The organism is Caulobacter sp. P4_E5, from assembly GCF_056401555.1.
In genome coordinates, this window is sequence record NZ_JBFUJD010000010.1 from 1 (window position 1) to 96,547 (window position 96,547).

84 protein-coding genes and 2 pseudogenes are annotated in these 96,547 nt (G+C 65.7%); 50 read left to right on the forward strand and 36 right to left on the reverse strand.

Annotation, left to right across the window (positions count from 1 at the left end; all coding sequences use genetic code 11):
* Nucleotides 1-203: helix-turn-helix domain-containing protein (locus AC1DSO_RS04985; protein WP_477067797.1), on the reverse strand; the 203-nt coding region annotated here is incomplete at its 3' end.
* A gap of 337 nt (nucleotides 204-540) precedes the next feature.
* On the opposite strand from AC1DSO_RS04985, the gene AC1DSO_RS04990 reads away from it, so the two are divergent.
* From AC1DSO_RS04990 to AC1DSO_RS05000, 3 genes are all read left to right on the forward strand, one after another.
* Nucleotides 541-1,131, forward strand: coding sequence for a GntR family transcriptional regulator (locus AC1DSO_RS04990; RefSeq protein ID WP_477067798.1), 591 nt, complete (start codon nucleotides 541-543; stop codon nucleotides 1,129-1,131).
* 645 nt (nucleotides 1,132-1,776) lie between these two features.
* The gene (locus AC1DSO_RS04995) at nucleotides 1,777-2,433 is read left to right on the forward strand and encodes a lasso peptide biosynthesis B2 protein (protein WP_477067799.1); all 657 of its coding nucleotides are present in this window, start codon (nucleotides 1,777-1,779) and stop codon (nucleotides 2,431-2,433) included.
* Nucleotides 2,434-2,436: 3 nt separating this feature from the next.
* Nucleotides 2,437-4,260: an asparagine synthase-related protein gene (locus tag AC1DSO_RS05000; protein WP_477067800.1), complete on the forward strand. Its 1,824-nt coding sequence runs from the start codon at nucleotides 2,437-2,439 to the stop codon at nucleotides 4,258-4,260.
* Here the strand turns inward: AC1DSO_RS05000 and AC1DSO_RS05005 are convergent.
* From AC1DSO_RS05005 to AC1DSO_RS05020, 4 genes are all read right to left on the reverse strand, one after another.
* The gene (locus AC1DSO_RS05005; protein WP_477067801.1) at nucleotides 4,179-6,641 is read right to left on the reverse strand and encodes a S9 family peptidase; all 2,463 of its coding nucleotides are present in this window, start codon (nucleotides 6,639-6,641) and stop codon (nucleotides 4,179-4,181) included. The genes AC1DSO_RS05000 and AC1DSO_RS05005 overlap by 82 nt on opposite strands.
* 35 nt (nucleotides 6,642-6,676) lie before the next feature.
* On the reverse strand, nucleotides 6,677-9,694 hold the full coding sequence (locus tag AC1DSO_RS05010; RefSeq protein WP_477067802.1) for a TonB-dependent receptor: 3,018 nt from the start codon (nucleotides 9,692-9,694) through the stop codon (nucleotides 6,677-6,679).
* Nucleotides 9,695-9,818: 124 nt separating this feature from the next.
* Nucleotides 9,819-10,826, reverse strand: a complete 1,008-nt coding sequence (locus AC1DSO_RS05015; RefSeq protein WP_477067803.1) for a FecR family protein — start codon at nucleotides 10,824-10,826, stop codon at nucleotides 9,819-9,821.
* Nucleotides 10,827-10,839: 13 nt separating this feature from the next.
* Nucleotides 10,840-11,343, reverse strand: coding sequence for an RNA polymerase sigma factor (locus AC1DSO_RS05020; RefSeq protein WP_477067804.1), 504 nt, complete (start codon nucleotides 11,341-11,343; stop codon nucleotides 10,840-10,842).
* A gap of 151 nt (nucleotides 11,344-11,494) precedes the next feature.
* On the opposite strand from AC1DSO_RS05020, the gene AC1DSO_RS05025 reads away from it, so the two are divergent.
* The 12 genes from AC1DSO_RS05025 to AC1DSO_RS05080 all read left to right on the forward strand — a co-directional run bounded on the left by AC1DSO_RS05025 (nucleotide 11,495) and on the right by AC1DSO_RS05080 (nucleotide 23,317).
* Nucleotides 11,495-11,833, forward strand: coding sequence for a helix-turn-helix domain-containing protein (locus tag AC1DSO_RS05025; protein ID WP_477067805.1), 339 nt, complete (start codon nucleotides 11,495-11,497; stop codon nucleotides 11,831-11,833).
* Nucleotides 11,834-12,002: 169 nt separating this feature from the next.
* Complete coding sequence (locus tag AC1DSO_RS05030; protein ID WP_477067806.1) at nucleotides 12,003-12,743, forward strand: DNA -binding domain-containing protein; 741 nt, start codon at nucleotides 12,003-12,005, stop codon at nucleotides 12,741-12,743.
* Between the two features lie 122 nt (nucleotides 12,744-12,865).
* Nucleotides 12,866-13,153 carry a helix-turn-helix transcriptional regulator gene (locus AC1DSO_RS05035; protein WP_477067807.1) on the forward strand — a complete coding sequence of 96 codons (288 nt, stop codon included), beginning with the start codon at nucleotides 12,866-12,868 and terminating at the stop codon, nucleotides 13,151-13,153.
* Complete coding sequence (locus AC1DSO_RS05040; RefSeq protein ID WP_477067808.1) at nucleotides 13,146-13,625, forward strand: DUF2840 domain-containing protein; 480 nt, start codon at nucleotides 13,146-13,148, stop codon at nucleotides 13,623-13,625. Before AC1DSO_RS05035 ends, AC1DSO_RS05040 begins: the two co-directional genes overlap by 8 nt.
* Complete coding sequence (locus AC1DSO_RS05045) at nucleotides 13,622-14,140, forward strand: S26 family signal peptidase (RefSeq protein WP_477067809.1); 519 nt, start codon at nucleotides 13,622-13,624, stop codon at nucleotides 14,138-14,140. Before AC1DSO_RS05040 ends, AC1DSO_RS05045 begins: the two co-directional genes overlap by 4 nt.
* Nucleotides 14,137-14,955 carry a lytic transglycosylase domain-containing protein gene (locus tag AC1DSO_RS05050; protein ID WP_477067810.1) on the forward strand — a complete coding sequence of 273 codons (819 nt, stop codon included), beginning with the start codon at nucleotides 14,137-14,139 and terminating at the stop codon, nucleotides 14,953-14,955. The genes AC1DSO_RS05045 and AC1DSO_RS05050 overlap by 4 nt, the downstream gene beginning before the upstream one ends.
* 436 nt (nucleotides 14,956-15,391) lie before the next feature.
* Nucleotides 15,392-16,906: a relaxase/mobilization nuclease domain-containing protein gene (locus AC1DSO_RS05055; protein WP_477067811.1), complete on the forward strand. Its 1,515-nt coding sequence runs from the start codon at nucleotides 15,392-15,394 to the stop codon at nucleotides 16,904-16,906.
* Between the two features lie 11 nt (nucleotides 16,907-16,917).
* Nucleotides 16,918-18,888, forward strand: a complete 1,971-nt coding sequence (locus AC1DSO_RS05060) for a conjugal transfer protein TraG (RefSeq protein WP_477067812.1) — start codon at nucleotides 16,918-16,920, stop codon at nucleotides 18,886-18,888.
* The gene (locus tag AC1DSO_RS05065; protein WP_477067813.1) at nucleotides 18,885-19,301 is read left to right on the forward strand and encodes a ribbon-helix-helix protein, CopG family; all 417 of its coding nucleotides are present in this window, start codon (nucleotides 18,885-18,887) and stop codon (nucleotides 19,299-19,301) included. Before AC1DSO_RS05060 ends, AC1DSO_RS05065 begins: the two co-directional genes overlap by 4 nt.
* 244 nt (nucleotides 19,302-19,545) lie before the next feature.
* Nucleotides 19,546-20,973 carry an SIR2 family protein gene (locus AC1DSO_RS05070; RefSeq protein WP_477067814.1) on the forward strand — a complete coding sequence of 476 codons (1,428 nt, stop codon included), beginning with the start codon at nucleotides 19,546-19,548 and terminating at the stop codon, nucleotides 20,971-20,973.
* A complete protein-coding gene (locus AC1DSO_RS05075; RefSeq protein ID WP_477067815.1) occupies nucleotides 20,970-22,985 on the forward strand; it encodes an ATP-binding protein in 2,016 nt (671 codons plus the stop codon). The genes AC1DSO_RS05070 and AC1DSO_RS05075 overlap by 4 nt, the downstream gene beginning before the upstream one ends.
* Nucleotides 22,982-23,317 carry an exonuclease domain-containing protein gene (locus AC1DSO_RS05080; protein ID WP_477067816.1) on the forward strand — a complete coding sequence of 112 codons (336 nt, stop codon included), beginning with the start codon at nucleotides 22,982-22,984 and terminating at the stop codon, nucleotides 23,315-23,317. Before AC1DSO_RS05075 ends, AC1DSO_RS05080 begins: the two co-directional genes overlap by 4 nt.
* Before the next feature lie 37 nt (nucleotides 23,318-23,354).
* Here AC1DSO_RS05080 and AC1DSO_RS05085 read toward each other — a convergent pair whose 3' ends face one another.
* Nucleotides 23,355-23,849 (reverse strand): PIN domain-containing protein, encoded by a 495-nt coding sequence (locus AC1DSO_RS05085; RefSeq protein WP_477067817.1) that lies wholly within the window; start codon nucleotides 23,847-23,849, stop codon nucleotides 23,355-23,357.
* 3 nt (nucleotides 23,850-23,852) lie between these two features.
* Nucleotides 23,853-24,893 (reverse strand): ImmA/IrrE family metallo-endopeptidase, encoded by a 1,041-nt coding sequence (locus tag AC1DSO_RS05090; protein WP_477067818.1) that lies wholly within the window; start codon nucleotides 24,891-24,893, stop codon nucleotides 23,853-23,855.
* Between the two features lie 156 nt (nucleotides 24,894-25,049).
* Between AC1DSO_RS05090 and AC1DSO_RS05095 the strand changes: the two genes are divergently transcribed.
* From AC1DSO_RS05095 to AC1DSO_RS05115, 5 genes and pseudogenes are all read left to right on the forward strand, one after another.
* The gene (locus AC1DSO_RS05095; RefSeq protein WP_477067819.1) at nucleotides 25,050-26,300 is read left to right on the forward strand and encodes a nucleotidyltransferase domain-containing protein; all 1,251 of its coding nucleotides are present in this window, start codon (nucleotides 25,050-25,052) and stop codon (nucleotides 26,298-26,300) included.
* Nucleotides 26,297-26,737, forward strand: coding sequence for a type II CBASS E2 protein (locus AC1DSO_RS05100; RefSeq protein ID WP_477067820.1), 441 nt, complete (start codon nucleotides 26,297-26,299; stop codon nucleotides 26,735-26,737). The genes AC1DSO_RS05095 and AC1DSO_RS05100 overlap by 4 nt, the downstream gene beginning before the upstream one ends.
* A 3-nt stretch (nucleotides 26,738-26,740) precedes the next feature.
* Complete coding sequence (locus tag AC1DSO_RS05105) at nucleotides 26,741-27,895, forward strand: SAVED domain-containing protein (RefSeq protein ID WP_477067821.1); 1,155 nt, start codon at nucleotides 26,741-26,743, stop codon at nucleotides 27,893-27,895.
* A gap of 502 nt (nucleotides 27,896-28,397) precedes the next feature.
* Nucleotides 28,398-29,456 (forward strand): annotated as a pseudogene (locus AC1DSO_RS05110) (DNA methyltransferase); the annotation flags it as partial.
* A gap of 90 nt (nucleotides 29,457-29,546) precedes the next feature.
* Nucleotides 29,547-30,089 (forward strand): restriction endonuclease, encoded by a 543-nt coding sequence (locus tag AC1DSO_RS05115; RefSeq protein ID WP_477067873.1) that lies wholly within the window; start codon nucleotides 29,547-29,549, stop codon nucleotides 30,087-30,089.
* A gap of 144 nt (nucleotides 30,090-30,233) precedes the next feature.
* Here the strand turns inward: AC1DSO_RS05115 and AC1DSO_RS05120 are convergent, their stop codons facing one another.
* The 3 genes from AC1DSO_RS05120 to AC1DSO_RS05130 form a co-directional block, all read right to left on the reverse strand.
* A complete protein-coding gene (locus AC1DSO_RS05120) occupies nucleotides 30,234-30,692 on the reverse strand; it encodes a hypothetical protein (RefSeq protein ID WP_477067822.1) in 459 nt (152 codons plus the stop codon).
* Nucleotides 30,693-30,860: 168 nt separating this feature from the next.
* A complete protein-coding gene (locus AC1DSO_RS05125) occupies nucleotides 30,861-31,520 on the reverse strand; it encodes a hypothetical protein (RefSeq protein ID WP_477067823.1) in 660 nt (219 codons plus the stop codon).
* Entirely contained in the window at nucleotides 31,504-31,896 is a 393-nt protein-coding gene (locus AC1DSO_RS05130) for a hypothetical protein (RefSeq protein ID WP_477067824.1), read from the reverse strand. Before AC1DSO_RS05130 ends, AC1DSO_RS05125 begins: the two co-directional genes overlap by 17 nt.
* Before the next feature lie 431 nt (nucleotides 31,897-32,327).
* Between AC1DSO_RS05130 and trbB the strand changes: the two genes are divergently transcribed.
* From trbB to AC1DSO_RS05190, 12 genes are all read left to right on the forward strand, one after another.
* Nucleotides 32,328-33,242 carry a P-type conjugative transfer ATPase TrbB gene (gene trbB / locus AC1DSO_RS05135; protein ID WP_477067874.1) on the forward strand — a complete coding sequence of 305 codons (915 nt, stop codon included), beginning with the start codon at nucleotides 32,328-32,330 and terminating at the stop codon, nucleotides 33,240-33,242.
* Between the two features lie 12 nt (nucleotides 33,243-33,254).
* Nucleotides 33,255-33,626, forward strand: a complete 372-nt coding sequence (locus AC1DSO_RS05140) for a TrbC/VirB2 family type IV secretion system protein (protein WP_477067825.1) — start codon at nucleotides 33,255-33,257, stop codon at nucleotides 33,624-33,626.
* The gene (locus AC1DSO_RS05145) at nucleotides 33,626-33,892 is read left to right on the forward strand and encodes a VirB3 family type IV secretion system protein (RefSeq protein WP_477067826.1); all 267 of its coding nucleotides are present in this window, start codon (nucleotides 33,626-33,628) and stop codon (nucleotides 33,890-33,892) included. The genes AC1DSO_RS05140 and AC1DSO_RS05145 overlap by 1 nt, the downstream gene beginning before the upstream one ends.
* Nucleotides 33,893-33,894: 2 nt before the next feature.
* Nucleotides 33,895-36,333 (forward strand): conjugal transfer protein TrbE, encoded by a 2,439-nt coding sequence (gene trbE, locus AC1DSO_RS05150; protein ID WP_477067827.1) that lies wholly within the window; start codon nucleotides 33,895-33,897, stop codon nucleotides 36,331-36,333.
* Nucleotides 36,330-37,049, forward strand: a complete 720-nt coding sequence (gene trbJ / locus AC1DSO_RS05155) for a P-type conjugative transfer protein TrbJ (protein WP_477067828.1) — start codon at nucleotides 36,330-36,332, stop codon at nucleotides 37,047-37,049. Before trbE ends, trbJ begins: the two co-directional genes overlap by 4 nt.
* A complete protein-coding gene (gene trbK-alt, locus AC1DSO_RS05160; protein ID WP_477067829.1) occupies nucleotides 37,046-37,267 on the forward strand; it encodes a putative entry exclusion protein TrbK-alt in 222 nt (73 codons plus the stop codon). Before trbJ ends, trbK-alt begins: the two co-directional genes overlap by 4 nt.
* Nucleotides 37,264-38,502, forward strand: a complete 1,239-nt coding sequence (gene trbL / locus AC1DSO_RS05165; protein WP_477067830.1) for a P-type conjugative transfer protein TrbL — start codon at nucleotides 37,264-37,266, stop codon at nucleotides 38,500-38,502. Before trbK-alt ends, trbL begins: the two co-directional genes overlap by 4 nt.
* Nucleotides 38,502-39,188, forward strand: a complete 687-nt coding sequence (trbF, locus tag AC1DSO_RS05170) for a conjugal transfer protein TrbF (RefSeq protein WP_477067831.1) — start codon at nucleotides 38,502-38,504, stop codon at nucleotides 39,186-39,188. The genes trbL and trbF overlap by 1 nt, the downstream gene beginning before the upstream one ends.
* A complete protein-coding gene (trbG, locus tag AC1DSO_RS05175; protein ID WP_477067832.1) occupies nucleotides 39,185-39,994 on the forward strand; it encodes a P-type conjugative transfer protein TrbG in 810 nt (269 codons plus the stop codon). Before trbF ends, trbG begins: the two co-directional genes overlap by 4 nt.
* Nucleotides 39,991-41,154, forward strand: coding sequence for a TraB/TrbI/VirB10 family type IV secretion system protein (locus AC1DSO_RS05180; protein WP_477067833.1), 1,164 nt, complete (start codon nucleotides 39,991-39,993; stop codon nucleotides 41,152-41,154). The genes trbG and AC1DSO_RS05180 overlap by 4 nt, the downstream gene beginning before the upstream one ends.
* Entirely contained in the window at nucleotides 41,151-41,378 is a 228-nt protein-coding gene (locus tag AC1DSO_RS05185) for a DUF2274 domain-containing protein (RefSeq protein ID WP_477067834.1), read from the forward strand. Before AC1DSO_RS05180 ends, AC1DSO_RS05185 begins: the two co-directional genes overlap by 4 nt.
* Before the next feature lie 194 nt (nucleotides 41,379-41,572).
* Nucleotides 41,573-41,857: a hypothetical protein gene (locus AC1DSO_RS05190; RefSeq protein WP_477067835.1), complete on the forward strand. Its 285-nt coding sequence runs from the start codon at nucleotides 41,573-41,575 to the stop codon at nucleotides 41,855-41,857.
* Here the strand turns inward: AC1DSO_RS05190 and AC1DSO_RS05195 are convergent.
* Entirely contained in the window at nucleotides 41,840-42,421 is a 582-nt protein-coding gene (locus tag AC1DSO_RS05195) for a hypothetical protein (RefSeq protein WP_477067836.1), read from the reverse strand. The two genes, AC1DSO_RS05190 and AC1DSO_RS05195, sit on opposite strands and share 18 nt — an antisense overlap.
* 61 nt (nucleotides 42,422-42,482) lie before the next feature.
* A complete protein-coding gene (locus tag AC1DSO_RS05200) occupies nucleotides 42,483-43,268 on the reverse strand; it encodes a hypothetical protein (protein WP_477067837.1) in 786 nt (261 codons plus the stop codon).
* A gap of 329 nt (nucleotides 43,269-43,597) precedes the next feature.
* On the opposite strand from AC1DSO_RS05200, the gene AC1DSO_RS05205 reads away from it, so the two are divergent.
* Together AC1DSO_RS05205 and AC1DSO_RS05210 are read left to right on the forward strand one after the other, a co-directional pair.
* The gene (locus tag AC1DSO_RS05205; protein WP_477067838.1) at nucleotides 43,598-45,895 is read left to right on the forward strand and encodes a hypothetical protein; all 2,298 of its coding nucleotides are present in this window, start codon (nucleotides 43,598-43,600) and stop codon (nucleotides 45,893-45,895) included.
* Entirely contained in the window at nucleotides 45,892-52,239 is a 6,348-nt protein-coding gene (locus AC1DSO_RS05210; protein ID WP_477067839.1) for an AAA domain-containing protein, read from the forward strand. Before AC1DSO_RS05205 ends, AC1DSO_RS05210 begins: the two co-directional genes overlap by 4 nt.
* Here AC1DSO_RS05210 and AC1DSO_RS05215 read toward each other — a convergent pair.
* From AC1DSO_RS05215 to AC1DSO_RS05270, 12 genes are all read right to left on the reverse strand, one after another.
* Nucleotides 52,236-52,931, reverse strand: a complete 696-nt coding sequence (locus AC1DSO_RS05215) for a hypothetical protein (RefSeq protein ID WP_310083187.1) — start codon at nucleotides 52,929-52,931, stop codon at nucleotides 52,236-52,238. The genes AC1DSO_RS05210 and AC1DSO_RS05215 overlap by 4 nt on opposite strands.
* Nucleotides 52,928-56,215: a hypothetical protein gene (locus AC1DSO_RS05220; RefSeq protein ID WP_477067840.1), complete on the reverse strand. Its 3,288-nt coding sequence runs from the start codon at nucleotides 56,213-56,215 to the stop codon at nucleotides 52,928-52,930. The genes AC1DSO_RS05215 and AC1DSO_RS05220 overlap by 4 nt, the downstream gene beginning before the upstream one ends.
* Nucleotides 56,212-57,093, reverse strand: a complete 882-nt coding sequence (locus tag AC1DSO_RS05225; protein WP_310083191.1) for a hypothetical protein — start codon at nucleotides 57,091-57,093, stop codon at nucleotides 56,212-56,214. The genes AC1DSO_RS05220 and AC1DSO_RS05225 overlap by 4 nt, the downstream gene beginning before the upstream one ends.
* Complete coding sequence (locus tag AC1DSO_RS05230; RefSeq protein WP_477067841.1) at nucleotides 57,090-59,627, reverse strand: DEAD/DEAH box helicase; 2,538 nt, start codon at nucleotides 59,625-59,627, stop codon at nucleotides 57,090-57,092. Before AC1DSO_RS05230 ends, AC1DSO_RS05225 begins: the two co-directional genes overlap by 4 nt.
* 122 nt (nucleotides 59,628-59,749) lie before the next feature.
* On the reverse strand, nucleotides 59,750-60,445 hold the full coding sequence (gene queC / locus AC1DSO_RS05235) for a 7-cyano-7-deazaguanine synthase QueC (protein ID WP_477067842.1): 696 nt from the start codon (nucleotides 60,443-60,445) through the stop codon (nucleotides 59,750-59,752).
* Nucleotides 60,445-60,813, reverse strand: a complete 369-nt coding sequence (locus tag AC1DSO_RS05240; protein WP_310083198.1) for a 6-pyruvoyl trahydropterin synthase family protein — start codon at nucleotides 60,811-60,813, stop codon at nucleotides 60,445-60,447. The genes queC and AC1DSO_RS05240 overlap by 1 nt, the downstream gene beginning before the upstream one ends.
* Nucleotides 60,814-60,865: 52 nt before the next feature.
* On the reverse strand, nucleotides 60,866-61,978 hold the full coding sequence (dbpB, locus tag AC1DSO_RS05245; protein ID WP_477067843.1) for a DGQHR domain-containing protein DpdB: 1,113 nt from the start codon (nucleotides 61,976-61,978) through the stop codon (nucleotides 60,866-60,868).
* Nucleotides 61,975-63,270, reverse strand: a complete 1,296-nt coding sequence (dpdA, locus tag AC1DSO_RS05250; protein WP_477067844.1) for a tRNA-guanine transglycosylase DpdA — start codon at nucleotides 63,268-63,270, stop codon at nucleotides 61,975-61,977. Before dpdA ends, dbpB (AC1DSO_RS05245) begins: the two co-directional genes overlap by 4 nt.
* Complete coding sequence (gene dbpB / locus AC1DSO_RS05255) at nucleotides 63,267-64,382, reverse strand: DGQHR domain-containing protein DpdB (RefSeq protein WP_477067845.1); 1,116 nt, start codon at nucleotides 64,380-64,382, stop codon at nucleotides 63,267-63,269. The genes dpdA and dbpB (AC1DSO_RS05255) overlap by 4 nt, the downstream gene beginning before the upstream one ends.
* On the reverse strand, nucleotides 64,379-65,068 hold the full coding sequence (locus AC1DSO_RS05260; protein ID WP_477067846.1) for a hypothetical protein: 690 nt from the start codon (nucleotides 65,066-65,068) through the stop codon (nucleotides 64,379-64,381). The genes dbpB (AC1DSO_RS05255) and AC1DSO_RS05260 overlap by 4 nt, the downstream gene beginning before the upstream one ends.
* 526 nt (nucleotides 65,069-65,594) lie before the next feature.
* A complete protein-coding gene (locus tag AC1DSO_RS05265) occupies nucleotides 65,595-66,131 on the reverse strand; it encodes a hypothetical protein (protein WP_310083210.1) in 537 nt (178 codons plus the stop codon).
* A gap of 102 nt (nucleotides 66,132-66,233) precedes the next feature.
* A complete protein-coding gene (locus AC1DSO_RS05270; protein WP_477067847.1) occupies nucleotides 66,234-66,614 on the reverse strand; it encodes a hypothetical protein in 381 nt (126 codons plus the stop codon).
* 81 nt (nucleotides 66,615-66,695) lie between these two features.
* Between AC1DSO_RS05270 and AC1DSO_RS05275 the strand changes: the two genes are divergently transcribed.
* The 9 genes and pseudogenes from AC1DSO_RS05275 to AC1DSO_RS05315 all read left to right on the forward strand — a co-directional run bounded on the left by AC1DSO_RS05275 (nucleotide 66,696) and on the right by AC1DSO_RS05315 (nucleotide 75,183).
* Nucleotides 66,696-68,255 (forward strand): recombinase family protein, encoded by a 1,560-nt coding sequence (locus AC1DSO_RS05275; protein WP_477067848.1) that lies wholly within the window; start codon nucleotides 66,696-66,698, stop codon nucleotides 68,253-68,255.
* Nucleotides 68,252-69,133 carry a plasmid partitioning protein RepB C-terminal domain-containing protein gene (locus tag AC1DSO_RS05280; RefSeq protein WP_477067849.1) on the forward strand — a complete coding sequence of 294 codons (882 nt, stop codon included), beginning with the start codon at nucleotides 68,252-68,254 and terminating at the stop codon, nucleotides 69,131-69,133. The genes AC1DSO_RS05275 and AC1DSO_RS05280 overlap by 4 nt, the downstream gene beginning before the upstream one ends.
* A gap of 1 nt (nucleotide 69,134) precedes the next feature.
* The gene (locus AC1DSO_RS05285; RefSeq protein WP_477067850.1) at nucleotides 69,135-70,043 is read left to right on the forward strand and encodes a plasmid partitioning protein RepB C-terminal domain-containing protein; all 909 of its coding nucleotides are present in this window, start codon (nucleotides 69,135-69,137) and stop codon (nucleotides 70,041-70,043) included.
* 260 nt (nucleotides 70,044-70,303) lie between these two features.
* Nucleotides 70,304-72,061 (forward strand): hypothetical protein, encoded by a 1,758-nt coding sequence (locus tag AC1DSO_RS05290; RefSeq protein WP_477067851.1) that lies wholly within the window; start codon nucleotides 70,304-70,306, stop codon nucleotides 72,059-72,061.
* Nucleotides 72,062-72,291: 230 nt separating this feature from the next.
* Nucleotides 72,292-72,822 (forward strand): antirestriction protein ArdA, encoded by a 531-nt coding sequence (locus AC1DSO_RS05295; RefSeq protein ID WP_477067852.1) that lies wholly within the window; start codon nucleotides 72,292-72,294, stop codon nucleotides 72,820-72,822.
* Between the two features lie 89 nt (nucleotides 72,823-72,911).
* Nucleotides 72,912-73,040, forward strand: a pseudogene (locus tag AC1DSO_RS05300) (hypothetical protein); the annotation flags it as partial.
* 102 nt (nucleotides 73,041-73,142) lie between these two features.
* Nucleotides 73,143-73,832 carry a DedA family protein gene (locus tag AC1DSO_RS05305; RefSeq protein ID WP_477067853.1) on the forward strand — a complete coding sequence of 230 codons (690 nt, stop codon included), beginning with the start codon at nucleotides 73,143-73,145 and terminating at the stop codon, nucleotides 73,830-73,832.
* A gap of 185 nt (nucleotides 73,833-74,017) precedes the next feature.
* Nucleotides 74,018-74,218: a hypothetical protein gene (locus tag AC1DSO_RS05310; protein WP_028040524.1), complete on the forward strand. Its 201-nt coding sequence runs from the start codon at nucleotides 74,018-74,020 to the stop codon at nucleotides 74,216-74,218.
* 380 nt (nucleotides 74,219-74,598) lie between these two features.
* Nucleotides 74,599-75,183, forward strand: coding sequence for a response regulator (locus AC1DSO_RS05315; RefSeq protein WP_477067854.1), 585 nt, complete (start codon nucleotides 74,599-74,601; stop codon nucleotides 75,181-75,183).
* A 32-nt stretch (nucleotides 75,184-75,215) separates the two neighbouring features.
* On the opposite strand, the gene AC1DSO_RS05320 is transcribed toward AC1DSO_RS05315, so the two are convergent.
* The 6 genes from AC1DSO_RS05320 to AC1DSO_RS05345 all read right to left on the reverse strand — a co-directional run bounded on the left by AC1DSO_RS05320 (nucleotide 75,216) and on the right by AC1DSO_RS05345 (nucleotide 78,497).
* Nucleotides 75,216-75,350 (reverse strand): hypothetical protein, encoded by a 135-nt coding sequence (locus tag AC1DSO_RS05320; protein ID WP_477067855.1) that lies wholly within the window; start codon nucleotides 75,348-75,350, stop codon nucleotides 75,216-75,218.
* Nucleotides 75,343-76,470 (reverse strand): DNA polymerase IV, encoded by a 1,128-nt coding sequence (gene dinB / locus AC1DSO_RS05325; protein ID WP_477067856.1) that lies wholly within the window; start codon nucleotides 76,468-76,470, stop codon nucleotides 75,343-75,345. Before dinB ends, AC1DSO_RS05320 begins: the two co-directional genes overlap by 8 nt.
* 200 nt (nucleotides 76,471-76,670) lie before the next feature.
* Complete coding sequence (locus tag AC1DSO_RS05330; protein ID WP_477067857.1) at nucleotides 76,671-77,288, reverse strand: exodeoxyribonuclease III; 618 nt, start codon at nucleotides 77,286-77,288, stop codon at nucleotides 76,671-76,673.
* Nucleotides 77,289-77,313: 25 nt separating this feature from the next.
* On the reverse strand, nucleotides 77,314-77,502 hold the full coding sequence (locus AC1DSO_RS05335; protein WP_310083234.1) for a hypothetical protein: 189 nt from the start codon (nucleotides 77,500-77,502) through the stop codon (nucleotides 77,314-77,316).
* A gap of 72 nt (nucleotides 77,503-77,574) precedes the next feature.
* Nucleotides 77,575-78,171 (reverse strand): alpha-ketoglutarate-dependent dioxygenase AlkB, encoded by a 597-nt coding sequence (locus AC1DSO_RS05340; protein ID WP_477067858.1) that lies wholly within the window; start codon nucleotides 78,169-78,171, stop codon nucleotides 77,575-77,577.
* Entirely contained in the window at nucleotides 78,168-78,497 is a 330-nt protein-coding gene (locus AC1DSO_RS05345; protein WP_477067859.1) for a hypothetical protein, read from the reverse strand. Before AC1DSO_RS05345 ends, AC1DSO_RS05340 begins: the two co-directional genes overlap by 4 nt.
* 134 nt (nucleotides 78,498-78,631) lie before the next feature.
* On the opposite strand from AC1DSO_RS05345, the gene AC1DSO_RS05350 reads away from it, so the two are divergent.
* On the forward strand, nucleotides 78,632-79,528 hold the full coding sequence (locus AC1DSO_RS05350; protein ID WP_477067860.1) for a 3'-5' exonuclease: 897 nt from the start codon (nucleotides 78,632-78,634) through the stop codon (nucleotides 79,526-79,528).
* A gap of 25 nt (nucleotides 79,529-79,553) precedes the next feature.
* Complete coding sequence (locus AC1DSO_RS05355; protein WP_477067861.1) at nucleotides 79,554-80,561, forward strand: glycosyl hydrolase; 1,008 nt, start codon at nucleotides 79,554-79,556, stop codon at nucleotides 80,559-80,561.
* A 54-nt stretch (nucleotides 80,562-80,615) separates the two neighbouring features.
* Here AC1DSO_RS05355 and AC1DSO_RS05360 read toward each other — a convergent pair whose 3' ends face one another.
* Nucleotides 80,616-81,032 carry a thermonuclease family protein gene (locus tag AC1DSO_RS05360; RefSeq protein ID WP_477067862.1) on the reverse strand — a complete coding sequence of 139 codons (417 nt, stop codon included), beginning with the start codon at nucleotides 81,030-81,032 and terminating at the stop codon, nucleotides 80,616-80,618.
* A gap of 375 nt (nucleotides 81,033-81,407) precedes the next feature.
* Here AC1DSO_RS05360 and AC1DSO_RS05365 point away from each other — a divergent pair, with 375 nt between their 5' ends.
* Complete coding sequence (locus AC1DSO_RS05365) at nucleotides 81,408-82,715, forward strand: DUF418 domain-containing protein (protein WP_477067863.1); 1,308 nt, start codon at nucleotides 81,408-81,410, stop codon at nucleotides 82,713-82,715.
* A 240-nt stretch (nucleotides 82,716-82,955) separates the two neighbouring features.
* On the opposite strand, the gene AC1DSO_RS05370 is transcribed toward AC1DSO_RS05365, so the two are convergent.
* From AC1DSO_RS05370 to AC1DSO_RS05385, 4 genes are all read right to left on the reverse strand, one after another.
* Nucleotides 82,956-83,774, reverse strand: coding sequence for an alpha/beta fold hydrolase (locus AC1DSO_RS05370; protein ID WP_477067864.1), 819 nt, complete (start codon nucleotides 83,772-83,774; stop codon nucleotides 82,956-82,958).
* Between the two features lie 201 nt (nucleotides 83,775-83,975).
* On the reverse strand, nucleotides 83,976-84,635 hold the full coding sequence (locus AC1DSO_RS05375; protein WP_477067865.1) for an AraC family transcriptional regulator: 660 nt from the start codon (nucleotides 84,633-84,635) through the stop codon (nucleotides 83,976-83,978).
* A gap of 300 nt (nucleotides 84,636-84,935) precedes the next feature.
* Nucleotides 84,936-85,691 carry an alpha/beta hydrolase gene (locus AC1DSO_RS05380; RefSeq protein WP_477067866.1) on the reverse strand — a complete coding sequence of 252 codons (756 nt, stop codon included), beginning with the start codon at nucleotides 85,689-85,691 and terminating at the stop codon, nucleotides 84,936-84,938.
* Nucleotides 85,692-85,853: 162 nt separating this feature from the next.
* A complete protein-coding gene (locus AC1DSO_RS05385; RefSeq protein WP_477067867.1) occupies nucleotides 85,854-87,395 on the reverse strand; it encodes a cation:proton antiporter in 1,542 nt (513 codons plus the stop codon).
* A 288-nt stretch (nucleotides 87,396-87,683) separates the two neighbouring features.
* Between AC1DSO_RS05385 and AC1DSO_RS05390 the strand changes: the two genes are divergently transcribed.
* Complete coding sequence (locus tag AC1DSO_RS05390; RefSeq protein ID WP_477067868.1) at nucleotides 87,684-88,520, forward strand: glycine betaine ABC transporter substrate-binding protein; 837 nt, start codon at nucleotides 87,684-87,686, stop codon at nucleotides 88,518-88,520.
* 1 nt (nucleotide 88,521) lies between these two features.
* On the opposite strand, the gene AC1DSO_RS05395 is transcribed toward AC1DSO_RS05390, so the two are convergent.
* Nucleotides 88,522-91,491 carry an ATP-binding protein gene (locus AC1DSO_RS05395; protein WP_477067869.1) on the reverse strand — a complete coding sequence of 990 codons (2,970 nt, stop codon included), beginning with the start codon at nucleotides 91,489-91,491 and terminating at the stop codon, nucleotides 88,522-88,524.
* Between the two features lie 241 nt (nucleotides 91,492-91,732).
* Here AC1DSO_RS05395 and AC1DSO_RS05400 point away from each other — a divergent pair, with 241 nt between their 5' ends.
* The 3 genes from AC1DSO_RS05400 (at nucleotide 91,733) to AC1DSO_RS05410 (ending at nucleotide 96,419) form a co-directional block, all read left to right on the forward strand.
* On the forward strand, nucleotides 91,733-92,323 hold the full coding sequence (locus AC1DSO_RS05400) for an RNA polymerase sigma factor (RefSeq protein ID WP_477067870.1): 591 nt from the start codon (nucleotides 91,733-91,735) through the stop codon (nucleotides 92,321-92,323).
* A 117-nt stretch (nucleotides 92,324-92,440) separates the two neighbouring features.
* Nucleotides 92,441-95,350, forward strand: a complete 2,910-nt coding sequence (locus tag AC1DSO_RS05405; protein WP_477067871.1) for a TonB-dependent receptor domain-containing protein — start codon at nucleotides 92,441-92,443, stop codon at nucleotides 95,348-95,350.
* A 25-nt stretch (nucleotides 95,351-95,375) separates the two neighbouring features.
* On the forward strand, nucleotides 95,376-96,419 hold the full coding sequence (locus tag AC1DSO_RS05410; RefSeq protein ID WP_477067872.1) for a DUF4880 domain-containing protein: 1,044 nt from the start codon (nucleotides 95,376-95,378) through the stop codon (nucleotides 96,417-96,419).
* Nucleotides 96,420-96,547: the final 128 nt, after the last annotated feature.

Below are 96,547 nucleotides of genomic sequence, written 5' to 3' on the forward strand. Positions count from 1 at the left end.
CGTGTGGCCTTGGCGAACAATCGCACCTTGTTGAAATCGAACTCTCGCCGGCCCGCCTCGAAGTCCTGATAGGTGCGAAGCGCAATCCCCATCCCCTGGGCAACTTCGGCGCTCGTCAGCCGGCGCTCCTTGCGCACCAGCTTGACGATTTTGGACAGCAGGCGCGCCTGGCGCGCGAGCGGCGCCTGGGTTGAGCCGGCCATGTGACACTCCACGCGACGCAAACAACCTAAGCGCAAGTAACTCAGCAAATTCCCCATGCAGCAACCGCTTTGGAGCAGGTCAAAACCCTCCGCTCCGAGAGCGAATGCCTAAGCGCCTGGATTCCCTACCGATCGGTTCGGTTAAGCCCAATGGTTGCGTAAAAAGCCGCAACGATTGGGCAAATTGCCGGCAGCGATTGGCTGGGCCGGCGCCCACTGTTGCAGTCCGAGTCGCGCGTCCACAGGTTTGCTGGCCCATTGTGGTCCGGTTGCCCGCGGACCGGTCGACGCGTCGTGGAGGGGCGCGGGAGATAGCCGGCTCACGGAGCCGAAAGCCTTGGGCCGAGACCGCGAACTTTTCGAACGAACCCTGGAGGCCCTGCGTCAGCGCCTGACCGTCGACGGGCCGCTACAGGGCGCGCCTTTGGCCGTCAACGTGCTGGCGGCGCAGCTCGACGTCAGCCAGACGCCGGTCCGCGAAGCCCTGGCCTGGCTGGCAGGCGAGGGGCTCATCAGTCACACCCGGTCGGGCTATGCCGGCGTGGTCCACGACGCCGCCAGTCTGGCGGGTCTCTATGGCCTGGCCGGGATTTTGAGCCTGACCTTGGTGCGGGCCCGCGCTGGCGGCGTGAAGGCGCGTGCGACCCTTCCTGAAACGGTCCTATGGCTGGCGGATCAGGCCGACAACCGCGCCTTGGCGCGGGAGACGTTTCGGGCTCATGCCCAGTTGGCGCCGTTCGTCTTGGCCGAGCGGCTGTGTCTGTCGCCGGAGAAGTGGCCGCCAGAGATGGGGTGGCCGAGGGGCGAGGGGCCCRGCGACGCCAGCGCCCTGGCCGAGCCTGTGCGGCGCTACTACGCCCGACGCGTACGACGCAGCGCCGCGATCCTGTCGGCGGCGATCTCGGCCCAGATCGCGCCGAGACTATAGATTTGAATATAGGACCAAGCCCGCAGCTCCTTGGAGGGTCGCAACCTCGCGGCAGCCCTGACTTGAAGGAGACTGCAATGCCCGCTTTCCGCAAACTGATCGCCCTGGGTTCGGCCAAGACCCTGACCCTGGCCGGCGACATCCAGCTGGTGCCCGAAGACATGACCGGCAAGCTCTACTCGGGCGTCTGATCCGATCTAGGCGGCGGGGCGCACGCCCGTCCCGCCGTTGACCGCAGGTTCGATCCGCACGGCAAACCCATGACCTCGACCACGTCATTGATCGCTCTGGGACCGGCCAAGGCTGTGACCCGGCGGCCCGCTGCCGCACGCCTTCACGCCGCGCCGTTCGACCTCCCATGAGCCGCGTTCGATCGGCGAAGAACGGGCGAATATAGATTTGAATATAGGTCTCGCCGGCCGCCTCCTGATCGCCGCCGCATCTCGCGGTTGATCGAAAGGAGACCACCATGACCCAGCGTCTGATCCGCGTCGGCTCCGCCCGGCAGCTGACCGAAGGCACCAGCGGGGACACCCCCGAGGTCCTTCTGCCCCGTCCGTTCGAGGGCATCTGAGCCGACCGTTGACGGAGGTCCGCGAGGGCCTCCGTCAACACCTGCCGCCAAAGCTCCGGAAAGAAATTCACGTGGAAGTCCCACTGGCCCAGCATGTCCATGCGGTGATGATCGACGATGACCTCGTCTTCCTCGATATCGACGCCGACGCCTACTTCTGCCTGCCGCTGCCGCCTGGTCTGGCCAGCCTCGACGGGCGGCGCCTGCGCACCGGCGACACCCGTCTGGCCGAAGAACTGGTGGCTGCCGGCCTGGCCCGTAATAGCGACGCGGAGACGATCGCCGGGCGCGAACAGCCGCAGCGCCCGGTCCGCACCGCGCGGCGCCTGCTGGAGCTTTCGCCGCACATTAGGCCCCGACTGCGCGCGCGCCACCTCGCCGCGCTCGGCGCGGCGATCCGAGCCGGGCTAGCCGGCAAGCAACAGTCATTCCGTCAGCTGGTCGAACCTGCGGCCAAGCCGGACACCGCGCCGCCGGAACTTGCCAACCTGCTGGCGGATCTCGCCGTATGGCGTCGCCTCGCCCCGTGGCTGCCCATGGACGGGGTCTGTCTTTTTCGCAGCGGGATGCTGGCGGCGTTCCTGCGCGCGCTGGGCCATCAGCCGACCTGGGTCTTCGGCGTGCGGACCTGGCCGTTTCAGGCCCACTGCTGGCTGCAGGCGGACGACGTCGCCCTGGACGACGAGGCCGAGCGCCTGTCAGCCTTTGCGCCGCTCTTCGGGGTCTGAGGCGTGGCCTATCTGATCCTGACCCACCCTGGCGGCCAGACCGCCGTGGCCTTCGAAGCGATGGCCGCCGACCTGCAGGCCCGGGGCTGGACGCCCGGACCCCAGGCCTACGCCCTGTCCGTGTTCGTCCGGGACAGGGCCGCGCCGCCGGTGGCGATGCTCGGCGACTGGCGTGGTCCGGTCGGGGCCGTGGTGGGCGACATCTTCGATCGCGCGGCCGCTGAAGCCGGGGAGGCCAGCCGCTTTGACCTGTCCATCCTGGGCGAGTTGGCCAACAGCGACCCGCAGGCGATAGCGGGTGTGCTGGCCGCCCACGCGTTCGGCGACTATGTCGCCGTCATTCGCCAACGCAGTGGCGGAGGGGCGGTGGTGTTCGCCGATCCGCTTGGCGGCCGGCCGGCCTTTTCCTGGACGCGCGAGGGGGTGACGATCGTCGGCGACGAGCCGCCCGAAGGCATGGCCGCGCCCGCCAATGTCGCCGTCGACTGGCCGGCCCTGGCCGACCTGATGGCCGACCCACGGCGCATGGGGGCCGCRCCGCCGCTGATCGGTCTCACCTGGATCCCGCCCGGTGTTTGCCGCTTTGGCCCCGCCCTGGAGAACTCGCAGATCGTCTGGACACCGGCCGCCGCTGCGCGCAAGAGCTCGCGCCGAAGGGACGAGGCGGGGCTGCGGCGCGCGGTGGACGGCGCCTTGCGCGCCTACCTGCTCGGCCGGCAGCGAGTGCTCTGCGAGATCTCCGGCGGCCTGGATTCGGCGATCGTCGCCACCAGCCTCAAGGCGGTCGATCGCCCGGCTGACGCGGCGCTCAACTTCTATCGCGGTCAGGCCGAGGCCGATGAACGGGTCTATGCCCGGGCCGCCGCCGAGCGGGCCGCCACGCCTCTACGATGTGTCGACCGACCTCTGCTGACCCTCACGCAAGTAGGACTCCTGGCCGGCGCCGGGTCCTTTCGGCCCAATTTCGAGATCCTCGACACCGACTATGACGATCTGGTGCTGCAGGCGATCGCCGAGATCCAGGCGGACATCGTCTTCACCGGCCACGGCGGCGACGTGGTTTTCTACCAGCTTGCCGCCGCTGATCTCGCGGGCGATCTGTTGCGCGGTGTCCCTTGCGAGGGATCGCGTATCGCGCGCCTGGTGGAGGTGGCGCTGCGTACGCGGCGCTCGGTCTGGAGCCTGGCGGCTCAGGCCTTGCGAGGGCGTCCCAGCCGCGCGGTCGCCGAGTTGATGACCGCGCCGGTCATCCTGGCGCCGCAACGGCCGGAAGGAACCTGGCACCCCTGGGTGGCGGGACTGAACGGGTTGCCGCCCGCCAAACGGGCGCAGATCCGAGGCCTGGCCTTGACGCAAGGCGTGTTCGCCCACACCCGCCGAGGGGCGGCCGCGCGCCTGTGTCATCCGCTGCTGAGCCAGCCCGTCGTCGAAGCCTGTCTGACCACGCCAGCGCCGATCCTCAGTCAGGGAGAAGGCGAGCGCAGCTTCGCCCGGCGGGTGTTCGCCGATCGGCTGCCGGAGATCATCGTCGCGCGCCGTTCGAAGGGCGACATCAGCACCTTCATGGGCCGCACCCTGGCTCGGAACGTCCCGCTGCTACGCGACTTCTTGCTCGACGGTCGGCTGGTGGCCCAAGGCGTTCTCGAGCGCGCGGACCTCGAGGCGGTGCTGAGCCCCGAGGTCCTGATCTTCCGCAACGCCTATGCCGAGATCCTGACGGCCACGGTGTTGGAAGCCTTCGCCCGCTACTGGGAAGGGCGCGCGGCCTCCGAGGGCGCGGCAAGGGGAACGGTGTCGGCGACCTTGTCGGCCGAGAGCGCCGCTTGAAGAAAGGCATAGGCGCGACGCGTCAGGTCCTTGAGATTGCCGGGTGACTGCACGACGTGACCTTCGCCCCGGTAGTAGAGCAGCTCGACGGACTTTCCCTGTCGATAAAGCGCCGAAAACATTTCCAGGGACTGGCGCCCGCCGATGTCGAGATCGCCTTGGATCAGCAGCACCGGCGCGACGATCTGGTCGGCGTGCAGAAGGGGGCTGGCGTCGAGGTAACGCTGCGGATGCTTCCAGGGCGGTCCGAGCATCCGGCCTTGGCCGGTCTCCGACCAGCCGAACATGCTGGAGGCGTGCAGCATGACCTCCGGCGCGCCGAACGCCTGGTGACCCTGCTCACCCCACATCGAGAAGAGATCGCTGATGCCCGAAGAGGCGATCACCGCCTTGAACCGCGAGGACTGGGTCGCGGCGGCCAAGGCGCCGTACCCGCCATAACTGTGACCCCAGACGGCCAGACGCGTGCGCGACAAACCGCTGTCAGCGGCCAGGGCTGCATCAACGGCCAGCAGCATGGCCTGAGCCATCGTCTTGGCGGGTTCGGCGTCCTGGGCCATCGGCAGGCTGGGCGTCAGCACCGCATAGCCCGCCCCAACCATCGCGCGCACATTGGTGGTGTAGTTGCGCGCGTCCGGCGCCGCCGCGCCCGAGGGCGCGACATAGTCCGAGCCCGGGTAGGGGACGACGATCAGAGGGCGATTGTCTCCCGCCTTGTGGTCGGCGGGCAGGTAGAGCCAGCTCGACACCATGGCGCCCTGCGGCGTGCGGTGCGTGATCCGGTGCGGCGGCGTGATGTCGATATCCGCCAGGAAGGCGTTGAGCGTCGCCAGGATACGCGCCGGGCGGCCCGGCTCGGACAGCATCAGGGTTGCGACCCCATGGTCGGTCTTGGCCAGACCAAGGGTCGCGCCGGTCGCCGCCGCGACGGCCAGAAGGCTGGCCCCGGCCGGCGGCTGCGCGGCGACCCGGTCGGCGCCCCGGCTCGTCAGCACGCGGACCTCGCCGCCATGTTCGACCAGGATCGCGCCTGGCAGTTCGCCGGCCCGGGCCGGGGCCGGCAGAACCTTGTCCGACGCCGAGGCGAGCGGTGTCACGCCCGCCAGGCCGAGCGTTTTGACGCCTTCGGAGGTCCTGACCAGAAAGCCGTCCTTGATCTGGGCCAGCCGGCGGCCGCCGTCGGGCGACAGGCCTGAAAGCAGGGCCTTGGGACCGTCTGGGTCGATGCGCCACCAGGCCATGGCGCTGTCGCCTGGCCGGCGGCCCAGGACGGCGGGCGCGCCGCCGACCCAGCCCATGTCCGGCCGCAGGCTTGCATTGGTCCCGCCGATCGTCTGGATGGTCCCGGGCTCAACATCGCCGGCCAGCAGCGAGGCCTCGCCACGGGCGGTGATTTTCCAGTAGCGCACCTGGCGCCAATCGCCCGCCTTGGCCGCATCCGGCCGGGCGCTGATCAGGAGGCCCCGGCCGTCGGGCGCCCAGGTCATGTCCGCGGAGACCATGTCGCAGTGCGGACACGGCCGGAGCGTCCGGCCCGAAAACAGATCGACCAGGGTCAGCCGCCGACGGCGGTCGAAGGCGTCGTTGCGCGCGATGCTGTCTCCATCGATCGTCACCGGTTCCATCGCCGCGGTCAGGGCGGCGGCCCTGCCATCGGGCGATAGCGACAGGGCGATGAACGGTCCGCGCGCCAAGGGACGAACCGCGCCGCTCTCGACATCGAGCGCGATCAGATCGGCGTCGCGCCAGGGCGGATTGCTCGCGGCGCCGGGCCCGCCGCGCAACACGCTCACCGACACTTGCCCGRCCTCGGCGGCCTCCCAGCCCGCGATCGTCCGCGCCTGGGTCTGCCAGCCGCGATTGAGCGCGAAGGAGGGCGTGTCCGGCGTGGTGCTCAGCACCACGACCTCATGATCGCTTCGCCAGCGCGCCAGGCTGAACCAGGCTTCCAGGTCGACACAGCGACCAGACCAGCGGACCTTGCGGCTGGCCAGGTCGACGACACCAAGCTCGTTGGTGTGGCCCTTCAGGCGGTAGACGATCGCGCGCCGCCCGTCAGGCGACAGGGCGCCCAGGCTCTCTCCCGTCCCGGGCGCGGGGCCCAGCAGCGGCTGAGGCGGCCCGCCGGCGGCGACATCGACGACCCAGAGCCGGCCGGTTCGCTGGATGGAGAAAAACTCCAAGTCGAACCGGCCGGCGGACGTCAACGGCCCTTGCGTCTCGTAGACCAGGGTCCGCCCGTCCCCGGAGAACGCCGCCCGCCCCACGCTTTGCAGGGAAAGCATGTCGTCGATGGTGTAGGGCCGCGGAGGCGGTCCCGCGGCCGAAGCCGCGGGGATGGCCAGGGCGCAGGCAAGCGCCAGCCATGCGAGAACACGCATTGCTTGAAACTCCGGATGAGGTGGGGGCTAGAGGCCTACCAGGCCTTGGTCAGCTGCAGCGCCACGACGCGGCCGTTGGGGTCGTAGTTGGTCGCGTCATAGCCGACGATCTGCGGCGCATCGTAGAACGGCGGGTCCTTGTCGAAGAGGTTCTGGACGGTCAGGGCCACGGCCAGACCCCGCCAAGGACCGGACCGCGCCGACGGCGCCCAGCGCGCCTGGAGGTCGGCCGTGGTCAGCGGCTTCATCCGACGACCCGTGTCGGTGTGCAGATCGCCAAGGTGATTGAGGGTCAGGGTCGTGGCCACATCGCCGTGGGTCCAGGTCGCCGACCCCCGAACCCGCAGATCGGCCGGAAAGCCGGCCATGCCAGTGAGTTCGACCGATTTGGAGGTGGCGGTCACCTTGCGCTTGTAGTGCATCATCCACGACAGGTTGCCGGCGAAGTCGAGCGTGTCGGCGCCCACCGACATGCGGTAGCTGCCAACCAGGTCCACGCCCTCGACCGTGAAGGCGCCGGCGTTGACGTAGCGCGCATCGCCGATCGCCCCGTAGGCCTCGGCCGGATAGAGGGCCTGGGCCGCCGCCGAGGCCTTGGCCAGGTAGGATCTGACCAGGGCCAGATCGGCGGGATTGGTGGTCGGCGCGATCGTGGTCCGGAACGGCGCCAGGTCGGCCGCGGTCAGGATGGTCGAGAGATAGGCGATCGCCGGCCGGCCGATGCGGCCTTCGAACTGCGTGCGAAAGTAGGTCCCCGACAGCTTCAGTTCGGGATGGCTGAGCGGCGCATACTCAAACCCCGTGGTCCAGGACTTGGCGGTCTCGGGCGCGAGGTTCGGATTGCCGCCGGTCAGGATCAGGGTGAGCACGCTGGCCGAGCCATTGCTCAGCCGCACTGGCGTGGCGCCTTGCAGATCGGTGAGTTCGCCGATCGAGGGCGCACGAAACGACTCCCCGTAGGTGGCGCGCAGCGTCAGATCGTTTACCGGAGCCCAGGCAAGACCAAACTTTGGCGTGGTCGCGCCCATGCCGCCGTCGTAGTCCTCGCGCCGGACGGCGGCCGATAGCTCCAGCTTGGCCAACCCCGGCCTCTGAAACGCGCCGCCAAACAGCGGGACCCGCGCCTCGGCGAAGAGCGCCCGCACCGTGCGCTCGCCGCGCCGCGCCAGGGTTGGGATCGGCGTCAGGGACGAGGACGTGCTCACGCCGCTGGTCTTCAGCGCCTCGGTGCGCACCTGAGCGCCGATGGCCAGGCGCACCGCGCCGGCCGGCAGGCTGAACAGCGCGCCATCGGCCGTGGCGCTGGCGATGTCCAGCTTGCCGAACGTGCGACGCCTGTCCCAGCCCGAGGTCACGAAATTCAGAACCGCCTGGCTGTTGGCGCCTTGCCCGATATAGGGGTTGAAGTAGCCGTCCCGCGGCGCGCTGTAGGCCGACACCGGGTTGTCGGCCGTATTGCCCAGGGCCTCGTTCAACGCCGCCGAACTGACCAAACCGTCGTTGCGGCCAAGACTCAGCTCCTCGCCGTGCGCGGCGTAGGCGTCCAGACGCCAGCCGGCGAAGAGATCGACCTTGGCCCCGAAGGCCAGGTTGCTGCTGCGCACCGAGCCGGTGTTGCGCGAGGCGCCGGTCTCGTTCTGGAAGGAGTAGGCGATGGTGTTGGACGCCGCGCCATTGGGCGAGACGAAGAACGGGTTGGTGCGGCTGATGGTCAGGCCCGCGATCGGCGCCAGGTTGGAGATCGCGTAGCGGCGATCGCTATAGCGAACCTCGGCGTTGAGGCTGACGCGCGACCCGACCTTCTGGGTCGCTGAAGCATAGAGGCCAAAGCGCTCCTGGGTGGGCAGGACGTCGGCCACCGCGTTCTGGTTTTGGTTGTTGACCTGGCCAGCGAGGAACGAGGCTGGCGTCAGGTTCAAGCCGTTCTGACCGGACGGGATGGCGTAGATCGGCGCGCCGCTGGCGCTCAGCACATTGCCAGGCTGGCTGTAGTAGAGGCGGTGGTCCGCGCCGCCCAAGGACCGCATATCGGCGTCGGCGGTGTAGACGCGATCACGGCCGTGAATGGCGTTGGAGCGCTGATATTCGGCGCTCAGGAGCAGCGAGCCGCCGCTCCACGCCTGGCCATAGGTCTGAGCAAACTGGCTTTGACCCAGGCCGCCTTGGGTCGCGCCGCCGATACGGGCGCGCGTCTCCATCCCCTCCCAGCGATCGCGCATCACGACATTGATGACACCGCCGACGGCGTCGGACCCATAGAGCGCCGAGGCGCCGTCGAGCAGCACATCGACGCGCTCGACGGCCGATAGCGGCAGGCTGGAGATGTCGGCGAAGTCGGCCATGATCCCGGCCCCGGCCATGCGCCGTCCGTTGACCAGCACCAGCGTGGCGTCAGCGCCCAGGCCGCGCAGGTTGATGCCGGTGGCCCGGCCAGCGTTTGTGCCGGTCGCATCGGCGCCCACCGCGCCGGCCTTGTCGCTGGCGGTGCCGGTAAAGGTCTGGGGCAGGGCGGCCATGGCCGCGCCGAGGGTCGCATAGCCGCCGCGATCGATCGTTTCACGTCCCAGGATAATGACGGGAGACGCCTTGTCGCGAGCACCGCGAATATGCGTGCCCACGACGACCTCTTCGACCATCGTCGGCTCCTGCGCGAGCGGAGCGGCGGCCAGGGGCTCGACCCCCGCGCCTCCGCTCGTCGGCTCGGCGGCCTCAGGCCGCAGGCTGATCGCGACGCGCGCCGGACGCAGGACCAGCACGCCGGGGCGGACTTGCTCGACGCTGATGCGGCTGCCGGCCAGCAGACGATCCAGCGCCTGGCGCGCGGTCAATCGCCCTTGAACGGGCGGCGCCTGCAGGCCTGCGACCAGTTCGGTCTCGAAGAGAATGTTGATGCCGGCCTGATCGGCCAGAGCCATCAGCGAGGCGCGCAGCGACGCGGCCGGCAGGCTGACGGTCACCACCGGTTCGGCGGCCACGGCCGCGGCCGGCGCGGCGGCGACCGCCAGGATCGAAAGACAAGCGCCGCCAAATAGCCCCGAGAACAAACGCGTCATCTTATAACTCCCCCGCCATCGGCGGGCGCGATCATGATGACGCGCTTCTGATCCGCCGATGGACCGCGGGGGAGACGTCCGCGGTGACGTCCTCGGGCGGTGGCTGCGTGAAAAAATTATGACGTCAAGCCGACGGCCTCGCGACAGGCCGAAGCTCCAGGTCGCCGTTGAAGCGACGAACGGTGTCGAGCCGATAGAGCGATGAGACCGCGGCGATGAAGTCGCTGTGGTCGCCAGAAGAGAAGACGCCGCTTATGCGATGATCGGTCGGCACGCCGTCAGCAAACGTTATCTTGTCTTTGCTGTAGCGATTGAGCTCGTGGACAGCCTCGGCGAGGGTCACGTTGTCGAACCGCAGCTTGCCGGTCGTCCAGCTGGTCGCCGTCGCGACGTCGACAGCCATGGGCGCGACGTCGGCGGGCGCTTTGGGCGTAACGGCCAGGGCTTGGCCGGGCGAGAGCCGCCAAGGCGCGGTTCGCACCTTGGGGTCGCGGATCTCGACGCTGCCTTGGGCCAGGGTGACGCGGACTTCCTGGCCGACCTTGCGGACATCGAAGCGCGTGCCCAGAGCGCGGACCTGCGTGCCCGCCGCCTCGACGACAAAGGGACGCTCGGCGTTGTGAGTGACGTCGAAGAAGGCCTGGCCGCGCACCAATTCGATCCGCCGTTCGCCGAGGGTGTAGCGCACGCGCAGCCGGGTGTCGGTGTTGAGCTGGACCCGCGAGCCGTCCTCAAGGCGCGCGCTCAGCGTCTGGCCAACGCCCGTCACATAGTCGGCCCGCGTGACAAACGACCAGCCGAGGACCGCGCCGACCACGCAGGCTGCAGCCAGGGCGGCGATCAAGATGCGCGCCCGCCGAGCGCCGCTTTGGCGACGGACCGGCTTGCGCTCTGGACCGCGSGCCAGGGCTTGCGCGGCGGCCGCGCGCAGGTCCGGATCGTCCTGCAACCCCACCATCGACTTGTTAATGTCATCCAGGCGGTCGTAGGCGGCGCGGTTTTGCGGATCGGCCTTCGTCCAGGCGGAGAAGGCCTCGAGCTCCTCGGTCTCGATGGCGCCGACGTTCAGGCGCACGAACCAGTCGGCCGCTTCACGGGTAGAGCGGGTGATTTTGCCTTGGTCTTTGATCATGACGAGCGCAGCCTTAGTCCCGCATGGCCGCTGACGTCCTGGCCAGGGCCCGGCGCATCCGATCCTTCACGGTTCGCTCGGGAATGTCCCGAAGTCGCGCGATCTCGCGATAGGTCAGGCCCTGGATATGGGTCAGCACGAAAACATCGCGCAACTCTTCCGGGAGTGCCAGCACGATCTGCTTCAGCGCCAGGGCGTGCTCTTGCGAGGGCGCCGTGGACTGCGCCGTGAAGGGCTCGCTGTGCGTGGCGTGATCGCTCTCGCGCTGGACCTTGCGCAGGCGGTCGCGCGCCAGGTTGTCGGCGACCCTCAGCAGGAACGCCTTGTGGTGGCGCACTTCGCCGGCGGCCTCGAGCGGAGCGGTGCGCAGATAGGTCTCGTGCGCCAGGTCGTCGGCCATGTCGCCATAGCGCTTGCGCAGCACGCCGCGCAGCCAGTCGTCGTACCGCCGAAAGAGGATTTCGACGGCATGAGCCAGGTCCTGGCGGGTCGGGGCGGGCGGAGTAAAACCATCCATCGGACAATCACCTGAGATTGCCCCACAGAATCTTCGCATTTTCCTATTTTTAAAAGATAGAAAATGCACAAAGACACGCTCTGAAAAGCTGTGTGCCGCGTGCTGGCTCGCCGAACATTCCTCCTGGTGTTGAGGTTTTGGGCCGGGGCGTATGGCAAGGCTAGARGAGCAATTCGGGTCGCTCGTTCGGCATCACCGAAAGCTCGCTRGCCTTACCCAAGCCCAACTCGCAGAGCGCGTCGACCGACAGCCTGGCGCAATCCAGAACATCGAGAGCGGCAAAGCCGGGCCTACCTTTGAGACGATCGTTAGACTTGCGGACGCGTTGCAAGTCGATCCGAGAGAGCTGTTCGGCATTGGCGAATTTGCTGCGCGCGAAGGCCGCAACGATCCATTGGTCGAGATCGTGAAGGCCTTGTCTCCATTGTCGGAGGATCAGCTGCTAAGCGTTCACGAGTTGCTTGTCGCAGCCTTGAAAATCCGCCGCTAACGGCTGCGCAAAAGTACGAGAGCCAGTACGCTTCGACTTGCAACCAAACCCACAGGCTCCTCTCAAACGTTGCAGGTAAACGAGCAAGTCGCTGCGGCGATGAACGCGTAGTGATGGCTGTGTCGCTGAATCGCGTGCGCCGCCGGAGCACCTCTGTCGCGATTGCCTCATGGCCGCGCAGCTCGCCAATTCGAGCACGGAACGGCCGCCAAGCGATGGCGCTGGCGGCGGCTGGCGCGCACATCTGAAGCTGACAGTGCCAGCGTTCTGCTGGGAGTTTCTTCGACGAAATCCAGCCTACGCCGAGAACTACCGCCACGCCGTGGTCGGTGACCGACCGCTGGACCGACGCTGGGGCCTGATGATGCCAGCCGATCCGGCGCTGCCGGTCGATGATGCAGGTGTGCTCTGGCGGGCGGRCGTCGCACCAGGGTTGGTGGTCCCATTGGAGCCTGCGTCGTTCGGAGAGCCGCGAAGTCTTCCTCGCGCGGAGGCGGCTGTACGCACGAGCGATGAAGAGGCGCACATCCGTTTGCCAAGTGGTCTTCAGCTTCTCGCGCGCGGCCGGCCGGCGCTGGGGCCATGGGTGGTTGTGCTTTCGTATGATGCAGACTTCAGCCTGCGCGTTCGCGCTTGCGAGGCGCTGCGGCGCGCGGAGATCACCGACGCGCCGCCGCGATCGCGCCTGAGCCTGGCCCAACGCGAGCGCCTGGCCCGCGCTCTCTATGCGCTCGACGCTTCGCTGCGCCGCGCCAGTTATCGTCAGATCGCGGCGGACATCTTCGGGCTGCCGGACGACGAAATGGACTTCAAGACCTCCTCGGTCCGGGACGTGACCATCCGCTTAGTCCGCCGCGGGCGGGCGTTGATGGCGGGAGGCTACCTCAAGCTTCTGCGCGGCGGGTTCTAGGGTGGCGAAAACGGCCAGGGGGTGGTCTTCACCATCCCTGGACCCGCCAATCCGGCGCCAGGCTTTTCCTCGCAGGCCGCTCTTGGGACGGACGTTCCCGGACGGCGATCGAGGACCAAGTCATGGATCAATCCGACAAGACCGCGCCCGAACGCCTCTTGCTGGCGCCTGAAGCGGCCAAGCACCTTCGTCTTTCCGAGCGGACCTTGGCCAAGCACCGGTGCTATGGCACAGGCCCGGTCTATCGAAAGAATGGCGGCCGGATCGTCTATACGCTCGCGGACCTAGAGACCTGGTCGCGCCGGGGCGAGCGCCGCTCGACCAGCGACGAGGCGGCCATTGTGACGCCGCCGGCCAAGYAGCACGCCGCGATCGCGCCGGCCTATGTGCGGCGGCAAGGCGATGTCTGAAACGTCCGCCACCAGCCTGACGCGCGTTGACCTACTGTTCCTGAAGGAGCGCATCGAGCGTTGGATCCGCTTTGGCCGGCCGGTCGCCGAGCAAGTGCATGACCGCCGGCGGCGCACGGTCATGTTCGCGCCGGGCGCGGTCTTCGCCTTCATTCGCTGGCGCGCCGAAGACTATGGAACGGTCGACTCCCGCATCGCTGTCCTCAGGGCGGTCGCGCCAGGCGCTCCGTTCACGACCTATCCCGAGGTCGCGCCCGGCGCGGAGATCCTGCTCGATGTCTCCGGATGGGCGAGGGTTCAGGCCGTCCTTGAGGCGATCGATGGGGTGGAGCGGGTCGGAGTGCGGCCGGAGTTGGCCGCGCCGGACTATTGGCGTCACGTCGGCGCCCGCGTCGGCGTTGGCTTACTGGCCAGGCCTTATTCGACCCGCCGCCACCGCGCTTGGCTTCTGCGCAAGGCGATCTTTTCATGAGCCGCTCCAGGAAAGCTGGCCTGGCTCTTCTGGCGGCGGGCGGATGCTTGCTGATCGGCTTGGGGAACGGACAGCGCACGCCTCTGCTGCTCTTCAACACCACCCGGAGCGCGCCGCTTGGCTTCTATTGGCTGACACCTGGCCGGTTCTCCCAAGGCCAGCTGGCGGCGGTGTCCCCGCCCGTTGATCTGGCGCGCTGGATGGCGGCGCGGCATTACCTTCCGGTCAATGTGCCGCTTCTGAAAGAGATCGCGGCCACCGAGGGACAGGTCGTCTGTGGGCGTGGCGAGAGTCTGACCATCGACGGCGTCGTCGCCGCACGCATCCGGTCCCATGACCGATGGGGCAGGGCGCTTCCGACCTTCCAAGGCTGTCGGCGGCTTACGGCCGATCAGGTCTTCCTGCTCAACAGGCGCGCGCCCGACAGCCTTGATGGGCGATATTTTGGTCCTCTGTCCACCGCTCGCGTGATCGGCGGCGCTCATCCGCTTTGGACATGGGGGCGCGCCTCGTGAGCGTTCTCCATTTCCTTTCCTTGTTCGGTCGTCTTGCCGGTCCTTTCCTCGTCCCGGTCAAGACCGCGTCGGCGGTCGCGCGCAGTCGCCGTCAAGGGCGGCCGAACGGCCGGCGCGTTTCGCGCCTTGCCCTTGACGGCGACGAGCACGGCCGCACACTCATTGCGACCGAGATGAACGGAGAGACTTCGCGCGCCTCGCGCGCGGCCGCTTTCCTGTTCCTTCCCTTCCTGGCCGTGCTGGTGTGGATGCCGTCGACCGCGGACGCCCAGCTTTCAGAAAACCGAGAGCAGGTCATTGCCTCGGCCGTAGACGAGGCGGCGGCGCGCTTTGGCGTTCCTGAAGCCTGGATTTACGCGGTGATGCAACGCGAGAGCCGCGGCCACATCGACGCCGTCTCGCCCAAGGGCGCTGTCGGTCTGATGCAGCTGATGCCTTTGACTTGGCGCGATTTGACCGCTGAGCTCGGGCTTGGCGATGATCCGTTTGAGCCTCGCGCGAATGTCCTGGCGGGGACCGCCTATATGCGCCGCATGTACGATCGGTTCGGCGCGCCGGGCTTTCTTGCCGCGTACAACGCCGGGCCTCAACGATACGCGCGATCGCTAGCCAACGGGTCGAGCCTGCCGTTGGAAACGCGCGATTACGTCCGCCATCTGGCTCCTATCATCACGAGTTCGAGCCTGGTTGATCCTCGGGAAAGGCCGACCACGGACTGGCGAGCGGCTGCCATCTTCATAGAGCGCCCCATAGCCGCGCCAGATCAGGACGAACGGGAAGAGCCTGTCGTTCAGGCCCGGAAGGCGTGGCCATGACCTCCGGCGTCGTTGGTAAGGCGATGGGTTGTGCGAACGGGGAGGAGTGGGCGCGGGAAGACACAGCGCTAGGGCAAGATAAAAGGACAGGAACCTTACGGTCCCATGTCATTGATGGTGTTGAAGAATTTCAGGAACCTGCAGCGGCTCGCGGGTTCCTCAGTTCGCCAATTTCCCAGTCTTATCAGCGACTTGATCGGGACCTTTCGACGGATTGGCTTCCGTGAGCCGCGAGAACGAGTTTCGCCTCAAGCTTGGTCGACCGCGCGATCGAGGGGCGGGGACGGCCGCCAAGGCGCCCGGGTTTGTTGGAGAGGTCCTAGGCGCGAGCAAGCGTTCCGGTCTCGGGACGCTTGATCTAGGTGGCAGAGGGAAAGGCGGTCGGTATGGTCGCGGTGGCGGACGCGGCATCGGTGGGCGATTGTCGTCCCGGCGCGTGATCATCAAGGCTCGGATCATCCAGCACCAGGGCTCGCGCTACCGTGCCGCGCCTATGAAGATGCATCTGAGCTACTTGCGTCGGCAGGGCGCCACGCGAGACGGCGAGCGCGCAGAGATGTTCGATCGCGACGGCGCCGCCGATCACGACGCCTTCGCCAGGCGCTGCGAGGATGATCGCCATCACTTCCGCTTCATCGTCTCGCCAGAGGACGCGGAGCAACTGAAGGACCTGCGCGCCGCGACCCAGGCGCTCATGGAGCGGGCCGAGCGAGAATTGGGAGCGCGGTTGGACTGGGTCGCGGTCGATCACTGGAACACCGACAATCCGCATGTGCACATCCTTGTTCGCGGCGTAGCCGATGACGGGCGCGACCTGGTGATCCATCCAGACTTCCTGAAGCATGGGTTCAGGGAGATCGCCGAAGCGCTGGTGTCACTGGAACTGGGGCCTCGTTCGCAGGCTGAGATTGCTGCGTCCTTGGACCGCGAGATGACAGCGGACCGGTGGACGCACCTGGATCGACGCCTGCGAGATCGCGCCGACAACTCAGGCGCCGTCGATCTGCGCCCCGCTGGCGATCATGCTGCTTCAGTCGACGTACGTCTGGTGGGACGAGCGCAATATCTCGAGAGGCTTGGTCTGGCGCAGTCAGACGCACCCGGCCAGTGGCGATTGGTCGAGGACCTCGAACCCAAGCTGCGAGCGCTCGCCGAGCGGGGCGACATCATCAAGGCCCTTCACAGCGCTCTGCGAGGACAGGATCGAGATCCAAGCGCGCTGGTCATCCAGGGTCAGGCGCTGGAGGCGCCGGTGTTCGGCCGGCTGGTTGATCGTGGCCTTCACGACGAACTGAGCGGACAGGCCTACGTCATCGTGGATGGGGTCGATGGCCGGCTGCATCACCTGCGGTTCAGCAGTCTCGGGCAGATCGGCGACACGCCGATCGGCGGCTTGGTCGAAGTTCGTTCGCGCAGCCTGGATGATGGGGCGAGCCGCTTGGAGCTGGTGCACCGCTCCGACCTGAGCTTGGATGCGCAGATCAAGGCGTCGGGCGCGACCTGGCTCGATCGCCAAATGGTCTCACGCGAGCCGCTGGCCTTGTCGCGCGCGGGCTTTGGCCTCGAAGCGCGGGAGGCGCTTGAAAGGCGCCGGGAACAGCTGGAGCGCTTGGGCCTCGCCAGCCGCCAAGGAGGCGCGTTGACGCCGGCCCGCAAGCTCCTTTCCACCTTGCGCAGCCAAGAGCTTTCCCGGGTCGCCGCCAACATCGCTGCCGAGGCTGGTGCGGCGCATATCGAGGTCAAACCTGGCGCCTCGGTCGCTGGCGTCTACAGCCGTCGGGTCGACCTGGCCTCAGGGCGGTTCGCGATGATCGAGGACGGCCTGGGCTTTCAGTTGGTGCCGTGGACGCGCGCTCTCGACGCGCATTTGGGCAAGGAGATCAGGGGAGCCATGACGTCCAGTGGCGGCGTGGAATGGTCGTTGGGGAAGAAGCGCGGGCTTGGACTCTAGAGGTGCAAGCAATGAACGGTACGAAGATCCTGTGGGGCCAGATCCTGCTGATCGGCTTTCTGGCCCTGGCTGGCGTCTGGGCCGCGACCCAATGGACGGCTTGGCAATTGGCCTATCAGCCAGGCCTTGGACCGCCTTGGGCTCGGCTGGGCGGGTGGCCGATCTATCCGCCGCCGGCGTTCTTTGTGTGGTGGTTCATCTACGACGCCTACGCGCCGTCGATCTTTGCGCGCGGCGCTTTCATCGCCGTCTCGGGCGCGTTGAGCGGCGTCGCGGTCGCCATCCTGATGTCGATCCTACGTGCGCGCGAAGCCAAGAAGGTGACGACCTACGGTTCGGCGCGCTGGGCCGAGGCGGCCGATCTCAAGGCTGCGGGTCTGCTCGGCGACGACGGCGTGATGCTGGGAAGGGTCGGCGATCACTACCTTCGCCACGACGGGCCCGAGCATGTGTTGTGCTTCGCGCCGACCCGCAGCGGCAAGGGCGTGGGACTGGTCGTCCCCAGCCTGCTCGTCTGGCCGGGCTCGGCGGTCATTCACGACATCAAGGGCGAGAACTGGCAGCTGACCGCCGGCGCTCGCGCCAGGTTCGGGCATGTCCTGAGGTTCGACCCGACCGATGCGGACAGCAGCGCCTACAACCCGCTCCTCGAGGTTCGGCGGGGGCCGACCGAAGTTCGGGACGTGCAGAATATCGCGGACATCCTGGTCGATCCGGAAGGCGCCCTAGAACGCCGCAATCACTGGGAAAAGACCTCCCACAGCTTGCTGGTCGGCGTGATCCTCCACGTGCTCTACGCCGAGGCCGACAAGACCTTGGCCGGCGTCGCCAACTTCCTGGCCGATCCCTCGCGCCCGATTGAAACGACCCTGCGGGCGATGATGACGACCCGGCATCTTGGAAGCGCGGTACACCCCGTCGTCGCCAGCGCGGCGCGCGAACTCCTGAACAAGAGCGACAACGAACGAAGCGGCGTGCTTTCCACGGCGATGAGCTTCCTGGGCCTCTACCGGGACCCTGTCGTCGCTGCGGTGACCTCGCGCTGTGACTGGCGCATTGCCGACCTCGTGGACGCTGACAAGCCCGTCAGTCTCTATCTAGTCGTGCCGCCGTCCGACATCAGCCGCACCAAGCCGCTGATCCGACTGGTCCTCAACCAGATTGGCCGGCGGCTCACCGAGGGCTTGGAGGCGTCTCGAACGCGCCGACCGCTTTTGCTGATGCTCGACGAGTTCCCGGCCTTGGGCAGGCTCGATTTCTTCGAAGCCGCGCTGGCTTTCATGGCTGGATACCGGATTAAGGCGTTCCTGATCGCTCAGAGCCTGAACCAGATCGAACGGGCCTATGGGCCCAACCATTCGATCTTGGACAACTGCCATGTGCGCGTGGCGTTCGCGACCAACGATGAGCGAACCGCGCGCCGGATCAGCGACACCCTGGGCACTGCCACGGAGATGAGGTCGATGGCCAACTATGCGGGCCATCGACTGTCTCCGTGGCTTGGTCACTTGATGGTCTCGCGTCAGGAAACGGCGCGGCCTCTGCTGACACCTGGCGAGGTGATGCAGCTTCCGCCGCACGAAGCCGTCATCCTGGTCGCCGGTGCGCCGCCGATCCGGGCGACGAAAATCCGCTACTATGCCGATCCGCGCCTGGCTGGCCGCGTGCGGCCGCTCGCGCGCCCCGCGGGCGTCCCGTCTTCGTCAACAACGCCCGAATGGGAGACGGTGGCGATGACGCCGGCAGCCACGGGCGGACCTGGCAGCGTCGAGGAGGACGAGGGCGGGCTGAGGCGCGAGCCTGAGCTCGACGGCGCCGACCAGGCGCCGTTGGCGCCGCACGATGACGAATTGGACTCAGGCGCAGACCAGGAGGGCGATGAGGCCCAGCAGGGCTCGGAGCTGCAGCGACGATTTACCGGCGTTGCGCGTCAAGCGGCCATGGACCGCGACGACGGCATCCCGCTTGGAGATGACGCATGAAGATCCCCACCAAGGTCTTCCTGACCAGCGACACGATCCGGATCCTGGACGAGCGGGCGCGGCGCACCCGGCGACAGAAGTCCGAAATCGTCCGCGCCGCAATCGAGGCTTACCTGTCGCCGGATAGCGCCGAAGCTGGGGAGGCGGCGCTGTTTCGGCGGTTGGACCGGATGTCGCGGCAACTCGACCGGCTCGAGCGAGACGTCACGATCGCCAACGAGGCGATCGGGCTCTACGTGAAGACCTGGCTGAAGGTGACGCCGGCCATGTCTGGCGTCGAGGACAGGGCAGCGGCGGCCAAGGGGCAGGAGCGCTACGCGGCGTTCATCGACCTGCTGGCCAGGAGGATTTCGGAGGGGAGGTTGCTCCGGGCCGAGGTGCTCGATGAGGCCGGCGGGAAAGGAGCATCGTGACTCAACGCGGAACTTGGGAAGGTCCGATTCTTGTCAGCTTCTCGTCGCCCGTCAGAAACACGAACTCGGCAATCGGCATTGTCCGCCTGCGGGTTGCGAAGCTAGCTCAATCCGCTCAGCGCGGGACTTCCACCGTCTGCCTTCTAAGTTGTGCCAAGGTGCCCGCACAATTCTAATCGCTCCGCTATAGTGACGCTCAACCGGCTCTTGCATTATTGGGCCAAGTTTGACGATGGGGCCGGGAATGGACGACGATAAAGCGGGGCGGAGCTTCAAATTCCTGCGCAACGGCGATGCGCAGCCGGAGGACCTCACCTGGAGCGGCGGCAGTGCTGGCGTTCGACAAGCCATTTCCGAGTCGCTGAACGCGCGGAACATCGCGTTCCTGTTGGGGGCCGGCTGTTCGTCGTTGATGCGCGGGAAGACTGAGCTCGGCATTTCGACGATGGCGCCGCTGGCTCAAGAGTTCTGTGGCGAAACCTTGGCCGCACGCGCGGCCGGGTTCTACAGCCCGAAGCTCCCAGCGGACAATGGAGCCAATAGTGATGAGGACGAGACCGACGAGTTCGCGGATGGTCATTTTGTTCAAGGGCCCAAGGGCGATCTGGTGCCGCTGGCCGATGGCGAGAGCGACCCAGAAAATTCGCCCGCCGAGCCTCAGCCATGGCGGTTGACCCAAGCTGAACTGGATTACCTCGACCAGCACGGTATCGACCTCGAGGGCGACTACATCCGCAACCTTGAACGCCTGATGGAGGTGCTATACGCCCACCGCTTCGTCCTGGCCCGCAACGCCAAGGCCACCTGCTGGGATGACCGGGCGCTGGTCGCCAGCATGATTGAAAAGGTCCAGGCCTTCCTCTGGACGAAGGTGACAAGCGGTCAATTCAGCCAGGGCGACACCGCAGTCCGCGATCTCTATGAGCAGTTCTATAAGAAGCTGGTGCTGCGCGACCGGTCATTGCCACGTCCATGGGTATTCACGACCAACTACGATGTCTTCAACGAGACGGCGATGGATCGTCTCGGCATCCCCTACGCCAATGGGTTCACCGGGGTGATCGAGCGCCGCTTCAATCCGGCGTCCTACCGTTATGCCTTGGCCGAACAGCTGGACGTCGCCAATCGAAAGTGGTCGGCGGTCGATGCCTTCGTCTATCTCTGCAAGCTGCATGGGTCGGTGACCTGGACCGAGGACGACCACGGCCTATTCCCTATCCGCGAAGTCTGGCCGCCGCCTCAAGCCGACCGGATATTGATCTATCCGACCCCGGCCAAGCAAAGCGCCTCCCTGGCTTCGCCCTACGCCGATCTGTTTCGCGAGTTCCAATCGCGCGTGGTGCGTGAGCAGAGCGTCCTGGTGACGGCGGGCTACGCCTTTGGCGATGACCACCTGAACAACATCATCTACCAGGCGATGACTATTCCGACGTTCCGGTTGATCATCTTTGCCGATCCAGACACCGGAGGCGAGATCGCCAAACTCCGGGCGCTTCGCGATCCTCGTATTTGGATCATCGGCGGCGACGGGCCCCGCACGGGTAGCCGCGCGCACTACTTCGATACGGTGGTCGAGCATTTCATGCCGCAGCGCCCCAGCGACCGGATCGACGACGCCGTGCGCCGGGTCTTGCACCAGATGGCGCCGGCTAAAATGGATGACGACGCGTGAGCCGCGACGACCGGAAGCGCGCGATCGGCAAGGTGGTCTCGGTGGCGGCCGACCGCTTCGTGGTCGAAATGCACGCCGGTACGGACAACTTCACCGTCGTCGGGTTCGACGGTGTCCACTATGTCGCCAGGCTTGGCTCGTTCGTGATGATCCCCGCCCAGTCGGAATATGTCGTCGCGGAAGTTGTGGGCCTGCGCGAGCGCGACGCGTCAGCGCCCTCCGATCGCGCCGACCTCGATCGGGCGAACTCCGCCAAATTCCTCGATGTCGTTCCGGTGGGCATGCTCCCGATTTCAGGCGGCTCATTTCGGTTCGGAGTCTCGATCTTCCCATCGCTCTATGCGGACGCGCTCTACGCTTTAGACGACGAGCTGGACCGGATTTTCGAAACTGACAAGGCGGTTGAGCCATCCGCAGGACCCCCAGGCGGCGCGTGCATCCCGGAGTGGGCGACTCGCTATCGCGTGCTGCCGATCGGTAAGTCCGTAGTCTTTGAGGACTACGAGGTGAAGGTTCGGCTCAATGAATTCTTTGGCGGCCATGTCGCCGTCCTCGGAAACACCGGAAGCGGCAAGTCCTGCACCGTCGCGGCCGTCCTTCAGTCGCTCTTCGGAAAGCCGGATGAGCACCATGCCCGGGGGGCAACGTTCGTCGTCTTCGACGTAAACGGCGAATATGACGAGGCCCTGTCCCCGCTGGCGCGCGATGGCGGCATTGGCGTTCATCGTGTGGTCCTCGACGGGTCGGCTGACGGCTTCCGACTACCACACTGGTTCCTGGAGATGGCTGAGTGGGAACTGCTCCTTCAGGCCAGCGAGCGAACTCAGCTGCCAGTACTTCGAACGGCGTTGGGCCTGACAAGTCTGTTCCATGCGAAGACGCCAGAGGCATTGGCCTTGCGCGAGCACTTCGTCGCGACTTGCATCATCKAGTGTTTCCGCGGCTCCGATGGTGACTCGCCAGTTTCTAAATTTCAGCGCGTGGTATCCCTTCTGCAGAAGTACCCGACGCCCAGCCTGAACATGGCGCTGCTCAATCGCTTCAGCCCGAACTTTCAATACGGAAATTTCAACGGTAACAACCAAGTCGGCTTTCTCGAAGCTGTTCGCCAGAAGCTTCGCGAAGATGCGCCGCTACCGGCCTATGACCGCACGCCCTTCTCATTCGATGAACTGCACGAGTGCCTCGATTTCGCGATTCTGTACGAAGAAGCCCACGGCAATCGGCAGATCCGGGACTACTGCTCGGCGATGGTGACCCGGCTCAGGTCACTCCAGGAACGCTCTGAATATGCGTTTCTTCGGCATGAGGGCGACGAGGTCGTTGAGGCACCCCACGACCTTGATTTCCTGGCAGAGCTTGTGGGGCTTGAGGCGGACGGTGGCCGTTTGGCGAAGCGCCACCAAGTCATCATCATTGATCTCAATGCCGTCGAGGATGAGATTGTCGAGCTCGTCAGCGCCGTGGTGGCGCGGATGCTCTTCCGCCTGTTGCGCCGCGCGGAGCCTAGAAATCGCTTCCCCATCCACCTTCTGCTCGAAGAGGCCCACCGCTACATCGCCTCGACCCCGTCGCGTTTTTCCATCGACGCGACGAAGATATTTGAGCGGATCGCTAAGGAGGGCCGGAAGTACGGGATGTTCGTCCTGCTGGCGTCGCAGCGGCCCAGCGAGCTCTCAAAGACGGTACTCAGCCAGTGCTCAAACTTCCTCGTCCATCGTATTCAAAATCCAGATGATCTTTCCCAGATTCGACAAATGACGCCGTTCATTTCGGACTCGGTTCTCAAACGCCTGCCGTCACTGCCCCGGCAGCACGCGCTGGTGTTCGGGACGGCCGTGAACCTCCCAACCACTTTCAAGGTCCGGGAAGCCGCGCCGCGCCCGCGCAGCGACGACACCGCCGTGGTCGATTTGTGGTTTCATGAGGAGGGGCGCCCGGCTGACATTCAGTTGGGTTCGGTCGTGGGTACGGCTGACGAGGACGAAGACGACTTCTCGGATTTGGCATGACACAAAGCGATCACCTGGAGTCATGGGCCCGCGCTTTAGAAGCATCCGGCGACTATCGTGTCGTGCGGCGTCTCAAGCCACGGCCAGCTATTCCGCCACCACCTGGTGCAGCGGTGCGGTATGGACTCGTGGTCGATGTGGAGACCACCGGGTTGGATCCGCGGAAAGACGAAATCATCGAACTGGCGATGACCCCGGTCAGCTACGGCTTGAATGGCGCGATCTTCGCGGTTGGCGAGAGTTTCTCCCAACTAAGACAACCGTCGATACCGATTACTCCTGAGATCACCGCGATCACCGGCATCACCAACGCCATGGTGGCAGGCAGGTGATCGACCCTAACGCAGTAGCGCATTTCGCAGCGCCGGCTTACCCGCCCTCATAGCGGGCTAGGCGGAGCGAGACTTCGGCCTTGGGGAGCCGGCATCGCGGGTGGCTCGACGTTTTGAGCAGGGCGCTCGCTAAGGCACCGTGATCGCAGACGCCTTCAGCCTCGAGTTGGTCGAGCACCCAGAGCGCGCCATGGACGTCCACTTGGTGGGCTTCGGCCGCTCGCCTCAAGCCCGCGTCACCCGTCAGCAGGGTCCACTGCCTAGCTTGCGCCAGAGCGAAGGCGAACGTGTCCGGCAATGAGAGTGAGCGATCGGCTCTCGACAGGATGGTGGCGCTCTGCACCTCGGCCGGCGCCAGTTCCTCCACCCGCAAGCCCAGGGCGAGGAGCCGATCGCCGAGCGGCCCGGCCAGCTCGCGTTGAAAGAGCAGGTCGGGCACCACGAATTCCGCGGCCAATCCGAATGCCGCCTCCAGGATCTCTCCGCGTTCCAGGTCGATGATGATCGACGTATCCGAAACGAGGACGCCCATGGATCAAGCCGCCTGTTCCAGGCGGGCGTCCAGCTCACGCACCGAAATGCCGAGCATCTCGGCCGCGCGACTTTCGCCGATGACGTTTTCGGCCAGGGCCCTGAGGCAAAGCCGCTCAAAGCGCTTGGGTTCTTCCTCTTCGGCCTGCATGGAGGCGGGCTCCTCGAACGGCGGCGATCGCCAGCCGCGTTCGTCAAATTCGCGATAGAGCGCCGAGAACGCCTTGGCGTCGATGATGCCGAGATCCCGGCAGCGGAACGTGATCGCCTGGACGCTGACGCCGAAGCGCTTCTTGAGCGCCACCAGTTCGCCGATGCTGATCATCGAGCGATGCGCGCCGACCTCTGCGCGCACGACATCGGCGGGCATCAGAAAAGCGCCCGCGAACCGGTGCGCGGCCTTCTCATCATCAACGCCCGCCGCCGGCGTCATGACCATGTGGCCCAGTTCATGGGCGAGCGTGAAGCGCTTGCGCTCGGCCCAGATGTGCCGCCGCACCACCACGACCCGCGCCGCGTCGCGGCCGTGGCGGCGCACGCGAGCGGCTAGGCCGTCGATATCCTCAAGGTCCAGCGACAGGACTTTGATGCCCCGCTCTTCCAGAAGTTCCGCCAGTTTGGGAATGGGATCATGGCCCAGACCCCATTCCTCGCGCACGGACCGCGCGGCGCCTTCGGCGTCGCGAATGTCGCTGACGGGATAGGGCGCGCTACGCGGCTGTTCCCAGTCGGCGCTTTTCAGCTGCAGAAGGTCCTCGATCGCCAAATAGCGCTCGAGCATCTGGATCGTCAGCGCCTCGACCGTCGCCTCCTCCTTGGCCGACGTCTTCTTTCGGAAATCGACGCCTTCTAGAACCAGCTCCTCGTCGCTGAGCAAATAGCCTTCGCTGACCTGCAGAGCCGCTGCCAGCGCCATCAATATCCGCGACCCAGGCATGTCCTCGTTGCGCTCGTACTTGCCGATAGCCTGCGGCGACACCACGCCGCCCATGCGGTCGGCGAGGGCGCGCAGCGACAGGCCCGCAGAAGCCCGCGCCACCTTCAATCTGCGTCCAATCATGACCTGCTCCTCGTTGTCGGTTTACAAAAATCGCATTTGATGGTTATTTTGTAAACCGAAAGGCCTTGAAGGCCCCCAGTCCCTGCCCAAGTACCTGAAGAGATAACGCTGTTTCGCCCATTTTTGTAAACCGAGGACCCCATGGCCTGGTCGCCGCCGCAGAATGATCCGTTCTCCGATCCGCTGGACGCGGTGCTGGCCGAAATCGCCCTGAACCTTCAGCTGCCTCCGGGACTTCACGCCAAGGCCGTCGAACGGTCCGAGGCGGTCCGCAAATACATCGAGCGGCCGGGCAGCCCGCTTTTCGGTCGGGTGAGCTACTTCTACCCGCAAGGCTCGATGCGGATCGACGCCACGATCTCCACCCGCGGCACTGACGACGAATACGACATCGATATCGTGGCCGAGATCTTCGGCGGCGATCCGCGCCCCGAGGCCCTGCTGGACGACCTCTATGCGGCGCTCGCCGATTATCCGGTGCAGCGCGTCGTGCGCCAGACGCGCTGCGTCACTGTCTACTATGCCGACGGCATGCACCTGGACGTGACGCCAGCGCGGCGCACGGCGGCCAAGGACAAGGAAAGCGTCATCGCCCACGCCAAGGGCGGCGCCGGCGCCGAGCCGGGCAACTACGTGCCGATGAACGCCTATGCGTTTGGCCAATGGTACACCGACCGCACGCCGACGGAGGAGACCTTCGCCAAGGCGATGAACGAGCGGCTCTATGCTCAGGATGGAATGGTCTTCGCCGAGGCGGAGTCCGACGACGTCCCGGCTCAGACGCCCCTGATCATCAAGAGCGTCACCACGGTGGCGCTACAACTGCTCAAGCGTCATCGCAACATCCTCTACGCCGACGCCACCGGCCGCATCCCGCCCTCGATCCTGTTGTCGTGTCACGCCGGTCATGCGGCCGTACCTGGCATGCGCCTGGCCGAGATGCTGATCCGGCAGGCGCGCTGGACGGCGCGCGCGATCGACGAGGCCGCCCGGCTGGGCCGGCTCTTGTCGGTCGCCAACCCCGAGCATGCGGGGGAACTGTTCACCGACCGTTGGCCCGAGTCGCAAAGCCAGCAGCAGGCCTACGCCGCCGCGCTCCATAAACTCGCTAACAGTCTGGAGGCGCTACGGACCGCCGATGTCCAACTGGAGGACTTGCAGCAGTGGATGCGCGCCCAGTTCGGGGAGCGCGTGGTGACCCGCTCGATCCACAAATTCAACGAGCGGCTCGGTCGGCAGGTCAAAGCGGTCGAGCACGGCTACACGCGCAATGGCGGCCTTTGGACTCCGTCGACGCCGAAACTGGCCGGCCTGACCAGTGGCACCGCCTCGCTTCTGGCGCCGGTCGCCGCCCGCGCTCACACCAATATGGGCGAGCGTCGCTTCCGATGATCCTGACCATCGACCAGCAGATCGAAGCGATGCGCGCCGTCTGGTCGACGTTCAAGCTCGTTCGGCGCGAGGGGCGGGCGGCGATCTGGCGCGGAACGGTTCGCCCGCTCTTGCAGACCTATATGGTCGAGGTCTTCTATCGGGCGCCGTTGGCCCTGGAGCATGTTTCTATCCGACGGCTCCAGCCGCAGGTGGAGATCCTCCATCCGCAGCTTCGGCCGCGACCCGGCGACCCGGAGGGCATGCTGCCGCATGTCTACTACGGCGCTGACGGCGGGGTGTCGCTTTGCCTGTTGGATCCGGACGCCAAGGAATGGTCGGCCTCGGATCTCATGGCGGAAACCACGGTGCCATGGACCATCGATTGGCTCGCCGCTTACGAAGGTTGGCGGGCGACCGGCCAATGGACGGCGCCAGGGCGCCATGTGGAGGCTTGAGCGATGGCCAAGACGCGCATCCCTCAGAAGACTCAGTCCGCGCTGTGGGCGCGGGCCGGCGGACGCTGTCAGTACCGAGGCTGCAATCGAAGCTTGGTCGGCGACCTGGAAGCGGGGCGGGAGGACGGCACGTTCGGCTTCATCGCCCATATCGTCGCTGATGCGCCGGACGGTCCGCGCGGTTGTCTCATTCGGTCACCCTTGCTCGCTAAATCCCTCGAGAATCTCATGCTGATGTGCGGGAAGCATCACAAGGAGATCGATGTAGACGGCCCAAAGGACCACCCCGAAGCCCTGCTCTTGGAAATGAAGCGGGAGCACGAACTACGGATCGAGCTGGTGACTGGTGTGGATCAAGATCGCGCCTCCCATGTTGTTCGGTTCGGGGCGAGGATCGGCCAGCACGAAGCCTTGGTCTCCACGCGCGATCTGTTTCTGGCCATGCTGCCGCATAACCACCCCGCCAGCGGGCGCACCATCGATTTGGATATCGTCGGCTGCGCCTATCGCGATGACGAGGCGGACTACTATCGCTACCAGCGCGACAACCTGCGGCGGCAGTTCAATGCCCAGGTGCTCGGGCGGATCGAACGGCAAGAAATCCGCCATGTCAGCGTTTTCGCGCTCGCGCCTCAGCCCCTACTGATCGAAATGGGCCACCTGATCGGCGACATCCTGCCGGCTCAGGTCATGCAGCGACACCGCGAACCGGCTACCTGGGCCTGGCAAGAGGACACGCCGCCGCTCGTCTTCAAGGTCGCCGAAGGCGATGGGTCCCGCGCGGGGCCGATCGCCCTGAAGATCGGCCTCAGCGCGACCCTTACGGACGAGCCGGTGACGCGGGTCCTGGGGTCCGACGCTGTGATCTGGTCGATCACGGCCCCTGAGCCGCATAACGACATTCTGCGAAACGCCGCTGACCAGGCGCGCTTCCGCTCGACCGTTCGGCGCCTGCTGGACCGTATCAAAGCTGTTCACGGCGAGGGCCGGGAAATCCATCTCTTCCCAGCCATGCCCGCGTCCCTTGCCGTGGAGCTAGGCCGCGTGTGGATGCCCAAGGCGGATCTGCCGTTGGTTCTCTACGACCGCCAAGGATCGCGCTTCATTCCGACCTTCAYGCTTGGACAAGACGAGATTACCCAAAGGCTGGCGAGTTGATGCTCACGCGATCGCGCTCAGTCGATCATCGCTTATGGAGCAGTGGCGGAGGTCGTGTTCCTGCGGCGGTCCCAGAGTTTGGCAATGGCGCGAGCTACACCCTCATCGCGGAAGCCCGGCGATGAAGTCGTAGATCTAAGGGTCGAAGATTTCGGTCGGATCGTTCTCTGGATTGGCTTCCGGATCTGTTTGATCTGCGGGCTGAGCTTTCTTGACCTTGGGCATCTCGATCATGATCGCGTCTGACAGGTTTGCGGAACCTGTCGCTTGTGCGCTAAAGGGCCTGCTGGACTTCAGAGAACGACGGCGAGTTCTTCGAGCCTTATGGCGCGCGTCGCCGGCGCCGATTTTTGGAGCGGCGATCGCTAGCGTTCTAACCACTGACGCTAAGCCGCGGCGCTTGGGGAGTCGACCATAGCGGGCAAGCTTTTCACGCCTCAACCGTGTTAACTATTAATTGTGGATAAGTCGAGATGCTTGAGCCTTCGAACTTGGGGGCACCATGCGAAAGCTCTTTTTCGGAGACAATCTCGACATCCTGCGGGAGCATATCCCCAGTGAAACTGTAGATCTCGTCTACCTGGACCCGCCCTTTAATTCCAAGACTGACTACAATCTTCTATTTCGCTCGCCCGACGGCGAAGCTGCCGGAGCTCAGGCGCTAGCCTTTCACGATACATGGCGATGGGGCGAAGCCGCCGAGGTCGCGTTCAAGGATATCGTCGAAAGTGGCGGCGCGGCGGCGCGGCTGATCTCGTCTCTCCGACGCTGGATGCATGAAAGCGACGTCATGGCTTATATAGTCATGATGACAGCGCGACTGCTTGAATTGCATCGCGTCCTAAAGCCGACGGGGAGCCTCTACCTGCACTGCGATCCCAGTGCGAGCCACTACCTAAAACTGATGCTGGATGCGATTTTCGGAGCTGCGGCTTTCAAAGGCGAGATAATTTGGAAGCGCACCAACGCACGCGGCACCAAGGGTAAATGGCCAGCTCCACACGATGTGCTGCTGTTTTATGCGAAAGGCGCGGACTTTACGTTCAATCCGCAACTCGGTGCGGCGGACCTCCAGAAGATCCCGCATACGCTCATCACAGGTGCCGATGGCAAAAAGTACCAGACCTACGAGCTGACCGGCGCGGGCCTGCGCAACGGCGAGACTGGGCGCGAATGGCGGGGTTTCAATCCGTCGTCCTTTGGACGTCATTGGGGTAACCGAGAGATCGAGCGGGAGGCGCTAGATCTGCAGGGTCTCATCCACTGGCCGGCCGGCGGCGGGTTTCCACGTCGACGAGCAGCCGAACCCTTCGATCCGAGCGCGCGAATGGTCATTGTCGGAGATGTCTGGACCGACATTGACCGGCTCAACCAAGCCGCCCGCGAGCGGCTGGGCTATCCGACCCAAAAGCCTCTGGCCTTGCTGGAGCGGGTCATAAACGCCTCGACAAATCCCGGTGACGTTATTCTCGATCCGTTCTGTGGCTGCGGCACGACCGTCCACGCCGCCGAGCGGCTCGGGCGCCAGTGGGTCGGCATCGACGTCACCAACTATGCCGTCAAGCTTATCCAGTCCCGGCTGGAGGCCGCGTTCACGAACCTGAAGATTGACGTCGATGGGCGGCCGCGAGATTTCGCAGACGCCCGCGCCCTGGCTGAGCGAGACAAGTATCAGTTCCAATGGTGGGCCTGCGACATCATTGGCGCGCAGCGATACCGAGATCGCCGAAAAGGTGCCGATGGGGGTGTCGATGGAGAAATCTTGTTCCTCAACGGACCGCGCGGGGTGGGCCGCATTATCGTCTCGGTGAAAGGTGGTAAGGCGCTGGGGGTTGATGCCGTCCGAGAGCTTCGAGCCGTTGTCGATGAGCAGGAGGCCGATATGGGCGTACTGGTCTCGCTGGCCGATCCAAGCAGCGGCGCTCAAAGCGCAGCGGCCTCAGCCGGGATCGTCAGAACTGCTCATGGGCAGTTTCCCCGAATCCAATTGGCGCCGATGAGCGAGCTCTTCGAAGGGCGCCGGCCGAGACTTCCCGTGGCCGCGCCCGCCGACTTACTGCGGCCGCCGCCCAAAGCGAAGGCCAAGGCCGCAGACAAGCAGATGGCCTTCACCTTCTCCTTTGAAGGCCAGCGCTACGCCCGGCCTACCATCGAAGAGGGTGTCGTTCTGGATCCGCGGCTGTTGGTCGGCTGAGAGGCTCAGGAGCGGCGGCCGGCAAATCCAACGGAAGTTGCGAAACCGACGGCGGGTTGGTGCCAACTTCCTCAGAGTAGCTTCGAAACGTCGCCTTTCTGAAGGTACTTGAAAGTCGGCTTTTGGCGCGACATCGCCGCTTGATCACGAGCCCTGCGTTAATCCGCCAGTACCTCCGACGCCATGATCCGCGGCGGTGAGATCTGCTGGAGTGCACAGCACGACACTGGCCGCGAACTGGCCGTTATCCTCATCAACGGCGGTGACCCGCCAGCGGCCTCCACGGAGTGCGGGGCGCCAGGGATCCGCGTCCTCGTAGCCGCGGCCAGGAACGCCGTGGACAATGACCACGTCCACGAACCCGTCAAACTCCATCAACGCTCGCCTAAGGTGCTCCAAGCGCTTTCTATTGCCCGGCTTGTCGCGCCAACCCGCATTATCCTCAGCGTGCACCGTGGTATCGACCCAGGGGCGCCCATTCGCAAAGCCCATCTCCTTGCGCCAAAGAGTGATGCAAATCCCAGTGGCGTTCTCGGCGCTCCAATGCTGGCGCGGATTGCTTACCTTGTAGCCCAGCGCTTCAAACGCCGTGGTGAACTTCATGCGTTTTCCTCATAGGTTTTGGCACGCAAGGCTGTTCAGTCGCTCTATGCACAAACGCAGCCTTCAGTTAGCGGGGTGTTGCCAGCCGCGCCGCTGCGCAGTCACGCGCTAACGTTCACAAGGCCGCGCTTGACCTGCTCCGAGCCGAAACCGCGCGGGCAGGGTGGTTCAAGGCTTCCACTGCATAAGTGCTGCCTTCAGGCAGCCATGCAAGTAGACGACACCTGTACCTGTCGGGAAAGCGTTATGCACATAGGTGCCGCCGTAGTGCTTGATCAGGTCTCTGAGCGTTGGAGACCCCGCGGCGCGAGAGACGAGAAACGGGTGAATCGTCGGGCAGTCCGCATGCAACCCAACGATGCCACGACCCACACCAAGCGAAAGGTCGTTCTTGTGGAACTTGGCTTCAATGTGGAGGCGTGTGCCGGCGTGGCCGGGGTCTTGCTTGGTTGCTCGAGCATGTGTGGCCGCTGACCCGCTGAGCGCTACTACGTCGAACTCGTGGAGAACTCCGGATTCACCCCTAATTTTGATGCCCAGGTGAAGTTCGCCGCGACATCCGCGACTGGGGTGCGAAAGCGTGGCGTAGGTGTAACTCTTCTTGCTGTTTAACCGGCCAGGCCCCATCCGGAAGGTGAACTCGTCTTTCGCCGCGCCGGCGTTGACGAAGTCCACGTGCCAGTGTTCAGACCGAGCAACGTCGACGGCCTCAGCCCAAAGATAAGCCTCGTAGTAGTCGTTCACCTGGGGTTTTGCACCAGGGTAGAACTTTGCCGAGGCACCTAGCAGCGCCTTGAGTTGGTTTTCAAGGTCAGCGAGCTTGGTCAACAATTCGCTCCCTCAGATCTGCGATCGTTTCGCGGGCCTGGTTTGCGATCGCTATCCATTCGGCGAGATCGTCGAGCGTCAGCTTCACGCCCGCACCGTCGGCAGCACCGTCTCGTCGGTCGCCAGCATCATCTGGATCAGGCTTGAAGGCTATGATCCTGGCGCCTAGCAGTTTCATTGTCCGCGCCGCCATCGTCGGCGCGTCGACCAGAACCGCTTCGTATTCTTCGAGAACGCGGCGTAACTCGCTGCGGACATTGGTGTCAGGACGGTCTTCCGGAAGGGCGTGTCTCGGCAGTGCAAAGCTGGAGTGGCCGAACTCGCCCAGGCTTGCCCGTAATCCGCGCAATAGGGCTTCCGCTTCTTCGTCGTCCAAAATCAGCCTCCCCGCATTAGCAGCCGGTTTGCGCGGTTCTAGCTAAGCGCGTCAAGTGGGTCGCCGTCCCACTTCTGCGTGCGGGGGAGCGAGATTTTTCGGCACGCTGCTGAGCATCCACACGGCGCACGAAGCGATCCTGGGCGCGAGCCGTGAGCTTACGCTTACGCTTCCGATTTCGGTGTCGATCTCGGACCCAAGTCAGGCTGGCGACGAACGCCAAAAACCGGCGCAGTTCGGTGACTCGCGGCAATCCCTCTGTCAGGGCTACTGTGATATGCCGTCAGGTTGTCTTTTGTAGCCGCTGATTTCTCGGCGGATTTGGCTGTTGAGGTCGGCGTGAACGCGGTCTTCTTACTCGTCCCCGTGAACAACGGGGATGCGCCGTGGAGCCTTCCAAATCCGATCCGGAGATATCGCGCAGCCATCGCATGCTGCGCACGGCCTTGGGTCCACTGCTGCTCGCGCGGCTGGAAGATCCTGGCGTCGCCGAGGTCATGCTCAACCCCGATGGGTCGGTCTGGATCGACCGGTTCGATGTCGGCCTTCGGCCCGCTGATCTGACGCTGAGCGCCGCCGACGGCGAGCGGATCATCCGGCTAGTCGCCCACCATGTCGGGGGCGAGGTGCATGCCGGTCGGCCACGTCTGGCGGCCGAACTACCCGGCGGCGGCGAGCGGTTTGAGGGGCTGCTGCCGCCCCTGGTTGCGGGCCCGACCTTTTCTCTGCGCAAGCCCGCCAGCGTGGTCTTTCCGCTCGGCGCCTATGTCGAGCAGGGCGTGATGAGCGCCGAGGCGGGCAGGGCGCTGGCCCTGGCGGTCGTCCAACGGCGCAACATCCTGGTGGCCGGCCCGACCTCGAGCGGCAAGACGACCCTGGTCAATGCGCTGTTGGCGCAGGTGGCCGCGCTTGATGAGCGCGTGATCCTGATCGAGGACGTTCGGGAGCTGCAATGCCCGGCCCGCAATGTTGTGGCCCTGCGCACCCGTGACGGCGTGGCCAGTCTCGCCGACCTCGTGCGCTCGTCCCTGCGCCTTCGACCCGACCGGATCATCATCGGCGAGGTTCGCGGGCCGGAGGCTCTTGATCTGATCAAGGCCTGGGGCACCGGGCATCCGGGCGGCGTGGCGACGCTGCATGCCGGCACCGCGCTCGGCGCGCTGCTGCGCCTTGAGCAACTGATCCAGGAGGCGGTGGTCACCGTACCGCGCGCCCTGATCGCCGAAACCATCGACCTCGTGGCGGTCATCACCGGCCGCGGCCGCCAGCGTCGCCTGGTCGACCTCGTGCGTCTCCAGGGCCTTGGCCCCGACGGCGCCTACCAGCTCACCCCAGCCCTGACCTGAAGGAGAGACCCCATGTCCCATAGTCTCAACGCGCCCGGCGTTTCGTTTCAATTGCCGCGTCCGCGGCTCTCGCGTCTGACCCTGCGGTCGTTGGGAGCCGGCCTCTCGGGGATGGCCATCCTGGTCGCCAGCCACGCCCAGGCGGCCGGTTCGTCCATGCCCTGGGAAGAGCCGCTGCAGCGGATCCTGGAGTCGATCGAGGGGCCAGTCGCCAAGATCATCGCGGTGATCATCATCATCGTTACGGGGCTGACGCTGGCGTTCGGCGACACCTCGGGCGGCTCGCGCAAGATGATCCAGATCGTCTTTGGCCTGTCGATCGCGTTCGCCGCCTCCAGCTTCTTCCTGTCGTTCTTCTCGTTCGGCGGCGGGGCGGTCATCTGATGGCTGGCGATCGCGCTATGGGGTTCGCCGCGCCCGTGCATCGGGCTCTGACTGAACCGATGTTGCTGGCCGGCGCGCCTCGCGCGATCGCCTTGGTCAATGGCACCCTGGCCGCAGCCTTGGGCCTTGGTCTTCGCCTGTGGCTGGTTGGCTTGCTGGTCTGGGTGACGGGCCACGGCCTGGCCGTCTGGGCCGCGCGCAACGACCCGCTGATCTTCGAGGTTGGGCGCCGGTCGGTTCGTATCCCCGCCCGGCTGGAGGTCTAGCGATGCTGGATCTTCGCGAATACCAGCGCCGACCCAAGCTCCTGTGCGACTACCTGCCTTGGGCGGCCCTGGTCGCTCCGGGCGTGGTGCTCAACAAGGACGGGGCGTTCCAACGCACCGCCGGATTCCGCGGCCCGGACCTGGCTTCGGTCGGTGACACCGAGGTGGCCGCCGTCGCCGCGCGGCTGAACAACGCCCTGCGTCGATTGGGTTCGGGCTGGGCGCTGTTCGTCGAGGCCCGCCGCGATCCGGCCATGGCCTATCCCGACAGCGTCTTTCCCGACCCGGCCTCGGCTCTGGTCGATATCGAGAGGCGCCAAGCCTTCCTGGAGGAAGGCGCGCACTTCGAGAGCTGTTATTTCCTGACGCTGGTCTACCTGCCGCCAGCCGAGCGGACGGGTCGCCTGGAGAACCTCTTCGTCGAGGGACGAGAGCAGGCAGGCGTTGACTGGCGCGCTCAGTTGGCCGGTTTCATCGAGCGCTCGGACCGTCTGCTGGCGCTCATCCAGGGGCTAACCCGCGAGGCGGCCTGGTTGGACGACGGCCAGACCCTCGGCTTCCTGCACGGTGCGGTGACGACCCAGCGCCAGACGGTGCGCATTCCCGAAATCCCTATGCAGTTGGACGCGCTGGTCGCGACCCAGCCGCTGGACGGAGGCCTGGAGCCCCGACTGGGCGGCGCGCATTTGCGGACCCTGACGATCGTCGGCTTTCCAAGCCAGACCCTGCCGGGCTTGCTGGATGAGCTCAATCGTCTGGCCTTCTCATACCGCTGGTCAACGCGGGCGCTCTGCCTAGACAAGGCTGACGCCAACCGGCTGATCGGCAAGATCCGGCGTCAATGGTTCGCCAAGCGCAAGTCGATCGGCGCCTTGCTGCAGGAGGCGTTGACGCAACAGCCCTCGGCGCTGATCGACAACGATGCGACCAACAAGGCGGGGGAGGCCGACCAGGCCCTGCAGGACCTTGGCGGCGACGCCGTCGCCTATGCGCTGGTCACCGCGAGCCTGGTCGTCTGGGACGAGGATCCCGTCCAGGCCGACGCCAAGTTGGCCTTGGCCGAGAAGGTCATTACCGGCCGCGACTTTACGATCATCAAGGAGCGGATCAACGCGGTCGAGGCCTGGCTAGGAACCTTGCCGGGTCAGACCTACGCCAATGTCCGCCAGCCGCCGCTGTCGACGCTGAACCTGGCCCATATCGCGCCGCTGTCGGCGGTGTGGGCCGGGCCTAGGTGGAACGAGCATCTCGGCGGTCCGCCACTGCTGATGGCCAAGACCGAGGGCTCGACGCCGTTTCGGCTCTCCACCCACGTCGGCGATGTCGGCCACATGATGGTGGTGGGGCCCACCGGGGCGGGCAAGAGCGTGCTCCTTGCGCTCCTGGCGCTGCAGTTTCGCCGCTACGCTGGGGCCCGGATCGTCGCTTTCGATTTTGGCGGTTCGATCCGCGCGGCGACCCTGGCCATGGGCGGAGCCTTTCACGATCTCGGCGGCGTCCTGCTCGATGCGGACCGACCAGCCGTCGCGCTTCAGCCCTTGGCCGATCTCGACGATCCCGCTCAACGGGTTTGGGCGGCCGACTGGGTCGTCGGACTGTTGACGGCCCAAAGCGTGGACGCAACGCCGGCCATTCGCGATCACGTCTGGTTGGCCCTGGCGAGCCTGGCGTCCGCCCCGGTTCAGGAGCGCACGCTGAGCGGACTTGTCGCGCTGCTGCCAACCCTCGACCTGAAGAACGCATTGGCGCCTTACACCCTGGCTGGACCCTGGGGGCGTCTGCTGGACGCCGAGCATGAAGCGCTTGCCGATCATGCGGTTCAGGCCTTCGAGACCGAAGGGCTCCTGGGGACACCTGCCGCCGCGGCTGCGCTCGCCTATCTTTTTCATCGCATCGAGCGCCGCCTGGACGGGCGTCCGACCCTGATCCTGATCGACGAGGGTTGGCTGGCGCTCGATGATCCGGCGTTCGGCGCGCAGCTGCGCGAGTGGCTCAAGACGCTGCGCAAGAAGAACGCCTCGGTGGTGTTCGCCACCCAGTCCCTGACCGACATCGACGCCAGTCCCATCGCGCCGGTGATTGTCGAGAGCTGTCCGACCCGGATCTTCCTGCCCAATCCGCGCGCCCTGGAACCGCAGAGCGGGGCGATCTACGCCCGCTTTGGCCTCAGCGCCCGTCAGGTGGAGATCCTCAGCCGGGCCACCCCCAAGCGAGACTATTACGTCCAGTCGCGGGCGGGCGAGCGTCTGTTCGACCTGGGCCTTGGGCCGATCGCCCTGGCGCTGTGCGCGGCCTCCTCGAAAACCGACCAGGCCGACATCGCCTCGGTTTTCCAAGCCCATGGGCCCGAGGGCTTCGCCGCTGCCTGGCTACGTCACCGCCGGCTGCCATGGGCCGCCGACCTCCTGGCTTCCATCATGATTGCGGAGTCCTCCCGATGAAGTTTTCTCGACGCCGTCTGGCGGCGCTCCTGTGCGGCGCCACCGCGATCCTTGGCGCGCCAGGTCTTGTTCCCCACGCCGTGGCGCAGGTGGCGGTCTATGACCCCAGCAACTACGCCCAGAATGTCCTGCAGGCCGCCCGCGCCCTGCAGCAGATCAACAACCAGATCACCAGCCTGCAGAACCAGGCTCAGATGTTAATCGGCCAGGCGAGGAATCTTGCCAGCCTGCCGTATTCGTCCCTGTCGGCTCTTCAAACCCAAGTCGCGGAGACCCAGGCGCTGCTCGGCCAGGCGCGGGCCTTGGCCTACAATGTGCGCGATATCCAGGACGCCTTTCATCGGCGCTACGGGCTGGCCGATCTCCTGGCTAGCGACGCCGACCTCGCGCAGCGCGCTGACGAGCGCTGGACGACCTCAGTCGCCGGATTTCAGGACGCGCTGACCGTCCAGGCCGGTGTCGTCGAGGGGCTGGAGACCAGCCGCGGCGAGATGCAAAGCCTGGTGTCGGCCAGCCAGGACGCCAGCGGGGCGTTGCAGGCCGCGCAGGCCGGCAATCAGCTGCTTGCCCTTCAAGCTCAGCAACTTTCCGCGCTGACGGCGGTGGTTGTCGCCAACGGCCGGGCTCAGGCGCTGGAGGCTGCCGATCGCGCCGCGGCCAGAGCAGACGCCAAGGCGCGCTTTTCCAAGTTCATGGGAGCCGCACCGCAGCCATGACCCGGTCCCTCATCTGGGGGACCGTACTGATCATCTTGCTTGGGGCCGCTGTCTTGGCGGGCAGAGCGTCCCAGGCGCCACCACCGATCAAGGCCGCGAGCACCGCACCGGTCGATACCGAACTGGCGCGATGCCGGACGGCCGGGCAGGGCGACCTTGCTTGCCAAGCGGCCTGGGCCGCGGCTCGCGACCGCTTCTTCGGGCGGCCGGCGTCATGAGCGACACCGGCGTCATCGACAGAATGCTGGACGTCTTCACCCAGCACATCGACAGCGGCTTTGGCCTGCTGGGCGGGGAGGTTGGTTATCTGTCCACCACCCTGGTGGCGATCGACATGACCCTGGCCGCGCTCTTCTGGGCCTGGGCGCAGGAGGACGTCACCGCGCGCCTGGTCAAGAAGACGCTCTATGTCGGTTTCTTCGCCTTCCTGATCGGCAACTTTCACAGCCTGAGCCTCGTGGTCCTGAAGGGCTTTTCGGGGCTTGGCCTGAAAGCGTCGGGAGCGGGCGTCTCGGGTGGCGATTTCCTGCGGCCGGGCAAGCTGGCGGCGTTGGGCATCTCGTCCTGCAAGCCGATCCTCATGGCGGCCAGCGAGTTGGGCGGCTTTCCCGGCTTCTTCGAGAACATCGTCCAGATCGTCATCCTGCTGGTCGTGGCTCTGCTGGTGATTGTCGCCTTCTTCGTGATCGCGGTGCAGATCTTCGTGGTGCTGATCGAGTTCAAGCTGACCACCTTGGCCGGCTTCGTCCTCGTGCCCTTCGCCCTTTTCGGACGCACCGCTTTCCTGGCCGAGCGCGTGCTGGGCAACGTCATCGCCTCGGGCGTCAAGGTCATGGTCCTGGCCGTGATCGTCGGCATCGGATCGACCCTATTTTCGGAATTCACCAGCGCCGCTTCGGGGCAGCCAACCTTGGAAGAGGTCCTGGCCATGGCCTTGGCGGCCCTGACCTTGCTGGGCCTGTCGATCTTTGGTCCCAGCATCGCCTCGGGCCTGGTGTCGGGTGCCCCCCAACTTGGAGCGGGCGCGGCGGTTGGCACGGGCCTGACGGTGGCGGGCATGGCCATGGTCGGCGCCGGCGCGGCCCAGATGGTTGCCGGCGGCGGGGCGAGTCTGGCCTCGGCGTCCGGTGCGGCCGGCGCGGCGGGTTCGGGTCCCGGTCCCGCAGCCCCGACGCCGGAAGGACCGACCGGCGGTGGACCTGGCCCCCCATCCGGCAGTGGCGCTGCTGGAGCGGCAGGCGGCCAGCCCAAGGCCATGTCCGCCTCGGGCGGCGGGGATTCTGGTTCAGGAAGCGCGTCTGCTGGGTCCGATAACCCAGAGCCGCCGGATTGGGCGCGCGACCTCAAGCAACAGCAGACCCTGGCCCACGGCGCGAGCCTAGCCGCACACGGCCTGGCCAGCGGCGACGACCACAGTGGCGGCGCCAGTCCCTCTCTCTCGGAGCAAAGCTGATGAACCCCTTCAAGGGAGGCTCGCGCCTGGGCGCGACCCCCGTTCCCGAAACGCCGTACCAGCGGGCCGGTCAAGCCTGGGACGAGCGCATTGGCGCGGCCCGGGTCCAGGCCGCCAACTGGCGCCTGATCGCTGTTGGCCTCCTGGCCACTAACATCGTCCAGTCCGGCGGCATGATCTGGCAGGCCGCCCACGGCACGATCACGCCTTGGGTCGTGGAGGTCGATCGGCTGGGCCAGACAATGGCGGTCGGCCCGGCCACGCGCGGCTACCGGCCGCCGGATCCGGTGATCGCCTGGGCGCTGTCGCGGTTCATCGAAAACACCCGCTCGGTGCCGGCTGATGCGGTGGTCCTGGGCCAAAACTGGCGACGAGCCTACGACTTCACCGACGCGGGCGGCGCGGCGGCGCTTTCCGACTACGCGCGCGGCGCAGATCCCTTCGCTCAGATCGGCAAGGCGCAGGTCTCCGTCGACATCGCCAATGTGGTGCGGGCTTCGCCCGACAGCTTCCGCCTGGCCTGGGTCGAGCGGCGCTATGTCGAAGGCCAGTTAGCGTCCACGCAGCGCTGGAGCGCGATCCTGACCTTGACGATCGTTACCCCGACCTCGGCCGACGCCTTCGTCAAGAACCCGTTCGGCATCTACGTTCGCGCCGTCTCCTGGTCACGGGAGTACAACGCATGATCCGGACCATGCTGATCACCGTATTGGCCGCAGCGACGGCCACGCCTGGAGCTGCCGCGCCCAAAGCAACGCAGGCTCGCCAGCCGCAGGTCGCCGCCGCGACGGAATACCTCTTCGTGGATCGAGCGGTCTATGAACTGGTCGCTTCGCCGGGGCGGATCACCGACATCACGCTCGAGGCCGGCGAGGCTCTGGTGGACGCCAATCCGATCGCGGCGGGCGACACCGCACGCTGGGTGATCGGCGACACCACGAGCGGGGAGGGCGCTAACCGCCGGGTCCATGTCCTGGTCAAACCTGTCCAAGGCGACCTGGCGACCAATCTGGTCATCAACACGACCCGTCGCACCTATCACCTGCAATTGCGCGCTTCGGACCGAGCCTTCCTGTCTCAGGTGGGCTGGCGTTATCCCGCGTCATCGGAAGCCGCGCCGGCCATGATCGGCGCACCTGTCATCGCCGTGCCGGCGCCGTCGGTTCCGCCTGTTGCTGAACCCGCTTCAGCCAATTTCAGCTTTGCCTATCGCGTTACGGGCAATGCGCGGTGGCGGCCTGTGCGGGTCTATGACGACGGCGTGCGCACCTTCGTGGAGTTTGGGCCCGGCGTCGTGCTGAGCGATCTGCCGCCGCTGTTTCTGGTCGGTCCGGACGGCAAGAGCGCCGAGCTGGTCAACTACCGGATTTCCGAACGCCGCCTGGTGGTCGACCGCCTGTTCGATCGCGCCGAATTGCGGTTTGGCCTCAAGCGGTGGCGCCAGCGCGTTCGCATAGAACGTCTGGCCGCGTCGCCGGAGGTGGTCCGATGAGCGAGGCCATCGACGAGGAGCAAAAGGCCATCGCCAAGGACCTGCGCTTGCGCGGCGCGCCCAAGACGGCGACCCGGGTCTCACGAAAGGCGCTAATCGTCGCGGGCGGACTGATGGTGGTTGGGATCTGCGCCGCCTTGGGGTGGTCATTGCGTGAGCGCGACCGCGCTGTGTCCCAGCCCGTCTTTCAACCGGCGGCACCACCGCCCGAACAGATCTCGGCCCTGCCTAAGGACTACCTACAGCGCCGCGACGCGGTTCCCATCTTGGGGCCGCCGCTGCCGGGCGATCTTGGTCGGCCAATACTCAGCGCTCAGCGGGCGCGCGGCCTTGGCGAGGTGCAATCGGGCCCGGCGGACTTGGCGACGCCGAACCCGGCCAATCCGCCCGGCTATGTCGCGCGGCCCGTCGCGTCAAAGGAGGCCGACCCACGCGTTGCCGCCAGGACCGCCGCGCGGGCCAGCGATCTGTTCGCGACCCGGGCGGGGCGATCGGGAACGGCTGCCGGGCCTGCGCTCACGACGCAGYAGGCACCGGTGGCTGACGAGCGTCTGACCAGCCCCGAGCGATTGCAGGCGCCGGCTTCGCCCTACCTGCTTCAGGCCGGCGCCGTCATTCCTGCCGCCCTGGTCACGGGACTTCGATCAGACGCGGCGGGCTTGGCCATTGCTCAGGTCACTCAGGACGTCTTCGACAGCCTGGGCGGCCATCACCTGCTCATTCCGGCCGGCGCGCGTCTGATCGGCGAGTACGCGACCACGACCCAAGCTGGGCAGAGCCGTCTGTCCGTCGCCTGGACGCGGCTGATCCTGCCTTCGGGCCGATCCATCGTCCTGGACAAGCTTCCAGCCACGGATCCGCAAGGCATGGCGGGCCTGCAAGATGGCGTCGACCGGCACGGGGGAGCGGTGCTCGCGGCCGCAGCGCTCAGCACCGTTTTGGCCATCGGCGCAGAGGCTGGGCAGTCGAGCGACGGAAGCGATCTGGAACGCGCGATCCGCCGCGGAGCTAGCCAGTCGGTCAGCGACGTCGGCCAGCAGGCGGTGGGACGGAGCCTGTCCTTGACGCCCACCCTGACCATTCGCCCGGGCGCGCCGCTGCGGGTCTTGTTGGCCCGCGACCTGGTGCTTGAGCCCTATCTGGGGAGTAAGACCCGATGAGCAAGCTGAAGCTGGGACCGCTTGAAGACGAGACGCCCGTCAAACTCAGCCTGGACCTTCCGGCCGCGATCCACCGTGATCTGTTGGCTTACGCCCAGGCCCATGCGGCTCAGAATGGCGGAAAAGCGGTGGAGCCCGCCAGGCTGATCGGGCCAATGCTGGCGCGGTTCATGGCCACGGACCGTGTGTTTGTCCGCGGTCGGCGCGGACGAGCAGAGGCTTAAGGTGCGAGCCCGCCGAGCCAATTGGCATAGGGTGTCTGCTGTTCGATCGCGCTGAGCGCTACGTGGTGCAGGCGATCTGAGAATGGAGGGACGTTCTGACCAAGCCAATTGATCCAGCCGGGCTGACAGCGGCTGAGCTTCTCCAGACGGCTTCGGAGGCGAATCTCAAAGCCACGCGCGCCTGGATGCTCAGGATGCTGCGCTGGGGCGCGGGCGCCAGCAATCTTGGCCTGCTGACAAGTCTTCTGACCCAGGTCGGCGTGCGCCAGACCCATGACTTCGTCCAAACTCAGGGGCAATGGCTCGCCCAGAACGGCTACGTCGAAACCAAGATGTTCGACAAGACCGTGGTCTATGAGTTGACGCGGCTTGGCGACGAGGTGGCGCGCGGCCTGGTCCTAGATCCGGGTGTCGAGGCGGTTCAGCTAGCCGACGTCGCGGACGACGAGTTGGTGATGAGCTCACTTCGCTCCAGGTGAACCTTTGGGATTAGAGGCGTTGGTCGAGCCAGCCCAGATCAGGAAGTCCAGCTTCTTCATCGGGCCGATGGCGAGGCCGCCGGTCGGCGTGGGGAAGGTCTGATCGAACCATTGCGACCAGGACCGGGCCTCCGCCGTGGTTTGCAGCCGCCGCAGGATCTCGTCGAGCGCCTTGTAGTAGGCAACGGCGCTGTCCGGGGCCCGCCTGAACACCGGTTTTGGCAAACGTTTGGCCATGAACTTGGAGACGATGCTGTCGATGATCGGCGCTTCAGGCCGAAGCGTCGCCACCAGTTTGCTGACGAACGAGGCTTCAACCCGGCCTGTCTTCGCATAGAGGTCCAGCAGCACCGTCTCGAACAAAACCTGGTGGGTTTGCTCAGAGTTTCTTGCCGCTTCGAACAGGTCGTAAAATTGGCCGCGCCAATCGGCGTTGCGGCGCACACCGTAAAAGCCGTTGAACCTGCGTTGAAACTCGATGGCGCTTGGGCCGACGACACTGGCCTTGGCGTCCTGGACGAGCGCCCGATAGGTGGAGACCGGATTGGGCTTGCGTTCCAGCAACTGACCGCGTGCCTGTTTCGCCAAGCCCGAGAGCGAAGGCGGCCTGATCTGGGCCGCGCCGTCAGGTGACATCAGCGGCGGGGACCACGACGTTGGGATCGGGTTTGAAGGTTCTATAGACGCTGAAGGCGACGTTCTGGATCTGGCTCTTTTCGAGATAGATGTTCGGAATGCCTTCGGTCTTGGTCAGCACCGTGCGCTTGAACTCGCCCGGCTTCATGTCGACGTAGAAGGCTGTGACATCCTTCAGCGAGATCGAGATGATCTCCTTGTCCGGGTTGAGCGCCATGTTCTGCAGCATGCCCTCATAGCCGAACATCGCGCCCTCATGCTCGATGGTCGTCAGCACGAAGGCCGTCGCGACGCGAACATACTTGGGATCTTTCTCGCGCATCTGGCCGACGAGGTCAGCCGCCCAGCCATAGAGCAAACCCGACAAGCGCTTTTCGACGGCCGCATTGGACATCAGGGCCAAGGTGACCAGGAAACCGCCGACGCACAGCACGACCAGGCTGGCGAGAAAGGAAAAGATGCCCCAACCGTTGAGCGTGAAACCCGGTTTCCCTGCCGCGAGCAGATCGACATAGATATTGGGGTCGTAGTCGACCGTCAGGTGCCACCATCCGGCCTTGACCCACACGGCTTGGAGGCACAGCGCTAGCGCCCATGCGGCGTGCAGCAGCAGGGTGGCCAGCGTGACGAGGGCCAGGGTGACGATCGAGCCCGGCGCCGGCGGCGCAGGGTGAAGACGCCCATCTTTTTGGCTGGTGAAGAAAAGGCCGGTGTAAGCCGCGAACCCGGGCGCGAGGAGAAACAGCGCCAGAACGAGGTTGTAGCTGAACGTCAAGCGCGGCGCGCGCGCCCGTTGGCGGACTTGGTCTGGTCGCTGGATTTAGGCTGCGTCAGATCAATGACGCCGTCGGGCAGTTCGCGGCCAGCTCGTCGCACTTGCGACCAGTCATTACCGTGCTCTTCATAGAGCCGACGGCCTGCTGCTAGCGCTTGGTCGGAGTTGAACTTCATGGGGAAAATATGCCGTTGTTCGCCTCTGGAGGCAAGTATGGCGCTCGCGGCTTTGGCGCAACGGTACGGACCGTCTTGCACAAGCGGCGCTGTACGGTCCTGATGGCGCTGTAACAACTTACAGGTGCGCGATTCGCGCCGTGGGCGTCGAGCATGGCGAGAACTTTCAGCGGATCGACGATCAAGTCCTGGTTCCAGTACCGCTGTGAGCGCAAGACCCGCTACGAGCTGTTCACCGACGCTGAACTGGACGCCGTGCCGGTCGTAAAGATCGTCAAGGAAAACACCTGGGCGGTCCTGGGAAACGAGTTCGAAGCGCGGGTCGTCGGCAAGCTCGATCGCACCGATGGCGTACTCCTGCCAGCCTCGCCGAAGCGTCCGCTGGACGAGCGCCTGACCGCCTCTTTCCTGCAAGGCCAGCAGAGCAAACCCTACGCCGCTCAAGCCAATCTCACGCCGCGGTCTCAGCCCAAATTCCTTGAGGGCACGGATCTGGCGTTGAAGCGCAATCTGCCCGACCTGATCCGCTTCGCCGCGCCGGCAGGGCATGGCGATCGCGTCTTCACCATCATCGACGTCAAGGCGACGCGACGCGCGACCGCGTTCCACAAGACGCAAGTGGCCTTTTACGTGCGGGTGCTGGAAGAACTGTTGCGAGAGATGGGTTTGTCGGCGCAAGCCCGCCTAGATGACCATGGCGAGATCTGGCGCATCCCCGATCACGGCGTCGCCACGGGCGAGGACCATCAGGTCGAGCGTTTTGCCTTGGCGCCCTATCTTCGGATGGTTGACGACTTTTGCCGCAACATCCTGCCCGGCATCGCCAGGAAGAAGGTGCTGCCCACCTTCGACGAGACCTTCTTTCACCTCTATTTCAAATGCGAGCAGTGTGAATTCATCGATCACTGCGCTCGCAGCATCGACCCGCAACTACCGCCGGAGAAGCGAGACGTCTCGGCCGTGGCGGGGCTGACGCATGAGGCCAAGCGGTCATTGCTTCGCCTGGACGTTCGATCGGTCGCCAATCTTTCCAAGGCCGCGGGACTGGCCAAGCAGCCGGGAATTGGCTGGTCGCTGGGGCGTCGCGCCGAAACGCTGAAGGCGCGCGCTCAAGCCCTCGCGACCAATCAGATCATCCGCACCGTCGATGAGCACACGTTCCTGATGCCGCCGCGGGCCGACGTCATCCTGTTGCTGTCGGTCGACCACGACCCCGTCGACGACCGCATCGCCGCCATAGGGTATCGGCGGGTCGAGGGCGGCAAGGTCGTGAGCCAGAAGATCGAAATTCCAAAGAGCGGCGAGGCCGAGGACGAAGCCTTGGCGATGATTACCGTCCTGGCCGCCCTGATCGAGGACCTCACCGCGATCGACCAGGCCAACGCCGCCGCGCCAGCCGGGCAGGGGGTCTTCGCCCACATATTCTTCTATGAGCCGACCGAAGCCACGGCCCTGCAAAACGCCCTTGGCCGGCACCTGGACAACGCCCACATCCGCGGCGGCTTGCTGCACCTGGTGCGCTTGTTCCCGCCCGACGAGGTCGTGCCCGAGCCTGAGTTCAAGGGCGTCCATCATCTGCCGGCCACCGCCGTCCGCAGCGTTGTGGAGCAACTCTATGCTCTGCCGGTGATGGTCGCCTATGACTTGCGGCAGGTCAGTCGCGCGCTCGAGGGCGTCGGCGGCGGCCCCGCCTATCGGCCCGCGTCCGGTTTCCAACGACAGTTTTCGTCACTCTTGTCGATCGACGTCATCCGGCCCATCCGCGAGCAAAAGCTCGACGCCAAACCCGTCAGCGCCGTCGAGGCTGACGTGGCCGCGCGTCTGGACGCGCTGCAAGGCGTCATCGCTTGGCTCTACATGCAAAATCAGGCGTCGACGGCCAAGGGCGCACCGTTGCTGCGACTGGCCAAGAAGCCCTTCCGCTTCCACGCCAGCTTCGACCCGCTCAACGCCGTCGATCTCGATATCCTGGTGGCGTGTGAGTTGCTCGAAAACCGCGCGGGTCTCTTGGAAGCGCTGGTAGGCCTGGCCCAGCCCGCCGAACGCAGACGTGACACTGGGCGCTGCATGGCGGGTCTGACGCTGATCAACCACGCGGTCTACGGCCGCTCGGCGATCCTGACTTTCAGCGTGCCCGAGGCGAGCCGCGCAAGCGACCTTGGCCCTGGATCTTTCAACCTCATCCTGACCGACAATGATCCGGATCTGCGCCTAAATCTTGGAAACTGGCGGTCGGTCAGTTGCTCGATCCTGGCGCCGTCAGCCGATTATCAGGATCGACCCGATCGGGTGTCCGTACGCATGGAGCCGGCGATTTACAGGGCGCCGGAATTTGACGCCCTGCTGCGCCGCACCGCCTCGAACGGGTGGTTTATTGATCAGGCGTTCGGCGACGTCAACAGCGTGCGCGCCGCGCAATTCCTGACCAATCTGGCGAGCGCCCAACCATGAGCGGCCCCGGTCAACTCGTCAGGTTTCTGCGCGATCCCAAGGCCTTCGCGTCAGGCGCGGCCGATCCGGAAGTTTGGCGCGCGGCGCTGGAAACGTTCGTGGCGCCCCAACTGAAAGCCAAGGACGATTACCCGCTGCGACCGGCTCAGATCGCAGCTTGGCAGGGCTTGGCGACGACACGGGCGGGCCTTGTGCTCGGGCCCCCGGGCACGGGCAAAACCCATCTGCTGGCCTGGCTCGTGGTCGGCTATATCCAGGCGCGCGCGGCGGCGGGCCTGTCGACTCGGGTCTTTGTCAGCGCCTTCACCCGCAACGCCATAGGCAACTTGCTGGACGCCGTGGCCAAACGTGCATCCGAGTACGCCCCAGGCCTTTGTGACGTCCGCTACGTTGGCGCGGGACCCCCAGCGGGCCTCTCGGGCCTGGTTGAACACCGCGAGCGTCTCAGCGCCTCGGAGGCGGATGCGGCTCTGGCGGACCTGCAGGCTCCCTATGTGGTCATGGGCGGTTCGATCTGGTCGCTTGCGCGCCTAACCGCCCGCAAGGCGGCAGGAGGCGACGGCTTTACGGCGGACCTCTTTGACCTGGTGTGCATCGACGAAGCCTCGCAGATGGTGGTCAGCCACGGGTTGATGGCCCTGGCGGGTTTGAAGGCCAGCGGACGGGTGGTCGTCGCCGGCGATGACCAGCAATTGCCGCCCATCCGCTCGGCCCGCGACATCCGGGTCGACACCCGCGACCTGGGCGGATCGCTCTACAGCTTCCTGAAGTCTGGTCAGGTTCCGGAGTTTCCTCTGGACGAGACCTTCAGGCTCAACGGCCCGTTGGCCGAGTTTCCCGAGCGCGTTTTCTACAAGGACAATTATCGCTCGGTCGACGAGGTGCGCGATGCGCGTCTGGCCCTGATCGACACTTGGCGTGACGGGCTTGATCCGTGGGAAGCCGACCTCCTGGACCCTGACTGGCCCGTGGCCGTTCTGCTGCACGAGGGACCGCCAGCCGCCAGCCAGAACGAGTTTGAAGCCGGTTTGGCCGCGAATTTGGCGCAGAAGCTGGCCGAGCGGATGGTCGGCGCCAAAACGGGTGGCGCGCTGGCGCCGGAGTTCTGGAAAGACGGATTGGCGGTCGTCAGTCCGCACCGAGCGCAGAACAACGCCATCCGCTCAGCCCTGCCAAACAGTTTGGCCAAAGGCGCGTTCGTGGAAACCGTCGATCGTATCCAAGGCAAGGAGCGCGACGCGGTCATCATGTCCTATTGCGTGGCCGACGCAGAATTTGCGGTGGCCGAAGCTGACTTCATCTTCGCGCCCGAACGGTTGAACGTGGCCATCACGCGCGCCAGAACCAAGCTGATCATCCTGATCAGTCGTCGGCTGTTGGACGCCGCGCCGGGCGATCAGGACGCCATGGACAAGGCCGAACTCCTTCGCGAGTTCGTCTTCAGCGCCAAGCCTCGACGCTCCTGCAACCTTCAGAACGGCGGCGGCGGTCAGGTCGGCGTCCAGATCCTGCTACGCGGATTCGACGCACCGCCGCTGTTCGACGACAGCCCCCAGGTCGCGCCGGGGCCGACAGCCGCCGATGAAGACCTCACACAGGATCAAGCACGACTCCTGGCGGCGGTGCGTGTCTGCGTCACGCAGTCTGCGAACGGGGCGGCCAAGATCAAGGACCTGCAAGCCAAGCTGGCGACGCAGCGCGACCTCTTGCCCGATCTTGCCCGGCTTCACGCCTTGGGCTGGATCAATCTCACCGAATCCACGCGATACGGTAGTTTCTGGCAGGCCCGCATCGTCGATCCGCGTCGTCAGGTCTTCGCGGTCGATATTGAGACCGTCCGGGCCAGGCTCGAGGGCGTCATCAGCCAAACGCGCTCCGGCCGCGCGCCGCCTTTCTATGACAAGGTGCGTCAGCGCTTTGCCTGGATGAACGGCAAAGGCGTGGACGTCCTTAAGCCGACACTGGATGTGCTCAAGGCCGAAGGACTGATCGTCTTTGCGACCGCCAATAGCGCCATGACGGTCGATTGGGTCGAGACCGAAGTCCCAGACGAGAGCGAACCGCCTGAGCCGCCGCCGGCGTTGTCCGATCAAGACTTCGTTGTCCTCAACGCCCTTGAGACCCTCGAGGCCACGACGATCAATTTTGGCGTCTTCGAAGCTTGGACATCGATCGCCACCTTGGCCGATCAGGGCGGTCTGGATCGGGAAGTGGTCGCTGGCGCGGTTGGTCGTCTGGCCGCGCAAGGCTGGCTGATGTTGGCCGATGAAGGCCGTGTTCGAAGCCGCATGAGCGAGATGGCGCGCGAGCTTCGCTATGTGAAGCAACGCTTCAAGCCCGACGACGCCGACACTCGGCCCTATCTGGTCCGCAGCCTGAAGATCGAGTTGCGCGATCGCGACAAGCCCGAGCGACGCGACGCGGTCGGCGACACGGTCGAGCGCGCCGCCGAAGGCCTGCCCAAAGCTCATCAGCAGGCGCTCTTTGCGCTGCGCGACATGTTGCAACGGCGTTGGGGAGACACGGCGGCGGTCGCGGGGTTTCAAGCCCGCAGCCTGATCGCGATCAGCCAGGCCTGGGCGGGTCGGGCAGCAAACGCCTACGTCATCGCCGCCGATACCGGGTCGGGCAAGACCGAGGCGGCGATCTTCCCATTGATCGCCGGCGCTGCCGCCGACCGTTTGGACGGCATACGCGGCGTGAGGGCCATCTTGGCCTATCCGCGCATTCGCCTGGCGACCAACCAGGCCCAGCGCTTGGCGGGCTATCTGTCCGATTTCGCCCGCGAGCCGGGCATGCCGACCGTGACGGTGGGTCTGCAGGTCGGGGCCGTGCCTCAGACCTTCGGGCAACTGCAAAAATGGGATGAGGACGCCGGCTGGCGCCAAGTGAGCGATCGCACCTACACCTTCCCCTTCTTTGCCTGCCCCACCTGCGAACAGGAACTCCTCCTGTCTCACGGGCAGGGGGTAGACGGCGCCGACAAGCTTTCCTGCACCCATTGCGCCTGGACGTTCTCGGGTTGGGTGGGCTCAAAGCAGGCGCTTCGCGACAATCCTCCGGCGCTCTTCCTGCCCACGACGGACTCGTTGCACCAGTGGATGCACAACGTCGATTACGGACGGCTGTTTGGCGACGACGCCGGATATGCGCCGCCGCGCGCGGTGCTTGCCGATGAAATCCACCTCTATTCCCATGTTCACGGAGCGCAGGTCGGTTACGCGCTGCGACGCCTGGTGGCGCGCGCCGCCGTCAACGCCAAGAGCGCTCTTCCACTCCTGGCTATCGGTATGAGCGCCACGCTCGGCGATCCGGCAAAGGCCTGGGAACGCCTGGTTGGCCATCCGGCCCAACTGATCACGCCCCTCGACGGCGAAAAGACCGTCAATCCACGAGGGCGGGAATACTTCTACTTCGTCCAGCCCGAGGTGGAGTCGCGCGGCAAGGACATCGCCGGCGCGTCGACGACCATTCAGAGCCTGATGTGTCTGGCCCACGGCATGCGGCGGCGTACGGGGTTGCAAGGCGGGTTCCGCAGTCTGGTTTTCCTGGATTCAATCGACAAAGTCCGCCGTCTGCACGCTGCCTATGCCGATGCTGAGACCTATAAAAAGCTCGCGAAGCTGCGGACACGGGACTATCCCGACGATCCCCTGACGGGGCAGGCGCGCCAAGGCTGCTGTGGGCAGCCCCATGGCTGCGATGTCTTCCAGGAAGGCGAGTGCTGGTGGTTCGCCGCGCAGGACAGCGCCCAGACGGGCGCGGCGGGACGCCGCCGTCCAGGCGCGCCGCTCACGGTGGCCGAACAGCCGGTGTTCTCGGGCACGTCCGGTCGGGTTGAGGGCATGATCAAGCGCTCGGACATCGTCTTTGCGACCTCCTCCCTGGAGGTCGGCTACGATGATCCCGACATCAACCTGGTCTACCAGCACTACGCGCCGCGCGACTTGGCCAGCTTCATCCAGCGCAAGGGTAGAGGCGGGCGTGGGGTCGATGATCGACCGATCACGGGCGTTACGCTGTCGCTCTATTCGAGTCGCGACACCTGGTGGTTTCGCAAGCCTCACGAGATGATCTCGCCGGCGGGTTTCGACAGCCCGCTCAATCCCGACAACTTCTTCGTTCGTCGTGGCCAGGTGCTGGCGGCGGTGTTGGACGCTTTTGCGCGGCGAGAGCGCCGCGGCCGGCCCGTCGATCTGGAGGCGCCGGATCAAGACGCCTGGAACGAGGCGCAGATCTTCGTCGAGACCCTTTTTGGCCCCAACGCGTGGGAGCCGTTCGCCCAGGAGGGGTTGGCGGTCTTCTGGCGCAAAGCCTTGAAGGCGCGTTCCAAGGATGAAGCGCTGACTTCGACGCCCAAGGCGCGCGCGCTACTGACCTGGATCCCGGGAACGCTTTTTGAAAGCATCAACCTTCCGCACCTGACCGTCAGGTCGGCGGGTGCAAAGGACGCCGACGAAGACATCTCCCTGGCTCTGGCCACGGCGGCGCCGGGCAACGCCACGCGCCGCTACGATGGCGTCAATGTCTATTGGCGTCCGCCAGTCGACGGCCGCGGGCCCTGGTTGACTCCGGAGGACTACGAACAGGGCCGCAGATATCCGGTGGGCGAGGGCGCTCAGGCCTGGTTGGAGCAGTTGCCGGACGAGGCACGGCCCTTGCTGGTCGACCTGCACGACACCTATTTCCGCCCCGCCCAGCTGACGCTCGAAGTCTTGGGACGCATGCATGGCGCTGGCTGGCAATCGGATTGGGAGGCGGGGTCTGGTACGAGCGCAGCTGTCGCCAAGGTCGGCGATCCGCCGGACCTGACCCGGCAGATCAGGCACGATAGCCGTGGGTTCTTGCGCGGCTTTCCGGTCCTCAAACCCGCCGACGATCTGGCTCGCGCTCTGCCCATCACTGGATTGGAGCCGTGGGTTTCGCGCGTTGATCTTTTCCAAGGCGACGGCGTGGGGGGCAAGACCACCGGTCTTGGCATGGCCCGGGTATTTTGGGGCGCGGATGCCGAAGCGCCGCTCAACGGACCGCCGGCCAGTTCGGAGACCTTCACCCAGATCTTTACCGGTCCGGGCGATGAGCGACCGCTTCTGCACGGTTTTCACGTCCAGACCGAAGGTGTTCGGTTTGTCATCGACACCGAGCGACTGACCCGTTTCGTCGACCGGGAGGCCAAGCGGCTTGAAACCGCCGATGGCGAGCGCGCCTGGCACGAGGGGCAACTCTTCCGCTACGTCCTCGAAGCCGGCGCCATCGCCGCGGGGGTCAATGGCTTTGAGGCGCGCCGGGCGGCCGAACTCTTGGCCACGGCGATCGCCGATACAGCGCTGCGCACCCGTCTGAAGTCGGTTCTCCGGTTCTGGGACAGGACCGACGTCGCCACGCTGTTTGAAGACACGCGCGCGGCGTACCTGTCGCATCATCCGATGCTGAGCATCGCGCGCGTCATGCGCGTGGCCGAAATCTTCGGAGCGCCAGCTTTGAAGCCGGTCCTGCAGGCGGCCTTGGACAGCTTGTCGAACCCCGCAACCTTGCGGCGTTACCTTTGGACGTCAGTGGTTCATGCGCTGGGCATGCGTTTGAAGGAGTCCTTTGTCCAGACCGCTCGCGGCGACGAGCGGCAGGTGATCATGCATACGCGCCTTCCATTGCAGTTCGAGGCGATCGAGGAAGCGGTGATCACCCTTTGTGAAGCGGGTTCATACGGTGACGGAACCACGCGCGCTTACGCCGAGCAATTTGATCAATCCAAAGCCCATTGGCGCGACGGGTTCATTACCGATTGCCCCAACGCTCTTGAGGACGCGGCGCTGGCGCGATTGTTCGAAGCCGGGGACCATCATGGCCAATGGCGGGCCTTGGATCCTGACAATCCTTCGACCTTGCGCACGCTGGTCGAGGCGTTGGACTTGCCGCCAGGCGCGGCTGCGCCGCCGGCCGTCCTGCGCGTGCTCTATGGCAAAGAGCAAATCGGGATCGAGCGTTTCGACCTCTATAACCTGGCGATTGAATTGCGAGTTGTGGAAGCGGCGCTTCAGTCCAAGCTCAAACGCGAGCCTTCGGCATGGGAGCTGATCAGCGCCTGCGTCGATCAGGCCACGGCCGGCAAGAGCCCCGTGGCTGCGCGTCTCCTTGCCGCCTACGCCCAAGTCGAAGACGCGGCCCTCGATGATAGCCTCAGCCCTGAAAACCGGCTGGCCGATCAGCTCTACAGGCTTCATGGGCGGCTTTGCGTCGACGGGTGCCATGCGTGTGTGCACCAACCCAGCGACCTGATGTCGGAGGGCTTGGCCCAGGCCTCGACAAGCCGGAGCCTGCTGGCAAGGTTCGTTTGCGAAGCCTAGCCGGTGACCTTGAACGCGCCGAGCGCCTCGTGTTTTTTCAGCCAGGCCGCGACGGTCGGCGTCACCATTTCAAGGGTCGCCGCCCCCTTGGTGACCGCTTCCAGGAAGCGATCAACCTCGGGGCTGGCGGTGAACGCCGCCATCTCCTCCAGCGCCTTGCCCCGATCGGCCTTCAGCTTGGCGATTTCGGGTGCGAGGGTCTCGGCCGGCTGGGTTCGGGCCGCGAGCGCTTCGGCCCTCTGACCCGTTTCCACCAAGCTGGCGCCCAGCGCCTCGGCCCCGGCGATGCGACCCACAAGATGACCGACGGGAATAAGCGAGGCGTAGTCGCTTTTTGATCTTATGTTCCACAGGAAGCGAACCTGCTGGTCCAGATCCCGTAGCGCCGTCGGCAGTTGGCCGTAATCCTCGTCGATCGCACCAAGGTCATCGGCGGTCTTGGCCGTGGCGAGCAGTTCGCCGATCTCAAGGGATTGCGTGACAGCGTTCTCGGCGGCGCTTTTCACGCCGGCCTCCGACAGCCCGCCAAGAAGGTTGGCAAGGTCAATAAGGGCTACGCAACGCTGGCCTTGGCGAACACAGTCGCTGGTCTTTTCGCTGACCTTGCCAAGGATCGACCCCAAGGCGCGCGCTTGCAACGCCGTGGGAATAAGTTCGATTTCCGCTTCCAACTGGATCAGGGCGTCGGTCATTGAGCGCTCGCGGACATGAGAACGGTTTTGGCCGCCGCCGAGGCCGCCTTCAGGGCTTCGCCACGTGCGTGCAGGCTGGCCAAATCCACCCCGCCGGAGGCGGCATGGACCAGGTCGTGTACGTGCGGAGCCAGTTCCTCGACGGTGTTTTCGCCTTTCTGAACCTGATCCAGCACCGTTCTCAGATCCGCTGCCGGCGCGGCGATCAGCCAGGCCAACTGTTGGGCGGGCGTCCGCGGCGGATCGTCTTCCACAGCCTCGATCATCATCGTTTGCAGTCGCGTCAGGGCGGTCCGATCCTCGAGCAAACGACGCAGCTTGCCGTAGGACTCCACCCAGTCACGCACCTCGGCGGGCGATCGGGTCGGCAAGGCGAGGGCCACAGCACGAACCACCCGATCGACCCGGCCAAGGTGCTCAGCCACGCTGTTGTCGCGAAGGAGCGGCAGAAGGGTTTTACTCCGTTCACCCAGCAAACCGCGCTCTAGCGCCGTGACACGCGGGAGCGCCGCGGCGACTTTGAGCGCCACCTCGCGCAGGACCGGCAGTTCGCTGACGGGCGGCTTGGCGTCGGCCTCGGGCGGCAATCCATCGACCCGCAGACTCTGAGCTAAGTCGATCATCGCCGCGGCGGCGACCGATAAGTCCGCCAGGCCGAAGCTGCGGGCGCGCCCCTGAGGCAGGCTGACCATGTCGATCAGCATGGCGCGCAGGTCCGCATGGCGCCGGCCCGTTGCGGTCAACACCTCTTGCCAGGGCAGGGTGCGCATCATCGGCGCGGCCTCGGCCTCGCCCTCGTCGCTGAGCAGCACCCGCCATTGCTCCGACAGCGGCGCGTCAGGCGATACCGCGCCCCTCAGCCAAGCCCGCGCCAGCAGTACCTGAACCGCGGCCCGGACCGGACGCCATCCCTTGCCGGAGGCCAGCGTAGGCAGGCGGCGGTCCAGATGGTCGGCGGCCAGACGTTCCAGTTGCCGCACCAGCACCGCAAGACGCCGCCTTGCGTGCTCGATCTCTTCGAGACTGAGTTCGGCGCCCTCCGTCTTCAAGGTCGCATAGGCTTTCAGGCCCTGGGCCAACCAGTCCTTGCGCGGGACTTCCATATGGCGCGGGTCGATCTTGCCGGCCCCTGCGATCTTGACGCTTTCGGGCGTGAACACCTTGTCGAACGTCCAGCGATCGATCTGCAGTCGCCGGATATCGATCGTCTGCATCACCTCGTGAACGAGCGCGTTCCATTTCGCGGCGCTGGGCAGAGCCTCATCGCCCTGCAAGTTCTCGACTTCGGCCAGCAGCCTTTCCAGCTCTTTGCGGCCGGCCGATTTGACGCCTGGCGCGGGCGGACGTTGGGTTGGCGGTCGAACGGCGGTTTCGGCCTTGGTCGTCGTAGGTTTTGTTGCCGTCGCCGGAGGCGCTGTCGATGCTTCCGCCGCAGGGGTAGCTTCTGCGCTTGGCTGACCCTCATCGTCTGGCCCGTCAGCCGGCGCGATGGACGTTTCGAGCGCACGCACATCGGGCGCGGGCATTCGAAGATCGTCGGCGATCCAGGGAAGGTCGAAGGCCTCGACCACGCTGCGACGCAAGCCGGCGTAGCGGATCTGCCCGTCATCGTCTTCGGAAAGGCCGGGGCGATTATCACCCCAGTAGGCGAACAGTCGGCGAAGACGACCGCGCTGGGTCTCGTCCTCGACGCGGTTCGTCAAGCGGCTTTCCAGCAGCGGCGCCAGCGCCACCTTCTGGATGTAGGTTCGCTCGATTTGGGGACCTGGGTAGCGGCCTTCGGCGAACACCTCGGTGCTCAGAAGCGTGGGGCTCAGGACGCCCTGCAACAGGCCGCGCGGGGTTTTGAAGGTTTGCCCCCGCGCGTCCGATTTCAGCGCCGCGAAGAAGCCGTCCACCGCCTGGCGGGTGAAAGGAAACAGGCCAACCCCATCCACCTCACCGAAGGTGGCGATGCAAGGCTCGCTGCGCGGGCAGGTCTCACAGACGTTGGGTGGCGGCAGGCTGTGCTGCGTGCGGACGTCTTCGCGCCAAAGCTTCAGCCGCGCCGAACCTGCCCGAGAGGCCGCCAGATAGCGCGAAACGAAAGCGGCTCGCCTTTCTGGATCCCTGAGGGTGCCGATCTCCTCAAAACGCCCGTCCGACTTGCCCAACCGGATATCGATCGTGATGCGTTGTTGGTAATTGCCCTTCAGGTCGCGCTCGTAATAGTCGGGCGTAACGCCAATGACCGAAATCAAGGGGCACAGGTCATCTTCTGGCCGGGTCTCCGCGTTCGTGACCAAGACGTCGATCAAGCTGTCGTCGACGCCTTGCCAAGTCGTCACGTCCTCCAGGAGCAAGACGAGCCGCCGCCCCTCCCTTTTGAGAGCCGTCCGCAGTTCCTCGAAAAGACGCTTCAACGCGTCTGCCGAGACGCCGATGACGTGCTGGACAGCGTGGTTGCGGCGCGCGTTGAGGGCCTCGATGAGCTTGAGGCTCTCGGGCAGGACCAAGGTGTCGTTGCTGATCTCCGCCCACGAGCGACCTTCGGCCAAGGCCTCGCGAATGTGAACGGCCTCGCCCATGAGCCGTCGCGCCAGGGTGGCGGACTTCTCCGAGTCCTTGGCGTCGGGGCAATAGTCGACGAGATCGAAAACGTCCTCGAGATTGAAGCTCGCCGATTCCGAGTTTCGAGCGTCTCCRCCACTCATGATCTCGAGCACCCGGCGAGGACCCTTCCAGTTCTCACGGACCTGCGCGTTGAGGATCAGCTTCTCCGGCTCATACTTGCGGCACCACTCCACGTCTTCGGGCGCGGAGTCGAAATAGTCCGGACGCAGCGACACGGCCAAGGAGGTCAGGAACTGCATCGAGCGGCCCACAAGGCCAGCGGCCTGCTGCTGCTTGAGGCCGTCGAACAGATGCTGGAACTGAGCGGGGATCTTGCGCTGAAGCTGACGCAAGGTGCCATCCAGGCTGCCGTTGGCTCGCTGGATCAGCAGGCGCAGGTCACTAGGTTCGGGCCAGTTGACGTCGAGCCAGCGAATGATGTGCGACTTGCCAGAGCCTGGCTCGCCCTGAATGACGCACAGCGCGTGTTGGCGGTGCGGATTGGCCAGAGCTGCGAGCAGGCCGCTTTCAGTCGGCGCTTCAACGTCGGTGGCGTGCGAGCCTTCGACGTCGAAGCCGTTGACCGGCGTGTGGGTCGCCAGGAAGATCTCGTCCGCGCCGGCCAGCGCCTCAGTCCGCAGGATCGCGCGCGCATCCTCGCTCGTCCAGCAGGGCGTCGACAACAGGCTCACAGCGCGCCTCCCTTCAGAACGATGTGCTGGACGCTGGTCTGGGGCCTGTCGTCGGCGGCGAGCCGGACAATGCCGGAGGCGTCGCCGCGGACACGAAGTTCGATGAGTTCGTCATCGGCCAGATCCCGCAACGCCATCGACAGCAGGCGCGAAACATCACGGCGATCAGGCGTAAAACCCATGCGCGCAATGACCGGCGCCTGAAGGGAGCCGCCGTCCAGATAGGGCATGCGACGGGCCAATTCGGCCAGGACCTCGCTGGCCGGCAATTCGACGTCTCTGGCCAACGCCGATCGCGCCAACTCGCGGCGCACGCGGCCGGTCATGCATGGATAGAAGCCAAAACCTCCCGGCAGTTCGATGGCCAGGTCCAAAAACTGGGTCCAGCGCCGCCAGGCCGTGATCTTGGTGCGGTTGTAGCGAAGATCCCCACCTGCCGGATTGCCGATGTCGGCTTCGATCATGCTGGCGGTTCTGTCTGGGCCCTGTCCGGTCCATTCAAGCGACTGGGCCTGATCGACCTTGAGGATCATCCAGGCGAGTGCTTCCACGACCAGGTAGTCCGGATCGTCCGGCCCGATCGTGCAGAGGCGGTCGTGAACGCGATCGGAGAAGTCTTGGTAATCGTCCGGCAGGGCCTGGCTCAGTCGGTAATCGGTGCTATCGAGTTCCAGCAAACCCAGGCTGACGCTCGCCCCGACCGCCTGCTTAGCCGCCGATCCGTCGCCGGCGTCGTTCTCACCGCCATTGCGAAAGAACTTCGGGCTCAGAAGGCTCCACAGTTCGTCACGCGGCACGGGGCGCCCGACCGCCGCAACCGCGCTGATCGAGGACCAGACGCGTTCCGGCGTGCCCTGGGTGTCGGTCAGCAGGCTCATGCGAAAACTCCAGCGACGGACTTGGCCAACTCATCGAGCGCTTCTTCTTCGATGGGCGCTTGCTGGGAGGCGAATTGATGCAAGGCGCGTCCGTCAATCCGCCGCTCGGGATCCACAACGAAGGCCAAGGTCTGATTGGGACGTTGCGCGGCCAGGCGGTGGGCGGCGCGCAGCCAGCGCCAGACATCGACGCTGTCGGCGGGCAATACGGCTGTCGGCACGTCGGGCAAGATCCGTTCATGCGCCATCCAGTCCTCGGCGTCTTGAACAAGGCCCAGGCGGGCGGTCGAGGCCGCCAGCATTTCGGCGATGGCGAGGGCCTGTTGTCGGCCGGCGATGAATTGCTCGACGCCGGCGTTCACCAACCTGCGCACCAGGCCCTCGGCGGAACCATCGGCTTGCGGCGCCACCAACACCAGCCCGCTGCCCAGCGGCGAGCGGCCGACAGAGGAGAGGGCCGGCCAAGTGGCTTGCAGCCCCGTCGGATGGAGAAGCGTGGGCGGCGCTTGGCCGCGGGCGCGGCAGTCGGGGCACCGGCCGCAGTCGGGCGCATCACTGCTGGGTTCGATCAGTCCGTAGGTTTCACGCAGAAGGCAGCCGGAGACATCGCGCGCCAAGAGACGGCGGAAGCGGTCTAGTTCCAGTGTGGCTTGCCGCTGTTCCGCGTCACGGACGCGATAGATCCGGTCCCAGACCTCAGCCCAGGCCTCCCCGTCGCCCAAAAGGCCGTCGTCATTGAGGATGGCCTCCCAAGTCTCGGCGCCTTGTGCGATGTCGGATCCATCAGCCGGCGGGGCCGCCTCGATCTCGATCACCCCGGCGCGCTGCAGCAGGTTAAGGAGACTGCGGTTCCAGCCGCGATTTTGCTCGCCGGTGTAGCGACCAAGTCCCTCGCGGGCCGCATCTAGCGACAGGCTCAGGCGACGTCGGTCGTCGGCGTCCCACGTGGGTGCGCAGCTGTTGCGCAAGGCGATCCACCTGGCTTCGGCCTTGGGTCGCGAGAGCCATCCGCCTCCCGCCAATGCGCGTGCCAACTCCTCGTCGGATCGCGTTTCATCTTCCTCATCGGTATCGCCACGACGACGAGCATCCCGTTCGTCCCGGCGCGTGCGCGTCCATAGGGCAAGGCCCAGGCCTTGGCGTCCATCGCGCGCGGCGCGCCCTATCTCCTGGTACCAACGCGACGGGGTTTCGGGCAGGCAGGCGTGAATGACGGCCCGGACGTCGGCCTTGTCCACGCCCATGCCAAAGGCCGAGGTCGCGACGACGAGGTCCAGTTTTTGTTCAGCCCAGTCGTCGACGATCCGCCGACGTTCCACGGCGTCGGTGATGGCGCCCGTGAAGAGCGCGACACGCTCATAGCCGCGCACCTTGACCAAGCTGTCGTACAGATCGCCCGCTTGATCGACCCGTGTGGTGTAGACAACCGCGGGCCTTGGCGCGTGATCGATCGCGCGCAGCAGGACTGCATCGCGCGTCCCATGATCGTCGAAGGTGCGCATCGCCAAATCAAAGTCGTAACGCGGCGTATGCGCATGCACTTCGAGCCAAGCGCTGCGGCCGTAGGAAGACTTCAAAACCGCGCACGCCGCGGGCGTCAGCGTCGCAGACAACAGAACAGTGCGAAGGGCGGGGTTGCGGACGCGCAGGGCGTCGACGAGCGCGGGAAGCCGCTGAAAGTCTGGCCTGAAAGTGCGCCCCCAGCTTTCAACGATGTGCGCTTCATCTATGAAGACCGCTAGAAGTCGGCCCGCCAATCCAAACTTGTCTTCGGACGGCGCGGCGGCGTTGAGAAGGCCTTCCCAGGCCGAACCGAACGCGGCTTCGGGCGAAAGCAGCAGGACGGGCGTTTCTCCGCGCCGGAACGCGTCGATGACTTCCTGTCGTTCCTGACGGCTCAGGGCGCCCGTCAGCGCCCGGCTGCCCTGCAGCCCTTCAATCTTGCTGAGCGTACGAGCGTGATCCTCGGCCAGGGCGACCGTGGGTACGATCACGATGACACAAGCGCCCGGCTCTTGCCGACGCCACCACAAGGGAGCCAGTTGGAAGAGCAGGCTCTTGCCCGAACCTGTGGGCATGGACACCATCAGCGATGCGGCGTCAGGCATGGTCAGCAAGGCGTTGAGCGCCGCCTTCTGGGTGATGCTGCGGTAGCTGGTATGGCCCGTACAGCGCAGGAGCGCCGCATCAGCCACGCCGCCCTGGAAGAGCGTGCGCGGTCTGGGATCGATTTGCAGCGCCGTCTCCAGGCCAGGCGCGATCTCATCGAGGACGCCATCGACAAGGCTAACTGCGCCGCCGCTGGCTCGCGCCAGTCCAAAGCGGCCAAGCTGGGTCTCTTCGTCGATGCCAAGCGTTATCCCGGCGCTCTCCAAATCGGTGCGGCCGCCTGACAGGCGCGCCAGTTCACGGATCAAGGCGAGACGATCGCCAGGCGCGCGGGCAACGGTCAAGGCGCGGCGCGTACGCGCTCTGACCTGGTCTAGCCAGGCCGCATCGCTCTGAAAGGAGCCGCCGGAAGAAAGGCCGCTCACACCGCCTTCCCGGACTGAATCATCTGATTATGCAAGCTCCACCCCCATGCGCAGCTTTGCCCGGTTGGCGTGCATCTGCAAGCCCGGCAACCCTAAAACGGGTGTGCGTCAGAGCCGGACGTTCAGCCTTCGTGCCAGGCGCGGTAGCCATTGCCGCGCAACTCGCAGGCCGGGCAGGTTCCGCAGCCGTAGCCCCAAGGATGGCGGTGCTCGCGGTCGCCCAGATAGCAGGTGTGGGTGTGCTCGATGATTGCATCGACCAGCGGTTGGCCGCCCAGTTCCTTCGCCAGAGCCCAGGTCTGAGCCTTGTCGATCCACATCAATGGCGTGTCGATGACGAAGCGGCTTTCGGTGCCCAGGTTCAAGGTCACCTGCAGCGATTTCATCGTGTCGTCGCGGCAGTCCGGATAGCCGGAGAAGTCGGTCTCGCAGACCCCGGTGATCAAGTGCTTGAGGCCGCGGCGATAGGCGACCGCGGCGGCATAGGTCAGGAACAGGAGGTTGCGGCCCGGGACGAAGGTGTTGGGCAGGCCCGTCTTGCTGAAAGCGATCTCGCGGTCGCTGGTCAGGGCCGTGTCGCTGATCGCCGCCAAGGAGGGCAGGGCAAGCATGTGGTCCGGGCCCAGGCGCTGCGACCACTGCGGAAACTGCGCGCTCAGTTCGGCGCGGAAGGCCTCACGAACGTCAAGCTCGACCCTGTGGCGCTGTCCATAGTCGAAGCCGATGGTCTCCACGTGGTCGTGGCGCTGCAGCGCCCAGGCCAGGCAGGTCGCCGAGTCCTGGCCGCCGGAAAAGACGACGAGCGCGCTGCTCGACATCAGGCCGCGGGTCCAAAGTAGGTAACGCGATCGGACGTGCTGTCGCGCAGCACGGACACGCTGTGGAGCATGGTCACCTGGTCCTCGAGCTTGCGCCAGATATAGGCGCAGAGGTTTTCCATCGTACCGGGCCCAAGGTCGTTGATTTCATCCAGGAAGCGGTGGTCCAGAGCCTCGCGCGCTTCCTCAAGCTTCAGTTCAAGCACGCTGGTGTCGATGATCATCCCCGACGCCGGGTCGGGACGGCCGCGCAAGGTAATTTGCGCCCGATACGAGTGGCCATGAATACGACGGCTGCCATCAGCGTGGATCGTCCGCTCCAGAGTATGGGCGGCGTCGAAGCGAAACTCTTTGGTCAGTTCATACATGGCGCGATGAAGCTCTTGAGGGACGCGCAAGCCAGGCCCGCGCTTGAGCAGATCATGAGTCGGCGGTTTCCAGGAGCGCGCCTTGATCGCTGTCAGCCAGCGCGCCCGCCCGGCGTTTGATGTCGGCGCGGACGATCGAGGTCAGGTAGTGGGTCAGGGTGAGGATGTCGCGATTGACGTTCTGGACGCCGTTCCACGGGCGAACGTCGCCCTCGCCGAAATTCCAAGACCCCTTGGTCCAGGCGGTTTTGCCTTCCAGGCAGCGCAGGCCCGCCGCGAAATCGGTCCAGGTGCGCGCGCCGTCGAGCGAAGCCAGGGTCTCCATGACATAGCCCATGGCCTGGATACCGGCGCTGTGCACCAGGCGTGAGGTCGTGGGTTTGTGGGCGATCCAGTCATCCTTGAACACGTGGGCCACGGCTTTGAAGAACTCGCTGGACAGCACCATGCACTTGCGCTCGCCGTTATGCTCCTGGACCAGGTCGCGCATGATCCCGTCGCTGAGCGAGGCCATAAGCACCCGTTGCACCGAGGTGTCGACGATCGTTCCCGCCGGGTTGGTGTGCTGGCGGATCATGCCCTTGAGCGAGGAGATGTCCGAATAGTTCAGGCGGGCGGTGAGTGACGCGGCGGTCGAGCGCACCTCCATGCGGTTGGGCAGGCCCTTCACCGTGGGCAGCAGTTCATAGATCAGCGATTTGGGCAGGGGACGGGTGTTGTTGATCAGCACGAACTGGCGGCGCAGTTCGGCCTCGTCACGGCAAACCATGGCGGCCACGAAGACCTGGAAGTCTTCGCGTTGCGTGGCCGTGAGCGCCGAGAGGCGCTGTTGGCCATCGACAACTAGGCCTGGCGCACCGCCTGTCATGTCGATGGTGATCTTGACGACGCCCGAGCCAAGGTCTTCGACCTCCACACGGTCGGTGAAGGCCACAACCACGGCGTTGGGCAGGATCGAGTCCGGTTTGGCCAGATAGTCCTGGATCTCGCGGATGTGGCCGGCGATCTGCGGACGCTGGAAGCCGAACAGGTCGCCTTGCTCGTCACGGGAGACACGCTCGATCTGGGCGAACTTCAGGATATCGCTGGCCGTGGCCGCGAAGGTCAGAACCTCGTGCTCGGGGCTCTGCTTGGCCTTTACGGCGGTGAAGGATAGCTTGGTCATTCGGCGTCGCCCGCAAGGCTCGTAAGATCGTCGATCAGGGTTTTGTAGACGGCGAGGTTATGAATCCCCCGCCGCTTGTTGCGATTGCTCGCCCGAAACAGCATCACCTCGATGCCGGCCTGGCTGCAGATGGGGCAGCCGCAAGCCTTCCAGGGACGCTTGGTTAGGGTCTCCCGATACGCCGATTCCAGCCGCTGCATGACCGCTGTGTGACGCACGGCCTCGTAGGCTTGGTCGGTGGCGATGATGGCGTTGTACTTCAGCACCGGTTCCAGCACGCTCTCCAGATCGCGCTCGCCTTTGTCGAAGGCGCGCAGCGCCGCCAGAGACTCCACTTCGAGTTTCGAGAGGTCCTCGGCCTTGAAGGTCCCTTGCTTGATCAGCCGCGTCAGGCGCGGGTTCTCGATCGCCTGGGGCACGCGGATGGCCGTGTAGTAGCGCAGCGCGCCTTGGCCATCGTCATCGCGCAGGAAGTAGTTCTGCTTGGCGTCCTTGAAGGCGCGGATCAGCGGCGAGGTCGTATCGAAGCTGGTGATGTTGTAGGCGCCGAACGAGTCGATCTCGTTGGCCTTGGCAAAGCCCAGGATGTGGAGCCGCGTGCTGGCCGGGATCGCCGCGCGAATGGCCGCCAGACACGTTTTGATCTGCTCGGACTTGAGGGGCAYCATCCCCCCGATCGCCAGATAGGTGTAGCCCATCGCCACCAGTGAACGCGCCGCTTCGGCCATGCTGTTGGGAGACCAGCCTTGGACGACGCCGAGTGGCGTAAAGCGCTTCATGTCGCGGGTTTCGCGCCAGAAAACGTCGGCGTTCTCCAGCGTGATGTCATAGCGGCGCTTGGCTTCCGCCGAGCCGCCCGCGAACCCCACCAGGGTCTCGTCATAGTCGAAGATGATATGGTCGACCGAGCAGCCGTGGGTGAAGCCGCAGTCATCGTAGAACTCTGCGGTGTCGCCAGGCGTATAGGGCGGCACGTCCTGGGCGACATAGGTGAAAGCGCCGCAGTCGCCGAACAGCGCCAGATCGGCGAACTGCGGCTTGTCCAGTCGCATGAACTCGCGCACGCCCACCCGGCGAAAGCGCATGGCCTGGCTTTCGGTGTACTTGCCCTTGATCCGGTGATCGCCAACGATGCCGCGCGAAACCAGCACGCCGTCATAGGGCGCATAGCCCATGATCTCATGGGGATATGCGTCGTCCCAATACGGCTTGCGATTGGGCGTGTTGCGATCGTTGATGAAGTCATAGCCCGGATCGACAAAGTCGAGGCTGTCGGCAAAAATGAACTTCATCGGCTGGCCCTGGAGAGTTCTCGGTCGAGGCGCAGCAGGTATTCCGTGAGCCCTTTGATGTGCTTGCTGGTGCTTTGCGGGTCGTCCCACGCCCAACCCAGCTCCTCCCATACGCCGCTGGTCCAACGGCAATGGGGAGCCAGGCGGGCCAGAGACGCGGCGACGTCGGCGCGTGGATCAAGGGACGCGTCGGCGCGGGTCCAGATCGGGTCCATCAACGCGCCCATGACCCGCACGCCGACCGAGTGGGTCAGACGGCTTTCCTGCGCCGGCCGGCCCCAGGCTTCGCCGAAGACTGTCCTGACCGCCCCCCAATAGATATGCAGCGCTTGCAGCATGCTGGGCAGATCAACGCCGTCGGCGGTGCGATAGGATCCCAGCGCGCCGCCGGGCCGCAGGTTGGATTGCAGCGCGCTCATCAGGGGTGTGTCGGTGATGACAGGGCCGGCCACGCCCGCCTCCGACTCTCGCTTGATCATCTTGTGGAAGGGCGAGACAGGGTCTTGGTTGAGCGCGTTGCAGAGCACACTGGGAATGAGGCGGGGGGCCAGATCACGAGGCAGGTCGACGCTGACCTCGGGCAACAGTTCGTCGATCAGGCGCGAGGGGAGGGGCTTGGCCTTGTTGACCAGGATGAACTGCTCGCGCTGAACCTCGAGATCGGACGAAACGAAGGCAACGATCGGCACCAGCAGGTCCGATTGATTGGCTTTCGACAGCGCCAGCGATCTCTGTTGGCCATCGACGATCCACGCCGCGCGCTGACCTTCGGGACGTAGCGGAATGCACAGCACGCCGCTTTGCACGGCGTCCGTGCCGCCTTGAGGCGCGGGACCGCGCGAAAGCTTGAACGCCACCTCCTTGGAGAGCGCCAGGATGATCGCGTTGGGAAAGAGCACCTCGCCCTTCTTCAGGAACTCGGCGATCTCGGAGACGTGACTCTTGATCTCCTTGCGCTGAAAGCCCCGCAACTGGTTCTCGTCCCGGTGAAGGCGCGAGATGTCGGCGATCTTCATGACCTCGTCGCCGCGGATGAAGAAGGCGAAGACGTCCAGGCTCGCGCCCTGGCGGGTGCGCAGCGCGCGAACCGACAGCACCGGCGCGCGGGTCAAAGCAGGGCTCCGATACGCTGACTGGCCACCGCTTGGAACAGCAGCTTGAAGCGACCTTGTTCGCAGGCCACGCCTAGCTTGTCGCGCAGGTGGCGCAACATCGCGCCTGATCGGCCCTCCACCAACGCCCAGTCGCGCGCGATCAATGCCCGGATTTGCGCGTCGTCCAGCCGTTCGCGAGCTGGCGTCTCACGCGCCTCCAGACCCTCGAGCGCGGACAGGACCGCCTTGCGATGCAGAGCGATATCCTCGGGGGCGACGCCGATCTTCTCCACGAAGTGCTTGAGCGCGCGTTGGGCGAAGTCACTTTGCGTGCCGGCATAGAGGCCATCGCCAAAGCGATCCAACCGATCATCGTACGGCATCCATGCGCCGCCGAAGGTCTTGGCCAGATCGCCGCCGGGCGTCTCTTTCGAGAATAGCCGCAAACGGGCCAGGCGTTCGGAGGGCCAGCGCGACCAGGCGTCGGCGACCATATCCAGATAGGGACGCGACAGGGCCGCTAGGATCAAGCCTTCGCCGTCCAGCGCCGGCGCGGGCTCCAGAGCGGTTTCGACCTGTGACCACCAGGCGCGCGCATCACCGCCGGTCTTTCGCAGGATCGAGTCCGGGGCGTTGGGCGCTACCGTCAGGTCATAACTTGGCGCGAAGCTTTCGGCGCTGATCAGGCCTAAGCCGGCGGACACGATATAGAGACGCCCCTTGGCGGATTTGGTGGCTTGGGTCGCATCACTGAAGGCTCGGCCCAGATAGAGCGAACAGGCTGTCCAAGGCCGCTTGGCCGCCGACAGCCGTTCGCGCCATGCAACTCCGACCTCTTCGGACGGACCTGACGCCAAGTCGCGTGCGCTGAGGTCCGGATCCGGCGCGTGCCGCTTGCGGTTCGTGCAGGTCGTAATGATGATGGGGTGTGCAGTTATCGGCTTAGCCTCTGAAGTTCGATGCTGCAGTTTCCTACTGCAGTCAGCTGAGTTGGGGCGAGCAGTTTTTCCGGGGATCGGCCGTTCTGGTGCTGGAATTTTGCTCCGAGTCTGGGACCTGAGCCAGTGAAGGTTATGACGCCCCGGAAGGGCGGGTAGGGCGGTCGGAGAGCGAAAAAAATGCCAGACAGTTTGGGGCTTGGCGCCTCGACCGCCTCGACGGGCAAGCGGCCCCGCCGGTTGGCATTCGAGCGGATGCGCCCGAACGAGCGTGACCGCTCCTTGGCCGCTGTTAGTCGGAGACTAACAAAGTCTGGGTCGGACAGAGGATCAGTTGCCGGCGACCGGATGGCGCAGCGACCGTGCAGCGGTCGCGATTGAGATGTTGGATGCCATCGGAGTCGACCAGGCTGATCCTGCGCTCGCTGATCGAGCGGATGCAGCTCCAGTGGTCGTATCGTCCCACCATTCCGAGGAGAACCGAACCTGCTTCGAACGTTTCGGCATGCGCCTGCACGCGAGTCCAATAGTCAGCCAAGCCTGCAGGCTGGGTGTTGAAAGCGCGCACGCTCTTCAGCCGTAGGCCGTAGTTTTCAGCGGTCCATTCATGAGCAGCGCGAACCATCTGCTGAAACGTCCGGATCCCGGTGCCCTGTGTGATCGCGTCAGCCAAGCGTCCGCCATCGGCCAGCACGACGCAAAGCTCGATGAAGAGATCGCGGCATCGAGTTCGACTGATACGAACACCGCGTCGATCCGCCATAGCTTTGGTGCTGTTGATCACGGCGTAAACGCCGCACAGACTATCGAGCGCGCCCTGTCGATACATGATGTCCCCCAAACATATTTGAAGCTTGGTTATAGGGCAGGCGACGTCCTGGCGTAGGGGTATCCGAGGTTCGAAGCGGGAGTGGGTGGAGCGCGGTGTAGCTCAGCTGTTTTGAAGGTCATCGATCATTTCCAGCATCTCGCGCAGTTTCTCGCGGGCGCCCGCGAGCTTGCGAGCGGTGATCAGGTCGTGGCGGCCAGCCAGGAAGAGGACGGTTTCCAGGACCTCTTCGGAGTGGCGAAGGAGCACGACCAGGTTCTCGCCGCTGGGGCCGTTGTTGGCGGCGAACCAGTTACGAACAGCGCGCGGGTTGGCCCGAGTCAGGCGCACCACGACCTTCACCGCCGCGGGACTTTGGCCGTACTCGCGCCGCAGCGCCTGGGCGATCGCCTCGACGAAATCCATGCGGTGCGGATCGGGGCTCGGCGGAAAAGTTTTTCCCGAATCTGACCGAAGTTTTCGGTCTTTCTGCGAACGCGACATTCCCACCATCCCCGACCTAGGGTCGTAGCCAGAGCCAAGGTGCTCCGGCTCGGTGACGATTGGCGTGGGGACTGAAGACAGATGGAAAGTGTAACCGGCGACGAAAAACCCGCCGGCGCGCCTGTGCGGGCGGCCCAGTACGTTCGGATGAGCACCGAGCACCAAAAATACTCGACCGAGAACCAGGCCGAGATCATTGCCCGGTACGCCGCGCGCAAAGGCTTCGAGATCGTCCAGACCTATGCTGACGAGGGCAAGAGCGGCCTGCGGCTGGATGGCCGCGATGCGCTCAAGCGCCTGATCGCCGACGTGAAGGCCGGCCGGGCCGACTTCCAGGCGATCCTTGTCTACGACGTCAGCCGCTGGGGCCGCTTCCAGGACGCCGACGAGAGCGCCTTCTACGAGTTCCAGTGCCGGGAGGCTGGCATCATCGTCCACTACTGCGCCGAGCAGTTCGAGAACGATGGCAGCCTTTCGGCCACCATCATTAAGAGCATGAAACGGGCGATGGCGGGCGAGTACAGCCGTGAGCTCTCCGCCAAGGTCTTCACCGGCCAGTGCCGGCTGATCACCTTGGGCTTTCGCCAGGGCGGGCCGGCCGGCTTTGGCCTTCGCCGCGTGCTGGTCGACGAGCATCGCCAGCCCAAGGGCGTTTTGAACCGCGGCGAGCAGAAGAGCCTGCAGACCGACCGTGTGGTCCTGGCGCCCGGACCGGCCGAAGAAATCGAGATCGTCCAGCGTATCTACCGGATGTTCGTGCTGCACCGGCGGTCCGAACGCGAGATCGCCATTCTGCTCAATGAGGAGGGCCTGGTGACGGACCTGGGCCGCGCCTGGACGCGCGGGGTCGTCCATCAGGTCCTGAGCAATGAGAAGTATGTCGGCAACAACGTCTACAATCGCGTCTCCTTCAAGCTGAAGAAGAAGCGGGTGGTCAATGAGCCCGACCACTGGGTGCGCGGCGACGGCGCCTTCGACGCCATCGTCGACCCTGACTTCTTCCTGGCCGCGCGGCGGATTATCGAGGAGCGCACGCGGCGGTTCACCAATGAGGAGTTGCTGGAGCGGCTCAACGGATTGCTGAGCGAGCGCGGCTGTCTCTCCGGGCTGATCATCGACGAGGTCGAGGACATGCCCTCAAGCTCGACCTACCGGCATCGGTTCGRCAGCCTTGTCCGGGCCTACGAACTGGTCGGTTACGCGATCCCTCGCGACTACCGCTATCTGGAGACTAACCGCGCCTTGCGGGCCCTGCACCCGAAGATCGTCGAACAGACGCTCGGGGCCATCCGCGGCCTGGGCGGCGCGGTGCGGGTCGATCCCGCCACCGACTTGATGACGATCAACGAGGAGTTCACCGCCTCGCTGGCGATCGCTCGCTGCGCGCCGACCCCGAGCGGTGGTCGCTGGAAGATCCGGCTCGACGCGGGTTTGCGGCCCGACATCACCATCGCCGCGCGCATGGGCGCCGACAACGCCACCGTGCGCGACTGGTATCTCCTGCCGTGGATCGATCTGGGCGAAGCCTCCAGGCTGAAGCTGGCCGAGGACAACGGCGTCTTCCTCGACGCCTACCGCTTCGATGACCTGGAGCCGTTCTTCGATCTGACGCGGCGCTTTCGCCTGCGGAGCGCGGCATGAACGAGCAGGACCAGCATATCCGCCGCGTGCCGATCGCGGCGATCACCGTTCTCAATCCGCGCTCGCGCAACAAGCGCATCTTCCAGGAACTGGTCTCCAGCATCGCCAATCTTGGCCTGAAGAAGCCGATCACGGTCAGTCCGCGCGAGGACGGCGGTTTTGACCTGATCTGCGGGCAGGGGCGGCTGGAGGCCTTCATGGCGCTGGGCGAAACCGACATTCCCGCCGTGGTCATGGAGGCCAGCGTCGAGGACTGCTTCGTCATGAGCCTGGTGGAGAACTTGGCGCGTCGCCAGCACAGTCCCATGGAACTGGTCCATGAGATCGGCGCCCTGAAGGAGCGCGGCTACTCGGTCAGCGAGATCGCCCGCAAGACCGACTTCAGCGCCGAATATATCTGGGCGATCGTCTTCCTGCTTGAGAACGGCGAAGTGCGCCTGATCAACGCCGTCGAGCGCGGCGTCATTCCCCACACCATCGCCATGGAGATCGCCAAGGCCGGCGACGCCGAAGTCCAGAGCGCCTTGGCCGACGCCTACGAGAACAAAGCCTTGCCGGGCAACCAAGTGGTGGCGATCCGCAGGATCATCGAGCAGCGCAAGACCAGCGGCAAGGCGGGCCATGGCGGCGGGCGCGGTCACGGGGCAGGGCGCGTTCGGGTCACCGCCGACGCCCTGGTGCGGGCCTATCGCAAGGAGACCGATCGCCAGAAGCTGTTGATCAAGAAGGCGTCACTCGCCCAGAGCCGCCTGCTGTTCGTGGTCAACGGTCTTCGCCGGCTTCTGGACGACGACCATTTCGTCACCCTGCTGCGGGCCGAGGCCATGCACACCTTGCCCAAGCCCTTGGCCGAGCGCCTCGGCGTGCACGAGGCCTGACATGGCTCCGGTTCGCGCCGCCTTCGAGCAGGACCTGGTCACGGTTCGGCTCGACGAAATCCTGCCCATGCGCAAAACGCCCGAGAAGGTCCTGACGTCGGTGAAGTTTCGGCGCATCGCCCAGTCGGTCGCCGAGGTCGGCGTCATCGAGCCGCTGGTCGTGGTGCGATCGCCGGGCGGCGGCCCCTACATGCTGCTCGATGGCCACGTGCGCCTGGCGATCCTCAAGGACTTAGGCGAGCGGGAAACCCGCTGCCTGATCTCCGACGACGATGAGGCCTTCACCTACAACAAGCGGGTCAATCGTCTCGCCACCATCCAGGAGCACTACATGATCGTTCGCGCCATCGAGCGCGGCGTTTCCGAAGAGAAGCTCGCCCGCGCCCTCAATGTCGACGCCAAGGCCATCCGCCGTCGGCGCAGCCTGTTGGAGGGCGTCACACCCGAAGTGGTCGAACTGCTGAAGGACCGCGCGGTCAATCCGGTGTCCTTCGACGCCCTGCGCAAGATGAAACCGATGCGCCAGATCGAAGTGGCCGAGCTGATGATCTCGGCCGGCAACTTCACCTCCGCCTATGCCAAGGCGCTGCTGGCGGCGACCCGCCAGGCCGATCTCCTCCATGCCAACAAGCCCAAGAAGGTCGGGGGCATGACCAGCGACCAGATGGCGCGCATGGAGCGGGAGATGGAGTCTCTGACCCAGGACTTCAAAGCGCTGGAGACATCGTACGGCGACGACGTCCTGCATCTGGTGATCGCGTCGGGCTACCTGTCTCGTCTGATCGGGAACAGTGAGATCGAGCGCTATTTGCGCGGGCGTCACTCGGAGATCCTGGACGAGTTTCGGGCGATCGTGGCGGCGGCGTCGCTCGATCGGGCGGTGACCTTGGGCGGAACTACTGAGGTTTGAGCTCGCGCGGCGCCTTCCAAAGAGACATCCCGATCAGGGTCGCAGTGCTAGTTCAGCGGCTTGGACTTGCGCCCATCCGTCCGCCAAATCCTGCAGCCTCCCAGACGACGAAGGTGTGGGTCGCGCTCGCCAGCCATTTGCGTCGTCGATCATAGCCCGCGCGCGGGCTTGGCGCAGGCGTCGGCTCCCGGCCGAAGACGATTGTGGCGGCCAGGAGGAGTAGCTAGCCTTGAGGTGGCCGATCGGCCGGGGGAAAAACCGTGGGGCAAGTGCTTTCAGACGCCAAGGAGGCGATCGAGACCTTTGTCGCCATCAGCGGCCTGGTCGGCGCATCCTATGCCTTCTTCACCAACGAGCAGTCCCGCGCTGACCATCATGTCGGGCTGACGGGGTTGCTCGAGAAGCTCACGCACGGCTCCTTTCTTAACCTCCTACGCGGCGGTGTGGGGCGAGCCCTAGGTATCGTTAGCTCGCTTTATGGTCCGCCAAAGTCATCCGAGAAAGGATGGGCGGCCCGCTACCTGACTCTGAACGCCTGGCGGGTGAGTGCTTGGATTTCGTCGGTCTATATATTTGTGTTCGCCCCGTTCATCGGGTTTTCCCTTTTGCTGATGAACCAACTGCGTGAGCCTTTGGGCAAAGCCAGTGTGGGCGCGTACCTCATTGCCTTTTCGAGCCTCGTGGCCGTTTTTCTCGTGCAGTTGCGGCTGTTTCGGACCGTGCGCGATGGAGGTGGGCGCAGATCTGCCGTCGCCGGAGTGTTCGGGTTCTCGGCGCAAACAGGTCATGTGACTTGTGCGGTCGTGGCCTTCTTCGCCTTCGGCGCTCTGACGCGTCTGCCTTCCGTCCAGGCTCAAGTGCAAGATCAGGGACCGCTTATGTGGGTCTGGTTCATTGCTTTCATGATTGGCTTACCAACGCTGCTTGTCGCGTGGGTGCTAAAAAATATCTCCATTTTTAATTTCTACGCACCGGTCGCGATGATCGCCGAGATCTTCGTTTCAGGCCTGGTGACCGGAGGGCTCTCCCTCGGCTTCGTCGCAGTCGTTTGCGTCATCCTGCGGCAAGATCTCGGCGTGCCGGCGATTCTTGGGGCCAAATGGCTTGGGTTGCTCATTTTGCTGGTGAGTGCAGGCGCCTGCGTACTTTTCATGATCATTCATGCCATGAGATTCAAGAGTATAGCCGGAAAACTCCAGTGGATCTCGTTCGCCTCGATGATTGTTGGCGCCGCACTTTGTCTTCCTTTTCTTTTATCTGCGAACGTGAGCAACAAAGGCAAGGAAGTAGTTGATCTGTTCGTATTTGTGTTCTCGATGGTTGCCCCGTACATCATCGCTCTTTACGGGGTCGTTTTTGCGAATTCATTTCCAGATTGGCTATCGGTGGCATTTTCGCGCTATCTCCTAGAAAAGGCCGCCAACTCGCAGAGTTTTCTAGTTTTTGTTCCATTGATATTTTTTGATCTTATTGTTGCGGTCTCCTGTATTGCGCTGTCATTCGTCGTTCTGTTGTTTAGCTCCTTCGTTATATTTAAAATATTTGACCTTCTGGCCGTTGTTGGGCAACGCGATCAGATGGCTCTCGAATATCGCGCTTGGGGGATGGCGTTCTTTGGCGGACCACGCGAATTGCTGATGGTCGCGCGAGACGTTGTGGCTGGCCGTCCAGGCGTGGCTGTGGAGACGATTGGCGGCATCATGCGCGGCACAACGCTGGAAGCCTCAGGCGCTAGAGCCGTGGTCATTGCATCGTCCGTGGGTTTGCCGGCGCTCATTCCCACCGCGATAAATTTTCTAGTCCTCACGACACTCACGGCCGGGCGGCTGTTTGGTCTGACCGTGTTGCCTGGAGTTAACAGGGTGCATCGAATGCTCTTCGTGCCCGACGGCGCCGCTCCGCGGGACGTTGACGAGGCCAGAAGGAAGTCCAGCATCGTGATCGTCTTTCTCGTGGTGGTCGCTTTGATTACCGTGCTGAAGCTCGCTGACTGGGCTCTTAAAACCGGCGCCGCCTAGGTCGTCGTTGGGTCTTCGCGTCAGCGATTTCGAGCTTGGCCGAGAGCCGTCCCATTGCAGAGGTCCGGATGGCTTGGGGCGCCGCCCCCGGCGCGCTTCGGATCGCCTTCCGCCCAGCTTCGGGCTTTGCCCTGCAGCCGGGTCCCCGCGAAGCCGCCCCTCCGCTTGCACCCCCGGTCTCGCCGACGGGCAAGGGTTCATGCTGAACCCCTGCTTGAAGGATGAGGAAGATGGGACAAGCCGCTGAAAAGCTGGAGCCTCGCATCTATGTCGCCTGCCTGGCGGCCTATAACAGCGGCCGGCTCCATGGCGCCTGGATCGCCGTGGAGGATGACGCCAAGGCCGTGCGCGAGGCGGTGGCCGCCATGCTGGCCGCCTCGCCGGTGGCGGGGGCCGAGGAATACGCCATTCACGATCATGAGGACTTCGGCGGCGTCGAGGTCCGCGAATATGCCGATCTCGACCACCTCGTCGAGATCGCCGGCTTCCTGCGCGAGCGCGGCCATCTGGGCGCCTTGGTGCTCGAGCATTTCAGCGGCGATCTGGAGGCGGCGACGAGCGCCTTGGACGAGCAATATCGCGGGCTGTTCTCCAGCCTCGCCGACAGCTTTCAGGAGCTGACGGAGGAGACCACGGTCATTCCGGACGCCTTGCGCCTCTATATTGATTGGGAGGCCATGGCCCGTGACGCCCGGTTGGGCGGCGAGGTGTTCACGGTCGAGACCGGCCATGACGAGGTGCATGTGTTCTGGGCGCGCTAGGAGGGCTGCTTGCCGCTTCAGTCTCGGCGGGAGGGACGAACCGTCTGAAGGTGACCGAGTAGGGTAAGGGCGTTGACGCCGAGACCGGAACCAAGGTCGTCGAGCCGGTCACGCTGATCGCGTCGGTGCCGGCCAGGTTCATGGAGACCGGTCGGGGTTTCACCCGGAGCCGCAAGAATCCGCTCAGGGCGGCGTTTCTGGCGCCGCTTGATTGCTGATGCGGATCGGCCACAGCGGCCGTTTTTAGCGCGCGATGATACCGATCGGTCTCGCAACCGCGTCGCGGCTTCCCATGTTGGTTTGGTCCAAGGAAGTCCGCCATGCATTTCGATCTCGCCCCGCTGTCCGCCCTGATCTCCGACCACCGTGCGTGGGCGGGCCTGGTGCTCGGCCTGGCCACCTTCCTGGAGTCGCTGGTGCTGATCGGCGCCTTCGTGCCGGCCACCGCCCTGATGCTGCTGGCCGGCGGCCTGATCGCCACCGGCGCCCTGGACCCGGTGTCGGTGGTGTTGTGGTCGGTCGCCGGCGCGGCGCTCGGCGACGCGGTCTCCTATGGCCTGGGCCGGCGCCTGGGCGGCGGGGTCCTGGCCCTGCCGTTCCTGCGTCCACACCGCCGCACGATCGCCCGCACGCGCCTGTTCTCGCGCCGCTATGGCGTCGCTTCGATCTTCCTGGGCCGGTTCTTCGGGCCGCTGCGCGCCTTCGTGCCGGTAATGGCCGGCATGGCGCGGATGAAGGCTCACAGCTTTCAGGTCGCCAATGTCGCCTCGGCCTTCGTCTGGGTCGGCGCCCTGGTCTCGCCGGGCTATCTGGCCGGCAAGGGCCTGTCGGTCCTGCCAAGCCTGGATATCGGCCAGGTCGGTCTGGCGGTCGCGGCTCTGGCCGTGGTCGCGGGCGGGGTGGTGCTGATGCGCCGCAAGCCGGCCCCGATCACCGCGTCCGTGGCGCGCCCCGTGGCGCAGGGGTCGGCGATCGCCGCCTTCGAGCCGATGGACCGCTGCGCGGCCTAGAGGGTCGCGCCGCCTCAAACTCAGGCTGGTCGCGGCGGCGCTGTCCGGTAGCCGGGTCGCGAATATTTCCAGGGCGTCCGCCCGGGCGATCGCAGATGGGCACGGCGGCGGTGCGGCGCCATCAAAGCGTCACCGATCCTTAGTCAGGCTTGGCCGTCGGATTCCCCGACCGGAGAGACTGATCGATGCGCCGCACCCTGGCCCTGGCCGCCGCCGCCCTGCTGACCCTGGCTGTTTCCAGCCCGTCCTTCGCCGCCCAATGCCGCGACGCCAAAGGCAAGTTCATCAAATGCCCGGCCGCCAGCGCCCCGGCCAAGCCGACCAAGTGCAAGGACGCCAAGGGCAAGTTCGCCAAGTGCGGGACGCCGGGCGCCAAGCCGGCCTAAGACGCATCGAGGGCGTTTCTGGCGATCGCGGTTTCGGTCGCCAGGCTCGCGCCGGCTTTGGCCTGGGTCGGTGAAAGAAAGTGCGCGGACGTTCGAGTTGGTGGTGTCGCGCCAGAGGGGTCGAGTTGTTRAAAGACCGGCCGGTCAGTCCCGTGACCGTCGAGGCGCCAAGCAGGGTGAAGGCCACGCGCCAGATTGGGGTGGTTATGGCGCGGGTGTGTCGGATCCATGGCGATTATTTCGAGAATACCTGAAAGTATTCTCGGTAACGTTGTTTAAATTAAGACCTCTAAAATCAACGGCATGGCGAATATATTTTCGCGAGTTTGGATACTCGATCAATTCCAGGGGTTGTGTAATCTCACAAGGGATTGCGAAAGATGCGCGTCCATCAAATTCTTTTCGTTGAAGACGACCTTATTCTGAGCCTGTCGGCCTGCGAGTTCCTTCGCGACCAAGGCGTCCGGGTCATTGAAGCCAGCGACGCCGTCTCGGCGATGACCATTCTGGACAAGCACGGCTACCTTTCCGGCCTGGTGAGCGACATTGATCTGGGCGTTGGCGAGGATGGCTTTGATGTCGCCCGCCGAGCGCGCGCCGCCTATCCGGGGCTTCCCGTCGTGTTCGTTTCAGGAGCGGCCGGTGCGCGGCACAAGGCCGAAGGCGTGGAAGACTCCATTTTCATAGACAAACCCTATCACCCCCGGCAGATCGTCGAGGCGATTGCCGCGCTGTCGGTCGGGGGCCAGGCGCAAAGGCGCGCTCTTGCGACCACCACCCTGGGAAATGGGATGTTGTCCTCGGCGGAGTGCACGGATCGCGCCATCGCGTTCGAGCGCCGATCCTCCGCCTGCAACGATGAAAAGATAGGCGAAGCGTTGGCGAACTTGGGTCGAGGCTGGCGGCACGTCGCTACGCTGGCCGCGTGGCAAGACGCGTTCGCGCTTCGACAACTGGAGGTCTGATCAGGATCGTTCATGTCCCCAAACCGGGGCGGCTAGCGGAAGAGAACCGTCAACACCGCGAACGCGCCGGCCAGGGCCAGGAATACGATGGCGCCGATCCACCCCGCGGGCGTGAGGAGGCGGGCGGTGGGGCGACGGCGGGGCGGCATGGCCTGGATCCTAAGCATGGTGGGCGATCCGCGCCGTCGGCTGGGCGACCAAGGCGGCGTCGAGGCCAAGGCCCAGCTGTTCGTCCTTTAGGGCGATGGCCTGGTCGAAGTTCGACAGGGTGACCCCGACCAGGCGGATGCCCAGGCGCGGCGGATAGACCGAGCGGATCAGATCCAGGCTGGTTTGGCGCAGGGTCTCCTGGTCGGTGATCGGCGCGGGCAGGGAGCGGCTGCGCGTGGCCTGCTGAAAGTCGGCCCACTTGATCTTGACGGTGACGGTGCGGGCCCGGGCGCTCGTCTTTTCGCACCAGGCCCAGACGTCGTCGGCCATGGCCAGGACGCCGGCCTCGATCAGTTCGGGCGCGGTTTGGTCCTGGTCGAAGGTGGTCTCCGAGCCGGACGACTTGCGTACCCGGTCCGGATTGACCGGCCGGTGGTCCTGCCCGCGGGCGATGGCGTAGTACCAGGGTCCCGACTTGCCGAAATGGTGCTGCAGGAAGGCCAGGCTCTGGCGATGCAGGTCCTCGCCGGTATGGATGCCCAGCCGCTTCATCTTGGTCTCGGTGACCGCGCCCACCCCATGGAAGCGGCCGATCGGCAAGGATTGGACGAAGGCCTCGCCCTTGCCGGGCGGGACCACGAACTGGCCGTTGGGCTTTCTCTGGTCCGACGCCAGCTTGGCCAGGAACTTGTTGTAGGACACTCCAGCCGAGGCGGTCAGGCCGGTGGTCTCCAGGATGCGGGCGCGGATTTCCTTGGCTGTGTCCGAAGCCGTCTCCAGGCCGCGCCGGTTGGCGGTGACGTCGAGATAGGCCTCGTCCAGGGACAGGGGTTCGATCAGGTCGGTGTAGTCGGCGAAGATCGCGTGGATCTGGCGCGAGACGGCCTTGTAGACCTCGAAGCGCGGCGGCACGAACACCAGCTGCGGGCACTTGGCGAGGGCCGTGGTCGAGGGCATGGCCGAGCGGACGCCGAACTGGCGAGCCTCGTAGCTGGCGGCGGCGACCACGCCGCGCCGGGCCCCGTGCCCGACCGCCAGCGGCCGGCCGCGAAGGCTGGGATCATCGCGCTGTTCGACCGACGCAAAGAAGGCGTCCATGTCGATATGGATGATCTTGCGAATCCCGGGCTCGCCCATGGTCGCAGTCTAGCGGATTTGGAACCAAAGGGGAACATGTGCAGCTAGTCGGTCAGCCGGATCCAGGTCGGCGCGTGGTCGCTGGCCTCTTGCTCGCCGCGCGCCCAGCGGTCGACGCCGGCCTCGACCAGGCGATCGGCAAGATCCGGCGTCAGCAGCAGGTGGTCCAGCCGCAGGCCCTTGTCGCTCGACCAGCGGTTTCAGAGATAGGCCCAGAAGGTCCAAAGCGGGCCGGTCGGATGGAGCTGGCGCAGGGCGTCGCTCCAGCCTTGATCCAGTAGGCGCTGGTAGGCGGCTCGCACCTCCGGCTGCAGCAGCGCGTCGTCGGCCCACGAGTGCGGCTGATAGATGTCGGCCTCGGTGGGGACGACATTGTAGTCGCCGGCCAGCACCACCGGCGCGCCGCTGGATCGCAGGTCTTCAGCGTGGGCGATCAGGCGCTCGAACCAGGCCAGCTTATAGTCGAACTTGGGGCCCGGCCGAGGATTGCCGTTGGGCAGGTAGAGGCTGGCCACCAGCACGCCGTTGACCGCCGCCTCGATGTAGCGGGCTTGGATGTCGGCCGGATCGCCGGGCAGGGCGGTGCGAGTGACGATCGGCTCGGCCTCGCGCGCCAGGATCGCGACCCCGTTCCAGCTGCGCTGGCCTTTCCAGACGGCGTTGTAGCCCAGCTGGGCCAGGGGCGCGGCCGGAAAGGCGCCTTGCTCGGCCTTCAGTTCCTGGAGACAAACGACGTCCGGCTCGGCCTCGGCCAGCCAGTCGATCAGGTTGTCCAGGCGCTTGACGACGTTGTTGATGTTGAAGGTGGCGATCTTCACCGGGCATCGCCGACCTTGGTGGGCCTCAAGCCTCGATCGGTTGGAAGCTGCCCGGGTCCAGGCCTTCCGGCACGCCGCGGACATAGAGGCCTTCGGCGTGATGGCGCTCGAAATCCTCGACCTCGTAGACCTGGCCGCTGTAGACGCCCAGATGGGGCAGGTTGACGCCGGTGCGCAGCACCTGGTCGCCTTGCTGGTAGGTTCGTTCGATCATGCTGGGTCCTCCGTCCCCGGCCCCAACGCTGTCGCGCCGTTTGGGGTTTCGCCAGGCGCCAACACGTATCCGTCAGTAGCTTGCCCTTGGAGTGCGCACGGTCCGGAACGTCACCGAATAACGCAGCGCTGCGACCGGCGGGATGCTGTGCTGCCAGTCGCTGCGGGCCGGCCCGCTCATCAGATAGGCCGAGCGGGGCTGGGCCTGGATCGTGGCCCGGTCCCAGGTCTCTCCGGCCCTGCGCCGCAGGCGAAAGCTGCAGGGCGAGACCAGCGAGACGCCGGCGATGGCCACGGCCGGCGGCCGGTCACGATGCCAGCCGATGCCGGCGCCGGGGGCGTACTCGGTGACCAGGGCGTGGCGGAAGCTTTCACGGGCCAGGCCAGTGAAGGCGGCGACCTTGCCCAGCAGCGAGCTCAGAAAGTCGGGGATCGGTTCGCCGGTCTCGATCATCTGGCCGCTGTCGTCCCGCTGCCAGCCGAAGCTGGCGACCCGGCGATTGCCCAGATAGCCGAGGTGCTCGTAAGACTTGAAGTCCAGGCCCTCGAACCGGCGCACCAGATCGCGCTCCTCGGCCGGGCCGATCAGGTCGGGCTGGTAGGCGAAGCCCTGCGGCATGGGCCGGCGCGGCGCCGGCGGCAGGTCAAARAGGCTTGGCTGGACGCTCATCGCCGCGCCTCGCCGTCTCGTTCGGAGGCCGCGGGCGGATCGACTTGGCGCACGGCGCGCCAATACGACCACGGGACGCCGGCCGTCAGCGCCATCTCGAACCAGGCCTCGTCGCCATCGAAGTCGGGGACGTGTYCGGGCGAGACGAAGGTCACGCGGCTGCGCGAGGCGCGGTGGCCGCCGGGAAAGGTGAAGCAGAGGGTGCGGCTGGTTGGATCGCCGGTGCGTTCGCGCTGGCGGGTCAGTTTCTCGATGCTCTTGCGCCAGACACGGGGCGGCTGGTCGGCGGGCGCGGCGAGGCGCCCGCGACGCGGGGGAGGGGGCATGGCGGATGTCCAGGTTGTTCTTTAATTGTTCTCATGGACGGACGAGAGTCAATCGACCGGAACGCGAAATGGGGATTGGTCCGTCGCGGCCCTCGGCTGGCCCGGGAATCGCTCGTGGTGCTATGCCAAGAACCATGACCGAGCAGGCTCTGGATCTGGAAGCGATGGCCGCTGCGCTGCGGGCGAGCGGCGAGTACCGCGTGCTGCGCCGGCTCTCGCCGCGGCCGCCGGTGGCGATCCCCGACGGCGTCGTCGTCCGCACGGGCCTGTTCGTCGATGTCGAGACCACGGGCCTGGACTGGCGCCAGGACGAGATCATCGAACTGGCCATGGTCCCGTTCCGCTATGGGATGGACGGGCGGATCTACGAGATCGGCGAGGCCTTCCACGGGTTTCGCCAGCCAGAACGGCCGATTCCGCCGGAGATCACCGCCCTGACTGGCATCAATGACGCCATGGTCGCCGGCCAAACCCTCGACCTGGACGCCGTGACGGCCGCGGCGGCGCCGGCCGCCCTGGTCATCGCCCACAACGCCGCCTTCGACCGCCGCTTCCTCGAGCGCTTCTGCGAGGTGTTCCGCACCAAGCCTTGGGCCTGCTCGATGAGCCAGGTCGACTGGGCCGCCGAGGGGCACGAGGGCGTAAAGCTGGCCTGGCTCGCCGCCGGGGCCGGGTTCTTCTACGACCGTCACCGGGCGGTCAATGACTGCGCCGCGGCCATCGAGCTGCTGGCGACCGACCTGCCCAAGAGCGGGGTTCCGGCCCTGGCCGCCCTGCTGGAGCGGGCGCGCCTTCCGACCTGGCGGATCTGGGCCGAGAACTCGCCGTTCGCCATGAAGGACAGGCTCAAGGCCCGTGGCTATCGCTGGAACGGCGACGACGCGGTGCCCTCGCGCTGCTGGTATGTCGACGTCGCCGAGGCCGACAAGGACGCCGAGCTTTTGTTCCTGCGCCAGGAAATCTACGGCGGCGAGATCGACCTGCTGGCCCGGCGCATCGACGCCTATGACCGGTTCTCCGAGCGTGGCTAGGGGCCAGGGACAAGATGGGAACGGCATGAGGGTTTCCAGGCGCTCGACCCTGGCCACGGGCCTGGCGCTGGCGACGGTTGGTGGGGCAGGCGAGGCGGCGTCCTCACGCCGCCTGAGCAATCCTCGGCCTTCGGCGCAGGCCCGCGCCCTCTACGACTTTCTCTGGAGCCTCTACGGCCGCAAGACACTGACCGGCCAGCAGGAGCTGGGCGTGGCCCGCGCCGGTCCCCGGGGCGAGCTGGATTACCTGGCGCGGGTGACCGGCCGCCAGCCGGCCATCCTCGGCCTCGACTACATGGATCCGCGCGACAACGCCGCGGTCAACGAGCGGGCCACGGCTTGGCATCGCTCGGGCGGGATCGTCACCCTGTGCTGGCACTGGGGGGCGCCGGACGTCGGGACGGGGTACGAGAACTCCAAGAAGGACTTCGACTTGGTCGCCGCCTTGAAGCCGGGGACGCCGCAGAACTGGGCTTTGCATCGCGACCTGGACGCGATCGCCGACCTCCTGACCGTGTTGCGCGACCGACGCGTGCCGGTGCTCTGGCGGCCGCTGCACGAGTTCAGCGGCGACTGGTTCTGGTGGGGCAAGCACGGTCCGCAGGCCTTCAAGGCGCTATGGGCGCTGATGTACGACGAGTTCACCCGCCGCCGGGGCCTGGACAACCTGATCTGGGTGCTGGGCTGGGYCGGCCAGAACGTCGATCCGGCTTGGTATCCGGGCCGCGAGCGCGTCGATGTCGCCGGCGCCGACATCTATGTCGAGGATCACGGGGCGCTCGGGCCGATGTTCGGGGCGGTCAAGGCGATCGTCGGCGACAGCGTGCCGATCTGCCTGCATGAGAACGGGCCCATTCCCGATCCGGCCTTGCTTGGACCGCAGGCCGACTGGCTGTGGTTCATGACCTGGCACACGCGCTGGCTGATGGATCCTGGCCAGAACGATCCGGCGCGCTTGAAGGCCTATTATGGTTCGCAGCGGTACGTGACCAAGGACGAGCTGCTGGCCGCGGGTCTGCCCAAGCCCGGCTGAGGCGTCGCCCGGGGGGCCGTCCCGTCCTCGAAGGCGCGGTTCGGGCTTACGCCTCTATGGCTTGGCCAAGGCCGCGCCGTCGGCCCATTGCCCGCGACCGGCCGCCTTGGCGTCCGCTTCAGCCTTGGCGTAGGCGCCCTTGCTGTAGCGACGATACTCGGTGGTGAGCCCCGAGCGGATGAGCGCGGCGTTGACGTCCGGACTGGCGCTGGACCAGCACTTGCCGACGAACCGGCCATAGCGGTCGCGCGCGACGAACCGACAGGCCACGCGGCCACGGGTCAGGCGGATCAACTCATTCCGGGCCTCATAGGCGAAGGGCTCGGCTGGGGTCTGGCCGCGTCGCACCTCGGGCGCGTCGACGCCGAAGAGCCGCACCCGCTCGGAACCGCAGCGCAGGGTGTCGCCATCGTGAACGCTCGGCGCGGTGCAGGCGATGAGGGCGGCGGCGAGGGCGGCGGGAACGGGCATGGAGCGGCTCTAATCCGCTTCGGCCCGCGGAGGTAAGCGCGGAATTCGCAGGTTGAGGGCCGTCGCTAGTCCGAGGATCTGTGTCTCACCACACACCTTGGCGCACTTTGGACAAGCCCGGGCGCAGGCGTTCGATTTGTCCAAGCCACACGGAGCAAGTCTCGGTGCTGCCTGCCATTTCACGACATTTTACCAACGTTGCCGGACCGACCGCGCTAGCCAGCGCCGCCTATCCGCCAGCTGATTTCCGACGTCGTCGGCCTGCTGGCGGTCAACGCGCCACGAGCTCGTCGCGCGAACCGGAGTATTATGGTGCAGTACACATCACATGAGATCACGACAGACCTAGAAGCGGGCGGGGCGCCGAGCGCCGCCGTGGACGGGCCGGTCGCGCCGACCCAGCGCATCGCCGCGCTCGACGTCCTGCGCGGCTTCGCCCTGCTGGGCATCCTGGTCTTGAACATCGAGAGCTTCAGCGGCCCTGCCGCCCTTCACGACGTGCCCCTTGGCGTGGCCAAGCCCGCCTTCGTCGGCTGGCACGCGACGCTGGACCTCGTGATCTTCGCGATCAAGTGGCTGTTCTTCGAAGGCAAGATGCGCACGCTGTTCTCGATCCTCTATGGCGCGGGCATCGTTCTAATCACCAGCCGCATCGAGGCGCGCGGTCCCTCCGCCAAAGCCGCCGACATCTTCTGTCGTCGCAACATGTGGCTGCTGCTGTTTGGTATCGTGCACGGGACGTTGATCTGGCAGGGCGATATCCTCTCGCAGTACGCCCTAGTGGCCTTGCTGGTGATGTTTCCGCTCCGCCACGTGGCGGCCAAGCGCCTGATCGTGGTGGGGCTCGTCATCGGGGTGCTGGGAGGTACCTTGGGCGTCGTGCGGGCCATGGACGTCCCGCAGGTTCTGAGCGCCGAACGTCTGCGCGCCGAGGGCGCGGTCGCGCTCGCCGAGGGCTATGCGCCGTCGCGGGCGCAAAAGGCGGCCATCGAAGACGAGGCCAAGGCCAAGGCGGCCGAACCTGCAGGTATTCAGCGGAGCATCGCGCAGGGTCGCCAGCCTTACCTGGATAGCCTCCCGTCGCGAGCTTCGGGCTATTTCGATTTCGTCGTCATGCTGTTCCGCTCGGGTTGGATCCTCGAAGTCACCGGCAGCATGTCGCTGGGCATGGGGCTGTTCAAGTCCGGCTTCCTGACCGGGGCGCGGTCTCGGGCGACCTACCTGACGACGGCGTTGGTGGGCTATGGCGTCGCCGCGCCGATCGTGCTGACCGGGGTGGCGATGGTCGTCGCCAAGGGCTTCACCGTGGCTTCGGTGACCCGCTGGATCTATCAGCCCTACGCCGTGGAGATCTTCGCTGGCGCGATCGCCAACGCTTCGGTCGTCCTGCTGGTCGTCAAGAGCGGGTGGCTCAGGGGCATGACGGCGGCTCTGGCCAATGTCGGACGCACGGCGTTCAGCAACTACATCCTGACGAGCCTGCTTTGTCAGGTCTTGTTCGCCTGGGGGCCTTGGAAGCTCTATGGGGCGCTCGACTACTATCAGCAGATTTACGCCATCCTGGGCGTCTGGGCGGTGAATCTCGTGGTCAGCGCCTTGTGGCTGCGCGCCTTCACCTATGGCCCGCTAGAATGGATGTGGCGCTCGCTCGTCTATTGGCGCCGGCAGCCGATGCGCCGGTGATACTCTTCGGCTTGGTCTTGGGCCCGAAAAGCCAGCCCAGGACCAAGCCGTCGGATAGCCGCCGGCGTGAGCTCGACGGGGTCAGGCCCATCGGGAGCCTCGGCATTTTCACTGCGATTTACCGGCATCGAGGAAAGTTTGAGCTTCATGTTCGTCCTTCGTCACTAAGACGAAACCCGAACCCTCCTCAATTTACGCGCCCCGGTCTTCACCATAGGCGATGACCGGGGAGAGATGTCATCAAGACCTGATGAACGAGAGCAGGTCGGCGTTCAGGACATCCGCATGCGTGGTCAGCATGCCATGCGGGTAGCCGGGATAGGTCTTCAGCGACCCGTTCTTGAGCACGTCGACCGCACGCGGCACGGAACTGGCGAACGGGACGACTTGGTCAGCCTCGCCATGCATCACCAGCACCGGCACGGTGATCTTCTTGAGGTCTTCGGTATAATCCTCAAGCCAAGAGGCGACAGTCGCGTAGTGAGCAAGCGCGCCGCCGGCCATGCCTTGGCGCCACCAGTTTGCGATGATCGCCTCCGAAGGCTTGGCCCCATCGAGGTTGTAGCCGTAGAACGGATTTTCCGGGACGAAACGGAAGAATTCCGCACGGTTGGCCAGCATCCCCGCGCGAATGGTTTCGAACCACTCCGGCGGCTGACCGGACGGGTTGTCCTGGCTCTTGTACATGTTCGGCGTCAAGGAGGCGACGAGCACGGCCTTGGCGACGCGCTCGGGGTAGCGAGCGACATAGCGAGCCACCTCACCGCCACCTGTCGAATGCCCGATATGGATCGCGTCGCGCAGGTCGAGGTGTTCGGTCAGGGCCGCCAGGTCGGCAACCCAGTGCTCCATGTCGTTGCCGGCGCTGGGCTGGTCGGACCGGCCGTGGCCGCGCCGGTCGTGGGCGATCACCCGATACCCATGATTGAGGAAGAACATCATCTGGGCATCCCAGTCGTCCGCCGTCAGCGGCCAACCGTGGCTGAAAACGATCGGCTGACCTGATCCCCAATCCTTGTAGAAGATGTTTACGCCGTCTTTTGTAGTGATCGTGGACATCGAAAGGCTCCATATAGGCTTTTAGGCATCAGCCGGTTGAAAAGATTCATGCGTTGACCTGAGAGGTCTTTCGCTCCGACGAGCCTTGCCGTGGCAACACCCGCTCGGTGATGCGGAAGCGTTATCCTCCGAACTGGCCCGGCAGTATTCGCCGTTCCTGCGCATTTTCGTGCGTTTCCTGCTGAATGAGAAAAGCCACCCTCAATCGCGCTGCTCGGTCCGGAACTGACGCGGCGTCATTCCCGTATGCCGGCGAAAGAGGCGATTGAAGTTGCCCTGCGAACCGAACCCCGCCTCGAGCGCAACCTCGCTCATTGACGCGCGGCCCCGTGCCAAGCGGACCTGAGCATCCCGGATGCGCCGCTCGGTGACATATCTGTGCGGCGAGAGGCCCGTCGCCTTCTTGAACAGACGACAGAAATGATACTCGCTGAGACAGGCCTGCTCGGCCAATTCCGCCAGTGCTAGCGGTTCGGCAAAGTGGCTCTCGATGTAGTTCATCACCCGCGCGAGCCTTCGGGGATCAAGGTCCGGTTCGGCGCCGTGACGCTGCCATCGGTCATATCCGTACTTGGACAGCAGATGGGCGACGAGCATCGAGCGTGCGCCATCGACGAAAAGCCTATCTGTAACCTCTGCTGGACGCGACACGATCGCCCGCAACGCGAGCGCGATTTGCACCAACAGCGGGTCCCTTATCCCACCGGCAAAGGCCAGGCGGGTCCTGGCTGGATCGAGATCGAAGTCTGCCTCCGCGCTGAGATCGAATGCCGCCGGCGCCAGGTACATGTGCAGGAACTCGACCGGCGCCTTGATCTGCGACACCGTCTCCTGAAGCCCGATGGGATCGATCGACGCCATCCCTTGTTCGATGAACCCCCGACGGAGCACCCCGTTTGCTTCCCGTTCGAACGGGGCGCGACCTGCCAAAGCAACTGTAGCGACAACACATTGCATCGAGGCGGGCTTCAACGAACCGGGGTCGATCCGTCGATGTTCGACCCGCAGATCGCCCCACTCGCGGGGAGGATGAAGGTGTGTGTCAGCCCCGAACCGATCATCAAGAGAGGGCATCACCGCGCTGGTCACTCCTTTCGATCCGTTGTCTGGCGGGCGGGGACACAAGCCCCGGGGGCTATCGCCAGCCCCCGGGGCGCCGGGTCAATTGGCCGACGCGGCCGCCGTCTCGATGGCGGTGGTGACCTCGTGGGGGTGCGAGATCATGATGGCGTGGCTGCTTTTGACCTCGGTGGTCTTGGCCGAAGCGCGCTTGGCCATGTCGCGTTGGGCCGGTGGCGGAATGATCAGATCGTCGCCGGTGACGACATAATAGGTCGGCTTGGCGCGCCAGGCCGGAGCGGTGATCTTGGTCGCCGGCGCGGCTTGGCCCCACGGCACCTGCGAGGCGGCCATGAAAGCGGCCACGTCTCTGGGCGCATCGGGCGCGAACTGGACCAGGAACTTGTCCTTGTCCAAGGTCAGAAAGCCGTCCTTGGCCACGATCGGCACGGGCGGGGCGTCCTTGGGAAAGCCGCCCAGCAGCGACTGGACGGACTCGCCCGCGTCGGGCGCGAAGGCGGCGAGATAGACCAGGCTGCGCACCTTGGGATCGCCACCGGCTTCGGTGATCACCGCCCCGCCATAGGAGTGGCCGACCAGCACGACCGGGTACTTTGCATCGGCGATGGCGCGCTTGGTGGCGGCCACGTCGCCAGTGAGCGTCTCGGTCGAGTTCTGGACCACGAGCACCTCGTAGCCGTCGTTGGTAAGTTCGTCGTGGACCGCCTTCCAGCCGGCGCCGTCGACGAAGGCGCCGTGGACCAGCACGACGCTGGTCGAGTGGTTGGGCGGGCCGGCCAAGGCGGCGCCGGCGCTCGCCAGCAGCGCCAGGGTGAGAGCGGAGAGCTTGCCTTTCATCGGTTCGGTCCTTCCTCGTCGGCGGCCCTCCGGCATGGAGACGGTCGCAAAGTGGTCCGGCGGGGCCTGGGGCGGGCTCTTCCGGTTCACGAGGGATGGTTCGAGGTTGGGGCCAGCTTCGCCAGTAAGTTCTGGTGAATCTTCGGCGTGCTTGGCCAGGCGTCAGTTCTCCTCGATGTGACGCTCGCGATCGTTGCCCAGGGCGACCTCGGTAAAGTCGAGCTCCTCCTGGATGATCAGGAAGGCGTCGGGGCCGACCGCTTGAGCAAGGCAGAGTTCGTCTAGCCGTGTGCGCTGGCGACGCGTCGCTTTGAGGCCCAGCGCCCGCCATTGGGCCAGCTTCACGCAGGGAGCTTCGGAGTTCGCCGCCGTCTCGCGCGCCTGAAGCGCAAAGCGCCAGTGCTCTGCGACGGGCCCGGTCTCCTGCGCGAAGGTTTCGAGCGCCGCGCTTGCCATGGCCGCACGTGTGCTGGCCAACTCCACCGAAAGGTCACTCTGGTCGTTGAGGCCCAGGAGCTTGACGAGGGGCGCGAGGCTCAGGCCCTGGACCACGAGCGTGGCCAGAACCACGGCGAAGGCGCAAAGGACAATAAGATCGCGTTGTGGGAAAGCAGCTGGCAGGGCGAAAGCCGTCGCCAGGGTGACCAGACCCCTCATACCGCACCAGCCGATCAGCACTCCCTGCTTGAAGGGCGCGGGCTCGAGCGAGCCGCGGAAGAACCGGTAGCGCGCGGCCAGACGGTTGTAGGTCAAGAGCCAAGCCATGCGGATGGTGATGACGCAGGCCACCACCACGGCGCTGAACCAGGCCGCCTGCTCAAGCCTCGCGGCCGACATGTCGGCCACGATGGTGCGCGCCTGCAGGCCCATCAACAGGAAGGCCAGGACGTTGATTAGGAAGACGGCGGTGTCCCAGACGGCGTAGCTGTGGATGCGCGAGCGCGGCGGCGTCGACAGGCTCGCCGTCCGCGCGATGGTCATGGCGAAGGCCACGAGACAGAGGATGGGCGAAAGGCCCAAGCGCTCGGCGATCAGCCAGACGGCCAGCGTGCTGACGAGATCCAGGAGATTGCCGCCCAGCGTGCCGTGCAGATGCGGCGTGAACCAGCGGAAGAGACGGCCCACCACGATCCCGAAGACAATCCCGCCGGGCACGGCCAGCGCGATCTTCAACGCCAGCACCCCGTCGACCGCGCCATGGGTCTGGGCGGAAGTCGCGACGCTGAAGAGCAGGAGCGCCGAAGCATCGTTGAGCAGGCTCTCGCCCTTGAGAACCGTCACCGATCGCCTGGGCATGCTGACTTGGCTGAGAACCGCCGTGGCCGCCGCGGCGTCCGGCGGCGCCACGATCGCACCCAGCGCCAGAGCCGCCCAGAACGGCAGGCCAGCCAGATACACACCCGCCGCGGTCACCGCCGCGGCCGTGAGCAGGACCGCCACCACCACCAAGGCGACCAGCGGGCGCCAGTAGCGGCGAAGCGCCGTGAGCGGAAAGTCGAAGGCGGCGTCGACCAGCACCGGCGCGATGAAGAGCGGTAAGGCTGTATGCGGATCCAGGTGGATCCTGGGCGCTTGCGGAAGCAAGGCCAGAACCACGCCCGTGGCCGCCAGCATGGCCGGGTAGGGCGCCTTGGTCCGCCGCGCGAGCTGCAGAAGCAGGATCGCGACCGACAAAAGCGCCACCATGCTCTCGAAGAAACTCATCTCGCGCCTCCGCCTTGTTGGCGGAGGCTAACGGTCTGACGCGAGAGCCTGAAATTAAGCGCGGTGAAATTTCGACAATAACCCGAGCGGGCGATCGCCCTGCGCAACCGTGGCTGGCTGGCCGCTGATCCTCACCGCAATTGACAAGGCTTTACTCGCCCCCCGCAGGCGACCCGATAAGCTACGGTCCGTAAACCCGCGTCCCCGAGGGCCTCCACGCGTCGCGTGCAGGCCCTTCCACCGCTGCCAGAATCCGCCGCGCGGTCGTTGCGACTGGAGTTCACCAGGATGAGCCAGGATATCGCGGGCGCCGGGGCCGACGACCGCGATGTCCTTATCCTGGGGCAGATCAACATCGGCTTCCACGACGTGGTCGCCGCGGTCGTGCAAGAGGTTCTGGCGCGGCTGGGTCATCGCGTACGCGTCGTCGCCGACGAGTCCGAGACGATCTTCCGACGGCTCGGCGAAAGGGCGATCGACCTGATGGTCACGGCATGGCTGCCGGAGGCCAACGCTATCCAATGGGCGCGGTATGGTCCCGCCGCCGAGGTGGTGGCCACCCTCTACAGAGATGCGCGGTTCTTCTGGGCGAGTCCCGACTACGTCCCCGAGACGGAGGTCTCATCCATCGCCGACCTGGCGCGCCCGTCCGTGGCGGCGCGGATGACCAAGCTCATCCAGGGCGGTGCGCCGATGGCGGCGATCAACGCCATGTCCCAGCGCGCCATCATCGCCTACGGCCTGGATGATCTTGGCTACACGCTGCGCGCCGGGTCGCAAGCCGACTGGATCGCCGCCTTCGACGCGGCGACCGCCGAGCGACGGTGGTTCGTCTTTCCGTGCTGGACGCCGCAATATCTGAACCGGGACGGCCGTTTGCGCCCCTTGTCCGATCCTCAACGTGTTCTGGGAGGCCTCAACGACGGGGTGCTGGCCGCGCCGCGTGAGCGACTCGCCGACATTGCCCCGCGGGTTCGCCAGGTCCTGGAGCGCATGACGATCGGTCTCGAGGGCGTCATCGAGATGGATCGCCTCGTCAGCCTCGACGCCTGCACGCCCAGGCAAGCCGCGCGGGCGTGGATGAGCGCCAACAGTCGTCGCGTGGAGGCTTGGCTGAAGCCTTGACCTAGCGGGCGGCCACCTGTTTGGCCAAGGCGCCGTCGAGCGCGCCGAGCAGTGCGAACGCCTGGGTCAGATCGGGGTTGGCGCCATCCTGATCGACCCGCGCGCATAGGTCCCGCAACAAGGTTGCCGCGTCCGGAAGGCTGCCCGTTCCGCGCCGTCGCTCGACCAGGCAGACGGCCGCCTTGAGTGCGAACGCCCAGGCGCCAAGGGCTTCGGCCAGGCCGATGGCCTGGCGCAGCGTCGCTTCGGCCTTGTCGTGATCGCCTTCGCGCCATTGGATCAGGCCAAGGACACGCAGAACCTCGGGCATGCACCACTGTTCGTCTTGGCGCAGCGCATGATCTTGGGCGAGGTTTATGCCGGCCAGCGCCACTTCGGTTCGGTCGCTGTCGAGCGCGGCCTGCGCCAGCGTCAGGGCGTAATAGGGCAGGCGACCCAGGAAGTTGCTCGCCGTCAGCGCCTCCACCGCCGAGCGCATGACGTCCACGCCGTCGGCGTCGCCGCGCGCATGCTGGATCGCGCCGGCGAAGAACCGGCTCACCGGGCCGAAGACGCCGATGTCGCGGCGGTGATGGCTCTCGATCAGCGCCGCCAGGTGCGTTTGCGCCTCGTCGATCTGGCCGCTCCACAGCGCCACCGGTAGCGCCGCCAGAGCCAGGGCGTTGGCAAGAGAGACGTCGTGACCGATCTCGACGGCGCCGCTCACGGCCACCGCGGCGACCCGCTGGGCCTGCGCCGCGTCGCCGCGTATCCAGGCCACGGTCGCCAGAGAGGCGCGAATGGCCACGAAACGGTCGAGCTGAAAGCGGGCGATCCCCGGGCGATGACCCGCTTCCCGGTGCTCGCGCGCCAGCGCGCCGAGCCTGGCGTAGGCACCGTCCAGATCTCCGCGATAGAAGGCGGTCATCGCCGCCAGGCGCTCACCGTCCGGACCCGCATCCGGCTCGTCCTCGTCACGTACGATCGCCGCGAACGCCTCGAGCCTTGCCTGGACCTGGCTGTGTCTGCCGGTGAAGGACTGCAGCACCGCCCAACCCCAAAGGGCGCGAAGTCGATACTCCACCGAGCCTGCGTTCTCGGCCAGGACTAGGCTGTCGCGCCAGGTCTCGTCGGCCTGCGGTCCCAACTGCTCGGCGAAGGTCAGCGCCCAGGCATAAGCCAGGCTCAACTTCATGCGCAGCACCGGATCGAGATCATCAAGGTCATGAGCGCAGGCGAGCGCCCGACCGACGCGCAGCCGGCTTTCACCCACCAGTGACAGACCCTCCCACAGCGGGATCGCCGCCGCCGTCAGGCGCAGGCCGATCCCGGCCGTCGACGGCGCGCTCAGGGCCCAATCGATGGCCTTGCGTAGGTCGTTCAGTCGCGCGGCATAGACCGCGCTCCAGTCGCTGGGCAGGCGCCAACGCCAGTCATGCTCGGCGCGTTCGAAAAACTGCAGGACGAGCTCGGCGTGGCGCATCAGGGCCCAGGGCTCCTCGCCCGCCTGCCGTAGCCGTTCGGCCGCATAGCTGCGGGTCGCCTCCAAGAGCCGGTAGCGCAACTGCCCGTCGGCGAAGCTCGCCGCGAGCAGCGACTTGGCGGCCAGATTGCCGACGCACCAGGCAAGGTCGGCGTCGAGCAGCTGGCTGTCGCCCGCCAGACCGACGGCGTCTTCCAGGGAGAAGCTCCCGGCGAACACCGACAGGAGCCGCAGCACCATGGCTTCGCGATCCGAAAGCAGCCGGTAGCTCCAGTCCAGCGTCGCCAGCAGGGCTTGGTGGCGTGCCGGAGCGTTACGCGGACCGTAGTTCAGCCACTCGAAGCTCTGCTCCAGCCGCTCGAACAGACCCCGGACGTCGTGCGAGGCCAGGCGAGGCGCGGCCAGCTCGATGGCCAGCGGTATGCCGTCGAGCCGCCGGCAGATCGCGGCGACCGCGGCGACATCGGCCTGGTCCAGTTCATAGCCGACCGCCTCGTTGGCCCGCGCCACGAAGAGCGCGACGGCCGGAAAGGCCAGCGCCGCGTCCCGCCCAAGGCTCTGTCCTTCATGCGGGTAGGCCAGCGGCGCTAGGCTGTGAACGCTTTCGTACTGCGAGCGTAGCGGCTCGCGGCTCGTGGCCAGGATGCCGATCTCCGGAAGCAGCGAGCGAAGATGATCCGCTACGACGCAGGTGGCGCAGACGACATGCTCGCAATTGTCGAGGATCAGCAGWCGACGTTGATGGCGCAGAGCCTCGACGATGCCTGCGAGGAGGTCGCTGGCGTGCCCGCCCGCGCCGAGCGCCGAGGCGATCGCCGGACAGACAAGACGAGGATCGCCGATCGTCGACAGGTCCACGAAGACCACGCCGCCGTCGAAGCGCTCGGCGGCGCGGCGGGCCACGGCGAGGGCGACGGCGGTCTTGCCCACGCCCGCGGGGCCGACGATCGTCAGGAAGCGGCTCAAGGCCAGGCTTTTGGTGAGGGCGGCGACATCGTCGTCCCGTCCGATGATCGCCGGCGAGGCGGGCAGGACGAGGTCCGACGGCAGGGTCAAGTGCGGGACGACAGCCGCGCTGACCTCCGTACCGATTCGAACCTGGGCGGTGAAGCGGTAGCCGCGGCCTGGGACCGTGGCGATATAGGGCAACTGCGGGTTCGGGGAGGGCAGGGTCCGCCGCAGGGCGGCGATGTTGACCTTGAGATTGCTCTCATGGACGTAGGTGTCCGGCCAAGCAAAGCTCATCAGCTGCTCCTTGCTGACGAGCTCGCCTCGCTGTTCGACCAGCAGGCACAGGATGTCGAGCGCGCGTGTGCCGACCCGCACCGGGCTTCCGGCGTGCAGCAGCAACCGGCGCTGAGGCACCAGATCGTAGTCGTCGAAACTGAGGACGCGCTCGCCACAGGAGACGCGTTCGGCCGCCTGTCGATCGGCCAAGGTCCCTGAGGTCGTCGCCTCGCTCGCCTGGTTTCCGGTTTCCAAAGTCACGTCGCCAACGTGGAGCTGCAAGACCGCGCCGTGCGGGTGCGTCTAAAGGACGGTCCTGGCGCGCCCTGCCTCCAAGTCGCGCAAAGAATTTTTGCGATGCCGGATATCCAGGGCAGGATCACCTTCCACACATATCTCGCCGAAGGCCGACAGCGCTGTTCGCGCGAGCTGGTGAAATCGGGTAAACAGGATGGCCGGCCACGTCCCCGCCGGCGTCGACGCGCCAATGACGGCGCCTCTTGCTGCAGGACCCGCCAGGCCCGTGTCGCACCTTCGGCCGATCGATACCTGGTTCATCGAGCAGGTGCTGCCGCTCGAACCGGTTCTGCTGGCCGCTGCCCGCAAGCTGGTCGACGACGCCGATGCGGCCGGGGACCTCGTGCAAGAAGCTTTCGTGCGCGTGCTGGCCAGCGAAGGGTGGGCGCGTATCGAGGCGCCGCAGCCCTACATGCTGCGCATGATGCGCAACCTGGCGATCGAGCGGTTACGGCGCGCCCGCATCGCCCGTTTCGATCAACTCTCCCAACTGGAAGGTTTCGAGGTCCCCGACGAGGCGCCCGACGCCTATCGGGTCTTGGTCGGGCGCCAGCAAATGGCGGCCCTGAACGCGGCGCTTAAGCGACTGCCTGAGCGTTGCCGACGGGTTTTCGTGATGCGCCGGATCGAAGACCATTCCCCTGGGGAGATCGCCCGACGCCTTGGCGTCAGCGTCTCGACCTTGGAAAAGCGCCTGGCCCGCGCTCACCTGTTGATCGCCCAGGCGCTGGTCCCGGCGGTTGAGGAGACCCGAGCCGCTCCCGCCGCCAAGGCCGACGGCGGCGCGCGCCCGTCGCGTAAGGCCGCCCTGCGCTAGGGTCCTCGACGTGCCCAAATGTGCGACGGCAAGGTGGTCGCGAAAAACGCTGTTGTTGGAAATGCAATCGTACGAGGCTGCCGATCATCCTTGGTATGGGGCAAGACGCGTTCGGACATGGAAGCCAAGACCATGAAGCCGGGCGCCTTCGCATCGCGCACGCCGTTGTTGGCGTTGTTTGTCACGTTGACGATGCTGGCCCCGACCGCCGCCCTCGCCCAGGCGCGCGACTTCGACATTCCGCCGCGTGCACTCGGCGAGGCGCTGAACTTGTTCGCGGGGCAGGCCGGCGTGCAGATTTTCTTTCCGGGGCATTTGGTGGTCGGACGTCGTACTCCAGGTCTCAAGGGGCGCATGGAGCCGCGTCTGGCGCTTGCCAAGCTGATCGCCGGAGCGGGACTCGAGGTGGCGCAGGACGACGGGCGGATCATCATCCTACGCGTCGGCGCGCGGCCGGCCGAGCCGGTTGTCGCCAAGACGAGGCCTCGGCGGTCAAAACCCCAGAGGCCGCAGGGCGACACGGCGTCCCCGCTCGAGGAAGTCATCGTCACCGCGGGCATGCGTTCGGCGGACCTCAAGCGCCATGGCGACACGGTCGGCGACACCGTCACCCAACTGGAGATCCAGCGCCTGCCCAACCTCGACGCCTCTGACGTCCTGGCGCGCTTGCCGGGCGTGCGGCGCAACGAGACCCAAAGCGGCGAGAGCCGATATGTCCAAATCCGGGGGCTCAACAACGCCGCCGCCTCCCAGTCGATCGACGGGGTCTTGCTAAGCGACTACGTCAATTCCTCCCACGCGACCTCGACCGAGCTCCTCCCGGCCTACTTCATCAAAACCGCGACCGTGACGACGACGGTAACGCCCGACCTCGACGAGAACGCCAACTCCGCCCACGTGGCTTTCACCTCGATCACCGGCCTGGATAGCCAGGGCCGCCGCGTCGGCGACCTGCGTGTTCTTGCGGGCGCAGCCAGCCGCGCCGGTGAGCTTGGGGGTTCCCTGCGACCTTTGCGCATCGTCGGAACCTGGAGAGGCGCGCTCGACCAGGACGGCCGCATCGGCCTTGCGCTCGGCGCCAATCTCGACCGGCTGGAATCACGCCAGGACGCCGTATCGGTGACAGGGTACGACCAGAGCGGAGGTCGTCTCGTGCCGACCGGCGCCTTGAGCCGCGGGGAGACCCACACGCGCACCGAGCGCCGATCGGCGATGATCAGGCTCGACCTGCGCCCTTCGCCACGCCTGTCCCTGTTCGGCGAGTATTTCTTCCTTCAGCACGACTTCATCGCCGACCAACGCACCGCCACGGTGAGCATCGTCGCCGGCGAGGCCATCGACGCGACGGCGGGCGGCGGTCAGATCGGCGCTGGCGCGGTGAACTACGGGTTTGGCCGTAGCCACCCCAAACTGACCGACCACATCGTCCAGCTCGGCGTCGACTACGAAACCCCTGGCGGGGACGCGATGCTCCTGCGGCTGGGCGTCACCCACAATCGGGTGACCGCCCAGCCGATCACTCTGAGCGGCGGCTTTTCAGCGCCCTCGGCCCTTCTGAGTCGCCCTTTGGTCTACGCCTTCGACCACGGCGCGCTTTCGTTCATGCCGCTCGGCGTCGCACCGGCCGGCGATGCCGCCGACTATCGCCTGGCCTCGAAAGTGACGATTGGCGACGCCCTCAACCGCGACCAAAACTACTTTGCGCGCGCGGACTACGCGCACAACGCCTCGGCCGCCGACGAAGGCCTTGGGGTCAAGGTCGGCGTGCAACTCAAGACCCAGGACCGCAGCACTATTCAGCGCGGTCTTTCCGTGCTCGCGCCCATGGCTGGTCTTCAGCTTTCGAGCGTCTCGGCGGCCACATCGGTGACGCTGTTGGAGCCCGTGACTTGGGACCCCGCCGCAGTCCTGGACCACCTCGCCCTTGAGGGTAGGCCCGCACCCGACGGCGGCGGCCTCTATGCGCGCGATCCGGCCGATGGCTCTGGACAGAACTTCAATGGGTCCGAAGTGATCGCGCTCGGCTACGGCATCGCCTCCTACGGCTGGACGCGAGGGCGCATTTCCGGGGGGCTGCGGGCGGCCCACACCCATCGCGAGCTGGACGAATACGACCCCGATAGCACCGGACGCTACAGCCTGTCGCACTACCAGCAGACCTACTGGCACCTCCTGCCGAGCCTCTACGGCTACTACGACGTCACCTCGGCCCTGAAGCTGCGCGCGGCGATGACCAAGACCCTCGAGCGGCCCGCCATTACCAGCGCCGGACGCCGGCTGATCACGAGCTACGATGCGCCCGCAACGCGTTCGATCAGCTACAGCAATCCCTATCTGATGCCGATCCGCTCGACCAACTACGACGCCTCGTTGGAGTACTACTATGGGCGCAGCGCCTACCTGTCGTTGGGCGCTTTCGCCAAAGACCTGCGCGACATTCCCGCAGCCAGCAGCAGCCAGACGATCGCGCCTGACGGCGTGCGTGAGGTCACCACCTACACCAGCAACGTGCGTGAGGTGAACGGCAAGAAGGTGTTCGGCCGGGTGCGAGGGATCGAGGTCGCCTGGTCCAATCCCCGTCTCTCGGTGCTGCCGCAGGCCCTGGGCAATCTCGGCGTGACCCTGTCCTACGTCTATCTGGACTATCGGGTGACGGCCCTCAATGGCGGCGGCGGCGCGGCGCCCACCGACGTGCGGCTCGTCGCGGCCGCGCCGCACAGCTTCGCGAACCTGAACCTGGCCTACAACCSGGGTCCGTTCGCCGCCAATCTCGCCGTCCAGAAAATCTCGTCCCTGCCCATCTTCACCTATGATCCGACCAATGATCGCCGCACCGCCTACGGCGCGCTCGTCGACCTGCAGGCCAGTTGGCAGGTCAGCCGCGCCCTGCGTCTCCTCGTCGAGGGCCGAAATCTCCTGGACGACGGCGAGATCGATCGCGCGGGCGTGACCGGGTATGGGCCCGCCTATCAGGTCCGCAGGAACGGCCGTACGGTCTGGGCTGGATTTCAGATGACGTTGTTCTAGGGGCCGCCAAGTCCGGATCCGCGTCTTGCCTGCGGAAAAAGGACAGGTTGGCGAACACAAATGTGGTGGTGTTGGCTGGCGTAAACGTCTTCCTTTGTATGCGGATGAAAGGCCCTGTTCCGGCGTGTTCAAGAATCGGCGATCAACCCTCAGGGGCCAGGCGGATCCCGCACTCGCTGAGGCCGCGCAGTGGTTGGCGCGTGCCGACCTTGGAACGCTCGACGAGGCTGCTTTCGAGCAATGGCGCGCGGCCGATCCACGTCATGCTTTGGCTTTTGCGCGGGTGGCCGATGCGGCCCGAAAGGCGACCTTCGCAGGCCAAGATGTGCGCGACGCCACGCACGAGTTTCAAGTCTCGCGCCGAGCCGCTGTCGCCGCCGGCCTTGGCGTCCTGGCCTTGGGCGGTGGCGCTCTTGTGGCCGGCAAGGTCAGCGCCCGCGATCGCGCCGCGACCCCCGTCGGCGGAACCCAGCGGGTCGTGCTCCCGCGCGCCGGCGATCTCATCCTCAATACCGACAGCGCCGCGTCCTGGCGAAGAGATCGTCAAGGTCTGAGCCTTTGGCTCGAACGCGGCGAGGCCGCGCTAGACCTGACCGATGGCGCAGGGCCGGTGCACCTTCGAGGCAAGAGAGGCGGCGCGCGCCTGGGGCCGGGGCGCYACAACGCGCGGCTGCGGGAAGATCTGCTCGATCTGACAATCCTGCGTGGCCAAGCCGTGGTGGACGAAACCGGCGGCGACGAGGCCATCCAGAAACCAAGCGTCCTGCTACTAGGGTCTGGTGAGCCGCTGGTCCGTGCGCTCTCCGACCAGGACATCGCCGAAACCCTGGCTTGGCGCGACGGCGCCATCCTGTTCGTTGACGAGCCCTTGCCCGCCGCGGTGGTCGAGTACAATCGCCACCTCGTTCGAAAAATCATAATCGCCGATCCTCGCCTCAAGGATCTGCACGTCGGCGGACGGTTCGACGCCGACGATCCGCGTGGCTTTCTCCGGGCGCTGGAAACGGCGATGGACGTCCAGGTGAGCATGTCCGATCGCGAGATCCTACTCTATCGCAAGCGCACCTGAGCAGCCGGCGGGCGCGCCGCCGTTTTACTTCATTTTACCGCGCAGCGCCGGGGGTCTGGGCAATAACCYCGCGCACCTGGCTCAGGCGAACTGCGCCGGGTCTGCGCGCAGCGTCCACGATGGCAAGG

Excerpts from the sequence above, each read along its gene's own strand:
- dbpB (WP_477067843.1), bottom strand. The coding sequence starts at position 61,978 with ATGACCAAGCTATCCTTCACCGCCGTAAAGGCCAAGCAGAGCCCCGAG.
- AC1DSO_RS05080 (WP_477067816.1), top strand. The coding sequence starts at position 22,982 with ATGACACAAAGCGATCACCTGGAGTCATGGGCCCGCGCTTTAGAAGCA.
- dinB (WP_477067856.1), bottom strand. The coding sequence starts at position 76,470 with ATGGGCGAGCCCGGGATTCGCAAGATCATCCATATCGACATGGACGCC.
- AC1DSO_RS05190 (WP_477067835.1), top strand. The coding sequence starts at position 41,573 with ATGCTGCGCTGGGGCGCGGGCGCCAGCAATCTTGGCCTGCTGACAAGT.
- AC1DSO_RS05305 (WP_477067853.1), top strand. The coding sequence starts at position 73,143 with ATGCATTTCGATCTCGCCCCGCTGTCCGCCCTGATCTCCGACCACCGT.
- AC1DSO_RS05140 (WP_477067825.1), top strand. The coding sequence starts at position 33,255 with ATGTCCCATAGTCTCAACGCGCCCGGCGTTTCGTTTCAATTGCCGCGT.
- queC (WP_477067842.1), bottom strand. The coding sequence starts at position 60,445 with ATGTCGAGCAGCGCGCTCGTCGTCTTTTCCGGCGGCCAGGACTCGGCG.
- AC1DSO_RS05205 (WP_477067838.1), top strand. The coding sequence starts at position 43,598 with ATGGCGAGAACTTTCAGCGGATCGACGATCAAGTCCTGGTTCCAGTAC.
- AC1DSO_RS05040 (WP_477067808.1), top strand. The coding sequence starts at position 13,146 with ATGTCTGAAACGTCCGCCACCAGCCTGACGCGCGTTGACCTACTGTTC.
- AC1DSO_RS05270 (WP_477067847.1), bottom strand. The coding sequence starts at position 66,614 with ATGTCGCGTTCGCAGAAAGACCGAAAACTTCGGTCAGATTCGGGAAAA.
- AC1DSO_RS05390 (WP_477067868.1), top strand. The coding sequence starts at position 87,684 with ATGAGCCAGGATATCGCGGGCGCCGGGGCCGACGACCGCGATGTCCTT.
- trbJ (WP_477067828.1), top strand. The coding sequence starts at position 36,330 with ATGAAGTTTTCTCGACGCCGTCTGGCGGCGCTCCTGTGCGGCGCCACC.
- AC1DSO_RS05010 (WP_477067802.1), bottom strand. The coding sequence starts at position 9,694 with ATGACGCGTTTGTTCTCGGGGCTATTTGGCGGCGCTTGTCTTTCGATC.
- AC1DSO_RS05100 (WP_477067820.1), top strand. The coding sequence starts at position 26,297 with ATGATCCTGACCATCGACCAGCAGATCGAAGCGATGCGCGCCGTCTGG.
- AC1DSO_RS05225 (WP_310083191.1), bottom strand. The coding sequence starts at position 57,093 with ATGAGCCTGCTGACCGACACCCAGGGCACGCCGGAACGCGTCTGGTCC.
- AC1DSO_RS05095 (WP_477067819.1), top strand. The coding sequence starts at position 25,050 with ATGGCCTGGTCGCCGCCGCAGAATGATCCGTTCTCCGATCCGCTGGAC.
- AC1DSO_RS05215 (WP_310083187.1), bottom strand. The coding sequence starts at position 52,931 with ATGACCGACGCCCTGATCCAGTTGGAAGCGGAAATCGAACTTATTCCC.
- AC1DSO_RS05210 (WP_477067839.1), top strand. The coding sequence starts at position 45,892 with ATGAGCGGCCCCGGTCAACTCGTCAGGTTTCTGCGCGATCCCAAGGCC.
- AC1DSO_RS05375 (WP_477067865.1), bottom strand. The coding sequence starts at position 84,635 with ATGGCGTCGATCGATCCCATCGGGCTTCAGGAGACGGTGTCGCAGATC.
- trbK-alt (WP_477067829.1), top strand. The coding sequence starts at position 37,046 with ATGACCCGGTCCCTCATCTGGGGGACCGTACTGATCATCTTGCTTGGG.
- AC1DSO_RS05120 (WP_477067822.1), bottom strand. The coding sequence starts at position 30,692 with ATGAAGTTCACCACGGCGTTTGAAGCGCTGGGCTACAAGGTAAGCAAT.
- AC1DSO_RS05240 (WP_310083198.1), bottom strand. The coding sequence starts at position 60,813 with ATGTATGAACTGACCAAAGAGTTTCGCTTCGACGCCGCCCATACTCTG.
- AC1DSO_RS05370 (WP_477067864.1), bottom strand. The coding sequence starts at position 83,774 with ATGTCCACGATCACTACAAAAGACGGCGTAAACATCTTCTACAAGGAT.
- AC1DSO_RS05045 (WP_477067809.1), top strand. The coding sequence starts at position 13,622 with ATGAGCCGCTCCAGGAAAGCTGGCCTGGCTCTTCTGGCGGCGGGCGGA.
- AC1DSO_RS05350 (WP_477067860.1), top strand. The coding sequence starts at position 78,632 with ATGACCGAGCAGGCTCTGGATCTGGAAGCGATGGCCGCTGCGCTGCGG.
- AC1DSO_RS05335 (WP_310083234.1), bottom strand. The coding sequence starts at position 77,502 with ATGATCGAACGAACCTACCAGCAAGGCGACCAGGTGCTGCGCACCGGC.
- AC1DSO_RS05320 (WP_477067855.1), bottom strand. The coding sequence starts at position 75,350 with ATGCTTAGGATCCAGGCCATGCCGCCCCGCCGTCGCCCCACCGCCCGC.
- AC1DSO_RS05315 (WP_477067854.1), top strand. The coding sequence starts at position 74,599 with ATGCGCGTCCATCAAATTCTTTTCGTTGAAGACGACCTTATTCTGAGC.
- AC1DSO_RS05265 (WP_310083210.1), bottom strand. The coding sequence starts at position 66,131 with ATGTATCGACAGGGCGCGCTCGATAGTCTGTGCGGCGTTTACGCCGTG.
- AC1DSO_RS05185 (WP_477067834.1), top strand. The coding sequence starts at position 41,151 with ATGAGCAAGCTGAAGCTGGGACCGCTTGAAGACGAGACGCCCGTCAAA.
- AC1DSO_RS05060 (WP_477067812.1), top strand. The coding sequence starts at position 16,918 with ATGAACGGTACGAAGATCCTGTGGGGCCAGATCCTGCTGATCGGCTTT.
- AC1DSO_RS05070 (WP_477067814.1), top strand. The coding sequence starts at position 19,546 with ATGGACGACGATAAAGCGGGGCGGAGCTTCAAATTCCTGCGCAACGGC.
- AC1DSO_RS05280 (WP_477067849.1), top strand. The coding sequence starts at position 68,252 with ATGAACGAGCAGGACCAGCATATCCGCCGCGTGCCGATCGCGGCGATC.
- trbB (WP_477067874.1), top strand. The coding sequence starts at position 32,328 with ATGCTGCGCACGGCCTTGGGTCCACTGCTGCTCGCGCGGCTGGAAGAT.
- AC1DSO_RS05295 (WP_477067852.1), top strand. The coding sequence starts at position 72,292 with ATGGGACAAGCCGCTGAAAAGCTGGAGCCTCGCATCTATGTCGCCTGC.
- AC1DSO_RS05020 (WP_477067804.1), bottom strand. The coding sequence starts at position 11,343 with ATGGATGGTTTTACTCCGCCCGCCCCGACCCGCCAGGACCTGGCTCAT.
- AC1DSO_RS05145 (WP_477067826.1), top strand. The coding sequence starts at position 33,626 with ATGGCTGGCGATCGCGCTATGGGGTTCGCCGCGCCCGTGCATCGGGCT.
- trbL (WP_477067830.1), top strand. The coding sequence starts at position 37,264 with ATGAGCGACACCGGCGTCATCGACAGAATGCTGGACGTCTTCACCCAG.
- trbE (WP_477067827.1), top strand. The coding sequence starts at position 33,895 with ATGCTGGATCTTCGCGAATACCAGCGCCGACCCAAGCTCCTGTGCGAC.
- AC1DSO_RS05360 (WP_477067862.1), bottom strand. The coding sequence starts at position 81,032 with ATGCCCGTTCCCGCCGCCCTCGCCGCCGCCCTCATCGCCTGCACCGCG.
- trbG (WP_477067832.1), top strand. The coding sequence starts at position 39,185 with ATGATCCGGACCATGCTGATCACCGTATTGGCCGCAGCGACGGCCACG.
- AC1DSO_RS05285 (WP_477067850.1), top strand. The coding sequence starts at position 69,135 with ATGGCTCCGGTTCGCGCCGCCTTCGAGCAGGACCTGGTCACGGTTCGG.
- AC1DSO_RS05085 (WP_477067817.1), bottom strand. The coding sequence starts at position 23,849 with ATGGGCGTCCTCGTTTCGGATACGTCGATCATCATCGACCTGGAACGC.
- AC1DSO_RS05310 (WP_028040524.1), top strand. The coding sequence starts at position 74,018 with ATGCGCCGCACCCTGGCCCTGGCCGCCGCCGCCCTGCTGACCCTGGCT.
- AC1DSO_RS05385 (WP_477067867.1), bottom strand. The coding sequence starts at position 87,395 with ATGAGTTTCTTCGAGAGCATGGTGGCGCTTTTGTCGGTCGCGATCCTG.
- trbF (WP_477067831.1), top strand. The coding sequence starts at position 38,502 with ATGAACCCCTTCAAGGGAGGCTCGCGCCTGGGCGCGACCCCCGTTCCC.
- AC1DSO_RS05065 (WP_477067813.1), top strand. The coding sequence starts at position 18,885 with ATGAAGATCCCCACCAAGGTCTTCCTGACCAGCGACACGATCCGGATC.
- AC1DSO_RS05380 (WP_477067866.1), bottom strand. The coding sequence starts at position 85,691 with ATGAAAGGCAAGCTCTCCGCTCTCACCCTGGCGCTGCTGGCGAGCGCC.